We start from the raw sequence: 115,343 nt of genomic DNA, 5'->3' as shown, positions 1-115,343 counted from the left end.
CGAGAACGTGGCCCTGATGGCGGTCCTCCTGATCGCCCTGCTCGTGGCCCTCTCGGTGTGGCACGCGCGCGTGCGGGTGCGCACCGAACGCCACGAGGACGCCCAGGACGCCGACGAGGAGATCCTCCTGGCCGAGCTCGCGTCGGTGCTCACGCGCGCCCAGATGCTGCTCGCCGCACACCGCAGCGCCTCCCCGCAGCAGTTCACCGCGCAGCTCACGAAGGCCGCCGAGAAGATGCAGCTGGTGACGGAGAAGGCGGAGCGGAGCCACCGGGCGCTCACCGGCGCCACGACGTCCGTGAGCCAGGCCGTCGACGCCCTCCGGCAGGCGACGCAGTCCCTCATGGCGGAGGTGCCGAAACTGGGCGACGCGGCGAACCGCATCGACACCACCCTGCGCACCGGCGCGGAGGAGACCGCCAAGGCGGGCCGCACCAACGCGCGCGCGGCGCAGGGGATCGCCGACCGCGTCAAGGCGGCGGGCGACACCGTCGAGGCCTCCCTCAAGGCCCTGGTCACCGCCCAGCAGTCACTCGCCGTGAAGTCCGATTCGGTCGCGAAGGCCACGGAACTGGCCTCGCAGGCCCTGGTGGCGAGCACCGGGCGCACGGGCGAAGCGGTGGACGGCATGCGCGAGGCCACGGAGCGCTGGGACGCGGCGGCGGCCCACTGGCAGGACGCGGCGGCCCGCCTCGACGCCCGCATGGACACGCTGGCGGGCGCACTGCCCACGCTGACGCCCGCGCCCGTGCCTGCGCCTGCGCCTGCGCCTGCGCCTGCATCGGCCATGACGTACGGGGCGAACGGGTACGGAAGCGGATACGGGAACGGGAACGGCGTCGGGTACGAAACGCCCTTCAACGGCCGCCCTGGTGAAGGGAGTTCCCTCCCCGCGCCGAGCCGTCCCGTCGACCCGGTGACGGACCCGCCGATGGAGTCCCCGCTCGATACGCCGCTCGACCCGCCCACGACGCGTCTGCCGCCGCCCGCCCCGAGGGACGGAGGCGCCGCGTGAGCCGAGGCCGGGCACTGCGGCGGCGCGGCGGGCGGCTCGGGATCGTCGTGCTCGCGGGGTGGCTCTTCGCCGATCTGCTGCTCGTGCTCGCGCTGGTGTCGATGGGCGACCGCCCTGACCCGACGGGCCCGAAGGGCAAGGACCACCCCGAGCCCTCCCCTTCGAAGAGCAGCCCGGCCACCCCCGTGGGGCCCCGTTCCGTGGACCGCCACCCCCAGGAGTTCCGGGTGGCGGGCGACAGCAAGGGCGACATCGTCCGGCAGATCGCGAAGGACACCCGCAAGTGGCCGGGCCGCGAGGCCGCGCTCGTGCTCACCTTCGGCGGCGGCTCGAACGGCACGGTCTACGCCCACCGCGTCAACGGCCTGCTCGGCAGGGCCCGCCCGGAGATGTTCACCGAGAAGACGGCGACGGACGACTACCACAGCCTCGGCAGACGGGCGGAGACCGCGGTGGTCCGCGTGTACTTCTACACGGCCCCCGGTGACACCGATCCCGGCGACACCGGCTCCGGCGACACCGGTTCCGGCGACACCACCCCGGGCGGCTGAGCCATGGCGGTCCTGCGCCCGGGCGACCACCCGAGAGCGAGCGGCGCCCGCCTGCCGCTGCCCGCCCTGCCGCGCTGCCCCGGCCTGCGCGGCTACGTCCACCTGCACGACGCACTGCGGCAGTTGGGCTTCCGGCACGCCGCCGACGTGCTGCGCGCCCCGGCCCCCGCACCCGCGCACGACTCCGTCTTCGGCACGCTCCCCAGAGCCGCCACGGACGACGGCTTCCGGGTGCTCGACGGACTCTGGTTCCCCGGCCGGGGCGGCATCTGGCACCGCGTCGACCTGCCGTACGTGCAGCGGGCGCGCGGCCGGTGGCTGTCCTCGTCGGACCCGCGCGCCGACACGGCGGCGGCGCTGGTGGACACCCTGGAGACCCTGGTGCGGGACGACGTGGCGGGGTTGCGCCGCCTGGTCCTGTGGGAGGTCTGCTGCCTGCTCAGGGACGGCGGCGAACGGCCCGGCGAGGCCGAGGCCGTCGCTCTCGGCGTGCACCGCGGCGAGGCGGGACCGCTCGCCGCCGCGGTCGCCGCGGGGTTCCCCCCGGCCGGTCCGGCGCGGCACGCCGCCGAGACCCTCAACGACAGCTGGCCCGGCGTGCGGCTGCGCGAGGCCGAGCGGGTCGTGGCGCGGCTCCCGCGCGCCGCGGACTATCCCGACGGGCCGGACGACCACCGCCTCGCCGCGCTCGTCGACGCCGTCCGCGCGCGGGCCGCCGAGGTCCGGCGGCTCTGCGCGGACGGCGCCGCCGCCGAAGCCGCGGGCGCGCCGCGCGACGCCGCCCGCACCTGGCTCGGCGCGCTGCGGCTCGCCAGGGACGACGCGGACGCCCGGACGGGCCTGCTGCGGGTGGCCGCGCTCCTCGCCGACGACCCGCTCGCCCCCGCGGATTCGCGCGTGACGGCCGTGACCGACGAGCGCGCCGTACGCCTCTCCTGGTGCGCCCCACCGCGCCGCGCGGACGGCGTCACGTACCGCGTCCTGCGCTTCCCCGACGGGGCCCCGCACCTCGCGGTCGAGACGGCGGCGGGCGAGAGCGGGCCCGGCACCCTCGACACGGACGCGCCCGTCGGCCGGCCCCTCCGGTACGCCGTCGTGCCGCTGCGCCGGGACCGCATCGCCGGAGTGCCGCGGGTGACCGCTCCGGTACTCGTCACCCCCGTGGTCACGGAGCTGCGGAGCACCGTAGTGCCCGGCGGGGTGCGGCTGCGCTGGCGGGCCGACTCGGCGGCGGCCGAGGTGCGGGTGACGCGGTCCGGCACCGGGGCGGAGACGGGCGGTTGGGGCGAGTCGTCGCTCGTGCGGGTGCCCTGCGAGCACGACCGGGTGCTCGACGCGCCGCTCGCGCCGGGGACGTACACCTACGAAGTGCGCTGCGGCTACCGCGATCCGGACGGCGGCCTGGTGTGGTCCCGCGGCGTCACGGTCACCGCCCGCGCCGAGCAGTGGCCTTCGCCGGTGGAGGAACTCACCGTACGGCGGCACGCGGAGGGCGGGCGGGTGACCATCGCGTGGCGTCCGCCGGAGCTCGGCGACGGTCTGCTTCTGCCGTGGACGGCGGGGCCGGTCGCGCCGGGTACCGACGTCTCCGGCATCGCGGGCCTCGTGGACCGGATCCCGGCGACCGCGTCCGGCACCGAATCGTGTGCCGAGCTGACGCCGGAGCCCGAGCAGCGGGTCCGGGTGACGGCCGTCAGCGTGCTCGGCGAGCGGGCGGTGTCCGGCCCGAGCGTCGTCATCGAACACCCTGCGGCGATAGCGGAGTTGACGGTACGCCGGGTCGCGGACGACCGCGCCGAGCTGCACTTCGACTGGCCTGAGCCCGCGGTCCTGGTGCGCGCGGCCTGGAGCGACGGCCGGGAGGGCGGCGAACGGCGGATCCCCCGCAGCGCGCACCGCACCGGCCGGGCCGTCACCCTCCCCGTGTCCACCGCGGAATGCACCATCACCGTGACGCCGCTCCCCCGCCCCGACGCGGTGGCCATCGCCACGGACCCGGCCCGCGCGGTCCTGCCCGCCGCGCCCCCGCCGCCTCCGCCGCTGCCACCGCCCGTGGCGCCCCGGTGGTCGGCGTGGTGGCGGCGCTGGCGACGGTGGGCGCGGGCGGGGTAGTAGCGGGCGTCGGGGCGGTGTCACGGCCAGCGCCACGTGAAGCAGACCTCGTGGACTTCCCGGGCGATCGCCGCGAGCTCCGGCTGTGTGCTCAGGGCGCCGATCAGTGGTGACTCGGCGGCGAGTGCGGCGAGCAGGTCGGGGCGGTTGCGGGCGGCGAGTCTGCGCAGGCGGCGGGAGAGCAGCGCGTGCAGCCGCGTCCGGTGCGGCTCCGCGAGTGCGCTCAGGTCGAGGCCGTGGCGGGCCAGGATGAGGACACCCGCGTGCAGCGTCTCGTCGGCCGGCCGCGAGCAGACGGCGTCGACGAGCGCCGCGCTCAGTGCGCCGTCGTCGCGCAGGACGGCGGCGAGGCCCGCCGTGACCCGCAGGGCGTCCTCGTCCCCGAGGCCGCCGAGGCGGGAGATCATCCAGGCGCACCACGTCTTCGTCGTGCCGGCGTCCGCGTACCCGATGAGCAGGCACAGACAGGCACAGGCGTCCGTCCGGTCCTCGAACGCCATCGCCGTGTCGTGGACGAACGCGGTCCAGGACGGATCGGCGTCCGCGTCGAGATGCTCCTGGCCCACGAACGCCGCCCAGAACCGGGCGAAGGGGTCCGTCAGCCCGCGGATCGCCGCGACCAGCGCCGCGCGGGCTTCGCCGGACAGCAGGGGCAGCAGCGTCACGATCGCGTCGGCCCGCTCCAGGTCCGGGAGTTCCGCGACGCGCTCGGCCAGTCGTCGCGCGGCGGCCTCGGTCACATGCCCGGCGAGGACGGCGAGGAATTCGGCACGTCCCCCGTGGACCAGTCCCAACGTGTCCTTGACCCGGTCCTCGCGCACCCGGTTCCTGACGATGTGGGCAAACCGGTTGTGGCGGACGTGCGAGAACCTGCCGTCCGCGTGCGCGGGCGCCCGCAGATCGTCCAGGAGGAGGGCGAACACCTTCCGGCTCACGTCGCGGCTGTCCTGGAGCCCCTGGCCTTCGGGGTCCGTGGCGATCTCGACGAGCTCGTCCCGCTGGGCCTGCGTGAGCATCGGCAGGATCGCGCCGAGGGCTTCGAGCCGTTCCGTCTCCTCCATCGGTTCACCGAGCAGCTGCGCCACGGTGTGGTCGACGATCGTCCGGTGGTCGCCCGGCTCCAGAATCCCGGTGGTCGCGTCGAGCACCGCCGCCCGCGCGAGCACCGGCGCGTCCAGGAGCAGCTGCGTCAGGGTCTGTTCGAGGGTGCCCGCGAAGAACGGGCGCAGGATGACCCGGACCAGGAACCGACGCCGCCGGTCCTCGTCGCCGCCGGACAGGCCGTCCTGCACCTCGGCCCGGTCCTCGATGCCGAGGAGCTGGAAATACTCCTCGGTCCGCTCGCTGCCCAGGGAGGCGAGCTCGTCGCGGGACAGGATGAATCCGTTGCCGTGCCGGGGGACGTGCCGCGTGACGAACTCCCGTACGGGAGCGGCCCGTTCCTCGGTCGCCTCGCGCAGATGGGGAAGCAGCTCCGCGAGGAGGTCGAGGCGGCCGGTCTCGCCGGCGATGAACTCCAGGGCCGCGACCGTGCCCGAGGCGACCAGCGCCGCACGAAGCTCGGCGGCCGGGGCGGGCAGGGCAGGCAGCAGCTTGGCGGGGAGCCACGCCCGCGGCCCGCAGTTGGAGAACGCGCAGGCCAGGCGCGCCGCTTCGGCCAGCCGGTCGGCGTCAAGGCGCGTCACCGCGGCGGCGATCAGCTCGGCGAGCTGCACTTCCCGCATTCCCTTGAAGTCGGCGGCGCACTGCGTGACCACGGTTCCCTCCAGCGGGAACGGCGTCTGCGCACTGTCGGGCAGCTCCTGATAGGAGCGGTGGACCGCGGTGGCGTGGTCGAACAGGTCGCGGCTCAGTCCGTCGTCGGCATGCTCGGCGAGCAGCCGCATGATCCGCTCGCGGGGCTCCCACGGCATCTCCTTCGCGGCCTCGAACGCCTGCCGCGCCAAGGGCTCGCGCAGCCGGGGGACGAGGGCCTCGACGGCCGCGGCGTAGGGGTACTCGTAGCCCCAGTCCCATCCCCAGGCCGGGGCGTCGCCGATGGTGAGGCGCCGGGGCAGCTCCTGGGCCGCGTACCAGGCCGCGGGGATCCAGTCGTCGGCGAACCGCTCCGCGGCGGCCGCCAGGGCGAAGCCCCGGCAGCTGTAGGTGGTGGAGTCGTTGACGACCGGCAGTTCGACGATCACCGCGGCCAGGTCCGCGGTGATGGGGCCGTCGGTCCCGGAGAGCAGCACGAGCACGGCGTCGAGCCGGTTGTTGGGGTCCATGCGGTGGAGGAGGGCCGACGTCTCCGGCCCCAGGGACGCCGCGTCGAGCGGCCGGCCGGCTCGCCGCAGCCGGCGCAGGACGGCTTCGGCGAGGTCCGCTCCGGCGTCCACGCGCGCGAGGACATCGGCGGCCCGCTCCTCCAGCTCGCCGCGCGCCTCGCTGTCCGGGTCGAGGAGAGCCACCAACTCGCCGAGCAGCCACGTCACTTCTCCTGCGTCGGGCGCGGCGCGCAGCGAGCCGACGGCCCGGGCGACCTGCTCCGCGCTCAGGTAGGGGCCGACCAGTTCGAGACCGAGCAGGCGCACCCGGGAGTCCTCGACGGCCAGCACGTCCGCGAAGGCCTCCGCCAGTTGAGGGGCGTCCAGATGGGGCAGGACGAGGGCCAGCGCTGCCAGCCGCGGAACGGTGCGCACCTCCGGCGGGATGCCGTGTCCTGACGCGGTGTGCCAGTAGGCGCTGCGCCGCTGCTCCGCGGGGAGCCCCAGCGCGAAGTCGAGCACGGGCCGGAAGTCGGCGTCCTGGAGCTGCTCCGCCGGGAGGCCGTCCCATGCCGTCTGCGGGCTGGCCGTTGCGCGCGCGAGCGCGCAGCGCAGCAGGTGCCCCTTGACCTTGCGTACGGCGGTGGTGGCGTCGACCAGGTCCGGGTGGTTCGTCAGGAGCTCCACCAGGGCCATCTGGCCCGGGAGTTCGCGGGGCAGGAAGACGGCTTCGACCATGGCGCCGACCGTGTCGTCGGACAGTTCCTGCACGGTCAGCAAGGAGGCGATCAGCGCGGGACCGCCGGCCCTGCGGGTGAAGGCGCGGAACTCCCGCAGCCGGTCGCCCTCGCCGTCCTCCGGCACCCCGGACGCCTCGTCCTGCGGCTCTCCCCGCTCCTGGTGCGGCCGCTGCTCGGCGAACCACCTGAGGGTCAGCTCGTCGAGCGTGGCGGCAGCGGCGTCGTCGTCGGCCGAGTCCGCCGGGAGGGGCGAGGCGGACGGCTCCGGCAGCGGGCCCGTAAGGCGGTGGGCCACGTCGCGTACGAGGGACAGCCTGCGGGCCCGGGCGGCGTCGGGTTCGGCCGCCGCCTCGGGGGCGGGCGGACCGTCGTCACCGGGGACTGTCAGCCCGTACGCGTCGACGAGGCGCGAGCGCGTCCGCGCGTCCCTGACCTCGGGGGCCAGCGTGCCGAGCCGGTTCACCAGCCGCTCCCGCGCCGGGTGCCCGGCGAGCAAGGGGGCGAGCTCCGCCAGCGCCCGGCCCGCCCCCGCCAGGCGGTGCCGGGTGTCGGTGAGCCAGGCGATGGAGTCGCGCTGCAACTGGGCCAGCAGGCTCTCGTCGCCTTGTTCGGCGGGGTGCGGCTCCTCGTCCTTGCGGGTCAGTCCGGCCAGGTCGTCGAGAAGCGCCTCGGCGACCCGCTCGACGAGGCGGGGGCGGCGGAGCTCCGGCACGGCGCACAGCAGGGCCACCGTCTCGCCCGCTGCCAGCTCCTGGGGCCTGATCCTCTTCGGCGCGAACCGGGCGGGCACCTGCCAGCTCACGATCGACGCCGTCTCCTCGACGCCCGCGGCGACCGCTGTCCGGGCATCGGCGTCGAGCAGCACGGCCCCTTCGAGGAGGGCCCGGGCCGGGATCTCTTCGTCGGGCAGGGACGTCAGCGCGACGATCCGCGCCTGGACGGTCTTGCGGGTGGCCTCGTCGACCGGCGCGAACGCGAGCATCCGGTAGTAGCCGTCGGCCTGTTCGCCCGGGGACGCGGCGCGGCCGATGGTGGACAGGGCCCGCGGCGCCGACCAGAGCCCGGTGGCCACCGCGGCGACGACGAGGCGCGAGGGGATGTCGTCCGCCGCCTTCATCGAGCCGCGCAGGAGGGCCAGCCTGATGCAGCCGCCGAGCGGGTCCGGGACCCGCCCGGGATCTTCGGCCAGGGCCCGGTCCACGGCATCCCAGGCGGTGTCGATGTCGCTCTGGTAGCCGTCCCAGAGCCGGGCCTTCGGGGTGACGCGCCTGCGCAGTCGCCGGTCGTCCCGGAACAGCTGGAGGAGTCGGTCCACCCGGCCCGCCGCACTGAGGTGGGCGGCCAGGCCGTCCAGGGCCAACTGGCCGATCTCGTCGTCGAGTTGCTTGGAGTCGGTGTTCATCCGCGCCCCGGTTCCTCTGAGTCCCGCCGGTTCAGTTCAGGGCCCGCGCCGGTGGTCGCGGCGGGCGGCCCGTTTCAAGGCCTGCAGTTCGTCGTCGAGCACGGCCGTCGGGGCGCCGTTCGCCGTGCGCACCCAGCGCCGCCCGGCGGCGTCCGTGAAGGCGATCGCGCACCGCAACGACGAGGGACCGTACGGCGCTTCGGCCCTGTCGGTCACGGACAGGGACATCTCGGCCGTCTCCCCGGGCCCCAACAGCGGCGCGGCGGGGCTGACTTCCACTTCGGGTACGTGCAGGGCGCCGGCCGGGTCGGCCCAGGAGAGCCAGGGGGCCGTGTCCCTGACCGGTGCGGCACTGTCGTTGCGTACCACGCACTTCACGCGCAGCCCGCTGCCGCGCACCCGGAAGGCCACACTCACCAGGCGGGCCTGATTGGCCTCGGCGGCCCGCCGCTCCGTGGCCGCCGAGGCGTCATCCAGGCGGCGTTGCCGGATCTCCCGCAGCAGCCCCACCGCGAGGAGCAGCGTGGCCGCAGCCGTGCCCACGGCGGCCACCCAGTCGGCGACGCTCCCGTAGTCCGGCGCTCCGTACCCCGCCGGGACGCGACCGGTTCCGCTCAACCGCCTCACCCCTGCCCGTACTCGTGCTCCCACAGCACGTCGGCGATCACCTCGTTGACCCCGGCGAGGCTCAGGCCCGCGCTGGCTACCGTCTCCCGCTGGTGCAGGAAGTCGCGGAAACTGCTGTGGTAGATGCTGTGGCGCGGCCCGTCCGGGGTGCGCTCCCGGCGGAGGAACTGCCGCCATTCCGTGAGCACTTCCTGGACCGCGATGGCGTCCGCCTCCGGGTTGACCTCGCCCATCACCTTGGTGAGCAGGGCGGTCGAGACCGGTGCGGTCAGCTCGCACAGCACGTACATGACCCACACCTTGGTGCGCGGGGACGGCCGCGCGGTCATGCCCATCAGCCGCCAGTGGCTCTCGTAGTAGTTCTCCAGGCCGTGGGGCAGCTGCTGGATGTCGAGGCCTCGGTAGAGGCCGTCGCTCAGTTCGGGCAGCACGTGGCGCAGGTACATGAAGTTGCCCTCGCTCTTCGCCGCGAGGACGTCGACGAACCGGTCGAGCGGGATGTGCTGTTCGGCCAGTCGGGCCACCAGTGCGGGGCTCGTGCTCCCCGTCCGGTACAGCAGCGCGCGGATGTCGACCATCGTGGCGCTCAGGTGCTCGGCCAGGTCGTAGCGGACGGCGGCCGTCTCGATGCGCAGCGGCACCTCGGCGCGTCGGCTGCTCACCACGAAGTACACGCCCTCGGGGAGCACGGGCGGCAGGTACAGCACGTTCACCGCGCCCGGCTCCCCCGGCCGGGCCGCCTCCGCCTCCGCCTCGTCCAGGGCGTCCACCGCGACGATCAGCGGCAGCTCACCGGGCAGGGCGGCGCGGGCGTCCGTGAGCATGCGGCCGACGAGTTCGCCGTAGCGGCTGGTGTCACCGAGGTCGGCGGGGGCGCCGATGCCGTACTTGGCGCGCAGTTGGGCGCCGAGGTTTCCGACGAACTGGCGGGCTCCCACGATGCCTTGACTGCGTACGTTGAAGTGCGCCACGCAGCCCGTACGCCGCACGTACTCGGCGATGATCGCGGTCTTGCCGTCGCCCGGGTCGCCCTCCAGACGGAAGTAGCCCCGGCGTGCGGTGGCCACGAACGCGTCGATGGCGTCGAAGACGTACTCGCGGCCCAGGAATCCCGCGGTCTTGTCGTCGATCAGTCCGGCGGCCGCGCCCCACACCGTCGCCGGCACGTCCAGCGCCCGGCAGACCTCGTCGACCTGCTCGCCGAACCCGTCGCACCCGCGCACGCGCCGGAACGGGGCGGCCGGTACGGCGAGCCGGTCCAGGGCGGCACCGTCGGGGGCCAGTACGAGCAGCGCCGGGCCCCCGTGCGTCCGGTGTCTCTCCGCGGCGGCCCCGATCACGTCCACGACATGCTCCTCGGGGGCCGTGTCCGCGGCGAGGACCGCGAGGAAGTGCGTACAGGCGTCGTCCGGGCGCGCGAGCACCGTGACGCCCCGCGCCCGGAGCACCGCGGTCAACCGGCGCGCGAGCGCGCGGGTTTGAGGCTCGCGCGAGGACGAGACGATGCAGACGCGAGGTGATGCGGTCACGTTCCTCCGCCCGGAGAGCGCCGGACCTGTCGGCTCACGGAAAGAGTATTCCTCCCTGCCGCCCGCCCCTACTCCTTGACGACCGCCTCCGTCCCGCCCCCGAACTCGATGAGCAGCCCCGACCGCAGCGCGATCGTCTTGCCCGGGTCCACGTCCCGTACCGTTCCGTCGTCCCTGCGGGCCGTCCACACGGAGCGGGTGCGGTTGGTGAGGCCGAACCTGCCGCGCTGCTGCGGGTGTTCGGTGACTTCGCCGACCACGGCGGAGAAGTCGTGCCGGTCGGGATCGTCGCGCAGGTGGTGGGCGTAGACGCGGGCGTTCGGCGCGAGCCTGATGCCGCGCCGGGTGCGCAGGGTGCCGGTGCCGGTGACCAGTTCGAGGCGGGGCGGCAGCGTCAGGATGGTGCGGCACTTCCAGCAGGCGGGGGGCGCGCCGTCGGGCTGGGTCAGGTTCTGCTTGCCGCATCCGCCGCACTGGGTGATGGCGTCGAGGACCTGGCTGAGCGCGTCGCGCCACTGTGACTCGCGCACCCGCAGCTTGGGGCTGCGCAGGCCGTCCGTGAACGTCTGGATGAACAGGTCGCGCAGGATCTGCGGCAGTGCGCCCCAGGTCGCCTCGACGGTCGGCTGCTCGCCGGGGACCGGGCGGTTGCGGGTGTCCGCCGGGTCGTAGACGAAGACGGGGTCGGTGCCGTACAGCCTGCGTTTGGCGGCCTCGTCCATGCAGCGGATGCTGAGTGCGAGGGCGCCGTTGAACGGGTGGTCGTTCATCAGGAGCAGGAAGAGCAGCACGGCCAGGGAGTGCAGGTCGCTCTGGGTGCCGGGCTGTTTGCCCTGGTCGCCGCGGACCAGTTCGGGCGCCATGAAGTCCATGGTGCCCGCGACGGCGGCCTCGGCGCCCTCGACGACCGCGTTGTCGTTGTCGCAGACCAGGACGTCGCCGGTGGCCGGGTCGAAGAAGATGTTCCCCCAGTTGATGTCGCGGTAGGCGATGCCCCGGGAGTGCAGGGCGCGGTAGGCCTCGACGGTGTGCAGGGCCACGGTCACCAGGGTGCGCATCGTCGCGGAGGCCACGGAGGGGTCGCGGCGGAACAGGGCGGGCAGGTCGCAGAAGCGTGCGGGCCGTACGTCCATGAGGTAGCCGAAGCCGGGCTGTTTGCCCTCGGGGTCCATCACGATGGAGGTGGGCCACAGGAAGCGGGGGTCGTCCCAGCCCTTGGCGATGAGACCTTCGAGGATCTCCCGCTGGCGGGCGTCGGCGAGCTGGGGGTAGTACCACTTGACCGCCCGGTCGCCGGTGGGCGTCAGGACGCGGTAGACCTCGCCCTGGCCGCCGGAGCCGAAGAGCTCCGCGACCTTCAGCGTCTCCCCCGACTCGGCCACCAGGGTCTTTCCGGCGGCGAGCATGCCGTTCACCATTCTGTTCCTCTCTGCCCTATCGTTCGTCGCTGCGCTGTGGGGGCGCCGCTATGGCGCCCACGAGGGTCGTGTCGTCCCCGGAGAACTTGGCGGCCCGCGCCAGCCAGTCCGGGAGCTGCGCCTGCACCGCCGCGACGCCCTGTTCGGCGGCGCGGTCGCCGAGGCCGGTGGCGAAGTCCAGGAACCCCTGGTGGTCGGCGAAGCTCTTGGAGAGCCCGTCGGTGGAGAGCAGGACGCACGGTGGCGCGCCGCCGGTGAAGGGCTGCCAGTGCGAGCGCGTCTTGCGCCAGGGTTCGGACTCGCAGAGCGAATCGGTCTCGTCGCCCATGTCGGGTCCGGTGGAGAGCGGGGTGTGCGGGCTGCCGGAGCCGTCGACGAGCACGATGTCGCCGTCGCCCAACTGCCAGCAGAAAAGCGTGTGTTCGGTGAGTACGGCGCCGATGAGGGTGCTGCCGTAGGCGGCGAGGTCCGGGGGGTGCGGGTGATCCCCGGGCCCGGTGCGGGATGTCCGTCCCAGTGAGAGCGAACGGGCCCCGTGGGCCGGTGAGTTCCTCTCGAACAGCGTGGCGCGTCCGTGCCAGCGGTGGCCCACCTGCTGCGGCAGGCGGCGCGCCTCCTCGCGCAGTGCGGGCCAGCCCGAGGCGTCGGCGCCGACGCGCGCGGCCTCGTGCGCGAACACCCGGGCGCACGCAGTGAACTCCTCGACCGCCCAGCGCGCCCCGAGGTCGCTGCGGAAGTGCGCGGCACTGCCGTGTCCGTCGGCAACCGCGAGGACGACCGCGCGGCCCCCGGCGACGGGCAGCGCCGCGCCGCGGTCCTGGCTGTACCTCTTGGCCACGCCCTTGACCGCGCCGTCGAGCAGCGCCCAGGGCGCGGCCCCGGATGGCCCGGGTGCGGTCGTCGTCTCCGGTCCGGTCACCAGATGTCGTCTTCGCCCTTGGTCAGCGACGGCACGTCGATCGGCGTCGCGGGCTTCGTGCCGTCGTCGACCTTCGGGGTGGAGGCGTCCTTGACGACCGCGGTGGACATCCAGCGGATGGCGGCCGCGAGCTGGCGGGGGTTCTTCGCCTGGAGGGGCTCCAGTTCGGGGTTGCCGAGGAACTCCTTGAGCATGCTCTTGTCCGCGTCATCGCCGATGGCCACCGCGACGCGCACGGCTCGCTTGCCCCACGGCGTGCCGTCGATGGCACGCAGCCCGGCCCGCCAGTCGTCGGTGGGCTGCCCGTCGGAGGCGAGGGCGAGCACCGGCGGCAGCGCGCGCTGCGGCATCGGCGGGGTCTGCAGGGCGCCCGCCGCCAGCTTGAAGGCGGAGCCCATGTCCGTGCCGCCGTAGATGTGCACGTCCTCCCAGGAGAACTGGTCCACCGGGGTGGGTTCGCCGACGTGCCAGCTCGCTCCGCTGGCGAAGGTGATGGCGCGTACCAGCAGGGACGCGGCGGGGTTGGACTGGGCGGCCTGCTGCATCTCGGGGATGGCCTCGCGGATGGCGAAATTGAGTTCGCCGATCTTGCCGTTCACGCCCATGGACCCCGAGCAGTCGAGCATCCAGATGAAGTGCACGGGGCGGCTCGCCATACTGCCGCCGGGGAAGTTGTCGACGACGACGGTCTCGCTGGTGTCGCTCACGCTGGTCCTTTCGTGGGGTGCGGGGTCAGTTCGGTTCCCGGGCCGCCCGGTGCCGCCATGCGGTCCACGCCTGTACGTCCTGGCCCTCCCGCTGGAGGACGGTGGCCACCTGTCCGAGGTGGTGCTCGTCGAGGTGGCCGAGGACGGGTGCGAGGGCCCGGTCGAGGAGCTCCTCGGCGACGGTGCGCCATTCCGGGGTGACGCCGTGCCGCCGGCGCGGCCGCCAGATGTGGTAGTACGCGGCCAACTCGGCCGGTCTGCCGGGGAGTTCACGGATCAACTGCTCACGCCGGTCGGCCTCCAGGGTCTGCGCGCGGTAGGCCCGCAGCAGGTCGGGGCCGGCGGCGACGAGGATCTGCAGCCCGTGCGACTCGCACAGGTCGAGCGGGTTGGCCGCGGCCAGGGCACACCCCACCCGCTCGTCGACGCCCTGCCGCAGCACAGGACCGAGCGGCGACACCTTCCGGCCCAGCTCCTTGAGGAGGCCGACGGAGGACCGGCTCAGGGGCAGCCGCCCCGCGGCGAGGTCCTGGGCGGTGACGAGCAGTTCGGCGGTGTCGCGGTCCTGGGCGCCCAGCTTGCGGTCGTGGCGCATCTCCCGGGCGAATTCGATCAGTTCGATGTCGCAGTGGTCCGGTTCCCTGAGCCAGCCCATGACGCGGCGGCCGAGGTCCGCCTCGACGATCAGGCGTGGCGTGCAGGTACGGGCCACCCAGGGCTGTTCGGCACGGTCCGGCGGCTCGTTGCGCCACACGATGCGCCACAGCAGCCGCAGCGTCGTGACGTCCTCGACCCGCCGGCCGGAGAGGAGCTCGGTGAGCCGTTCGAAGAGTTCGGCGCCCCGCAGGTGGTCCGGGGGCCCGCTCAGGTGCGCGGCGGCCGCGGCGAGGCGGACGGTGAGCGGCGCGTCGTCGATGACGCGCCGCAGCCAGTCGCCCTGCGGGGAGCGGGCGAACGCGATGAGGCGGTCCAGTTTGCGTTCGGTGAAGTCGACGAGGACGAGCCGCAGCACGCGGCGGTTGAAGCCGACGTGGCCGAGCTCCGTCAGGACCTCGACGGCCTGCGCGCAGTCGCGCCGCTCGGGGTACAGGAGGGCGTCCGCGAGCCGGTCCATCGCCTCGGCGAGGCCGGGTCCGCCGTCGGCCCCCACGGCGAGGGCGAGGCGGAGCGGCTCCGTCCAGGTGGCGACGGGCTCGCGGAGGCGGGCGCGCAGGGCGTCGTCTGCGCGCTCGCCGTACTCCTCGCGCAGCTCCCGCCAGGCCTCCTGGCCGAGCGGCAGCCCTTCGAAGGCGGTCAGGTCGGGCAGGGCTCCGCGGCCGCGGGACGCGTCGAGCCGGTGCTTGACGAGGGCGAGGGCGAGGGGGCGCGCCGCCAGGGCGTGGTCGCCGTCGAGGCCGCGGCAGAGCCGGTCGAGTTCGCCGAGGGTGCGCGGGTCGGCCTCGCCCCTGCTCACGGCCTTGGTGAAGGCGTCGATGACGACGCGCAGGGATTCACCGCTCAGTCCGGTGAGTTGGGCGCCGGAGGGGGCGCCCGCTCCTCCTCCGCCGCCCGCCGCCCCTCCTGCTCCTCCGCCGTCCGCCGCCTCTCCGGCCCCTCCCGCTCCTCCTGCGCCCGCCGTCCCTCCGGCCGTGCCCGAGAGGAGCGGGAGGAGCGCGAAGGCGTCCGCCGGGCGGTCCGTGGCGCCGGCCGCGGGGCGCGGCGGGTTCCCGGCGAGCCACCGCTCGGCCGTCAGCCGGGCCCAGGGGTCGAGTTCGGCGGGCGGCGGGCTCTCCGGTCCGCCGGTGCTGTCGTACACGCGGTACAGATACTCCAGCGTCGCGTCGTCGGAGCGGTCGAACTCCGCGTCGGGGCCGATGCCGACGATCTGCTGCGGGGCGCGCCACGGGTCGGTGGTCCAGGTGGTGAACGTCAGCGCAGGGACGTACGCCTCCGGCAGCGAGGCACAGGCGAGCTCGATCCAGCGGGCCACGGCCTCGGCGCCCTCCTCGACGAGGACGATCTGCCGCCCCGCGGGGTCGTCGAAGAGGCGGCGCACATCGGTGAGGAAGGGCGCGACCCGCTCGGCGCGCGCCCTGGCGAACTCCACGAGGAGTTCGCGGTCGGTGTGCGCCTGCGACACGGGGAGTCCGGATTCGACGAACCCGGCCCCGAGTGTTTCCTCGGCGCCCGGCTCCCAGGCGGCGGGGCCCCAGGTGTCGATCGGCCACGCGGGCCCGGGCCCGGGCGTGTCGGCGCTCAGGTGGAGGACCTCCAGGCGCCGGCCCGGGAGGACGGCGCACAGGAGGCGGCCGCCGTCCGGGAGCAGGCTGTAGCTCAGCTCACCGCCCGTGTCCGCGCCCGCTCCCACGCCTGCACCTGCAAACGCGCCAGCACCTGTACCTACACCTGCGACACGCTCGACGATGTCTCCCAACTGGTCTGTCCCGCTGTGCGGTTGCTCTCCGGGGCCGGCCGGATCCGTGCGGATCAGGCGGGGGGCTCCGGTCTCGTCGGGCTCCTGGTCGAGCCGGTAGCTGAGGCGGCGGATGGCCATGCCACATTCTGACCACCCCTGGCACCGGACCGCAGGCCGTCCGGCAAGTTCACCCCCGCCCCGGTGTACGAGGTTCGCACCCGCTGTCGAACGCGGCGGGGCGGACCGGCAAGGGGCGGCACCCCGCGCGCCCTTGCGCGGCACCGGGGTTGGGGACACCGTGGTCACGGCGCCCGCACAGGGCGGGGCCGCCCGGACCCCGTCGGCGATCGGAGCCGCAGTGACCTCCTTCCCGCTCCCCCACACCCTCATCGGCGAGGGCCCGCACAAGGTGTTCGCGGTGCACGGCTGGTTCGCCGACCGCACGGCGTACGAGCCGGTGCTCGCGGACCTCGACAGCGACGCGTTCCAGTACGCGGTGGTGGACCTGCGCGGGTACGGCGAGGCCAAGGACGCCGCAGGCGCGTACAGCACCGGCGAGGGCGCCGCCGACGTCCTCGACCTGGCCGACCGGCTCGGCTGGGAACGGTTCTCGCTCGTCGGCCACTCCATGGGCGGCGCCGTCGCCCAGCGCGTCCTGGCCGCGGCCCCGGGCCGGGTGCGCCGCCTGGTCGGCGTGTCGCCCGTACCCGCTTCGGGACTGCAACTGCCGCCGGACCAATGGGAGTTGTTCGCGTCGGCCGCGCACATCCCGGAGAACCGGCGCGCCATCATCGATATCACCACGGGCGGTGTACGCCCACGGGCCTGGCTCGACCGGATGGTGCGCCGTTCCCTCGCGGTCAGCGACGTGAAGGCCTTTCGCGCCTGGCTGGACTCGTGGGCGGGCGACGACTTCCACACCGAGGTCGACGGCTCGTCCGTCCCCGCGCTCGCCGTCACCGGTGCGCTCGACCCCGCGCTCTCGGCGGACCTGATGCGCGCCACGTGGCTGCGCTCCTACCCGCGGGGAACGCTCGCGGAGCTGTCGGGGGCCGGGCACTACGCGATGGACGAGGTGCCCCTCCAACTCATCAGCACGGTGGAGGACTTCCTGCGCGCGGACGACGGCGCGTGAGCCTGCGCGGCGCGTCGGCGGGCACGCCGCCCGTCCCCGACGTCTTCGACCCCCGGCTGTACGCGGACGGCGTCCCGTACGACCGCTACCGCGTGCTGCGCGACCACCACCCGGTGGCCAGGCAGGAGGAGCCGGAGGTGCTCGGCTGGCCCGCGGGCCCGGGCTTCTGGGCGGTCACCCGGCACGCGGACGTAGTGCGGGTCCTGAAGGACGCGGCGACATACTCCTCGTACCTGGGCGCCACCCAGATCCGCGATCCCGCGCCGGACGACCTGCCGTTCATCCGCCGCATGATGCTCAACCAGGACCCTGCCGCGGCCGCGCGCCACCCGTCGGGCGAGGCGGGCTCCGCCGACCACGGCAGGCTGCGCGGACTGGTCAGCCGCGCGTTCACGCCGCGCCGGATCGAGCGCTTCGAGGCGGCGGCGCGCGAGCGGGCCCGCACGCTCCTCGACGCCGCCGTGGCGCGGGCCCGCGCCGACGACGGCACCTTCGACGTCGTCACCGCCGTCACCGACGACTACGCCCTGCTCAACCTCGCCGACCTGCTCGGCATCCCCGCCACCGACCGCGGCCTGCTCCTTCACTGGACGCAGCGCGTCATCGGCTACCAGGACCTCGAGGAGGCGGCCGCGCCCGTGCTCGGCCCCGACGGCGAGCCGCTGAACCCGCGCTCGCCCGCGATGCTGCGCGACATGTTCGAGTACGCGGGGGCGCTGGCCGCACACAAACGCGCGCACCCGGGCGACGACGTCCTGACGACCCTCGCCGCCGACCCCGAACTCACCGACGGCGAGCTGGAGATGTTCTTCTTCCTCCTCACCGTCGCGGGCAACGACACCGTGCGCGGCGCCGCGCCCGGCGGCCTGCTCGCGCTCGCGCAGAGTCCGCGCGAGTACGAGCGGCTGCGCACCGGAGCGGTCCCCGCCGCTACCGCCGTGGAGGAACTGCTGCGCAGGCACCCCCCGGTGCTCAGCTTCCGGCGCACCGCGACCCGCGACACCGAGCTGGCCGGGACGCGCATCGCGGCCGGGGACAAGGTCGTCGTCTTCCACGCGTCCGCCCACGACGACGAGCGCGTCTTCACCGCCCCGCACCGCCTCGACCTGTCGCGCTCGCCCAACCCGCACGTGGCGTTCGGCGACGGCCCGCACGTCTGCCTGGGCGCGCACTTCGCCCGGCTCCAACTGCGGGTGTTCTACGAGGAGGTGGCGCGCGCCCTGCCGGTCCTGCGGCTCGCGGCGCCCCCGCGGCGGCTCGTCTCGCACTTCATCAACGGGCTGAAGTCGGTACGCGTCGAGGCGCCCGGGTAGAGTGCAAGATCGCGAAATCCGGCGCGGGTGCCCGAGCGGAGAACCAGGTCCATGCACGACGAGTCCCACGACGCGTTTCACGACGAGTTCCATGAAGAGTTCCATGACGACGTCTTTCCCGACTTCCCCGCGCCACAGGACGGCAGCCCCTGGCAGGCGCCCGCCGACCTCGAACAGCACCTGTACGAGCTGTGCCAGGAGGACGACGCCTACGGCTATCTGCGGGCGATAGCCGTCGAGGGCCTGTACCGCCCGGTGTCGCTCCACAGCCCCGATGGCTCCGATAGCTCCGAACGCGACGCCACCGCGAGCGAGTTGCTCACCATCGACCTGCCGGACGGCAGAAAGGTGGCGCAGGTCTACACGGCGGGCGTGCTCCCGCGCCCGCACCCCGCCGTCGCCTACGAGTACGTCACCCTCGACTCGCTCGCCGCGGGCTGCCCCGACGACGTCGACCTGCTCGTCGTGAACGCGGCGACGCCGTGCCAGCAGTTCTATGCGACGACCGACGACGAGCGAGAGGTCTGGTCGGACCTGCACGCCTCGTACCACCGCCCCGGCAACCTCACCGACCGCATCGACACCCGCCGCACGGGGGCACCCGCGCCCGGCAGCCCGCTCCTGCACGGCCTGGCCTGCGGCGCGCACCTGTGCTTCGCCAACGGCGACGCCTGGAACACCGTCGACTGGCACGGCGCGGGCCACCACAACGAGATCGGCCGGCTCGCGGAGTGGTGGGGCGTGCACGACCGCGACGACTGGCTGTCCCTGCAGGAGCGGCTGCTCACTCGTGACGTCAGCCCCTGGTACTGGGACTTCGTCCTCGACGCCCGCGCGGGGCTGACACGGCGCGTCGGCCCCCGCGTGGACGCGGAGCAGTGGCGCGACGAGGTCGAGATGGCGCTCCGGCACCGCGTGGTGGAGACCTCGGGCGCCACCGCGCCGCACCGCCCGGGCGAGGACGCCGAACTGGACCATTTCGTGGCGCACCTGCGCGCCCTGGTCGGCAAGGTGATCCGCTACGAGGCCCGCTTCCGCGCCGACGGACTGCTGCCGCCCGACGGCGACGTCACCACGGTCGCGGCGTGGGACATCGGCCGCGCCTCGAAGATGGCCCGCTGGGGAGCGGGCGCCCGCTACGCCACCCGCGCGGAGATGTTCAAGGCCCTGGAACGCGCCTCCGAGGCCGCACGGTCCGCGTACACCTCCTGGGAGACGTTCTCGGCGGGCTACGTCCTGGGCCGCTGCCTCCACTTCGACGAGGAATCCTTCGGCCCCTGGTACACGGACGTACTCCGCGCCCACCGGGCCCTGACGACGGACCCGGACAGCCCTTGGCTGACGGTGGAGTTCCAGGGGGTCAGGTCTCCCGAGGAGAGGTGAAGCGATGACCTTGCGTTCCGATGTGGCCGAGTTGCTGGCGGGGGCCGGGATCCTCGACGTGGACATCGACGACGCCGTCGCGGACGAGCACGTCCGGTCGTCCGCGTACCAGCGCGTCGTCCTGGTGACCGCCTCCTCGCGGAGCCGCGACCGGGACCGCGCGGTCGTGGCCACGATCCTGCGCGACCCCCACGAGACGGGGTCCAAGACGGCGGTGGTCGCGCTCGTGGACAGGATCGCGATGAAGGCGACCGGTCCCGCCGGGTTCCGGCAGTGGTCGGCCGGACTGCTGCCGGAGATCGACCGGCTCAAGACGGCGGCGTTCCGCGCGTTCATCCGCCGCCGCATCCACGACTGGCTGTTCCGTCTGTCCATCGAGGACGGTCACGTGCCGACACCGGCCGAGTTGGCGGAGGTCACGGACTGGATGCAGCGCTCCCTCGCCGAGGGGTCCACGTCACCGGCGGTACTCGCCCTGCTCTCCGAGTCGGCCCACACCAGGAAGACCCGGAACATCGCCAGGAACCGAGCCCGAAGCCGCAAGCTGAGCACGCAGTGAGCCGGTGGCCGTTCCTGCGGGACAACACGTGCGGGGCGAAGGCGACGTAGGCCCGGCCTCCCTCCCCGCCGCCACATCACGATCGGATCTCACGCCTCTGCCACCCCTTGTCAGGCCCCTGTGTAATCGTTTCCAATCCTTCGTGTAATCGATTCCACAAGGAGGTGGACCGAGATGGCTCCGAGTTCGGCGAGCATCAAGGACGTCGCGGCCGAGGCCGGTGTGTCCGTTGCCACCGTGTCGCGGGTGCTGAACGAGCACCCCTCCGTGAGCCCCGCCTCCCGCGCCCGGGTGCTCGCCGCCGTCCAGGCGCTCGGCTACCGGCCCAACGCCGTCGCCCGGTCCCTGCGCACCGACCAGACCCGGACCCTCGGGCTCGTCATCAGCGACGTGCTCAACCCGTACTTCACCGAGCTGGCCCGCTCCGTCGAGGAGGCCGCCCGCGCGCTCGGCTACAGCGTGATCATCGGCAACGCCGACGAGCGGCCCGAGCTGCAGGACCACCACGTACGGACCCTGCTCGACCGGCGCATCGACGGCCTGCTCGTGTCCCCCACCGACGGCGGCTCGCCGCTCATGCTCGACGCCGTCCGCGCCGGCACCCCGATGGTCTTCGTGGACCGGTGGATCCCCGGCGTCGACGTCCCCGTGGTCCGCTCCGACGGGCGCGGGGCCGTCCGCGACCTCGTCGCCCACCTGCACGGACTCGGCCACCGCAAGCTCGCCATCATCGCGGGCCCGGCCGCCACCACCACCGGCAGCGAGCGCGTCGAGGCCTTCCGGGACGCGCTGCGCGAGCACGGCACCGCGCTGCCCGAGGCCTACATCGGACAGGGCGACTTCCAGGCCGACAGCGGACGGCGCGCCACGATGCGCTTCCTCGCCCTGCCCGAGCCGCCCGACGTCGTCTTCGCCGCCGACAACCTGATGGCGCTCGGCGCCCTCGACGCGATCCGCGCCCACGGCCTGCGCGTCCCGCACGACATCGGGCTCGCGGCCTTCGACGACATCCCGTGGTTCGTGCACACCGACCCGCCGGTCACCACCATCGCCCAGCCCACCGCCGACCTCGGCCGCGCCGCCGTCCAGGCACTGATCGACCTGATCGAGGGCAGGCGCCCGCAGTCCGTGACCCTGCCCGCCCGCCTCGTCGTCCGCCGTTCCTGCGGCGAGGGCGCCGGCGAGGACACTCCCGTACGAAGGAGCAACCCGTGAGCGACCACGACGAGTTGCCGCGCAGCCAGGACGAGCTGCTGCGCATCGAAGGCATCCGCAAGACGTTCCCCGGCGTCGTCGCGCTCGACTCCGTCGACTTCGAACTGCGCCGCGGCGAGGTGCACGTCCTGCTCGGCGAGAACGGCGCGGGCAAGAGCACCCTCATCAAGATGCTCTCCGGCGCCTACCGCCCCGACAGCGGACGAGTCCTCGCCGAGGGCCGCGAAGTGCGCATCCACGGCGCGCAGGACGCCGAGCGGCTCGGCATCGCCACCATCTACCAGGAGTTCAACCTCGTCCCCGACCTGACCGTCGCCGAGAACATCTTCCTGGGGCGCCAGCCGCGCCGCTTCGGTCTCGTCGACCGGAAGAAGATGGAGGCCGACGCCGAGGAGCTGCTCCAGCGGGTCGGCGTGCGGGTGTCGCCGCGCACCAAGGTCCGCGAACTGGGCATCGCCCGGCTGCAGATGGTCGAGATCGCCAAGGCGCTGAGCCTGGACGCGCGGGTGCTCATCATGGACGAGCCCACCGCCGTCCTCACCTCCGAGGAGGTCGACAAGCTCTTCCGGATCGTGCGCACGCTGCGCGAGGACGGCGTCGGCATCGTGTTCATCACCCACCACCTCGAAGAGATCGCCGCGCTCGGCGACCGCGTCACCGTCCTGCGCGACGGCCGCAGCGTCGCCCAGGTGCCCGCCTCGACGGACGAGGACGAGCTCGTCCGCCTGATGGTGGGGCGCAGCATCGAGCAGCAGTATCCGCGCGAACGCCCGGACACCGGGCCCCCGTTGCTCCGGGTCGAGGGACTCACCCGTGACGGCGCCTTCCACGACGTCGGCTTCGAGGTGCGGGCCGGCGAGGTCGTCGGTCTGGCGGGGCTCGTGGGCGCGGGCCGGACCGAGGTGGCGCGGGCCGTCTTCGGCGCCGATCCGTACGACGGGGGCACCGTCGACGTACACGGCGAGCGGCTGCCACGGCACGACGTGAACGCGGCGATGGCCGCGGGCGTCGGCCTGGTCCCCGAGGACCGCAAGGGGCAGGGGCTCGTCCTGGACGCGTCCGTGCAGGAGAACCTCGGCCTGGTGACGCTGCGTTCGGCGACGCGCGCCGGGCTCGTGGACCTGAAGGGGCAGCAGCGGGCGGCGGCCCGGATCGCCGAGCAGCTCGGGGTGCGCATGGCCGGGCTCGGCCAGCACGTCCGCACCCTCTCCGGCGGCAACCAGCAGAAGGTCGTCATCGGCAAATGGCTGCTTGCCGACACCAAGGTGCTCATCCTCGACGAGCCGACGCGCGGCATCGACGTGGGCGCGAAGGTCGAGATCTACCAGCTGATCAACGAGCTGACGGCCGCCGGGCACGCGGTCCTGATGATCTCCAGCGATCTGCCGGAGGTGCTCGGCATGAGCGACCGGGTCCTCGTCATGGCGCAGGGCCGGATCGCCGGCGAGCTCACGGCCGAGGAGGCCACCCAGGACGCGGTGATGGCGCTCGCCGTCAGCAGCACCCCGGTACAGGCAGCAACGGAAGCACCAGCAGCACCGAACGCGAAAGACACGACAGCGGAGGGCACCCGTGGCCACTGAAACCCTGAAGCGCGACGCGGGTGGCGCACCGACGCTCCGCCGCGTCCTGCTCGACAACGGCGCGCTCAGCGCACTGATCGTCCTGGTCGTGGCGATGTCGCTGCTCTCCGGCGACTTCCTCACCACGCAGAACCTGCTCAACGTCGGCGTGCAGGCCGCGGTGACCGCGATCCTGGCGTTCGGCGTCACCTTCGTGATCGTCTCGGCGGGCATCGACCTGTCGGTCGGCTCGGTGGCCGCCCTTTCGGCCACCGTCCTTGCCTGGACGGCGACTTCGCAGGGGCTGCCGGTGTGGCTCGCGGCCGTCCTCGCCGTCGCCACCGGCATGGCCTGCGGGTTCGTCAACGGCCTGCTCGTCTCGTACGGGAAGCTCCCGTCGTTCATCGCGACGCTCGCGATGCTGTCGGTGGCCCGCGGCCTCTCCCTGGTGATCTCGCAGGGCAGCCCGATCGCGTTTCCCGACTCGGTCTCCCACCTCGGTGACACCGTCGGCGGCTGGCTGCCCGTCCCGGTGATCGTGATGGTCGTGATGGGTCTGGTGACGGCGGTCGTCCTCGGGCGCACGTTCATCGGCCGCTCCATGTACGCGATCGGCGGCAACGAAGAGGCGGCGCGCCTGTCCGGGCTGCGCGTCAAGCGCCAGAAGATCGTGATCTACGCGCTCTCCGGCCTCTTCGCCGCCGTCGCGGGCATCGTGCTCGCCTCCCGCCTGGTCTCCGCGCAGCCGCAGGCCGCGCAGGGCTACGAGCTCGACGCCATCGCCGCGGTCGTCATCGGCGGCGCGAGCCTGGCGGGCGGGGTCGGCAAGGCCTCCGGCACGCTGATCGGCGCGCTGATCCTCGCGGTGCTGCGCAACGGCCTCAACCTCCTCTCCGTGTCGGCCTTCTGGCAGCAGGTCGTGATCGGTGTCGTCATCGCGCTCGCGGTCCTCCTTGACACGCTGCGGCGCAAGGCGGGCGCGACGCCCGGGGCCTCGTCGGGCGCCTCCGGGGGCGTGCGGGGCAAGGGGCCGCAAGCGGTGAAGTACGCGGTCGCCGCCGTGGTGGTGGCGGCGGTCGTCGGCGCGGTCTCCTTCTTCAACTCGGGCTCGTCCGGCACCTCGACGAAGGTCGGCATGTCGCTGTCCACGCTCAACAACCCCTTCTTCGTCCAGATGAAGGAGGGCGCGCAGGCCGAGGCCGAGAAGGCGGGCATCGATCTGACGGTCACCGACGCGCAGAACGACGCCTCGCAGCAGAGCAACCAGCTGCAGAACTTCACCGGCGAAGGCGTGAAGTCGATCATCGTGAACCCGGTGGACTCCGACGCGGCGGGACCCGCCGTGCGCGGCGCCAACAAGCAGGACATCCCGGTGATCGCGGCGGACCGCGGGGTGAACAAGGCGAAGACCGCGACGCTGGTCGCCTCCGACAACGTCGCGGGCGGCAGGCTGGCGGCGAAGACGCTGGCCGAGAAGCTCGGCGGCAAGGGCAAGGTCGTCGTCCTGCAGGGCACGCCGGGCACCTCCGCGAGCCGCGAGCGCGGGCAGGGCTTCGCCGAGGGCATCAAGGCGTACCCCGGGATCGACGTCGTCGCCCGGCAGCCCGCGGACTTCGACCGCACCAAGGGCCTGGACGTCATGACGAACCTGCTCCAGTCCCACAAGGGCGTGAACGGCGTCTTCGCCGAGAACGACGAGATGGCGCTCGGCGCGGTCAAGGCGCTCGGCGACAAGGCGGGCAGGTCCGTGCCGGTGGTCGGCTTCGACGGCACCCCCGACGGTCTCAAGGCGGTCGAGGCGGGCACGCTGTACGCGTCCGTGGCGCAGCAGCCGGCCGAGCTCGGGAAGATCGCGGTGCGCAACGCGGTGCGGGCCTCGCAGGGCAAGAAGGTCCAGGAGACGGTGAAGGTGCCGGTGAAGGTCGTCACGTCGAAGAACGTGAAGGACTTCTCATGAGCCCGACCGAGGGCGGCTCCGAGTACCGTCACCACTGCACCTCATCGCACGAAAGCAGGAACAAGCACACATGAACGACGACTACGAGCTCCTTGTCGTGGGTTCCGCCAACGCGGATCTGGTGATCGGCGTGGAGCGGCGCCCCGCGCCCGGCGAGACGGTCCTCGGCTCCGACCTGGCCGTCCACCCGGGCGGCAAGGGCGGCAACCAGGCGGTCGCCGCCGCCCGCCTCGGCGCCCGTGCCGCGCTGCTCGCCCGGGTCGGCGACGACGCCCACGGCACCCTCCTCCTGGACGCACAGCGCGCCGCGGGCGTGGACACCGTCGGCGTCCTTGTGGGCGGCGCGCCCACCGGCGTCGCGCTGATCACGGTCGACCCGTCGGGCGACAACAGCATCGTGGTCTCCCCCGGCGCCAACGCGCGCCTCACCCCCGAGGACATCCGCGCGGCGGGCAGCCTGCTCGCGTCGGCCCGGGTGGTCTCCAGCCAGCTGGAGATCCCCCTAGACACGGTCGCCGAGGTCGTCCGCGCGCTGCGCCCCGGCGCCCGCTTCGTCCTGAACCCCTCGCCGCCGGCCCCGCTGCCCGACGAGGTCCTGGCCGCCTGCGACCCGCTGGTGGTCAACGAGCACGAGGCCCGCGTCATCCTCGGCGACGACGCGGGCGACTCCCCAAAGGAGTGGGCGCGCGGGCTGCTCGCGCTCGGCCCCCGCTCGGTGGTGATCACGCTGGGCGCCGAGGGCGCGCTCACCGCGGACGACTCCGACGCCGTACGGGTGCCGAGCCCGAAGGTCGACGCGGTGGACACGACGGGCGCGGGCGACGCCTTCACCGCGGCGCTCGGCTGGCGTCTCGGCCTCGGCGAGGACCTGCCGACGGCGGCCGCGTACGCGGTGCGGGTGGGTGCGGCCGCGGTCACCCGCAAGGGGGCGCAGGACTCCTACCCGACGGCCTCCGAGCTCGCGGCGACCGCCCCGGAGGTTCCGTCGCCGTGAGGAAGTCGGGCATCCTGAACCGCCATCTCGCGGGTGCGCTCGCGGAGTTGGGGCACGGCCACACCGTGCTCGTCTGCGACGCGGGCATGCCGGTCCCGGCGGGGCCGCGCGTGGTGGACCTGGCGTTCCGCGCCGGGGTCCCCTCGTTCGCGGAGGTCCTCGACGGGCTCCTGGCCGAGCTGGTGGTGGAGGGCGGCACGGCGGCGGACGAGGTGCGGGCGGCGAATCCGGCGGCGGCGCGGCTGCTGCGGGAGAGCCTGCCCGCGCTCGACCTCGTCCCTCACGAAGAACTCAAGCGCCGCTCGGCCGACGCCCGCCTGGTGGTCAGGACCGGTGAGGCGCGGCCGTACGCGAATGTGCTGCTGAGGTGCGGAGTCTTCTTCTGACGCGGCACGGCCGCCGAAGAGCCGTCCGCTATCCGAACGCGCCTGACCGCATTGAGACCGGTTCCCCCTCTTGACTCGCGGTCGTCCCGCCCTCAACATCAGGCAACGCACAGCTCCAAAGGCGCCCCGCGGCACCCGCGTCGCAGGGCGCCTCGCACGTTCCGTCCCTCTCGCTGTTCGGAATACGGAGCCCCACATGAAACTCTCCAGACCCGCCCTGCCCCGCTCTCTCAGACGGGCCGGCGCCGGCGTGGCCGTGCTCGCCGCGGCCGGCCTCATCGCCACCGCCGCACCCACGGCCCTCGCCTCGCCCGCCGCCCCTTCGCCCACGCTGGCGGCGCCCGACATCCCGCTCGCCAACGTCAAGGCGCACCTCTCCCAGCTCCAGTCCATAGCCTCGGCCAACGGCGGCAACCGCGCCCACGGTCGCCCCGGCTACAAGGCCTCCCTCGACTACGTGAAGGGCAAGCTGGACGCGGCCGGATTCACCACCCGCATCCAGCAGTTCACGTCCAGCGGCGCCACCGGCTACAACCTGATAGCCGACTGGCCGGGCGGCGACGAGAGCAAGGTCCTGATGGCAGGATCGCACCTCGACAGCGTCTCGGCGGGCCCCGGCATCAACGACAACGGCTCGGGCTCGGCCGGCATCCTGGAGACCGCGCTCGCCGTCTCCCGCGCCCAGCTCAAACCGGCCAAGCACCTGCGGTTCGCCTGGTGGGGCGCCGAGGAGCTGGGCATGGTCGGCTCCCGGTACTACGTCAACAACCTGCCGTCCACGGACCGTTCGAAGATCAGCGGCTATCTGAACTTCGACATGATCGCCTCCCCGAACCCCGGTTACTTCGTCTACGACGACGACCCCACCATCGAGAAGACGTTCAAGGACTACTACGCGGGCCTGAACGTCCCCACTGAGATCGAGACCGAGGGCGACGGCCGCTCCGACCACGCGCCGTTCGACAGCGCGGGCATCCCGGTCGGCGGCCTGTTCTCCGGCGCCGAGCGCACCAAGTCCAGTGCGCAGGCACAGAAGTGGGGCGGCACGGCGGGCCAGGCCTTCGACCGCTGCTACCACGCGTCGTGCGACACCTCGTCGAACATCAACGACACCGCCCTCGACCGCAACAGCGACGCCATCGCCCACGCGATCTGGACCCTCGGCGCGGGCACCACGGTCCCGCCCGGCGACGTGTACGAGAACACCACGGACGTCGCCATCCCGGACAACGGCGCCGCGGTGACCTCGACGGTGAACGTGACCGGCCGCACCGGCAACGCCCCCGCCACCCTCAAGGTGGACGTCGACATCCGCCACACCTGGCGCGGCGACGTGGTCGTCGACCTGCTCGCGCCCGACGGCACGGCGTACCGCCTGAAGAACTCCAGCGGCAACGACTCGGCGGACGACGTGATCGCGACCTACCCGGTCGACGCGTCCAGCGAAACGGCCAACGGCGCCTGGAAGCTCCGCGTCCAGGACGTGGCGGCGCAGGACACGGGGTACATCAACAGCTGGAAGCTGACCTTCTGACGCACCGCGGCGCCGGGCGGCACGGAATGCCGCCCGGCGCCCCGGAGTGACTCAGTCCTCGTCCGCCGCCAGCCGCAGCGAAATGCTGTTGATGCAGTACCGCTGGTCCGTCGGGGTGGGGTAGCCCTCGCCCTCGAAGACGTGACCCAGGTGCGAGCCGCAGCGGGCGCAGCGGACCTCGGTGCGGACCATGCCGTGCGAGGCGTCCTCGACCAGTTCGACCGCGTCCGTGTCCTTCGGGTCGAAGAAGCTCGGCCAGCCGCAGTGCGACTCGAACTTCTCCGACGAGGTGAACAGCTCCGCGCCGCACGCGCGGCAGGAGTAGACGCCCTTGGTCTTGGTGTCCGTGTACTCACCGACGAAGGCCGGTTCCGTGCCGGCCTGGCGCAGCACCGCGTACTCCGAGGGGGTCAGCTCCGCGCGCCACTGCTCGTCCGGCTTCTCGACGTCGTACGACATGGGTGACATCCCCTTTACTTCTACTTCGAGTACTTCGAATGCTTCGGCTACTTCGACAGCTCGGCCAGGATCTGCGGGCCGAGGTCCGTGACGTCGCCCGCTCCCATGGTGAGAACGAGATCGCCGGGCTTCGCCATTCCCGCGACCGCCCGTACGGCCTCCGCCTTGTCGGACACGGCGGTCACCTCGGCGCCGGCCTCCCGTGCGGCATCGATGATCAGGGCGCTGGTGACGCCGGGGACCGGGTCCTCGCGGGCCGGGTAGATGTCGAGGACCACGGAGGAGTCGGCGAGGGCCAGGGCCTGGCCCATCTCGGTGCCCAGCTCCTGGGTGCGCGAGAAGAGGTGCGGCTGGAAGAGGACCAGGATGCGCGCGTCGCCCGCGGCGGAGCGCATCGCCTCCAGGTCGGCCGTCATCTCGGTGGGGTGGTGCGCGTAGGAGTCGATGACCTGGACGCCCGCGGCCTCGCCCTTGAGCTGGAGGCGGCGCTTGACGCCCGTGTACGACTTGAGCGCGGCGGCCAGGTTCCGGGACGGGATGCCGAGCGCGATGCCCGCCGCGAGCGCCGCGACGGCGTTGTTCGCGTAGTGGCGGCCGGGCACCGAGACCTGGAAGGTGAGGAACTTGCCGTCAAGGACGACCGTGACCTCGCTGGTGAGACCCCGTGCGGTGATCTTGTGGATGCGCAGGTCGGCGGTGTCGGACTCGCCGTACGTGACGACCTTGAGCTGCCCCAGGTCGCGCACGCGCTTCGTCAGCTCCACGGCGCCCGGCTGGTCCGCCGAGATGACCAGGGTGCCGCCCGGGACGACCTTGCCCGCGAAGATCTCGAAGGATTCGTAGATCTCCTCCATCGACGCGTAGTTGGCGTGGTGGTCGAGCTCCACGTTGAGGACGATGGCGACCTCGGGCGTGTACTTGTGGAAGCTGCGGTCGCTCTCGTCCGCCTCGGCGACGAAGATGTCGCCCTCGCCGTGCAGCGCGTTCGTGCCGGGCGCGTCCAGGTCGCCGCCGATCGCGTACGACGGGTCGAGGCCGAGGGCGGAGAGGGTGACGGCCAGCATCGAGGTCGTCGTGGTCTTGCCGTGCGTACCCGCGACGGCGATCGGGCGCAGGCCGTCCATCAGGGAGGCCAGGGCGTCCGAACGGTGCACGACGGGGATGCCGAGCTCAGTGGCGCGGGCCAGCTCGGGGTTGTCGGCGCGGATCGCCGAGGAGACGACGACGCAGGTCGCGTCGGTGGCCAGATGCGCGGCGTCGTGGCCGATGTGGACCGTGACACCGAGCGCGCGCAGCGCCTCGGCGGTGGCGGACTCCCGGGCGTCGCTGCCCGCGACCTTGGCGCCGCGCTGGGCCAGGATCTTCGCGATGCCCGACATTCCGGCGCCGCCGATGCCGATGAAGTGCGGTCGGTCCATGTCGGCCATGGACTGGGGCAGGCCGGGTGCCATGCGTGTGTCTCCCCTGGTGTTACGACTGGTGTGACGACTGGTGTTTACGACGACTGAGCAGGCCCCAGCCTATGGCCTCCCGCGGCGCACGACGTCCGAGGCGCCAGGCCCCGCACCCGGCCCGGCTCCCGGCCCCGCCCCCGGCCGCCCGCCTACGCCTCGTCCGCGAGGCTGTGCGAGAAGAGCTTGAGGACCGGCACGCCCACCTTGTGGCGCGCCCGCGAGGCCCAGTCCCGGTGGAAGAACTCCTCCACGTAGTGCGGGTCGGTCAGGACGATCACCTCGTCGGCTCCGGCCTCGTCGACCAGGGTCTTGAGGGCATCCAGTGGATGGTTCTCGATGAGCCGTCCCTGGGCCGCGCAGCCCGCCGCGCGCAGGGCCGTCAGCGAGACCTGCAGCGCCTGCTCGCCCGGTCCGGTGGCCTCGTGCCCCTCCGGGGTCTCGCCCTCGCGCGCCGCCTCGTCCAGTTCGCCGAGTGCGACGTCGTCGATGGCCCGCAGCAGGCGATCCGCCTGGTCGCCCCTCGGCTGGAGCAGCACGTGGAAGGCGACCGTCTCGTCTCCGTGCAAGGTGGTGACGAACTCAACGTCGGCGGACGTCAGGGCCTTCTCGATCATCAATACGCTAGTGAACACGCCAGGCGCCCTTCTCATCCGTGGGCCCCGCGTCCTGAGGCCCTTGCGGAAACCATCCTGCCCCGTGGCCGCACGGGGTCTGCGAGATCTAGTGTGCCCGGCCGAAGCCAAACGGAACGGCTGATTCCGCTGATTGTCAGGTACGACGGTACCGAGTGAAGAGGAACCCGGCCTCCTCCAGTACGGACGTCAGTACGAATCGCTCCGGCACCGCCAGCGCGGACCCGCCCGCGATCCGCTGCGCGTCCCCCGCTGTGAGCATCGGCGACACCGTCAGACAGAGCTCGTCCAGCGCCCCCGCGGCCACGAACTGGCCGAGCAGCCGGGGACCGCCCTCCGTGAGCAGCCGGGTGAGGCCCCGCTCGGCCAGGGCGGGCGCCACCCGCTCCGGCTCCACGGTCGCGCCCTCCCCGGCGAGCACCACGACGGCGCCCGCCTTCTCCGCCGCGGCGATCCGGTCGGCGGGCGCGGCGGCCCCGGTGACCAGGAGCGTGGGCGTCAGGGGCGCGGTGAAGAGCGGAAGCGAGAAGTCCAGGTCGAGGCCCGCACTGACGACCGCGACGGCGGGCGCCGGTGCCTGTCCGGCCGCCGCCCTGCGCCCTTCGAAGGCGGCGCGCGCCTTCGCCGGGCGGTAGCCCTCCTTGCGGACGGTCTCGGCGCCCACGACCACGACGTCGGCGAGGGCCCGCAGGGCGCCGAAGATCCGCATGTCGGTGTCGCCGGAGATCGGGTGGGAGCGGCCGTCGTGGTGGGCCGCGCCGTCGAGGGTGGACACCATGTTGGCGCGCAGCCAGGTCGCCTCCCCCTCGGGATAGGCGTAGGCCTCCGCCAGCTCGTCGAGTCCCCACTCGCGGTCGGCCGTCTCATCCGTCCGGGGTCGCGTCCGGTCAGGTGTCCGGTCCTCGGCCCGGGGGTGCGTCCGGTCGGCTGTCTGGTCGGTCACAGGGAACAGGCGTCGCATATCCGCAGTCTTGCACGCCCCTTAAGCTGGGGAACCGTGTCGTCCTCCACCGCCGCCCACGGGCACCGTCCGATAGCCGATGTGGCTCCGCTGGCCCTCTGCGCCCGCGAGCCGCATGTCCCCGCCGACCGCCTGGTCGCCGAGATGGTGCCGCCGCCGCGCTTCGACTCGGTGCGCTTCGATACGTACATTCCGGACCCCGGTCAGCCCAGCCAGACCGAGGCCGTCCGGGTCCTGAGCGGCTTCGCGGCGGGGCTCGGCGGGGCGCACGCCTCCGGGTCCGGCAAGAAGCGGTGGTTCCAGAAGAAGGCCGCCGCCCCCTCGGGTCCGCGCGGCATCTACCTCGACGGCGGGTACGGCGTCGGCAAGACCCACCTCCTCGCCTCCCTCTGGCACGCCGCGCCCGCGGCGCCCGAGCAGAAGGCGTTCGGCACCTTCGTCGAGCTCACGAACCTGGTCGGCGCGCTCGGCTTCCAGCAGACCGTGCGCACTCTCAGTGATCACCGGCTGCTCTGCATCGACGAGTTCGAACTCGACGATCCGGGTGACACGGTGCTCGTGTCGTCCCTGCTCAGCAAGGTCGTCGAGCAGGGCGTCGCCCTCGCCGCGACCTCGAACACGCTGCCGGGCAAGCTCGGTGAGGGCCGGTTCGCGGCCACCGACTTCCTGCGCGAGATCCAGGGCCTGTCCGCCCACTTCAAGGCGCTGCGCATCGACGGTGAGGACTACCGCCACCGCGGCCTGCCGGAGGCTCCCGCGCCGTACTCGGAGGAGCAGGTCACCAAGGCGGCGTACGCGACCGACGGTGCCTCGCTCGACGACTTCCCGCACCTGCTCGCGCACCTCTCCAAGGTCCACCCCAGCCGGTACGGCGCGCTGACCGACGACCTCACCGCCGTCTGCCTCACCGATGTGACGCCCGTGCCGGACCAGTCGACCGCGCTGCGTCTTGTGGTGCTCGCCGACCGGCTGTACGACCGAGAGGTACCGGTACTCGCCTCCGGTGTGCCCTTCGACCGGCTCTTCAGTGAGGACATGCTGAACGGCGGATACCGGAAGAAGTACTTCCGCGCCATCTCCCGGCTCACGGCGCTCGCCCGGGACGCCAAGGGGCTCGTGGACACGTAGTCCCCGTAACGAGGGAGCACCACGCAGGACGCGCAAACGGAAGCTACGCGCGTGGTTCCCGTGCACCAAGGCGCGTGGTACACACATCCGGTCACATTCCTGTCCGCCAGCAGGAGGTTGCCCATCATGTCTGCCACTCGACGTCAGGTTCTCGCCCGCTCCGGTGCGCTGGGCGCGGGAATCGCCTTCACCGGCGCTCTGTCAGAACTCTTCGCGGGCACCGCCGCCGCGCACGGGAAGGCCGGATACGGTCCCCTCGTCCCCGACCCCGATGGCCTGCTCGACCTCCCCAAGGGGTTCCGCTACAAGGTCCTCTCGCGCGAGGGCGACGACCTCCGCTCCGGCGAGGGCAAGGTCCCCAGCAACCACGACGGCATGGCCGCCTTCCGGGGGCGGAACGGCGGCGTCCACCTCGTGCGCAACCACGAGAACCGCGTCACCGGCAAGATCGGCGTGCCGACCGTCGAAGGACTCACATACGACCCGATGGGCAAGGGCGGCTGTACGGCGCTCTCGCTCGACCGGAGAAACAACGTCCTGGGCGAGCGCGTCGCGATCGCCGGGACGGCCGTGAACTGCGCGGGCGGACCCACCCCCTGGGGCACCTGGCTGACCTGCGAGGAGACCGAGGACAAGGCCGGTACGAACGGCTACACCAAGGACCACGGCTTCATCTTCGAGGTCGACCCGGTGGACCCGCACCGCACCGGTGCCGTGCCCCTCACCGCGATGGGCCGCTTCCAGCACGAGGCGGTCGCGGTCGACCCCCGGCACGGCGTCGTCTACGAGACCGAGGACGCGTTCGACAAGCCCTTCGGCCTGTTCTACCGCTTCCTGCCCAAGAAGCCCGAGGGCGGCCGCGGCTCCCTGCGCGCGGGCGGCAGGCTGCAGGCGATGCGGGTGCCGGGCGTGCCGGACCTGTCGTCGATTAAGGAGACGGGCGCGGCCTTCGAGAACATCGAGTGGGTCGACGTCCCCGACCCGCTCGCCACCCGGACCGCCATCCGCTTCCAGGACTTCGGCAAGAAGGGCATCACGCACGCGCAGAAGCTGGAGGGCTGCTACTGGGGCGGCTCGTCCGTCTACTTCGTCTCGTCCTTCGCCCACCGCGCCGCGGGTTCCGCGGGTGACCACTTCGGCCAGATCTGGCGGTACGACCCGGCCCGGCGCCGCCTCACCCTGGTGATCGTCTTCGGCCCCGACACCGACATCCAGCTGCCCGGCGAGTCCCCGGACAACATCTGCCTCGCCCCCACCGGCGGCCTGATGGTGTGCGAGGACGGCGGCGGCGTCCAGCACGTGTACGGCCTCACCCGCGGCGGTGAGGTCTATCCGATGGCCCGCGGCCGGCAGAACATCGGCACCCCGCAGGAGCCCGAGTGGGGCGAGTTCGCGGGCGTCACGTTCTCGCCGGACCACGCCACGATGTACGTGAACTGCTACACGCCCGGCACCACGTTCGCGGTGACGGGCCCCTGGCACAAGTAGCGCCCCACGGGCCATGTCCGCGGAGTGTCCCGGCAGGAAGGGGCGGTGAACATCGACTCGCCCTCCTGCCGGGCACATCAGCACGTGCTGGCGGCTACCGGTGCCACTCCGTCCACGCGCCGGTCGCCGGGTTGCGGTCCCGGTACCAGGGCAGTCCGTCCGTTCCCGTCGTCGCCACGGTCACCGCCGAACCGTCCGCATCGACCACCTCGACGCCACCGGTGGCCTGGCCGCCGAAGTCCTGCCAGCCGGACCACGCCCCGGTGCCCGTGGTGTAGTTGGTGTACACCTTGCGGTCCGCGCCGACGACCCAGACCTGCCAGCCGCCGTTGTCGAACTGGTGCCATTCCTCGCCGTACTCGCAGGAGAAGCGCCCGCCCAGCTCGTCGGACGTGCACAGCTGGTCGTCGGGGATCGGCGCCAACGGGGCCCGCGGCAGCGCGGCCGCCCGCGCCTTGCGTTCCTCGTAGGCCCGGACGGCGTCGCGATGCGCGGCAGGGGATGCGGGGACGTTGTCGATGGCGACCCGGTAGGCGTCACCGGTCGCCAGGACATGGTTGGAGTAGTAGAAACGCTGCAGGGCGTTTCCGGCGTCGCGGTTGGATTTCTTGTCGATGTAGCGGATCGAGAACTTCCACGGATCGTTCGGGTACTGCTCCGTCGACTTCGCGCCTTGCCAGGTGGAGGCGAACGGGTACTCGTCGCACTCCTCCCCAGGGTTCTTCTTCAGGTATTTGCAGGTCTTGCGTCCGACCACGTAGCGGTTGCCGCGGTACTGCGAGCGGGCGTTCTTGCCGTCGTCCCCGGTGAGCTTCTTGCCCGCGTACAGACGCGTGAGGGGTTTCGTGCTCGAAGGGGCCCAGTATGCGGATCCGGGCATGTTGAACGGCTTGTTCCACCCGTATGGGTTCGCCTTGCCGTTGGCTCCGGCGTTGGGATCCTGGAGGTAGGGGAACGTCTGGTACGGAGTCTTCTGCGCGCTGACGATGTGTTTGGCCCAAGTGGGGTTGTCCGCGTATTGGGACGCGAATACCAGGGATTCGTCCCGCAGGATGCAGCCGCCCTTGGCGGCAAGGTACTCGGCGTCGTCGCACCGCACGACCAGGTGACCGAACGCCTCCTCCGTCGGATTGTCGCTGGTGAAGAGAGCACCGACACCGAAGTAGGCGACCTTGTCGTCCACATAGAATGATTTAGCTTCGGGGAATGCCTGTTTCACGTCTGGGTCATCGGGGTTCGTGCGTGCCGAACCGCTGGTGTCCCAGATGGCTTCCTTGGTTTCGTCGATGGGATACCAGGCCACCGGTTTGTGCCGTCCCACAAGAACGGGTCCCTTGTCGCACTTGGCGTCGGCGATACCGACGCACTGAAGGCTGATGGTGAACTCTGCGCTCTCGAGCTTGGGAAACAAGTCGACGTTTCCCTCCGGCGTCTTGTTCCACTTGTCGAGCGCGAACTGCTGCCTGATGACTCGGTTGTTGCGATCCATCCAGAACGTCATCGTGGACCGGCCGGAGATCCACGCCTTCTTGGCAGGGGCGGCAGGATCACTGATGCTGAACTGGACCTTACTCACCCGGCAGGCGTTGAACCGGTCCTTGAACGCGACGACATAGCCACCGTGCTTGTCCGCCTCCTCGCGGCACGAGGCGATGTCCCACCGGCCCTCAGGGGGCGCCGCCGGTTCCTGCACCACGGGGGCAGGCACTTCGCGCACCGAGATGCGCGGCTTCAAAGGCTTCTCATCGGCTTGGGCAGGCACGGCGGCGAGTAACGATGCGGCCACCCCCAGGCCCGAGAGTGCGGAGAGCGTGCGCATCCTGCGGGAAGTCAGCGGCATTCCCGTTCACCTCGCACACTTGACGAAGGTGGTCTCGTCGTACCAGAGAACCTGCCGGTCGCTGCCGAGACTCATCGTCCAGTTCCCGCCGGCTTCCGGGCGAGTGAAGGTGATGTACTTGTTCTCGATCCCGTCGTAGCGGACCGTGGTGGCGTTGACGGCGGTCAGATGCTCGGTGGCGGCCTTCTTCCACGTGTTCTTGCCGATGAGCCCGTCCGCGTCCAGCCCGTGGTCGGCTTGCCACTTCTTGGACGCCGCCGTGGTCTTGGGCCCGAATTCACAGTCGATCTCCGCTGCGGGGAGATAGCCCTCGGACCACAGGATCTGCTGCCACAGCGCCGTCACGTTTCCCTTGGCGTGGTGACTGGCGGACACGATCTCCTCGTTCCACCAGTCGTCCAGGAGCGATCCCTCGCCGGAGAAGGCCGCCCCGCGAGCGAACGCCGGCGAGGCGGTCATCACCACAACTGCCGCGCCGGCGCCGAGAATGCCGAGCACATGTCTACCGCGCACGATTCCTCCCGATTCTGATTGCCATGCGCACGACATGCGCATGGCGGCAGGCGAAACTACCGGTCCCGGGCCCACTGCTAAAAGGCGAAGTTCAGACATCCGAGGCCCCCCCGAAGGGGAAAAGCCATGGGATACGACGAGTTCGCGGAGCACGGCGGGCCGGGCAGCCCACCACAAGCCATCAGAAGCGACCTAGCCCGCCGTCACCGGGTAGTGGTCCGAAAGGTTCGTGTACGTGTACTTCTTACCCCAGCTGGAGACCGTCCAGGGCGCGCTCTGCTCCTTGATCACGTTGTTCTGCCAGGTGGCGGGGCGCGCGTGGCCCTTGCGGTGGAGGATGAAGTCGAGGTCCTCGCGGGGGTCGTCCGGGTAGCGCTCGGCGGCGATCGAGTTGTCCTTCGTGTCGAACGAGTACGGGTGGCCGGTGCGGGCGTCGGCCGGGGCGAAGCCGCCGTCGGCGAGCATCGAGGCGTACTCGGAACTGTGCGAGTCGACGTTGAAGTCGCCCGCCACGATGACCTGTTCGCCCGCCGGAATGTTCTTCGCGGCCAGGAAGGCGTCCATCTCCCTGAACTGCCGGGCGCGGGTGGCCGCGGCCTCGCCGTCGCCGCAGCCGGGATCGGTGGACTGGGTGTGCGTGCCGACGACGTGCGTCCTGGCGCCGTTCACGTCCAACACCGCATAGACGAAACCCTTGTTGGAGTACGAGTCGGAGCCGCACGCGTCCTTGTAGACGTACTGCTCCTTGCGCACGATCGGCCACTTGCTCAGAACCGTCACGCCGCCGTCCTCCGGCGTCGCCGAGGAGTACGCGCCGCCGGTGGCGTCCCAGCCGTCCTTGCCGCGGCCCATGACGGGGGTCTGGTGCGGATAGCGGGCCGCCGCGTCCGCCTTCAGCGCGTCGGACGCGGAGTTGTCGAACGCCTCCTGGAGCACGACGACGTCCTGGCCCTGGAAGAACCCGGCGGCGGGTATCGCCTTGGCGCGGTGATCCTGGCCCCAGTTCGGGTAGAGCGTCTTGCTGAACAGGAAGGTGTTGTACGTGAGCACCTTGAGCGAGGGCGGCGCGGCGGACGCGTCGGCGGCCGTCGCGGAGGGGGCGACGGCGGCGAGCGTAGCGGCGGCGAGTGCGGCGGTGACGGCCGCCGCGTGGGTCCTGCGCAGCGCTGAGTGCGGCACTGAGACTCCTGGAGGTGGGGGTGGTGCACAGCTGGTCACGGCCGTGCGGAAGCGCCCTTGGCCGGGCGCTCGGCCATCCAACCAGCCGCGATTACTTCTGGGGGTGCTTCACGTGAACTTCTGCCCCCGCCGCACCAGCCGCACCTTGTCGACGCCGAGCAGCCCCGCGAGCGGCACCTTCGCGGAGGTCTGGCGCGGATCGACGCCCACGCCCTCGGCGCGCAGGATGTCGAGCAGCATCCCGGCCAGCGGCATCACCATGTGCCGGCCCCAGCAGCGTTCGGAGGCGTGGCCGAAGGGGAGGTAGCCGGGGTGATTGTCGGGGTCGAGGGCGGCCCAGCGCTCGGGGCGGAACGCGTCGGGGTCGTCCCAGAGTTCCGGGTCGCGGTGGCTGAGCAGCGGCAGCAGCAGGATGTCGTCGCCCTTGCCGATGCGGTCGTCGAGGGCGGGGTACTCGGGGGACGCGTTCCGCAGGATGTTCCAGGACGGCGGCAGCAGCCGCATGGACTCGTACAGGATGTGCTCGTTCGGCGTGTCCCCGTCGAACGGCGCCCCCAGCCAGTACGCGTTGGCGACGAGCGTGGAGACGGTGAAGCAGACCGGGGCGGCGGCCCGCCGGTACAGGCCCATGGCGTAGCGGCGGTCGCTGTAGGTCGTGGCGTTCGCCGTCAGGCCCGCGATGCTGGTGACGGGCGCGCCCGGGCGGAGCCTGCCGGGCAGGGCGGCGCCGGTGGCGATGACCGTCCAGGTGAGTTTGGGCGTCAGCTCCAGGGTGCGGTCCATGAGGATGCGCAGCCGGTACGGGTCGGCGCCGAGGATCAGGTCGCGCAGGTACACATGGCCGACGTGCGGCCAGGCTCCGGAGAGGTCGACGGTGCCCGGCAGCGGCTTCTTCAGGGCCGCCCGCACGTCCCGGCCGATGGCCTGCATGACGGTGGACGCCTCGGTGTGCGGGATGGAACGCCCGTGCAGCGGTTTGAAGGTGGGGCGTTCGCGCTCGGTGGCGGGTCGCGCGGCCAGGATCTGGTCGGTCAGGGCGGGGCCCGCGACGCCGACCGTGTCGTCGTCGAGGCGGAACACGTCCTGGCCGAGGTGGTCGCGCAGCAGGGCGTGGAGTCGCGGCGTGAAGACGGTGGTCCGCGCGAGCCGGGCGGTACCGGATATGGACATCGGTGGTCTCCAGGTGCGGGAGGCCCGCCCCCGGTGGCCGGTTCAGGGCACACCGGGCGCGGGCCTCGACGGCGCATTACGTCCCTAAGGGACCTAAGGGATGCGCATCCGCGCGGATGCGCGCGGTGACCGGCTCGCCGGCCTAGTACCAGTGGTACCAGGCGTAGGCCTTGAGGCTCTTCTCGCCGGTGATCTTCTTCTTGAGGGAGCGGACAACCTTCATGTGCATACCTCCGGTCGTTTCCGTCGTCCGTGCCGGACACGGACCTGCGAAGGCTCTCCGGATCCGATCAACAGCCGATAAACGGCCAGGTGATGGGCTATGACGGGCATATCCGATGCGCGGTGACGGGTGGGGCGTACGGGGCGCGTGAGCGAGACGTCAGCGCGACGCGTGCGGTACGGGCCGTCAGGGAAGAGGGGTGTCGCCGGTCGCCCGTTCCGCCCGGGGGCGAGGGCTCTACAGGCCCTACACCAGGTACAGACCGGCGAAGTCGTTCCACCCCTCCGGGACCCAGGCGCCGGACGTGCGCGAGGGGTCGTAGTCCAGGAGGCGGGCCCACCGCATCAGTTCGTGCCAGGTGGCGTCGGCCTCCCGCGCCCAGTCCGGGCCCGCGTTCTCCACCAGGTCCACCGACTCGGCCACGCGCAGTTCGATCGCCGCGAGTTGCTCGCGGGCGCCCTCCGGCAGCAGCTCGCCGCGCGCCTCCATCATCGAGCGCAGTTGCTCGCAGCACGCCCCCAGGTGAGCACGCATGGCCCGGACGTTCGCCCCGGTGGGGCGGGGCGGGGCGGTCTGCTCAAGGAACATCCCGGACGCGAGCGTGTGCCAGTAGTGCGCTTCGCGGAACAGCGGCGTGCGCTGTTCGTCGGACATCGCGCCGAACGCGGGCGGCGGCTCCTCCCCGTTCCGCAGCGCGTCGGCGCGGGCCCGGTCGGCCCAGGTCTTCGCCAACTGCCGTACGTCGTCGCGCTGTACCGGCCGCATCGTGGTTCCTCCGTCACTTCTGGGGCTGATCCGAGGCCGCACTTCTGGGGCTGATCCGAGGCCGCCTCGACGCACCCCGTGGCCGCATGGTCCGTGCACAGACCATATTCCGTGCGTCATACCGTGGGGGCCGCCCCCGGACGAGCGGGTCGCGTCGAGCAGACGCGCAGATGAGAGGACCAACCATGAAGCTGCACACCCACGAGTGGGGGACCGGCGACCGCGTCGCCCTCCTGGTCCACGGGATCATGTCGGACCACCGCACGTGGCGGCGCGTGGGGCCCGCACTCGCGGGCAAGGGATACCGCGTGATCGGCGTGGACCTGCGGGGGCACGGCGCGAGCGGGCGCGGTGCGTACGGTGCGGAGATCTTCGCGGACGACCTCGTCGAGACCCTGCCGTCCGGCGCCGAGCTCGCGATCGGGCACTCGCTCGGCGCTCTCGCGCTGGCCCTCGCGGCGGAGCGGCTCGCCCCCGCGCGGGCCGTCTACTCCGACCCGGCGTGGGCGCTCGGCGCCGAGGGCGCGGTCGACCCCGCGATGTTCGTGGAGTTCCGGCGGATTCCGCGCCATCTGATAGCGAAGTTCAACCCTCGCTGGGAGGAGGCCGACGTGGACGTCGAGGTCGCCACGCTGGCCGCCTGGGACCCGGACACCGCGCTGTCGATCTCCGGCGCGGGCGCCGTCGACCACATCCCGGCGGCGCCGGTCGTCCCTTCGCTGGTGCAGGTGGCGGACCCCAGCATCGTCGTCGACGACACGCTCAAGGCGGAGCTGGCGCGGCGCGGCTTCGAGGTGCGTACGGTCCGGGGCGCGGGACACACCATCCACCGCGACGACTTCGACGCGTTCATGGGCTCCCTGGACGGCTGGCTGTGAGGTGAGCGCCGGGGCCCCGGACGGGTGGCGGTGGGCGGGGCGACACGACCGGTTGTCCTATTTGCCGTATTAATGCCTATATCTTGACCGGGTGATCACTCTCGTACGGAGATGCGCCGCGCTCTGCGCCCTCGGCACCCTGACCGCCCTCGCCGGATGCGCCGGCGCCCCCGGCACGCCCGGTCACGCGGGCCGCCCCGACCGGACCGCGGCGGCCACCGCCGCCCCCTCACCGTCCGCACCGCCCACCCTCGCGCCGGGCCCCGCCGGACTGACCCCGGTGTTCACGAACGGCTCCCGCAAGCACGGCCGCACCGTCGCCCTCACCTTCGACGCCGACATGACCGCGGACCAGGGGCGGCGCGCGGCGGCCGGGGAACGGTTCGACAATCCGGCGCTGGTCGCCACGTTGCGGCGGCTGAAAGTGCCCGCCACGTTCTTCATGACGGGCCGGTGGGCCGAGGAGTACGCGGGCCAGGCCAAGGACATCGGCCGCGACCCCCTCTTCGAGGTCGCCAACCACTCGTACAGCCACCACGCCTTCACCGGCAGCTGTTACGGCCTGCCGACCGTGCCCGCCGCCCGCATGCGCGCCGACATGGAGCGCGCCTTCGCCGCCTTCCGCACGGCGGGCGTCGCACACCCGGTGCCGTACTTCCGCTTCCCCGGCGGCTGTTACGACCGGCAGGCCCTGCGTGCCCTCGCGCCCGGCGGCGTCACCGCCGTGCAGTGGGACGTGGTCAGCGGCGACGCCTTCGCGACCGACTCCGGCGCGGTGGCCCGGCAGGTGCTCGACGGGGTGCGCCCCGGCTCGGTCGTGGTCATGCACTGCACGCGCAGCGCGGCGCCCGCCACCGAGCGCGCCCTGCGCACGATCGTCCCGGAGCTGCGCGAGCGCGGGTACCGGTTCGTGCGGGTGTCGGAGCAGATCCGGTCGTCGGGGGCGGCGGGGACGGCGGGAGCACGGGGCTGACCGGCATGGCGGATGACGAGGACCACCGCGCGGCAGCGGCGGGCGAGCCCTTCGCCGAGTGTGTGCGGTGCCGCGCGACACCGCGTGTGTGCGGTGCCGCGCGCCCACCGGGTATCCGGAGTCCCACGAGGGTGTCACGCTCTGTGCGGTCTGTACGTGGCAGGAGGCGGAGCGCTCGGCGTGTCCGGGGCGAGGCGGGGCGTACCCGTACGCACCGCTCGCCCCCCGGTCAGCTCCGCCGTGAACTGAGCGTGCACGCCCCCCACATGGCCGCCGCCGCGACGGCCACCGCCCCCGCGAGCGCGCCCAACGGCACCGGCACCGCGCCCTCCCGCGACCCTGTGGTCAGGTCGGTGAGGACCGACTTCGCCGGGGACCCCGTGGTGACCAGCAGGAACAGCGCACCGAGCAGTAGCGCGGGGACGGCCCGTCCCGCCGAGCGCAGCAGCGGCCAGTTGGCGAGCGCGCCGAGCGCCGTGCCGAGCAGCGCGCTGACGAGCATCGCAAGGAGACCGGCCGCCCCCGCGGGCAACCGCGGCACCGGCACCCGCGCATTCGTGCTCGACGCGTCGCTGATGGCGGTCACGACGAGGACCGCCGCCCCGCCGAGCGCGGCCGCCGCGAACAAGGCGGCGAGCAGCGAGGCGAGGTGGGCCCGCCCCGGCCCGGCGGCCGCCGCGGTACAACCGCGGGCCGCGGGCGGCTCGTTGGTCACACAGATCCGTACCAGCCAGGCGGTCACGGGCAGCAGCCCGCCCGCGGCGTACGCGAGCGAGTCCAGGACGGGCTGCCCGCCCTGCACGCCGATGCCGAGGAAGACGGCGTACAGGATCACGGGCGGGAGCCACCGCTGGGACCGCACCAGCAGCGCGGTCTGGTAGCGCAGCAGGGCACGCATCACAGCTCCTCCCCGTCCGTCGTTTCCGACGGCTCCACAGCGTCCACCTTCGCCGCTTCCGCCGCCCTCACCACTTTCGCCACGTGCCACGGCGGTCGTGCCGTCAGCAGTTCCCGCAGGATCCGGTCCGAGTGGGGTTCGGGGACCGTGAGGCGCGTGAGACCGGCGGGCGCGTCCGGGCCCACCGTCACGGCCGACACCCCCACGGCCGACACCGCCACGGCCGCCGCCGTCACCGCGGCCGGGAGTCCGGCGCCCGGCGGGCCCTGGGTTTCGATGAGCACCACCGGCCCCTGCCACGGCGGCGAAGTCGCCTGCTCCGCACGGCGGTTCAGCGCCGACCCCGCCAGTACGTACGTCTCGTCCGCCACCCCCTGGAGGCGGCGCGGATCGTGGTCGACGAAGACCACGGAGCCGCCCGCCGCCGTGCGCTCACTCACCGCGCGGTCGAGTTCGGCGCGGGCGAGGGCGTCCAGGCCCGTCCATGCCTCGTCGAGGACCAGCAGTCCGGGGTCGGCAAGCAGCGCCTGCGCCACGGCGACCTTCTGGCTGCTGCCCTTGGAGAGCTCCGCCAGCGGCGTCCGCGCGTACTCGTCGGCGCCGAAGCGCTCCAGCCACTCCGTCGCGCGGCGGCGGGCCACGCCGCGCGCGAGGCCGTGGACGCTGCCCAGGTGGGTGAGGTAGCCGACCGCGGTGAAGGGCAGCGCGGCCGGGAACCGCTCGGGGACGAACGCCGTGCGCGCACGTCCGGACACCCGCCCTTCGGAGGGCGCGTCGATACCGGCGAGGAGCCTCAACAGGGTTGACTTCCCCGTGCCGTTGCCACCCTCAACGCGTACCAGGGCGCCCTCCGGTATGCCGAGATCGACTCCGCGCAGCACCCATGCGCCGCCCATGCCGTAACGACGGCCCACCCCGTCGAGCCGTACGGCGAGATCACGTTCCATGCGGGCCATCCTCGCGTACGGGCCCCGCCCGGCCGGGCGGGGCCCAAAGGGGCGGGAGGGGGCTGGCAGACTGGCGGGCGTGAGCAGCGACGAGACGACCACCACCCCCGCCATGCCGCCCGCGGAGGGCAGCCCGTTCAACCATGAGATCGCTTCGCGCGACGAGGCCCCGCAGTATGTCCTGCCGCTGGTCGCGCGGATCGAGCGCGGCGCTCCCCCGGCCCGCACGGACGCGCTGGAGACCGCGGCCCGCGCCGTCCTGGTGATGCTGAGCGACGAGCGCTCCCTCGGCGACGGCGAGTGGGCGCAGGCGATGCGCGACTGGCAGGACGCCCGCATCCGCAAGGTGGTGCGGCGGGCCAGGGGCGCCGAGTGGCGCAAGGCCGGGGCGCTGCCCGGCATCACGGTCACCGGCGAGTCGGCGGAGGTCCGCGTCTACCCGCCCGTACCCCTGGACGGCTGGCCCAGGGAGCTGGCCAGGCTCCAGGTCTCCGGCACCGAACTCGACGATCCGGAGCCGCCGCCGGGCGCCGACCCGACGCACCCCGTGCTCTGGCTCAACCCCCACATCGAGATGACGGCGGGCAAGTCGATGGCCCAGGCGGGCCACGGCGCCCAGCTGGCCTGGTGGGAGCTGTCGGACGAGGAGCGCGCGGCCTGGCGCGACGCCGGTTTCCCGTTCGCCGTCCGCACCGCCGACGCGGAGCACTGGCGCGAGGTGACCGCGGGCGGCAACCCGGTGGTCCGCGACGCGGGTTTCACGGAGATCGCGCCCGGCAGCACCGTCGCGGTCGAAGGGGTGGACCGCGTGGCGAAGCTCCCGCGCGAAGACCGTCCGTAGAGCCCGCTGATCAGGTGCTGATGGTGGTGACGGCCTCCAGTCCGTACGTACGGGCGTAGCCGTTCTCGGTGCCGACCAGGAGGTCGACGACGTCGAAGTAGCGGTCCCAGAAGGGGGTTTCGCGCAGGGCGTCGACGAGGAGCTGGTAGGCGTTGTGGTCGTCGGCTTCCCAGACCCAGACGTCGGTGACGCGGGTGGAGTAGAACTCCGTGTCGTAGAAGCGTGAGCGGACGCCGGTGGTCTTGGCCTTGACCGCGGGGATGACCTCGGTCACGAAGGCGTCCACGCGTTCCTGCGGGGTCATGGCGAGCCACTCGGGTGTGGTCTTGACGAGCATGAACGCGGTGACGGGCGGGGCGGATTCCTGGGTGGACATGATGCGTGCCTCCAAAGCGGCGAGCGGAGCGGCGGACGGTGGTGGTGTGGTCAGGCGTGGACGGCGGGCTTGAGCGTCCGGGCGCACCACTGCTCGAAGGTGGTGCGGGCGGCGGCCTCCGGAGTGCGGGCGACTCCCGCGTCGAGGCCCTCGTCCTTGGCCCGCTTCATGTCGCAGATGCCCTGCGCGAACGCGCCGTCCAGGCCGTAGCCGACGAGGGTGGTGTACAGCTCGTCGAGCGGCTGGCGTTCGAAGCGGACGGGGCGGCCGAGCTGCTCGGTCATGATGCGGGCGAGGTCGTTCGGCGACAGGTCCTGCGGCCCGTGGAGCGGGACGCTGCCGGTGCCGGTCCACGAGCGCTCAAGAAGGAGGTCGGCGGCGACGGCGGCGATGTCCGCGACGGCGACGAAGGGGGCCGGGCGGTCGGGGTCGGCGGCGTCGGTGAAGAGGCCCCGCTCACGGAGGGAGTCGGTCTCTTCGAGCAGGTTCTCGAAGAACGACGGGTTGGCCAGCGCCCGGTAGGCGACGCCGGTGCCCGCGATGAAGTCGTCCAGGGCGAGGGAGGCGGTGACCAGTCCCGCGCGGTCCGCGACGGGAGTGCCGCGGCCGAGCGCGGAGACGCCGACGACGTGGCTGACGCCGTGGGCGGTGAGCGCCTTCGCGGCGGGCCGGCTGAAGCCGGTGTAAGCCTCCTCCGGCGTCTGCGAGGAGTCCGGCGGGACGAGCCAGAACACGGCGTCCGCACCGTCGAAGGCCCGGTCGACGACCTCGGCGTCGCCGTGCGAGCCGGTGATCACCTCGACCCGCTCGCGGACCGCGTCGGGAAGCCGGGCGGGATCGCGCACCACCACGCGCAGCTCTTCGCCGCGGGTGGGGGCGGACTCCAGGAGCAGGGGCAGCAGTTGGCGGCCGATGTTCCCGGTGGGAGCAGTAATGACGATCATGAAAACCTCGTGGGTCGTGGCGGTTGGGTACGACCCTCATCCTGCGGAGAGGCCCATCGTTGCCACAATGGGAACTTCGGCACGGGATTATTGCTTGAGGTGGAATTACCGCGTTGAGCAGCGGTTTTAGAGCGTCAGCCTGGACCGGTGCGATGCCGGACGCGGGGGTGGGCCGGGCGGGTCAGCCGTCGTCCCACAGCCGCTCGCCCACAACAGCTCGCCCGCAGCCGCTCGAACGATCGCCGCTCATAGGCGACGAGCTCGGCGAACGAGGCGTGGCGCTCCCCCGCGTCCATGCCGCCCCACATCTCGCGCGGTTGAACGCCCCGCCCGTATCTTCCGTACTCCTCAGTACCACCGGCGACACGGGAGCACCACGGGAGGCACCTTGCGGCGCGTCAACGGCACGGCTCTGATCATCGCGGCACTCGTCGCCACACTGGGCGCGATCGCGTTCCCCGTGTGGTCCTACGCCGACCGCTCCGGGACCGGCCAGGCCAATCTGGCCGCCGGGACCGTCGCCACCCGGTGGGGGCCGCTCTCCGCGGCCGACCGGGACCTGCTCGTGAAGGTGCGGCTCGCGGGGCTGTGGGAGATACCCGCGGGCCAGCAGGCCGTCGAACGCGCGCCGACCGAGGCCGTCAAGGAGGCCGGGGACCATCTCATCGTCGGCCACACCGACCTCGACAAGCGGGTCCGCGCGGCCGCCGCGCAGCTCGGCGTGGAACTGCCCAACCAGCCCACCGAGCAGCAGCGGGGCTGGCTGGACGAGTTGACCGCGGCGAGCGGCGAGACGTACCAGCGCAAGTTCGCGAACCTGCTGCGCGCGTCGCACGGCAAGGTGTTCGCCGTGATCGCGCAGGTCCGCGACAGCACCCGCAACTCGCTCGTCCGCCAGCTCGCGACGGACTCCAACCAGACCGTCCTGGACCACATCACGATGCTGGAGTCCACCGGTTTCGTCGACTTCGACGGGATCGCGAACGGCGCCGCGTCGACCGCGACCGCCAGCCCCACCGGGCCTCCGCCACCGTCCGGGGCCACTCCCCCGCAGCCGGAGCCCGCCGGGCCGAGCGGCGACGTGTCGACCACGTCCCGGCCCTCGCCCGCGCCGCCCGGCGAGGTGAACACCGGCCGGCCGGAACCTCAAATGTAGCTCTGAACGTCTCCACCCGAGGGTTCGCCGCCGCCCGCCGGGGTCATGGTCCTGGCAACGAGGGGCCGGGGGGCCTGGGGGACGAAGGGGGAGCGACATGCGGAGTCCGAAGCTGCGACTGGGGACCGGAATCGGCTGGCGGCCCGAGATCGCGGACGCCGTGGAGGCGATGCCCGGCATCGACTGGGTCGAGGCCGTCGCGGAGAACCTCTGCCCGGGCCATCTGCCCGACTCCCTGCTGCGGCTGCGCGAGCGCGGCGTGACCGTCGTGCCGCACGGCGTCTCGCTGGGTCTCGGCGGCGCGGACCGCCCCGACGAGGGGCGGCTCACCGCGCTCGCCGAGCGGGCGCACGCCCTCGGCTCGCCGCTGGTCACCGAGCACATCGCGTTCGTACGCGCGGGCGGCGCCCGCACCGCCACGCAGCCCCTGGAGGCCGGGCACCTGCTTCCGGTGCCGCGCACCCGTGACGCGCTCGACGTGCTCTGCGAGAACGTCCGCATCGCGCAGGACGCGCTCCCCGTACCGCTCGCCGTGGAGAACATCGCGGCGCTGATCGCCTGGCCCGGCGAGGAGATGACGGAGGGACAGTTCCTGTACGAGCTTGTTGAGCGCACGGGCGTACGGCTGCTCATCGACGTCGCCAACCTGCACACCAACCACGTCAACCGCGGCGAGGACCCCTCGAAGGCCCTGGCCGAACTGCCCGTCGAGGCCATCGCCTACGTCCATGTGGCGGGCGGCTTCGAGCGCGACGGCGTGTGGCACGACAGCCACGCGCATCCGGTGCCCGAGCCCGTTCTCGCGATCCTCGCCGACCTCGCGGCCCGCATCTGCCCGCCCGGTGTCCTCCTGGAGCGGGACGAGAACTTCCCCGAACCGGCTGAACTGGAACGGGAGCTGGACGCGATACGGGCCACCGTGAAGACCTCCGGCGAGCTGCCCGCGCCGGTCGTCGAGGACCTCCCGCGCGAGGCGCCGCCCGCCTCCCCCGCCGCCCGCCAGCGCACCGCGCTCGCCCAGACCGCGCTGCTCTCCGCGCTCGTCGCGGGCACCCCGGCGCCCGAGGGCTTCGACCACACGCGGCTGAAAGTGCAGAGCCAGGCCCTAGCCGCCAAGCGGGCCGACGTCGTCGCGAAGGTCGCGCCCGAGCTTCCCGGGATCCTGGGCGCGGCGTACCGCGCCGAGTTCCTCGCGTACGCCAGGACCCGCCCGATGACCGGCGGCTACCGCCAGGACGCGCTGCACTTCGCCGAGCACCTGCTGCTCGCCGGGCGGCCCGGGGACGCGGCCGCCCGGCGGCGGTTGAGCGACTGGTGGCTTGAGCGCTCGGGCCCGGCGCCGCTGTCGCGGCGGCCCGGCACCAGGCTGCTGCACGCCACCCGCCGGGTCCTGATGGGGCGGTGACGTCATGAGCATCGTGGTCGTCGGCTACACGCTCGTCGTCTCGCTCGCCGCCATGGAGCTGATCCGGGGCGTGACGGCGGCCCGCCGCACCCGGCCCCCGCACCGGGCGAGGCCACCGCGCGACGCCGAGCACGGCGTGTTCGTCCGCGGCACCCTGGAGGCCGCGTTCCTCTCCGGCGGGCCCGCCCGCGCCGCCGACGCGCTGATCGCGGGGCTGCACGAGGACGGCCGCCTCGTCCTCGCCGGGCCCGGCGTCGTCGGCGTCACCGCGCGGACGGCCGGGAACGCCGGCGAGCAGGCAGTCATCGACGCCCACACCGCGGCGCCCCACGGTGCGCTGCACTGGCTGCGGGCGGCCGTGATGCGGAGCGCGCCGGTGCAGGAGACGGGCGAGGAGCTCGCGCGGCGCGGGCTCGTGGTGCGGCCGGGGCGTCAGCGGAAGTGGCGGCGACGGGCCGGGGCGCAGGCCTTCCTGACCCTCTTCGGGCTCGTGGTGGCCGCCGCGCTGGTCCTGCTGCAACACGGCGCCGCGCACGTGGAGGCCGGCCTGGAGCCGGGCAGCTCCGGCGCGCCGCTCGACGACCTCCTGGCCCTGCTGCCCGCCGCCGTCCTCGGCGTGGCGAGCGGCATGATCTGCCTCTCGGTCACGTCGAAACAGAGCACCGTCGCCGGACGGTACGCGCTGCGCGAGTACGTCGCCGCCGCGCGGCACCTCACGGGTGCGGCCCACCTGGTGGCGACCCGCGGTCTCGCGGCGGCCCACCCGGACCTGCGGGGCCACCTGACCGCCGCCGCCCGGGCACAGGGCCGGCCGGTGACCGCCACGAGCTCGCACCACGCCCCGTACCGGGATCCGTCGCCGGGGAGCTCGCCCTCGGGCGGCGGGACGCCTGTCTGGTGCGGCTCGGGCGGCGGGAGCGACGGGGGCGGGTCCTCGTGCGGCGGGGGCGGGTCGTCATGCGGGGGCGGGTCCTCGTGCGACGGCGGCTCGTCCTGCGGGGGCGGGTCCTCGTGCGGAGGCGGTTCCTCCTGTGGTGGCGGGTCAAGTTGAGCAGGGCGGCATCCTCGCCCCGAGGGCGCACGCCGAGCCCGCCGCACGAGGCCCCGCATAAGGCAGTTGACGTACTCCCGGCCGTATCGGACCGCGCCCCTCCCGACGCGCACTAACGTGCGGTGGCGCAACAGGAGGCGTCATGCGATCCCGAACCATCAACGGCACCGGCCTCATCGTCGCGGGGCTCGTCGCGACCCTGACCGCGCTGATCTTCCCTCTCTGGTCCTACGAGGACCGCTCGGGCACCGGGCTCGACCGGCTCAACTCCGAGGCCGTCTCGACCGACTTCGGGCCGCTGTCCGCCCTGGACCGGGACTTCATCACCCGGGTGCGCCTCGCGGGCCTGTGGGAGCTGCCCGCCGGGCAGCAGGCCGAGGAGCGCGGCACCACCAAGGCCGTGCGCACCGCGGGCGAACACCTCGTGGCGGGCCACACGTTCCTGGACGCGCGCGTCCGCGAGGTCGCGACCCGGCTCAGCCTCGAACTGCCCAGCCAGCCGAGCGGCCAACAGCGGGCGTGGCTCGCGGAGTTGAGCGGCGCACGGGGCGAGGCGTACCAGCAGAAGTTCGCGAACATCCTGCGCCGCGCCCACGGCACGGTCTTCGCGCTGGTCGCGGAGGTGCGCGCGAACACCCGCAACGCGCTGGTGCGCGCCCTGGCCGACGACGCCAACAGCACCGTCCTCGACCACATCAAGGTCCTCGAGGGCACCGGCCTCGTCGACTTCGACGGCCTCGCCCGGGACGCGGCGACCTCCGGCCCCGCGGGCCCGGTAACCCGCTCGCCGGCGCCACCGGGCCCGACGGACGCCCCCGGCTCGGCCACGCCGGTCAGCCCGTCGCCCACGTTCCCCCTGCCCCCGGCGGTCTCCCGCCCGAAGCCGGAGAGGGAGCAGTGAGACCCGGGGCCACAAACGGAACGTTACCTACCCGTCACCCGGTGTCCGCATGGTGAATAAGCCGTGGCGCAATGCGGCGACGTCGATTAGAACACCGCCATGTTCTGGGTCCCTCTGTTCCTCCTCGCCTGGGCCGCAGCCGGCCTGTCCTGCGGCCGGCTCTGCCTCGCCGCGAGCCGCGCCGCCGCCCAGGAGAAGGCCGCGGGCCGCGGGCACGAACTCACCCTCTACGAAGCGGCCTTCCTCTCCGGCGGCCCCGCCCGCGTCGCCGACGTGACACTCGTCGCGATGGCCAGGGCCCGGCGGCTGCTGATCGCGCACACCGGCTGGGCGACCGTCGTCGACCCGGTGGGCCGCGACGACATGGAGCGCTCGGTGCTCGGCGCGATCGGGCCCGCGGGGCAGTCGCGGATAGGGCGGATACGGCAGGGCGCGGCCGCCGCCGACCCGGTGCGGGCCCTCGCGGACCGGCTCGTCACGGCCGGCCTCGCCGTCCCGGAGGAGGCCGGTTCGGGCGTCGCGGCCGCGGTGCGCCAGGTGCGGGCCGCGACGGTGGCGGTCCTCGCCCTCGGCGCCGTCGCCGTGCTGATGCCGCCCCAGGAGCGCCCGGGTGCCGGACAGGTGCCCGTCGCGCTCTGGTTCGCGCTGCCGCTCCTGGTGTGCACGGCCTGTCTGCTCATCGCCCGCCTTGAGGTCCATCCGTACACGCGGTGGGCGTCCCCCGCGGGCCAGCGCCTCCTCGGCGCCCTGCCCGCACGCGGCGACGGACTGACCGCCGTGGCGGTGCGCGGGGTCCGGGCCACCGGCGACCCGGAGCTGCGGGCGGCCTTCTCGCACCGGCCGCACCGGGGAGTGGCGCAACGGGGTCAATGAGCCGACACCGGCGGGGCGGTGCTTTACTTCGTCGCTTACCACACGAATCATCCCTTTTGTTCGAGTACTGGCCGTTATTTCGAGTACTTCCGGACGCACATCCGAACAAAAGGGGTAGACAAGCGCGATGAGAGCAGCAGCCGCCCGCTACGGAACCGCCGGATCCCTGGTCCTGACCGCCCTCGTCGCCGCCCCCGCGGGAAGCGCGAGCGGCGCCCCGCCCTCCCCCGAGACGCACGGCACCGCCGTCGCGGCCCAGCACGCCGAGGCCGCCGGGATCCACTGGGGCGCCTGCGCCAAGGCCGAGGGCCTGCCACCGTCCATCCGGTGCGGCACCGTCTCCGTGCCCCTCGACTACGCCCACCCGCGGGGCAAGCAGATCAAACTGACCGTCAGCCGCACCAGGTCCACCAAGAAGGCCGGCGGCAAGGCGGTCGCCCGGCAGGGCTCGCTGGTCTTCAACCCCGGCGGCCCCGGCGCCTCTGGCACGTACTTCCCACTGGTGGGCGCCCTGCCCGAGTGGAAGCGCATCGCGGCGGCGTACGACCTGGTCGGCTACGCCCCGCGCGGGGTCGGCCGCTCCGCGCCGCTGTCCTGCCAGGACCCGAAGGGTTACCTCAAGGCGCCCACGCAGGCGCCGGTCCACCCCGACGACGCGTACAAGCAAAAGCGCATCGCGCGGGCGAAGGCGTACGCGCGCGGGTGCGCGTCCCGCAACCCCGGGCTGCGCCACTACTCGACGCTGAACAACGCGCGCGACCTGGACGTGGTGCGGGCGGCGCTCGGCGAGAAGAAGCTGACGTTCCTGGGCGCCTCGTACGGCACGTACTTCGGGGCCGTCTACGCGACGCTCTTCCCCTCGCACGTGCGGCGCATGGTCTTCGACTCGGCGGTCAACCCCGACCCCGCGCAGATCTGGTACGGCAACAACCTCGAACAGTCCTTCGCGTTCGAGCGGCGGTGGGCGGACTTCCGCGCGTGGGTGGCCAAGCACGACAAGACGTACCACCTGGGGAAGACGCCCGAGCAGGTCCTGCGCAGCTACGACAAGGTGAGCGCGGAGCTGGCCCGCAAGCCCGCGGGCGGCAGCGTCGGCCCCGGGCAGCTGCAGTCCGCCTACCTCCAGGCCGGGTACTACGACGACTACTGGCCGATGCGTGCCGCGGCGCTCTCCGCGTACCTGAAGGGCAACCCGAAGCCGTTGATCGAGCAGGCCGCGCCCGAGCCGAGGGGGGCCGCGGAGGCGGAGAACTCCAACGCCGTCTACACGGCCGTGGAGTGCAACGACGCGGCGTGGCCCACCGACTTCGCCACCTGGGACCGCGACAACACACGCCTCGCGCGCGTGGCGCCCTTCGAGACCTGGGACAACGCCTGGATGAACCTGCCGTGCGCCTACTGGTCCGCGCCCCGGCAGCATCCCGTCGATGTCGGCACGCCCGAGGGCGCGCTGCCCCCGACGCTGATCCTGGCCGCCGAGCGGGACGCCGCGACGCCGTACGCGGGAGCGCAGGAGCTCAACCGCAGGCTGGCCGGTTCGGTCCTGGTGACCGAGCGGGAGGCGGGCACGCACGGCATCGGCGGCGGCCCCAACCGGTGCGTCAACGAGCACCTGGACGCGTACCTCCTGGAGGGCAGGCTCCCCGCGCGGCGCGCGGCGTGTGCACCCCGCGCGGAGCCCCGGCCGACGTCCGGCGTGCGGACGGCGGGACTGCCGAGGGAGCGCTGAACACACGCACCAGAGGCCGGGCCCGTCGGGGTCCGGCCTCTCGTCGTTGTCCGCGCCTACCGGCTAGGCGAGGCCCGCCACCAGCTCGGACACGGACTTGCGGCGGCCGGTGTAGAACGGCACCTCTTCGCGTACGTGCATACGGGCCTCGGAGGCGCGCAGGTGTCGCATGAGGTCGACGATGCGGTACAGCTCGTCGGCCTCGAAGGCGAGGAGCCACTCGTAGTCGCCGAGGGAGAACGAGGCGACCGTGTTGGCGCGCACGTCGGGGTAGCCGCGGGCCATCATGCCGTGGTCCTTGAGCATGCGGCGGCGGTCCTCGTCGGGCAGCAGGTACCAGTCGTAGGAGCGCACGAAGGGGTAGACGCTGACGTAATTGCGCGGCGTCTCGTCGGCGAGGAACGCCGGGATGTGCGACTTGTTGAACTCGGCGGGGCGGTGCAGCGCCATGTTCGACCAGACGGGCTCCAGGGCGCGGCCGAGCTTCGTGCGGCGGAAGAGGTTGTAGGCCTCCTGCAGCTCGTCGGAGGTCTCGGCGTGCCACCAGATCATGACGTCGGCGTCGGCGCGCAGGCCGGAGACGTCGTACGTGCCGCGGACGGTGATGTCCTTGGCGGCAAGCTGGTCGAACAGGTCCTGGACCTCGTCGGCGTAGCCCGCGCGGACCGTGCCGTCATCGGGGAGCACGTCTCGCAGCTTGAAGACGGACCACAGCGTGTAGCGGATGACCTCGTTGAGGTCCTTGGCCTTCTTGCCCGCGTTCGGGCTCTTGGCGGGGGCGTCGTCACTCATGGCCCTATTCTCCTCCGCCGCCGTGCAGGCTCTGCACCGGGTTCCTGGTGAGCTCCTGCACACCGGAGAGGTCCCCGGCCAGCTGGTCGACGGCGGCGTTGGCGCTCGCGACGCAGGCGGGGATGCCCACTCCGTCGTACGCCGCTCCGCACACGACGAGGCCGGGCAGCTTGCTCACGTGCTCGCGGACGCGGGCCACGCGCGCGTGGTGGCCGACGGGGTACTGCGGCAGGCCGTCGTGCCAGCGCGTGACGCGGGTGGCGACGGGGGCGGCGGTCAGGCCGGTGGCCGCGCGCAGGTCGTGCCGGGAGAGCTCGACGAGCTCGGCGTCCTCGCGCTTGAGGATCTCCGTCTCGCCGTACCGCCCCACCGACGTACGCAGAACCAGCAGGTCGGGGTCCTCCTCGGCGATCCAGCCCCACTTGCGCGAGGCGAAGGTGGACGCCTTGATGGTGTGCCCGTCGACGGGCGGCACGAGAAAACCGCTGCCTTCGGGGAGGTCGGTCTCGCTGCGGCGGTAGGCGAGGGTCATCAGGGCCATGGAGGCGTACTCGACGCCCGCGAGCTCGGCCGCGGCGGCGGGCGCCTCGACGCCGAGCAGCGCCGCGGCGGCATAGGCGGGCACGGCGACGACCACGGCGTCGGCTTCGATGATCTGCTCCCCCGTGGCGACCTGCCAGCCCTCGGGGGTGCGCCGCAGCTCGGTGACCGGCGTCCCGGTACGGATCTCACCGCCCCGCGCGCGTACCGATTCCGCGACGGCGAGCGGCAGTTGTCCGATGCCGCCCTCGATGCCCATGAAGACGGGCCCGGTCTGCTGGTTCTTGGCGGCGCGGGCCTGGATGGCGCGGACGCCCTCGGTGAGGGAGTCGTGCGTGCGGGCCGCCTCGAAGAGCTGCGGGACGGCCGAGCGCATCGAGATGCGGTACGCGTCCCCCGCGTAGACCCCGCCGAGCAGCGGCTCCACGAGGCGGTCGACGACCTCGCGGCCCAGGCGCGCTGCGACGTACTCGCCGACCGCGACGTCGTCGCCGACCTCGGTGGGCGGCAGGTCACGGTCCTGCTCGATGCGGTGCAGGCCCTCGTCGGAGAGCACTCCGGAGAGGGCGGACGCGTCGCCGGGCACGCCCATGACGTGGCCCTTGGGCATGGGGCGAAGGGCCCCGCGGGTCCAGATCGCGGCCGTCGCGGTGGCGGGCGGCTGCAGCCGGTCGGCGAGGCCCACCTCGCGGGCGAGGGCGACGGCCTCGGGGCGGCGGGCGAGCATCGACTCGGCGCCGAGATCGACGCGGACGCCTTCGATCTCACCCGGGAGCAGCTTGCCGCCGAGCCGGTCGGAGGCCTCCAGGACGGTCACGCGGGCCCCGGTGGTGATCAGTCGGTGGGCGGCGGCCAGTCCGGCGATCCCGCCACCGATGACAACGACATGGCCCGTACGTGTGTCCGTTTCGCGCATGCCCCCACTCTACGAGCCGTGCTCCTCGAACCGCGCGAGTCCCGACCGTGACCCCATCGGGACCGGACGGCAACCACCGTTGTGCCCCTCTCCTGCGTCGAAGGAGCGTCAGTCACCACTTCCTTGGGGGTACGCCGATGCGCTCGACCGACAGGTCCCCGTACCGCCCGTCACAGCTCCGCCGCTCACGGCACCGCACCGCCCGGGCCCTCTCGGGCGTTCTGCTGGCGGCCGCGCTCGCGCTCACGGGGTGCAGCGCGGGCGACGACGCGGGCGGTGACGGCGACAGCCACGACGCGGGTGTCTCCGCCGAGCAGGACCACAAGGGCGCCGGCGGCGGCCTCGCCGACACGTCCGGCGCCGACAAGTCCCGCGCCGCCGATTCCGCGGGCAAGAAGAAGCCACCCGTGCCCGCCGGCACGCACATCGTCCGCACCGCGCACCTCACCGTCCGCGTCAAGGACGTGCCCGCGGCCCTTGACCGGGCCCGCACGGCCGCCGAGGACTCCGGCGGCATCGTGGGGGACGAGAACACCTCCCGCGACGACGAGGGCCGCGAGCGCTCCCGGGTCGTGCTGCGCGTCCCGCAGGACACGTACGAGGACGTCCTCGACGCGCTCGAGGGCACCGGCAAGCTCCTCGACCGCGACGCCAAGGCCCAGGACGTCACCGACCAGGTCGTCGACGTGGAGAGCCGCGTGAAGTCGCAGCGGGCGAGCGTGGCCCGGGTGCGGGAGCTGATGGACAGGGCGACCAAGCTGAGCGATGTGGTCGCCCTGGAAGGGGAGTTGAGCACCCGCCAGGCGGATCTGGAGGCGCTGCTCGCCCAGCGGGCGTCCCTGAAGGACCGCACCAGCATGGCGACGATCACGCTCTCGCTCACCGAGAGCCCCGTGGCGGCCGAGGCGAAGGACGACGATCCGTCGTTCGTGGACGCGCTCGCGGGCGGCTGGGACGCGTTCGTCACGGCGCTGCGCTGGATCGCGGTCGTCCTCGCCGCGGTGCTGCCGTTCGCGGCGGTGGCGGCGCTGCTCCTTCTCCTGTGGCTGCGGGGTGTCCGGCCCCGGCTGCGGCGCCGTCCCACCACCGGCGGTGGGACGCCCGAACGGACGGCGGCCGAGGGGCCGTCGCCCGGGACCCCCGCGCCGTAGCGTGTCCGTATGAGCAGCACACGAGAACGACTGGTGATCATCGGGGGCGACGCGGCCGGCATGTCGGCCGCGTCGCAGGCGCGCAGGCTCAAGGGCCCCGACGAGTTGGAGATCGTGGCGTTCGAGCGGACCCACTTCACCTCGTACTCCGCCTGCGGCATCCCCTACTGGGTGGGCGGCGACGTCGGGGACCGGGACCAGTTGATCGCGCGGACGCCCGAGCAGCACCGCGAGCGGGAGATCGATCTGCGCACGCGCACGGAGGTGGTCAGGATCGACCTCGCGGGGCGGCGTGTCCTGGCCCGCGCTCTCGACGCGGACGAGGAGTACTGGACGTCGTACGACAAGCTCGTCGTCGCGACCGGCGCGCGGCCCGTCCGCCCGCGGCTGCCCGGCATCGACGCCCCCGGCGTGCACGGCGTGCAGACGCTCGACGACGGCCAGGCCCTGCTCGACACCCTGGCGCGGACGCCGGGCCGCAGGGCCGTGGTGATCGGCGCGGGGTACATCGGCGTCGAGATGGCCGAGGCGCTGATCAAGCGCGGCTACGAGGTCACGGTCGTCAACCGCGGCAAGGAGCCCATGTCGACGCTCGACCCGGACATGGGCTGCCTCGTGCACGACGCGATGACCGGCATGGGCATCGCCATGGTCAACGGCACCGAGGTCACCAAGATCCTCACGGGTGCGGACGGCCGGGTCAGGGCGGTGGCCACGGAGGACGCCGAGTACCCGGCGGACGTGGTGGTGCTCGGCATCGGCGTACGTCCCGAGACGACGCTCGCCCGGGAGGCGGGGCTGCCGCTGGGTGAGCACGGCGGACTGCTGACCGACCTCGCGATGCGGGTGCGCGGACCCGAGGCGGGCGGGGTCGTCTGGGCGGGCGGTGACTGCGTGGAGGTCCTCGACCTGGTGTCGGGGCGCGAACGGCACATCGCGCTCGGCACGCACGCCAACAAGCACGGGCAGGTCATCGGATCGAACGTGGGCGGGGGTTACGCGACGTTCCCGGGCGTCGTCGGCACGGCCGTCAGCAAGGTCTGCGACCTGGAGATCGCCCGCACCGGCCTGCGCGAGAAGGACGCGCGGGCCGCCGGGCTCCAGTTCGTGACGGTGACCATCGAGTCGACGAGCAGGGCTGGTTACTACCCCGGGGCGGCCCTCATGACGGTGAAGATGCTCGCCGAGCGGCGCACGGGACGCCTCCTCGGTGTCCAGATCGTCGGCCGCGAGGGGGCGGGCAAGCGCGTCGACGTGGCGGCGGTCGCGCTCACGGCGCAGCTGACGGTGGAGCAGATGACGGCGCTCGACCTCGGGTACGCGCCGCCGTTCTCGCCGGTGTGGGACCCGATCCTGGTGGCAGCCCGCAAGGCGGTGGCGGCGGTACGGGCGGACCGGGACTGAGAGCCTGTCTTCGAACCCTCTGAGCCGCACCGAGAAGGGTCCCCGCCCACCCGGGCAGGGACCCTTTTCGGACATCTTTCGGACGGACTCCGTTCAGCCGGCCGTACGCGTGTGGACGTACTCCACGAGGCGGGTCAGCGCCTCGGGGTCCGTGGTCGGCAGGACGCCGTGCCCGAGGTTGAAGATGTGCCCCTCCAGGTCCTTCGCCGCCGCGAGCACTTCGTCGGCCTTGGTCTCGACGGCCTCGCGCGTGGAGAAGAGGACGGCCGGGTCGAGGTTGCCCTGCAGCGCCTTGCCGGGCCCGACGCGGCGCGCGGCCTCGTCCATCGGCACCCGCCAGTCGGCGCCCACGACGTCGGCACCGGCCTCGCCCATCAGCCCGAGCAGCTCGCCCGTGCCGACACCGAAGTGGATGCGGGGCACGCCGTACGAGGCGACCGCGTCGAAGACCTTGGCCGACGCGGGCATCACCGAGCGGCGGTAGTCGGCGGGCGACAGGGCGCCCACCCACGAGTCGAAGAGCTGCACGGCGCTCGCGCCCGCCTCGATCTGCACCTTCAGGAAGGCGCCGGTGATCTCCGCGAGCCGGTCCAGCAGGTCGGCCCAGAGCTGCGGGTCGCCGTACATCAGGGCCTTGGTGTGCTCGTGGTTGCGGCTCGGACCGCCCTCCACGAGGTAGCTCGCGAGGGTGAAGGGCGCCCCCGCGAACCCGATGAGCGGCGTCGAACCGAGCTCGGCGGTGAGCATCCCGATCGCCTCGGTGACGTAGTGGACGTCGTCCGGCGTGAGGTCCCGCAGCTGCGCGAGGTCGGCGCGGGTGCGGATCGGCTTCTCGACGACGGGCCCGACGCCGGGCTTGATGTCGAGGTCGATGCCGATCGCCTTGAGCGGGACGACGATGTCGCTGAAGTAGATCGCGGCGTCCACGTTGTGGCGGCGGACCGGCTGCAGCGTGATCTCGGTGACGAGGTCGGGCCGCATGCAGGACTCCAGCATGGCGGTGCCCTCACGGACCTTGCGGTACTCGGGCAGTGAGCGCCCCGCCTGCCGCATGAACCAGACCGGCGTGTGCGGCACGGCCTCGCGCCTGCACGCCTTCATGAAGGGGGAGTCGTACGTCGCTGCGTTCTGCCGGCCCTCGGGGCCTCGGCTGTCATTGGCACTCACGCGGAAAGTCTCGCACGTTGACCGAGAACCCCCTCACGGGTGTCTCTCCCTGCGCGAAGCCGCCGTTCCCCTTAACCTTCCCCGCATGGCTGCGGCTCAGGGACAACGGTCGGACGACGCTGGCGAGATGGAGAGTTCGGAGGGGAAGGTGGCGGATTCGGCTCCGTTGCCCTTCCGCGCGGCGGTCGAGGCGCTGCGGGGGGCACGGCTGCGGCCGGAGATCGAGATCGACCCGACGCGGGCACCGCAGCGGCTCGCGCCGTACGCGTACGCGTTGGAGGCGGCGGTCGTCGACGGCGAGGAGGACCTCGCGGACGGGCGGCTCGTACTGCTCCACGATCCGTCCGGACACGATGCCTGGCAGGGCACCTTCCGGCTGGTCACGCTCGTCCGGGCGGAACTGGAACCGGAGATGGCGGCGGATCCGCTGCTGCCGGAGGTGTGCTGGTCGTGGCTGACCGGTGCGCTGCAGGCGCGCGGGCTCTGCGCGGGCGAGGCGAGCGGCACGGTGACCCGTGCGGGATCGCACTACTTCGGCGGCCTCTCGGAGCGCCCGCCCGCCTCACAGATCGAGATCCGGGCCTCGTGGACGCCCCGGGAGGAGACCCGCGGCGGGGTGCCGGACACGGGGGCACACCTTGCCGCGTGGTGCGATCTGCTCTGCCAGGTCGCGGGGCTGCCGCCGGCGGGGCCCGGGGACGGTTCCGTGGTCTCCCTCCCCCAGCGCCGGGGCCCGCTTTCTCCTTGAGGGGTACGGGGGTACGGGGGGCACGGCGGGCAGCGGGTGGTGGCCGGCGCCGGAGCGCGACCCGTGGTCGGTTCTCGCCCGGTCACGGTGCATCGCGACCGGTGATGGCGGGTTCTCGATCATTCCCGGCCGGTCGACGCGGCCACTGAGCGGTCGGCCATTGAGCGGGCGGCCGGGTGGCCGCGTGGGGAGCGGGTGGCCGCGTGGGGAGCGGGCGGCCGGGTGGCCGCGTGGGGCTGACCCGGGCGGCCGGGCACCCGGGCCTGTCCCTGCCCCGTCGTCCCCTGCGGCTGCGTGCCGCGAGGTTTGTCCGTGGGAGGTCACCCGGAAGAGGGCGTGTTCGGTTTGATCTTCGGATGATCGAGCGCATGTCCGAATTGCCCCAATTCTCTCTCACTAAATCGTGATCATTCCCTAAAGGCGGATGCGTTTGGTGCCGAAGAGGTTTGTGACCTTGAAAGCACGGTTCGTCCCGGCTTCCTCCCCGAGCCGGTCCCTCCCGTCCCCCCACCCAGGAGGCCTGGTGTCCGTTCTCCTCGAGCAGCCCGCAAGCCTGGTCGCCTACCGCCCGAACAAGCCGACCGCCATGGTCGTCGTGGCCGACCCCCGCGTCCGTTCCACCGTCACCCGCCACCTGTGGGCGCTCGGTGTACGCGACGTCATCGAGGCCTCGTCGATCGCGGAGGCTCGTCCCCGCATCGGCAACCCCCGGGACATCTGCGTCGCAGACGTCCACCTCCCCGACGGCTCCGGCCTGACGCTCCTCTCCGAAACCCGTGCTGCGGGCTGGCCCAACGGGCTCGCCCTCTCCGCCGCCGACGACATCGGCGCCGTGCGCAACGCCCTCGCGGGCGGCGTCAAGGGCTACGTCGTCACCGGCACCCGTACGAACGTCGGACTCCCCACCCGTCCCGGCGCCGCCCCGATCGGCTCGGCCGCCGCCCGCATGCACCGCCGCCCGCCGGGCGCCCCGAGCCACCCCGGCGGCTACCGCGAACTGTCGGGGCGTGAGGTCGAGGTCCTTCGCCTGGTCGCGGAGGGCCAGTCCAACAAGGCCATCGGCGTCTCGATGGGCCTGTCCGCCCTGACCGTGAAGAGCCACCTCGCCCGGATCGCGCGCAAGCTCGGCACGGGTGACAGAGCCGGGATGGTGGCGGTCGCGCTGCGCACCGGAATCATCCACTGACTCATTTACACCCCTATCGCGCCCGTCGACGGAACGTTCCGTCGACGGGCGCTCTCCATACACAGATACCCTTGACAGGTGACCGACGCCCAAGAGACCGCAGCAGACAGTTCACTGCGAACCACCGGAGGCGCCCCTCCGGACGACGACGGCCTCTCCTCCGAAGGGCTGCCGATCCCCCTGCTCGAGCCGCGTGACGGCATCCCGCCGGTGATCGCCGACGAGGAGGGCCTCGCCGCGACGGTCGCCGCGTTCGCCGCGGGCACCGGCCCCGTCGCCGTAGACGCCGAGCGCGCCTCCGGCTACCGGTACGGCCAGCGCGCCTATCTCGTCCAGCTCCGCCGCGAGGGCGCCGGCACGGCGCTCGTCGACCCCGTCGCCTGCCCCGACCTCTCCGGCCTCGACGCGGCCATCGGCGACACCGAGTGGGTCCTGCACGCGGCCACCCAGGATCTGCCGTGCCTGCGGGAGATAGGCATGGTTCCGTCGCGGATCTTCGACACGGAACTCGCGGGCCGGCTCGCCGGATTCCCCCGGGTGGGGCTGGGCGCGATGGTCGAGAGCGTGCTCGGATACGTGCTGGAGAAGGGCCACTCCGCCGTCGACTGGTCGACCCGGCCGCTGCCCGAGCCCTGGCTGCGGTACGCCGCGCTCGACGTCGAGCTCCTCGTCGACCTGCGCGACGCCCTGGAGAAGGAGCTCGACCGGCAGGGGAAGCTGGAGTGGGCCCGCGAGGAGTTCGACGCCATCGCCTCCGCGCCGCCCGCGCCGCCCCGCCAGGATCCCTGGCGCCGGACGTCCGGCATGCACAAGGTGCGCAGGCGCCGGCAGATGGCGGTCGTACGGGAGCTGTGGACCGCGCGCGACCGGATCGCGCAGCGCAGGGACGTCTCGCCGGGCAAGGTGCTCAGCGACGGAGCGATCGTCGAGGCCGCGCTCTCGCTGCCGCCCAACGTGCATGCCCTCGCGGGCCTCACCGGCTTCGGGCACCGCATGGGGCGGCGCCAGCTGGAGCAGTGGCAGGCCGCGGTCGACCGGGCGAAGGCGCTGCCCGACGCGGAGCTGCCGCAGCCCGGCCAGGCCGTGACGGGGCCGCCGCCGCCCCGTTCCTGGGCCGACCGTGACCCCGCCGCCGCGGCGCGGCTCTCCGCGGCGCGGGCAGCGGTCTCCGCGGTGGCGGAGCAGCTGAACATGCCGCAGGAGAACCTGATCACTCCGGATACGGTCCGCCGCGTCTGCTGGGAGCCTCCGGCTCAGGTGGACCAGGACTCGGTGGCCGCCGCGCTCGCCGCCCACGGAGCGCGCCCCTGGCAGATCTCGCAGGTCACGCCAGTTTTGGCGAGGGCTCTTTCCTGAGTGTGGGGGGCGGGGGCTGGGCCCGCTCGGGCCTCGGGCCTGGGCCCCTGGGTCTCGGACCCTGGGTCTCTGGGCTCGGGCCCCGGGTCTCGGACCGCGGGTTTCGGGCCCCGGCCCCGGGCCGTGGGTCTTTGGGCTCGGGCCCGCCCTGGGCCTCGGGCCGCCCCGCCCTGTCCCGCCGCTGCGCGGCGGATCATTCCCACCCACCCACCCGTTTACCCCGCACCGCAGGGTGAGCGAGGTGGGTGGGTGGGCTGGTTTGGGGGTGCTCCGCTGCGGGGTGGGCGGCGGCCTTGCGGGTGCCGGGTGAACGGGCATGCGGGTGGGTTGGGACCGCCGCGGAGCGGGCGGGGCCCCTACCGGACCTGACGGTGCGGGGAAACGAGTGGGCCACGGGGAGGCGCCGGTGCCCGTGCTGGGGTCGGCCCAGGTCAGGGGCCCAGGGGCCAGACAGGCGACGCCTGGCCGGAAGGGTGCCCGCGGGTGGATGGGGAGCACGCACCCCGAGGGCGCGAGGGCCCGTGGGGAGTGCGCACCCCGCAGAGGACGAGGGGGCGCCCCAAGTGTGACCTTCGCCTCCCGGAGGGAGCCCTTGGCCGCGTAGTTACCGGCAAGTAGGGTGGACCCGGAAGCGCGCCACCAGGCGCACCGCACCCTGGAGGAGAGCCAACGTGCCTCGTACCGTCAGGGACGTCGTCTTCGTGGATGGCGTCCGCACCCCGTTCGGCAAGGCGGGCCCGAAGGGCATCTACCACGAGACCCGTGCCGATGACCTCGTCGTGAAGGCCATCCGGGAGCTGCTGCGCCGCAACCCGGACCTCGACCCCGCCAAGATCGACGAGGTCGCCATCGCCGCGACCACGCAGATCGGCGACCAGGGTCTGACGATCGGCCGCACCGCCGGCATCCTCGCCGGGCTGCCGCAGTCCGTGCCCGGCTACTCCATCGACCGCATGTGCGCCGGCGCCCTGACCGCCGTGACCTCGGTCGCGGGCAGCGTCGCCTTCGGTGCGTACGACATCGCCGTCGCCGGCGGCGTCGAGCACATGGGCCGCCACCCCATGGGTGAGGGTGTCGACCCCAACCCGCGGTTCGTGAGCGAGAAGCTCGTGGACGAGTCCGCGCTGTTCATGGGCATGACGGCGGAGAACCTCCACGACCGCTACCCGAGCATCACCAAGCAGCGCGCCGACGAGTACGCGGTGCGCTCGCAGGAGAAGGCCGCCAAGGCGTACGCCGACGGCAAGATCCAGGCCGACCTCGTGCCGATCTCCGTACGGCGGACGAACGAGGAGGCCGGTGAGACCGGCTGGGGCCTCGCCACCGCCGACGAGCCGATGCGGCCGGGGACGACCCTGGAGAACCTCGCGGGCCTCAAGACCCCGTTCCGTACGCACGGCCGCGTCACCGCGGGCAACGCCGCCGGTCTCAACGACGGCGCCACCGCCTCGCTCATCGCGTCCGAGGAGTTCGCCCGCGAGAACGGGCTGCCCGTCAAGATGCGCCTGGTCTCCTACGCCTTCGCGGGCGTCGAGCCCGAGGTCATGGGCTACGGCCCGATCCCGGCGACGGAGAAGGCTCTCGCCAAGTCGGGTCTGGACATCTCCGACATCGGTCTCTTCGAGATCAATGAGGCCTTCGCCGTGCAGGTCCTCGCCTTCCTTGAGCACTACGGCATCGCCGACGACGACGCGCGCGTCAACCAGTACGGCGGCGCCATCGCCTTCGGCCACCCGCTCGCCTCGTCCGGCGTACGCCTGATGACGCAGCTGGCGCGGCAGTTCGAGGAGCAGCCCGAGGTCCGCTACGGCCTCACGACCATGTGCGTCGGCTTCGGCATGGGCGCCACGGTCATCTGGGAGAACCCGAACCACAAGGACGCCGGAGGCGACAAGTGAGCACCACCACCGCTGAGCTCCTGAAGGGTGCGGCCGAGCTGTTCCCCGACGAGGTCGTCACGCAGGCGCACGTGCGCCACCTCGACCTCCCCCAGGGCGCCGGGCGCTTCGCGCTCATCACGCTGGACAACGGCTTCGACCACACCAAGCCGACCACCTTCGGCCCCGGCTCGCTGGCGAACCTCAACGCCGCCATCGACCAGGTCGAGAAGGAGGCGGCCGAGGGCTCGATCGTCGGCGTCGGCATCACCGGCAAGCCGTTCATCTTCGCTGTCGGCGCCGACCTCAAGGGCGTCGAGCTCCTGAAGAAGCACGACGACGCGCTGGCCATCGGCAAGGGCGGCCACGAGGTCTTCAAGCGGCTCTCCGGGCTCGCCGTGCCGACCTTCGCGTACTACAACGGCGCCGCGATGGGCGGTGGCGTCGAGGTCGGTCTGCACTGCTCCTACCGCACCGTCTCCAAGGCGCTGCCCGCCTTCTCGCTGCCCGAGGTCTTCCTCGGCCTGGTGCCGGGCTGGGGCGGCTGCGCGCTGCTCCCGAACCTGATCGGCGCCGACAAGGCCGTCTCGGTCATCATCGAGAACTCGCTGAACCAGAACCGTCAGCTCAAGGGCAAGCAGGTCTTCGAGCTCGGCATCGCCGACGCGCTGTTCGAGGGTGCCGACTTCCTTGAGCAGTCGCTGATCTGGACGGCCTCCGTCCTCAACGGCTCGGTCGAGGTCGTCCGCGCCGAGGTCGACCGCGGCGAGGGCTGGGACGCCGCCGTCGCGCGCGGCCGTGCCATCGCCGACTCCAAGGTGCACGGCGCCGCTCCGGCCGCCTACCGCGCCTTGGAGATCATCGAGGCCGCCAAGGACGGCGACCTGCAGCGGGGTTTCGACTCCGAGGACGCCGCGCTCGCCGACCTCATCATGGGCGGTGAACTGCGCGCGGGCATCTACTCGTTCAACCTCGTGCAGAAGCGCGCCAAGCGCCCCGCGGGCGCCCCGGACAAGAACCTGGCGCGCCCGGTCACCAAGGTCGGCGTCGTCGGCGCCGGTCTGATGGCCTCGCAGCTCGCCCTGCTCTTCCTGCGCCGTCTGGAGGTGCCGGTCGTCCTGACCGACATCGACCAGGAGCGCGTCGACAAGGGCGTCCGGTACGTCCAGGAGGAGATCGACAAGCTGCTCCTCAAGGGCCGGGTCAACCAGGACAAGGCGAACCGCCTCAAGGCGCTCGTCTCCGGTGTCCTGGACAAGGCCGAGGGCTTCTCCGACGCCGACTTCATCATCGAGGCCGTCTTCGAGGAGATCGGCGTCAAGCAGCAGGTGTTCGCGGAGGTCGAGGCGGTCGCCCCGGCGCACGCGATCCTCGCCACCAACACCTCCTCGCTCTCGGTCTCCGAGATGGCGTCGAAGCTGAAGCACCCCGAGCGGGTCGTCGGCTTCCACTTCTTCAACCCGGTCGCGATCCTGCCGCTCCTGGAGATCGTGCGCGGCGAGCAGACCGACGACGCCTCGCTGGCCACGGCGTTCGGTGTCGCCAAGAAGCTGAAGAAGACCGCGGTGCTCGTGAAGGACGCCCCGGCGTTCGTCGTGAACCGCATCCTCACCCGCTTCATGGGCGAGATCCAGAACGTTATCGACGAGGGCACCCCGGTCGCCGTCGCCGAGAAGGCCGTCGAGCCGCTCGGTCTGCCGATGTCGCCGCTGGTCCTCCTCGAACTGGTCGGCCCGGCCATCGGCCTGCACGTCTCCGAGACCCTGAACCGCGCCTTCCCGGAGCGCTTCACCGTCTCGCCGAACCTCGCGGCCGTCGTCAAGGCGGGCAAGCGCGGCTTCTACGTGTACGACAGCGGGAAGCCCGAGCTCGACCCCGAGGTCGCCGCGCTCCTGAAGCAGGGCGACTCCGTCCTGACCGAGGAGCAGGTCCGCGACCGCGTGCTCGACGCGGTGGCGCAGGAGATCGGGCTCATGCTCGACGAGGGTGTCGTCGCCGAGGCGCAGGACATCGACCTCTGCCTGATCACCGGTGCGGGCTGGCCCTTCCACCTGGGCGGCATCACGCCGTACCTGGACCGTGAGGGCGTCAGCGAGCGGGTGACCGGCAAGCGGTTCCTCGCGCAGGGCGTGGCGAGCGTCCCCGCGTAACACGCATGGCAACAGCGGTGGGCCGTACGGGAGTTGTCCCGTAAGGCCCACCGCCGTTTCGTCAGACCCGGGTCCAGGCCTCCAGCGCGAGGCCCGGCTCCGCCTTCTGGCGGGCGAGGCGCAGCGTGCCGTCGAGGCCGATCGCCGCCATGACCACGCGGCCGCGCGCGTCGATCGCCAGCGCCGGGGCGCCCAGGCACGGTTCGCCGGTCTCGGCCCACCACAGGCCCGCCCCCTCGTCCTCCGTGGGGAACGCGGCGAGCCCCGGCCTGCCGCCGCTCGTGCGGTGCGCGAGGACCGTGCAGTCGTGGCCGTCGACGGTGGTCCGGACGGCCGCCGTGGGTCCGGGTCCCGGGGCACCGCCGAGGGGCACCGCGGCCGCGCCGCTCTCCGGGCGGTGGGCGAGGACGCCGTCGCCGAGGGCATCGGCCGCGTAGTACGTGAGGCGGTCGGGGGCGGTCTCCAGGACCGTGCCGGAGCCGGGGACGGGGGCCGCCGGGACGTCGTCGGCGCGCCGCAGTTCGCCGCCCTGCTTCTCCTGGGCCCAGCGCAGGGTGGCCTTGCCGCCCGGGGCGAGGACCTCCACGCGCCCCGTCGACGTGGCGAGCGCCGCGATGCCGTCCAGGGTGTCGCGGACCTTGAAGTCCTGCCACCCCTCCCACTTGCCGCCCTTGCCCTCGCGGCGCATCCGGACGCTGCCCACCGCGTCCCGCACGAAGACGTGGACGGTGCCCGCGGCGTCCACCGCGGCGGCGGGGGCGCCGAGGGACGGGGCGCGGTCGAGGCGCTTGGTGTGCGGGTTGCCGACCGAGCGCCAGTCCATGAGCGGGCGGCCCGACTGGTACTGGATGGAGTGCACGATGTCGACGACGGTCTTGCCGGGCTCCTCCCCCGGGACGTCCCGCCGCTCCCTGCGGCCCAGGAAGTGCACGTACCCGTCGCTGCCCTGGGCGAGGGTGAGGTACGTCAGGCCGGGCGCCTCGAAGAAGTCGGGGCCGCTCCAGTCCGGCCCGCCGGGCGTGGTCTCCGTCCAGCGCAGGAGCCCTCCCTCGGCGCGGGCGTATGCGGTGAGCCGGCCGTCCCGGCCGCGCAGCAGCCAGCGGGCGGTGTCCGGGGCACCGGTGCTGGTGGACCTCCACGGCATGACTCGGCGCCACCCTTTCCACGATCACGGACGCACAGTGTTTTGCCTATTAGTTTACGTTTGCCGGATGAGAACTCTGGTCGTCGTCGATGCCGCGAACGTCGTCGGATCCGTGCCCGACGGGTGGTGGAAGGACCGCCGCGGGGCCGCGGAACGGCTGCGGGACGCGCTCGTCCCGTATACGGAAGAAGGTCTGCCCGGAGTGCCGGGGCCGGTGGATCTCGTCCTCGTCGTGGAGGGGGCCGCGCGCGGCATCGAGTCCGTGCCGGGCGTAGCGGTCGACTCCGCGCCCGCCGTCGGCGACGACCGCATCGTGGAGCTGGCCGCCGGGGCGGCGGGCCGGCCGTGTGTGGTGGTCACGGCCGACCGCGAACTGCGCCGCAGGGTGGGCGAGGTGGGGGCCCAGTGCGTGGGCCCGAGGACGGTACGCGCCCCTTGAGGGGCGCGTACCTTCAGAGCCGCTTCGCGCTGCGCAGCGTCGAGGCGTAGTAGCCGTTGCCGTCGAGGCGCGACGTGCCGCCCTTGTCGCCGATCGTCGGGCCGTTGACCTCTTCGCGGCTGGAGATGAAGATCTTGTGGCCGTCCGCGTCGTGGCCGAGGAAGATGCCGACGTGGTCCAGGCGCTGCTTGGTGCGGGCGTCGAGCTTGAAGAAGACCAGGTCGCCGGGTTGCACCACGTCGATGGACTTGGGGCGGTCGGCGGCGGAGACTCCCTTGAGCTCGATCACGTCCGTGCCGGCCTTTCCGCGCGCCATGCCGTTGGCGGTGCGGGGCAGGCCGTCGCCGGCCTGGTCGTTGGCCATCAGGGGGTAGCGGGCGCGGTAGCCGAAGACGGTCCGGACGAATCCGGAGCAGTCCATGGAGCGGGCGCGCGCCTTCTCCGGCTGCACGGTGGTGCCGTTGCGGAACGTGTACGGGATGCCGAGGTAGTCGAAGAAGTCGGACTGTTCGAGGCGCAGGTCGTTGCCGGAGCTGCCGTTCGGGTTGAGCGGGCCGAAGTTGGCGTCGCCCGCGTACGCGATGCCCTCGTCGTCCTTCTTGACCGGCGCGCCCTCCACGTACTGGAACGCCATCGCGAAGATGTCGTCCTCTTCGCTGCCGGAGAACTCCTTGTACCAGTCCTTGAACCACTTCTCCTTCTCCGCGCCCTCGCGCCAGACCTCCGGCATCAGCCGCACCCAGTCGTTGGTCACGACCCGGGACTTGGTGTTGGCGGGCTCGGTGAAGGTGCGGCTGGGTCCGGTCAGCGTCGCGGTGCGGGCGCCGTCCGTGAAGGTGGCGAGGACCTTGCCGCTCTCGGTGCGCAGGACGGAGCGTTCGGGGCCCTTGAGCCGCTCCCACTTCTGCTTCCCGCCCTCCTGGCCCGTGCTGCTGTGCAGCCCCGGGGTGTCGGTGACGGCCTGCACCTTCGGCGCCTTGGCCTCTTCGTCCTTGCGCAGTTCCACGGTCAGGTAGGCGCTGCCCGCCAGCAGGGCGAGCACGGTCGCCGCGTGCACGACGGGACGCTTCTTCTTGGGCGGCATGAATGACTCCTGGGAATCAGGCGGACGGCATGAAGCCGAGGAGGATCCCGGCGGTGAGGACGACGTAGGCCATGAGCGTCACCGAGCCCGTGGCGAGCAGGGTGGGGCCCTTGGGCTGGCGGACCAGCTGGTAGGCGATCAGACCGGGCACGATGAAGCCGAGGGTCTGGTTGCTGTACATGAGCGGGAACTCGAGCGAGAGCACGATCATGACGGTGGCCTGGAGCACCACGCCGGTCAGCACGACCGCGGCGAACAGGCGCTTGCCGTAGAGGATCACGAAGCGCTGCATGAGGAGCGTGCAGACGTAGGTGAGGACGGTGACGCCCACGACCATGGCGGCGCGCTGCAGGTCCTCGACGAGGGTCAGCGCGAGCCAGCCCGGGGTGATCATGCCGCCGGGCGAGAGGTTGGTCGTCAGATAGCAGACCAGCGAGAAGAGCAGCCCGAGCGCGATGCCGACCGCGGCGATCTCGGGGGTGAGGACGGAGGGAATCAACGGGGCTCTCCTGGGCTGTGCCACTGCTGGTTGTCGTCTGCGGCGGGCGGTACGGGCGGCACCCGCGGCTCGAACAGGCCGCGGGGCTCGGGGGGCTGGGGGCGCGGTTCCTGGGGCGCGTAGCCCTCGTGGGACACGTACTGCTGGTGCTGCTCGTACTGCGGGTGCTGCGGGTGTTGCTCGTACTGCTGGTGTTGCGGGTGCTGCTCGTACTGCTGGTGCTCGTACTGCTGCTGGTGGTGCTCTTGCGGCGCGTAGGGCTCGTACGGCTGATCCGGAGTGCGCTGTACGGGGACGTGGACACCCGGCGGAATCTGCTGGACGACCGGGATCGGCTGGGTGTGGACCGGCGCGTACCGCGTCTCGTACGCCTCCGGGTAGTGCTGGTACGGGTCGACGTGCGGCTCGTAGAACGGCGCGGGCTCCTCGGGGGCCTGCTCCTCGCTCTCGTCGGCCGGCAGTTCGGCGAGGTGCTCCAGGAGCAGCTCACCCTGGCCGTGGATGTTGCCGATCGCGACGAGGGAGGAGTCGGGACCGAGCTGCGCGAGCATGTCGCGCATGAACTCCTCGGGGTCGCGCCGGTCGCCGCCGAGGTCGACGGCGCGCGAGCGCCAGTCGGCGGGGATCGCGTCGATGGCGGACTTGGCCGGGTGGCCGATGACGAAGACCTTCTCCGGCCGGAGGTCGGGGATGATCTCGCCCATCTGGCCGTTGCGCTCGACGCGGTCGGGGCGGCAGTTGATGACGACGTTGAGCGGGCGGTGGATGGCGCCGAGGTCGAGGAGCTGGTTGATGTTCATCAGCGTCGACTCGGGGTCGTTGGCCGCGAAGACGTTGGCGAAGCGGAGCTTCTTGCCGTCCTCGGTGGCGTACCGCTCGACGGAGAGGACACCGGGGTCCGGCGGGGCGTCGTACATGCCCTGGAGGGCGACCTCGCGGCCGACGCCGAGCAGGTCGGCGACCTTCAGCGCGATCGCCACGTTCTCCTTGAAGGTGAACCAGCTGAAGCCGCGCAGCTCGTCGTCGGTGACCGTCTCCGGGTCGGCGTAGATGAGCTCGCAGTTCCGCGCGTCGGCCTCCTCCTTGAGGATGTCGAAACGGTCCTGCTCGGCGGTGACGCAGATGCCGCCCTCCGGCATGGAGCGGGAGAGCGAACGGGCGACGTCGTCGAGGGTGGGGCCCATCTCGGCGAGGTGGTCCTCGCGGACGTTGCAGAGCACGCCGATGGTGGAGCGGATCAGCTTGGACTGGTTGATCTCCTGGAGGGCCGGCATGACCGCCATGCACTCGATGACCAGGGCGTCCGGGTCGTAGGCGGCGGCGCGCCGCACGATGCCGATCTGCTCGACGACGTTGGCGATGCCGAACTTGCGGTAGACCGGCTCCTCGGTGGCGTCGGGGTGGATGAACCGGGCGGCGGTACCGGTGGTCTTGGCGACCGTGGTGAGCCCGCCGCCGCGCAGGGCGCCCGCGCACAGGCGGGTGATGGAGGACTTGCCGCGGATGCCGTTGACCAGGACCCGGGTGGGGATGTGCTCCAGGCTGGCGAAGTGCCGCCGCTGTTCGACGACTCCGGCCGCAAGGAGGATGGCGCAGCACACCACGAGAACGGTGTAGAGGAAGAGCACGGGGGTTCAGTTCCTTCCGGCGAGGCCGGCCGTGACGCCGTCCCGCTTGCGCTGCGTGCCCGTCGGCAGCTGTTGCCTGATGAGTTCGAGGCTGCGGGTGACGGCGCCGACCTCGTCGTGGTGGCGCGGGTAGAGGACGGTGCGGCGGTCCCCGTCGGCGAGGGCCTCCGCCTGGTCCGCGAGGTGGCGCAGCGGCCGTACGACGACGATGTGCAGCCAGCCGAGGCAGGCCGCGGCCGCCGTGATGCCGAGCAGACCCGCCAGGACCGTGCGGTTCTGGTAGCTGTACTCGGGGATGGCGAGGCCGGAGGCGGGCTGCCAGCTGACCACGGTCCAGCCGAGCGAACCGGCCGCGCCGCCGCCGACGAACGGGGCCGCGGCCGCGATCTGGATGTCGTCGCCGTCGCGGTAGAGGACGCCGCTGGGGCGGGGGCTGAGGCCGACCTTCTGGCCGGTGCCCTCGGCGAGGGCGTTGAGCCGGCGGCCCGGCAGGTCCTCGAACTCGCGGTAGCCGGTGTTGGCGCCGATCACCTGGCGCTCGTCGTCGACGACGCGGACCTCGCCGAGGCCGGGGCGCTTGAGCAGGGAGTTGAGGAAGTCGATGCGGAACTCGCCGACGACGGCGGCTCCCTCGCGGCCCGGCACCTCGGCCGTGCCGATGATCACCGGCTCCTTGCCGCCCTCGTCGATGACCCGCAGGGGCTTCCCGGAGGGGCCCTTGCCGGAGGGGCTGCGGGGGTCGTCGCCCGCCTTGGCGAGGACCTTCCCGCCCGCGTCGAGCACGTACAGGGACTGGTAGCGGCCGTGCTGGTTCATGGTGCTCTGGAGCACCTTGGCCATGTCCGACGACTCGGTGCGGTCGCCCATGAGGGTGGCGACCGAGGTGAGGTCGGCGTGGCCCTCGTTGAGGGCGCGACGGACCCGGTCGGTGAGGGTGTCGGTGCGCTCGCGCTGGTCGTTGACCATCTGCTGCGGGACGACGACGGTGTCGCCGGCCCGGTTGAGCAGCAGCATGAGCGGTGCGGACCAGGCGAGCAGCAGCACCGCGCAGACGGCGATCAGGGTGCGGGAGCCGAACCTGCGGCGGCGGGCGGGCTTGTCCTGGCGGGCGGCGGGTTCGCCGGTGAGCTGGCGGCGCAGCGCTTCGAGGGCGGCGCCGATGCGGGCGGCCTCGCCGTAGCGCGGCACGGAGACCGGCCGGTCGACGTCGCCGCGGGTGAGGCGGCGGCCCTCCAGGAAGAGCCGGATCAGCGGCCGCTGCACGGTCCGCAGGAGCAGGAAGACGGTGAGCCCGCCGATGAGCAGCAGGGCGCCCGCGGCGATGAGGCCGAAGGCGGAGTCGCTCTTGGCCGTCGGGTCCTCGGCGACCGGGACCATCGCGACGACGGTGAGGCCGAGCCGGGTGGCCACGGTCGACTCGCCGGCCTCGGGGGCCGCGAGGGTCGCGTAGCCGGCGACGGCGCGCTCACCGAGGTAGCGCTCGCCGGTGAGGTGGCCGCTGACGCCGAGGAAGCCGCCGGAGCCGGGCTCCTTGGACATCAGCGGGTGGGTGCGTGCCTTCTTGGCGGCGCCCGCCGCGAACGACTTGAGCTGCTTGTTGGACTGGGCGACCTCTTCGCGCTGCAGGTCGGTGAGGACCTGCTCGGGCTCGGGGATGCCGTCGGTGCTCAGGACGTGCCCGTCCTGGTCGACGACGGCGATGGAGCGGAACTTGCCGAGGCTGATGCCGGGGAAGCGCAGGCTGCTGGAGGCGACGAGCAGTTGCTGGGGCTGTCCCTTCCAGGTGAGCAGGGCGAAGGAGAGGAGGCGGGTCTCGCCGTTCTCCAGGCGCACCATGCGCGGGGCCAGGCCGTCCTTGCCCGCGAGCTCACCGCGGTCGATGGCGGTCAGCGGGAGGTTCTCGCCGCGGGCGGCGAGGAGCTTGCCCGAGGCGATCTCGACGATCGCCGTGCCCATCCATTTCTGGTAGACGCTGCCGGTCTTGTCGAGGACGGCGTCGGCGGGCACGGGCTCGCCCGCGCTGAAGAGCTCGGCGGTCCGCGTCAGGTCGGTGACGGACTCGTCGATGGAGGCGCGCAGCGCGATGGCGCCGTCCTCGGCGAAGTGCTGCTGGGACGACTTGACGGCTTTGGGGACGGCCTCCTGGCCGGCCCTGCCGAGGGTGAGGGCGGTGATGCCCGCGAGGGCGAGGAGCAGGACCGACAGCACGGCGATGGGGGGACGTATGCCTCCCAGCAGGGACATGTCGGTCCTTCGGCGGACCTTGTGCCGCCGCTTCGAACGCGAAGCGGCCAAGGGGGGCTCCTCTCCTGGAGTGACGCGGGGTGCGGGAACGCACAGTGATGCGTTCCGGAGAGGTCAGACGTGTGTACCCGGGGGAGGGATGTACGAAGCGAATAAAATGTGAGCTAGATCGCGTCGACCGCGAGTTTGAGCCGATCTTCGGTCGGCCGCGACCGCGTGTCCGAGCCGGTCGCGGGCCGCCGCGCCGCCCCGCGTCAGTCGCCGGGCAGTTCCTCCAGCGGTTCGAGGCCGTCCTGGCTCGCCCCGCGGTTCAGGAGCGTGCCCTGGGTGCGCTCGAAGGCCAGCCGGTAGCGGGAACGCTGCTGCTCACTGAGGTTCTTGTCGTCCCGCAGGGCGGCGGCGACGTCCACGAGCCGGTGGTCCTTGACCGCGTCCTTGGGCAGGGCGCCGGTCTCGTCGGGGTCCGGCGGGATCTCCGTGAACGTGGGCACGTACTTGGCGTCGACGTCCCACTTCCCGCCGCGCTTGACGAACTCGAACCAGCCGATGACCCCCTCTTCGGTCAGTCCGCTGGGCACGTCGTGCCGGGCGATCTGGTTGCCGAGGCCGTACGCGATCCAGGTGCCGTCGACCTTCTCCATCGGCTGCACGACGTGCGCGTGGTGGCCGATGACCAGGTTGATCCCGGTCTCCTTCGCGATCTTCCGGGCGAGCTTCAGCTGCGGACCGCTGGCGTTGGGCTGGTTCTCACGCCCCCAGTGGATGCTGAGGATCACGACCTCGGCGCCCGCCGCGCGCGCCTTCTTCTCGGCGGCGGCGATCGCGCCGAAGTCGTTCTGGTTCACGATCCACGGCTTGTCCTTGGGGACCTCGCGGCCGTTGAAGCCGAAGGCGAAGGCGATCTGCGCGACCTTCACGCCCTTCACCTCGGTGATGAGCGGCTTGGCCGCCTCGGCCGCGCTGCGCGCCGAACCGGTGTGCCGCAGCCCCGCCTTGTCGAGGGTGTTCAGGGTGCGGGTGACCCCGGCGGGACCGTGGTCGAGCGTGTGGTTGGACGCGGACGAGCACTGGTCGTAGCCGACGCCCTTGATCGCCGTGGCGATCTGCGGCGGCACCAGGAAGTCGGGGTAGCTCTGGAAGGGGCCGCCGGGCTTGCCGACCACCGGCTCGAAGTGGCAGATGCCCAGATCGGCCTTGCTGATGACCGGCTTGACGCCCGCCATCATCGGCCCGAAGTCCAGGCCCTTGACCCCCTTGCCCGTGGCCTTGCCGTCCTTGCGCGCCTGCTCGGTCAGCTGCGGGTGGATGAGGATGTCGCCCGCGGCGGCGACGGTGAACGAGGGGCCGCCGTCGGCGGCGGGCTTGTCGTCGCTGCCGAAAGGACCGCAGGCGGTGCCGGCCAGCAGCAGGAGCGAGGAAGCTGCACAGGTCACGAGATGCCTGCGGAAGGGACGTGTCATCACAGGGCTATCTTTATACAATCATGAAGCGCTCCCGCACCCGGTCGACAACGATCACGAGGAAGGCCGGGGTCCTCGGCCTCGTCACCGCAGCCGTCCTCACTCTCGCGCAGTGCGCGGGGAGCTCCTCGCAGGACAGCGAAAAGCCCAGGTCGGACGGGGACCGCTCGACCGCGGCGCCCGACGGGCGGACCGACAGGAGCGGCGAGACCCTCACCGATCTGATCTCCGCGTACACCGCCGGATTCAACGAGAACAGCGGATACCGCCGCCCTTCGCCCACCGACCGGCGCACAGTCGCCGCGGGCGTCGCGCTGCTCCTCGACCACCGGCGCCCGCAGGCCGAACGGCGCCTGGCCGACGTGGACCTCGCGGTGCGCACGGTCACCGACAAGGCCGCCGGGCGGCGGTACGCGGAGATCGCCGACCGCTCCGAGGACGGCGCGGCGCCGCGCGGCTGGGGCCGTGTCTACGTCGACCTCGACTCCCCCGCCCGCTGGTCCGTGCAGATCCCGCACCCGGTGGCCGACCGCGACACCGAGCGGCTCGGCGCGGAGCTGATGCGCCGCTCCCCCGGCGGCGTGCTGGTCCTCGCGGGCGCGCACCGCGACGCCGGGCGCGGGGACTCGGCGGATGTCGCCCACCGCAGGGACACCGTGTTCCACGCCGTCTGCGACGAACTGGTCCGGCGCGGGCTGCCCGGCCTCCAACTGCACGGCATGGCCGACGACACGGCGCCGGACCACGACGTCGTCGCCTCCACGGGCCGGGGCAGGGAGGCCCGCACCGAGGGCCGGGCCCTCGCGGACGCCCTGCGGGAACAGGGCTGGGACGTCTGCCGCGCCTGGGCCAGGTCCTGCCCGCTCGCGGGCCGCTCCAACGTGCAGGGGCGGGCCGCCTCGGCGCGCGATGTGCCGTTCCTGCACGTCGAGTTCGGGCCCAGGATCCGCGAGGACAGCGCGCACGCGCGGGCCGTGGTCGGGGAGCTGGCGAAGGTCACGCGCGGATGGCAGCGGGACGGTCGCCACGGGACGTGACGCACCGCCCGTGACACACCCCGCGCACCAGCAGCCATGACGCCCCCGCTCACCCCCGAATGGACCCGCACCCTGGTGTCACGCCTGCTGCCGGACTGACGGCAGCCGCGCGTACACCACCGCCCCTTCCACCCGCGCCACCGCCTCGTACCCGACCGCGAGGACCCGTCGCAGCGACGGCACCCGGTCCGGGGCGTACGGCTTGCCACGGGAGTCGTCGACCACGAGCGCCGGGGGGTGGCGTCTCAGCTCCTCGCGGAAGACCGGCCAGGCGCCCTCGACCGCGTACTTCTCACCCACCTGGGGGCCGTTCCTGCCACCGCTGTAGTTGGTCAGGAATCCGGCCGTGAGGTACCGGCTCGCGGGGGCGCGGCCCGCCAGCCAGTACGCCTCCGGGTGCATCCCCCAGAACAGCACCCGGTCCCCCGGGCCGGTGTGCGCCCTGACCGTCTGGGCCAGGCGGGCGGCGTGCGCCAGCTCGGGGCGCGGCGCGAGCAGCCCCCAGGCCAGGAAGACCACGCACGCGCATCCGGAGACGACGACCGCCCGCACCGTCCGCTCGCGCGGCAGGATCTGCAGCGCCGCCGCCGCCAACAGGGCCAGGGGCGGCATGAGTTGCAGGTAGTAGTGGCCGAAGAAGTGGAAGCCGAGCAGCACCGCGGCCGCCGACCCGGCGAGCCAGAGCCACAGTTCGGCCGCCCCGGTACGGGCGATGCGCAGGACGCGTACGACGGGCGGGACGATGCCCGCGCAGGCCGCCGCGAGGACCGCCGCGTTCACCAACCCGCGCACCAGGACGTGGAGTTCGGAGCCGGTGAAGGAGGCGTACGCGCCGGAGCCCGTCACCGTCCAGAACAGGAACCCCGAGGGCGTCGTCAGGAGCGCGGCGGCCAGGACGGGGGCGCCGAGCCCGGCCGTCAGCCGCCACGCGTCCCGCCGGGGCGCGCCGCCGCGCCACAGCAGCCAGGCGACCGGGAGCAGCACCGCGCCGCCGGTCTGCTTGGCGAGGAAGGCGCAGGCCACCGCGGCGCCCGCGGCCCCCCACCGGCGGCGGTCCGCACACCACATGGCGGCCGCCGTGCACGGCAGCATGAAGACCTCGAAGGCGGCCGCCTGGGCGTCCTCCGGGTTCAGGCCGATGGAGATCAGCAGGTACAGGACGCCCGCCGTGCGCCCCGCGCCGTCTCCCCAGCGGCGCCGGGCCAGCGAGACGAGGAGCACCGCCGTCAGGAGCTGCGCGGCCACCGCGAGGAGCTTCACCGGCAGCAGCGAGTCGTCGCCGAAGAGCGCGAAGCTGCCCGCGTACAGCCAGGGGACGAGCGGCGGCTTGCGGTCGACGACCGTCTCGTAGAGCTCGCCACCGTGCGCCAACATCCGCGCCTGAACGGCGAGATAGCCCTCGTCCGGGCTCCACAGCGGCCCCCGGAAGGAGGGCAGCCGGGTCACGCACGCCAGGGCGGCGAGCAGCGGGAGCAGGCGGGGCCAGTACGGCTCCCGGGCGCCCCCTTCGCAGGCGTGCTCCTCACGCGGGCCCGGCACCCGGAGGCCGGGTGCGGAGCGTAGTGGTGGGGACGGCGGGGCGAGCATACGGTGCACGCTATCCGGCCCCGCACCCCCCGACGGATCGGGACATACGGGGCCGGAGTGGAATGCCTGCCGAACAGCGGGCGACTACCGTGTGTCACCGGCGTGCGCGTCACGGATGTGCAGGCGGCTGTGCGAACGCCCGTACACGAAGTAGACGACGATGCCGAGCACCATCCAGACGCCGAACCGCAGCCAGGTCTCCGCCGGCAGGTTCAGCATCAGCCAGAGCGAGGCGAGGACCGACAGGACCGGCACGAACGGGACCAGCGGGGTGCGGAAGGCGCGCGGCAGGTCGGGGCGCTGCCTGCGGAGCAGGATGACGCCGAGGGCGACCACGACGAACGCGAACAGCGTGCCGATGTTGACCAGTTCGGCCAGTTCGTCGATGGAGGTGAAGCCCGCGACGACCGCCACGATCGCGCCGAGCAGGATCGTCGAGCGGTACGGCGTGCCGAACTTGGGATGGACCTTGGAGAAGGTCTGGGGCAGCAGTCCGTCGCGGCTCATCGCGAAGAACACCCGGGTCTGGCCGAGCAGCAGGATCATGCAGACGGAGGTGAGGCCCACGGCCGCGCCGAAGCTGATCACGCCCGCCCAGAAGGGGTGCCCGACGGACTTGAAGGCGTCCGCGAGCGGGGCGTCCGTGGAGAGCTCGGTGTACTTCTGCATGCCGGTGACGACCACGGAGACGGCGACGTACAGGATCGTGCAGATGAGGAGCGAGCCGAGGATGCCGCGCGGCACGTCGCGCTGCGGGTTGTTGGTCTCCTCGGCGGCGGTCGCGACGATGTCGAAGCCGATGAACGCGAAGAAGACGACGGCCGCTGCGGTGAAGATGCCCATCACGCCGAAGTCCCCCGGGGTGAACCCGAAGATCAGCTGGACCAGCGGCGCCGTGATGCCGCCGCCGCCCTCGGCCTGCTTGCTCGGCGGGACGAACGGGTCGTAGTTGGCGCCGGTGATGAGGAAGGCGCCCACGAGGATGACCAGGATGACCACGGTGACCTTGACGGCGACGATGACGTTGGTGACCCGCGAGGACAGCTTCATCCCGGCGACGAGGATGGCGGTCAGGACCAGCACGAGCAGACAGGCCAGCAGGTCGAAGCCGAACTCCCCCTCGTGCGTGCCGCTCAGCGCCTGTGGCAGGTGCATGCCCGCGGTGTCCAGGAGCGAGCGCAGGTAGCCCGACCAGCCGACCGCGACCACCGCGCAGCCGAGCGCGAGCTCCAGGATCAGGTCCCAGCCGATGATCCACGCGGGGAACTCACCGAGTGAGGCGTACGAGAAGGTGTACGCGGACCCGGCGACCGGCACCGTCGAGGCGAACTCGGCGTAGCAGAGCGCCGCGAGGGCGCAGACGAGTCCCGCGACGACGAAGGCGAGGGCCACCGAGGGCCCCGCCGTCTCCTTGGCGATCTTTCCGGTCAGCACGAAGATGCCGGTGCCGATGATGACACCGACGCCGAAGACCGTGAGGTCGAGGGCGGACAGCGACTTCTTGAGCGCGTGCTCCGGTTCCTCGGTGTCCTGGATGGACTGCTCGACGCTCTTCGTCCTGAAGAGACTGCTGCTCACGGGCGTACCTCCCACGCTTGTCGTCCCCGACATGATCGAGAGGGCGAGTACCCCGAAAGCTCCGGCGCGGGCCTATTCACGCGAATGGGCCGGTCCCACCACCCGTACAGGGTGCTGAAACCGGCCCGTCGGCGGTGCGTGTTGACGTCAGTCGCGCGCGGGCTCCACGGAGTCCACGGCCGCGGCGGTGTTCCGCTCGAACCTGCCGTCCAGCTTGGCCACCAGGCCCGTGACCTGCCGGGCGATGTCCGGGGCCGTCAGGCCGATCTCGGCCAGGATCTCCTTGCGGGAGGCGTGGTCGAGGAAGCGCGGCGGGATGCCGAAGTCGCGCAGCGGCACGTCGACGCCCGCGTCGCGCAGGGCCTGGGAGATCGCCGAACCGACGCCGCCGGCGCGGGAGTTGTCCTCGACGGTGACGACGACGCGGTGCTTCTCGGCGAGCGGGGCCATCGCCTCGTCGACCGGCTTGACCCAGCGCGGGTCGACGACGGTGGTGGTGATGCCCTGCTTGTCCAGGAGGCCGGCGATCTCCAGGCACATCGGCGCGAGCGCGCCGACGGAGACGAGGAGCACGTCCGGCTTGCTGGTGGCGGCCTTGCGCAGCACGTCCATGGCGCCGACCTTGCCGACGGCCTTGACCGCCGGGCCGACCGCGCCCTTGGAGTAGCGCACCACGGTCGGGGCGTCGTCGACCTCGACGGCCTCGCGCAGCTGGAGGCGGACCTGGTCGGCGTCGCGCGGGGCGGCGATCCGCAGGGTCGGCACGCACTGCAGGATCGACATGTCCCACATGCCGTTGTGCGAGGCGCCGTCCGTGCCGGTGACGCCCGCGCGGTCCAGGACGAAGGTGACGCCGCACTTGTGCAGGGCCACGTCCATCAGGAGCTGGTCGAAGGCGCGGTTGAGGAAGGTCGCGTAGACGGCGAAGACCGGGTGCAGGCCGCCGGTGGCGAGGCCCGCCGCGGAGACGGCGGCATGCTGCTCGGCGATGCCGACGTCGTAGACGCGGTCGGGGAACGCCTTGGAGAACTTCTCCAGGCCGACCGGCTGGAGCATGGCGGCCGTGATGGCGACGATGTCCTCGCGCTCGTGGCCGAGCTTGACCATCTCCTCGCCGAAGACGGACGTCCAGTCCATGCCGCCCGCGGCGACGGGCAGGCCGGTGTCGGGGTGGATCGGGCCGATGCCGTGGAAGTGGTCGGCCTCGTCCTCCTCGGCGGGCTTGTAGCCCCGGCCCTTCTCGGTGAGGCAGTGCACGATGACCGGGCCGCCGAAGCGCTTGGCGCGCTGCAGGGCGGACTCCAGGGCCTCGATGTCGTGGCCGTCGATGGGGCCGACGTACTTCAGGCCGAGGTCCTCGAACATGCCCTGCGGGGCGATGAAGTCCTTCAGGCCCTTCTTGGCGCCGTGCAGCGTCTCGTAGAGCGGCCTGCCGACGACCGGCGTGCGCTCGAGGAAGTCCTTGCCACGGGCCAGGAAGCGCTCGTAGCCGTCGGTGGTGCGCAGGGTCGCCAGATGGTTGGCGAGGCCACCGATCGTGGGCGCGTAGGAGCGCTCGTTGTCGTTGACGACGATCACCAGGGGGCGGTCCTTGGCGGCGGCGATGTTGTTCAGCGCCTCCCAGGCCATGCCGCCGGTCAGCGCGCCGTCGCCGATGACGGCCACGACGTGGTCGTCCTTGCCGCGCACCTCGTTCGCCTTGGCGAGGCCGTCGGCCCAGCCGAGGACCGTGGAGGCGTGGCTGTTCTCGATCACGTCGTGGTCGGACTCGGCGCGCGAGGGGTAGCCGGAGATGCCGCCCTTGGTGCGCAGCTTGGCGAAGTCCTGGCGGCCGGTGAGCAGCTTGTGCACGTAGCTCTGGTGGCCGGTGTCGAAGAGGACCTTGTCCTGGGGGGACTCGAAGACACGGTGCAGGGCGATGGTGAGCTCTACCACGCCGAGGTTGGGGCCGAGGTGGCCGCCGGTCTTGGAGACTGCTTCGACGAGGAAGCCTCGGATCTCTCCCGCCAGCTGGTTCAGTTCCTCGGGGCTGAGCCGGTCAAGATCGCGCGGTCCCGTGATGCGGGTCAGCAGCGGCACCCGTGCCTCCTTGCAGTAGAGCTGAGATGTGCTGTTCGAGCGTTGCCGGGTCTGTCGAGTCTAATGTTCCGCTCCCGCCGTACGCGTCCGGGAGGCGTTTTCCCGGTCACACAAACAGCGGAACCCCGCGCCCCCGTATCAAGGGGCGCGGGGAACCGCTCGCTCAGCCGGAGGCCTCCCGCGGGCAGCGGATGCGGGGAAACCGCCCCACAATCCGCTCGGAGGAGCGCTACGCGCGCCCCGCGGACTTCTGCGTACGGCGCGAAACCGAGTCGATGACCACCGCGGCGAGCAGCACCGCACCCGTGATCATGAACTGGATCTCACTCGCCATGCCGAGCATGTTGAGGCCCTGCTGGATCGACTGGATGACCAGCATGCCGAGCAGCGCGGACCACACCTTGCCGCGCCCGCCGAAGAGGCTCGTGCCGCCGATGACTGCCGCGGCGATCACCATCATCAGCGTGTTGCCGCCGCCCAGGCTCTTCGTGGCGCCGCCCGAGAGGCTCGCGATGAAGAGTCCGCCGAAGGCGGCGAGCATGCCGGAGATGCCGAAGACGATGATCCGGACGCGGTCCACGTTGATGCCCGCGCGCCGCGCGGCCTCCGCGTTGCCGCCGACCGCGAAGACCTGGCGGCCGAAGGTGGTGCGGCGCGCCACGAAGTCCGCGATCACCAGGACGGCGAGGAAGAGCACCAGGGCAAGGGGCAGGCCGCGGGCGCCGACCGGCTCGTTCAGCTCGTAGGCGGCGCCGCCCGCGAGGACGGCGACGACGACGGTGCGCAGCACGATCTCGCTGACCGGGCGGGACGGCAGGCCCGCGCTCCTGCGGCGGCGGCTGTCGAGCAGCAGGGAGGCCGCGTACGCGATGATCGCGACGGCCGCGAGGCCGTAGGCGGCGCCCTTCTCCGCGAAGAAGTGACCGGTGAGGTCCTCCACCACGCTGCCCTCGGGCGTGTTGATGCTGCCCTCGCCGCCCATCAGCCAGATCTGCACACCGCTCCAGCCGAGGAAGCCGGCCAGGGTGACCACGAAGGCGGGCACGCCGATCTTGGCGAAGAAGAAGCCGTGCAGGGCGCCGATGACTAGGCCGGTCAGGACGGCGACGAGCACCGAGAGCCAGTCGTTCATCTCGTGGGTGACGCTCAGCACGGCCCAGACCGCCGCGCCCATGCCGGCCACCGAACCGACCGAGAGGTCGATCTCGCCGAGCAGCAGCACGAAGACGATGCCGACGGCCATGATGCCGAGGCCGGAGGTGAAGACCGCGATGTTCGCGAGGCTGCTCGCGTCCAGGAAGTGGTCGTTCTTCAGCTGGAAGATGATCGCGATGAGGATCAGGCCGACGACGACGGGCAGCGAGCCGAGCTCACCGCCGCGCATCTTGCGCTTGAACTCGGTCCAGTAGCCGGCCAGGCCCTCCTCGCGGACGAGCAGGCGCGGGTCGACGGCCGGGATCGGCGCGGCCGACGTGTCCGTCCGGTCGGGCGCGGCGCCCGGGACGTCGGCCGGGTCGGCGGCGGGCTTGGTGTTCTTGGCGAGGTCGCTCACTTCGCGTCCTCCTTCGTGACCGTGGCCGAGCGCGCCTTGCGGCGGGTCACGGCGTTGTCCGTGGCGCCGGTGATGGCGGCGATGACCTCTTCGTTGGTGGTGTCCGCGACGGTGAAGGTGCCGTTGTTGCGGCCGAGCCGCAGCACCGCGACGCGGTCCGCGACGGCCTTCACGTCGGCCATGTTGTGGCTGATGAGGATCACGCCGTGGCCGCGCTCGCGCAGCCGCTCCACCAGGTCGAGGACCTGGGCGGTCTGCTCGACGCCGAGGGCCGCGGTGGGCTCGTCGAGGATGACGACCTTCGGGTCGCCGACCAGCGCGCGGGCGATGGCGACGACCTGGCGCTGACCGCCGGAGAGGGCGGCGACCGGGATGCGGACGCTGGGGATGCGGATGGAGAGGGTGTCCAGGAGCTGCTTGGCCCGCTTCTCCATCCTGATCTCGTCGAGGACGCTCGCCGTCCTCAGCTCGCTGCCGAGGAACAGGTTGGCGACGACGTCGAGGTTGTCGCAGAGGGCGAGGTCCTGGTAGACGGTGGCGACGCCGAGGTTCTGGGCGTCGTGCGGGCGTCCGATGCGGACCGCCTTGCCCTCCCACTCGATGGCGCCGTCGTCGATCGGGTGGACGCCCGAGATCGTCTTGACGAGGGTGGACTTGCCGGCGCCGTTGTCGCCGACGAGGGCGACCACCTCACCGGTGTGGATTTCGAGGTCTACGTCCGTGAGCGCCTGGACGGCGCCGAACCGCTTGGAGACCCCGCGCAACGCCAGCACGGGCGTAGCGGACACGTGAATCATCTCCTTCGCCGCCTGACCGGCGGGGATGGTGGTGCAGAAGGACAGTGCCGCACGAGCGACGCTCACCGGGGAGAGCGGTGCTCCGCGAGCGAGTCCGGTGCCCGCCCTCCGTTTGCGGGGCGGATGACGGGGCGGGGCACCGGACCGGTACCGGAGCCCGTGCCGTACGGGCGCCCGGGAGCGCTCTCTCGCGCCCCCGGGGCTCATCTCGTACGAACGGGCTTACCGCAAAAGGGAGTTACTTGACACCCGCGGCGTCGCAGGCCTTCTTGTACTGGGCCGTGCAGATCTCGCTGACCTTGTAGACCTTGTCCTTGACGATCGTGTCGGCGACCTCGTCCTTGGTGATCGCCTGCGCGTCGTACAGCTTGGCGGGGATGTCCTTGAAGTCGCCGCTGAGCGAGTCGACCTTGCGGTCGGTGATCGCGTCGATGTCCTTGCCCTGCAGCAGGCGCACCGCGATCTCGGCGGTGGTCTCGGCCTCCGGCCGGATCTGCTTGTAGATCGTGTAGTCCTGGGTGCCGGTCAACAGGCGCTGCACGCCCGCGAGTTCGGCGTCCTGGCCGCCGACCGGGACCGTGATGCCGCGGCCCTTGAGGGCGTTGATCGCGGCGCCCGCCATGCCGTCGTTGGCGGCGTAGACGCCCTGGATGCCGTCCTTGCCGAGCTTGTCGATCGCGGAGGACATCTTGCGGCTCGCCTCGTCCGGCGACCAGTCCGGGATGTCCTGCTCGTACGCGATCTTCTTGACCTTCTTGTCGAGCACCGAGTGGGCGCCCTTCTTGAAGAACGGGGCGTTCGGGTCGGTCGGCGAACCGTTGATCATGACAACGTTGGCGTCCTTCGCCTTCGAGCCGAGGGCCCTGACCATGGCCCCGCCCTGCAGGCGGCCGATCTTCTCGTTGTCGTAACTCACGTACGCGGAGAGCGGGCCCTCGGCGAGGCGGTCGTACGCGACGACCTTCACGCCCTGCTTGTCGGCCTGCTTGACCCACGACTTGGTCGACTTGTAGTCGACCGCGTCCAGGATGATGACCTTGATGCCCTGGGTGACGAGGGCGTCGAACTGCTTCTTCTGGGTCTCGATGTCCTGCGCGGCGTTGTTGTACTTGACCTTGCAGTCCGAGCAGAGTTCCTTGATCTTCGCCTCCATGATGGGGCGGTCGAAGGTCTCGTAGCGCGTGGTCTTGTTCTCGGGGAGCAGCAGACCGATGGTCTTGCTGTCGCCGCCGCTGCCCTTGTCGTCGTCGTCGCCGGCCTTGCCGCACGCGGTCATGGCCAGTGCCATCGAAACCGCGGCCGTGCCTATGACGACGCGACGCGTCATTGCGTTCATGGTGGGGTGCCTCCCTGACGAGGCCGCGTCGTTGCGGCCGAGGTGGCTCGAAGTCAACTCGGCCGCCACACCAGCGTCAAGGAGTAAATCCTTAACGAGATGACAACGGTGCCATGCGTTATCTAAGTGAAGGCAGGTGTGCCCGCAGGCAGCGTTCCGTCCAAAAGGGTTGAATCACCCATCTCGCTGAGCGCGAGGGCCAGCGCGCCGAGCACCTCGGCCCGTCCGCCGAGCGCCCCGGGCAGTACGGACAGCATGCGCGCCGCGCTCGGGATGGCATACCGCCCCACCGACTCCCTGATGGGCCCGAGCACCAGCTCGCCGGCCTCGGCGAGGTCACCGCCGAGCACGACGCGGGAGGGGTTGAGGAGGTTGCAGAGGTTCGCGACGCCGCTGCCGATGTGCCGTCCGACGTCGGCGATCACCCGTCGGCAGCCCGGGTCGCCGTCGCGCGCGAGGCCGACCACGCGCTCCATGGTCAGGTCGGTGCCGTGGCTGGACCGCAGCAGCGGCAGGACATAACGGGCGGCGGTGAAGGTCTCCAGGCAGCCGCGGTTCCCGCAGCGGCAGACCGGGCCCGACTCGTCGAGCGTGATGTGCCCGATCTCCCCCGCGGTGCCGCCGGGACCCCGGTAGATCCGCCCGCTGATCACGAGCCCCGCGCCGACGCCGCTGGCGACCTTGATGTACGCAAGGTCCTTGACGCCACGGCCGCTGCCCCAGACCAGCTCGCCGAGGGCGCCGAGGTTGGCGTCGTTGTCGACGTGCACGGGGACACCGAGGCGCCCGCCCAGCTCCTCGGCGGGCTTGGTGCCGGTCCAGCCCGGCAGGATCGACGTCGAGCCGAGGGTGCCGGACTCCACGTCGATGGGCCCGGGGACGCCGAGCCCCACTCCGGCGATCTTCGTACGGTCCACTCCGGTGGCCGCGATCAACCGGCTGACCAGCTGCTCGGCCCGGTCGAAGCCCTGCGCCGCGGACGCGTCCACGTCGAGCGGCTCGGACTCCTCCGCGAGCACCTGGTGGGCGAGGTTGCCGATCGCCACGCGCAGATGGGTGTGGCCGAAATCGACGCCGATGACGATGCCCGCGTCACCGCTGAGCGAGACGCTGCGGGCCCGCCTGCCGCCCGCCGAGGTGGGCGTGACCTCGACCGTGCCGCCGTCCTTCAACTCCCGGACGATGTTGGAGACCGTCGCGGCCGACAGGCCCGTCGTCCTCGCGATCTCCGCCTGCGTGAGCGATCCGGCGAGGCGTACGGCGCGTACGACCCGTTCGAGATTGGCCCGGTGCAGAGACGACTGCGACCCCGGAGTCTCCATTGACTCTCACCCTTTGCCCTCTTTCGGGCGGCCCGTGGGCCGCCCGCGACACCGGCCTCGGAAACCGCTACCGGGCCATGTACAAGTTGTGAACTCCAAACTCTGCTGAAGGAGATGCCGCAGTCAAGTCGTTGACGGAAATCGGGACCTCTACCGAACGGACTCCGTCGAGGACCCGGACTCCGTGGCCGCGGCCCCTTCCGGCGCGTCCACCGGGACCTGCTCCCGCGCCTTCCCCCGCATGCGCGACACCGCGACGCCGGCCAGGCAGAGGAGGCCGCCGAAGAGGGCCAGCCGGGCAGGCACCTCGCCGAGGAAGAGCCACGACATGAGGATGACGAGCACCGGAACCGCGTACGTCGTGGCGCCCATCTTTCCGGCGGTCGACCGGGAGATCGCGTACGCCCAGGTGCTGAAGGCGAGCGCGGTCGGGAAGACGCCCAGGTACACCACTTGAAGCGTGGCCGACGCCGGGGCCCGGCCCACCTCCGAGACGAACTGGCCGACGAACGGCAGACACGCCAACGCCCCGACGAGCGCGCCGAACGTCGTCACCTGCAGGGGCGTGGCGTGCTTAAGGGTCGGCTTCTGCAGCACCACGCCCACCGCGTAGACCACCGCGGCGAGCAGGCACAGCAGCACGCCGAGGAGAGAGGATCCGCCACCGCCGGAGGTGGCGAGCCCGACCACCACGGCCCCGGCGAACGACACCGCCATGCCGGCCATCAGCTTGGGCGGGAAGCCCTCCTTGAGCAGCCAGCCGCCGAGGAGGGCCATCAGGATCGGGCCGATATTGACGATCATGGAGGCCGTGCCGGCGTCCACCTCGCGCTCGCCCCAGTTCAACGCGACCATGTACGCGCCGAACCACAGGAGCCCCGAGGCGGCGATGCCGGGCCAGGCCTCGCGCGGCGGGACCCCTTCGCGCCGCGCGAGGAGGATGGCGCCAAGGACGACGGAAGCCACCGCGAGCCGGCCGAAGGCGAGCGCGCCCGGTCCGAAGTGCTCACCGGAGCTGCGGATCGCGATGAACGACGACGCCCACAGCGCCACCGTGACCGAGGCCGCGGCGAGCACCAGGCCCTCGGCTCTCCTCTTGGCCCTGGCTTCGCCGTCCACCTCTGCTGTTGCCACCTGCCGGCTCACGATCGCGTCCTCCTGGAAGTCACTGGGCCCGTGCCTGGGCCTGGGGTCGGGCCGAGGTGCCCGACGGCTGCTCCGGCGCGCTCGGCGTCATGCCCGTGCCGGACACGGGCAGCAGCAGTACGTACCGGATCTCCTGCCGGTAGGCGGGAAGCAGCACCTGCGACGTGACCGTGGTCTCCCCCGCGTGGACATGCGGGAGGCGCAGGGTGAAGCGGTGCCCCTGCCGGTAGGCGATGACGTTGAGGTCCTGGCTCCACAGCGTCCGGCACTCACGGTCGTCGAGCACTTCGTCGAGCAGCGCGCCGAGTTGGTTCCCACCCCGGCCCGTCACCAGAGCGAACCGTAGCTGGGCGAGGTATACGGCGGCGTGGCCGGGCCAGTCGGTGAGCTGTTCGCGCGCCTCGGCGGAGGTGAGGACCCAGCGCAGGAGATTGGCGCCGGGCTCCCGGACCCAGGGGAACCAGGTCGCCATGGTCCCCGTGTAGTCGAGGATGTTCCACGCCTGGTCGACGAGGTAGGCGGGGAACTCCTCCTGGGTGGCGAGCAGTTGGACGAGCGCCTCCAGGGTCTCGGCGTCGCGCTCGGCGCCCGGGGCGATGGGGTCGGCGTGCACGTTCCCGTACAGGGCCAGGCGTTCGTCGGGGCCGAGCGCCAGCGCGTCGGAGAGCCGCATCAGCGCGTCAGGGGTGAGCGGCACCCCCGTATCGCTCTCCAGATTGCGGTACCAGCGCTCACTCACGTCCATGCGCCGGGCGACTTCCTTCTGGGGCAGCGGTTTACCGCGCTGTAATTTCTTTCCGGCCGTGGCCCGCCACGCACGCAACAGGTCGGGGAGCCTCGCGGTGTGGTGCACCACCTGGAATTACCTCTCAGTTGCGTCATACCTGGGCGCGTAAAGGAAAACGGCCCCGCCAGATCAAGATCATCACGGCTCAGCCCGCATACTACCGTCACTCAAGGAGCACGCAGTGTGATCTCTGGCACCCCTGTCCGGGGTTTCACGGCCGAGCGGGAGTGGCAGCCCGGAGCGCCCAACAACCGGCAAATATTTGCCGGTTGCCGCTTCTCGAAATTCCACGGGCGGCATGACGGCCCCGTTGCGACACTTGCCCGTCCCGCCCCACCCGCCCCATTTGCGGGCAAGTAAGTCCGCGCTAGCCCGCATTCCGGCGGGATTTCCCTTCTTCTGCGAGCCGCCACCTGGCGGCAGATATTTGCCGCTTGACGATGATCGATTTGCACTGGAAGCATCGTCGCCAGATGTCACGGAGAAACTCCGCGACAGAAAAAGCGCGCACCGCCGGAGAGTTGAACTCTGTACTTCTCCCGGCGGACGGACGGAACAGTCGAAATCTGCTTTTCCGTTCGCATTTCCGCGACCACTGATTCCGGCGTCCACTGATTCCGCGACCACTGAAGAGAAGGCGCTGTCCGCGCCCGTCGACCTCACGGTCCGCGTCCGAAACCCCACCCATGGAGAGTCATCCGTGCAGGCGGTCCACACCCTATTGAGGCGGGCGTGCGAGAAATTCGCCGACGCACCCGCGATCATCTCCTCTGCCGATTCGATTTCCTACTCCGAACTGCTCTCCCGCGCCCGGAAGGTGGCGGACGACCTGCGGGAGCGGGGCATCGGCAGGGGCGACGTCGTCGGCATTCTCGGCAGGCGCGGCGGACCGGCCGTCGTGGCCGTCTTCGGAGTCTGGCTGTCCGGGGCGATCGTCATGCTCGTCGATGACGCGCTGCCCGACGTGCGGCGCGAGACGATGCTGAACGCGGGCCCGGCCCGGGCGACGATCGACTGCGCGCAGGATCACCGGATCGCCGTGCGCCCCGGGCCCGGCGCCACCGGTGACGGCGTCCCCCCGGCGGCGCCCCTGGAGAACGAGGACTACGCGTACATCGCCTTCACCTCGGGATCCACCGGCAAACCCAAGGCGATCGTCGGCAGCCATACCGGATTGTCCCTGTTCCTCCAGTGGCAGTCGGACGAATTCGGCATCGGAGGGCACGACCGTTTCGCCCACCTCACCAACCTGTCGTTCGACGTCTGGTTCCGCGACGCCCTCACCCCTTTGATCTCGGGCGCCACGCTGTGCGTTCCGGACGACCGGCACCTCGACGCGGAGGGTGTCCTGCGGTTCCTGCGGGACCACGAGGTCACGGCCTTCCACCTGGTCCCCTCGCTCGGCAAGGTGTGGCTGTCGGCCGCCGGACGGAGCGAACCGGCGCCCACCGTCCGCCTCTCCTTCTTCGCGGGCGAGCCGCTGGACGGCGCTCTTATCGACAGCTGGCAGGGCCTCTTCCCCAACTGCCAGGTGGTGAACCTCTACGGCCCCACCGAGACGACGCTCGCTCAGCACTTCCACCGGGTCCCCAAGGACGCGGCTCCCGGCATCCAGCCCGTGGGCCGCAACCTCCCCCACTCGCGCAGCCATGTCCTGGACGAGAAGCGGCAGTTGTGCCCGGACGGCACCACCGGTGAGGTCCACATCGTGGCGGACCACCCCTCGCACGGCTATCTGGTCGAGGGCCGGATGGTCTCGCCGTTCGTCGAGCTCCGGATCGGCGGGGAGCCCGTCCTCGCCTATCCGACCGGAGACCTCGGGCGCCGGAACGCCGACGGCGGCCTGGAGATCCTCGGCCGGGCGGACGACCAGATCAAGATCGCGGGCGTCCGGATCGAACTGCAGGAGGTGCGCTCCGCGATCCAGTCGCACCCGAGCGTCCGCGACGCCTTCGTCTGCGCGCAGGACGACCGCTTCACCAAGGTCGTCGTCGCGGTCGTGGAAGGCGACGCGAGCGCCGAGCGCCAACTCCGCGACCACCTGGGCGAGCGCCTGATGAGCGCCATGCTCCCGGCCGCCTTCGTCTTCCTCCCCGAACTGCCCAAGCTCCCCAACGGGAAGGCCGACCGCAAGGCGCTGGCCGAGGTCGCCCGCGGCCACCTCCAGGAGCGGGCCCGGCGCGCGGCGGATGCCGCGGGGACCGGCGCGAAGGGCGGCTCGGTGGCCGACCGGCTGGAGCGCGTCTGGCTCGACGTGACCGGCGGCGCGGGGCCGCTGACCGACCGCGAGTCGAACTTCTTCGACGTCGGCGGCACCTCTTTGACCATCGTCGTGCTCCACGCCGAGACGCAGCGCGAGTTCGGTGTCCGCTTCCCACTCGTCCGCCTCTTCGAGCACACCTCGTTCAACGCCCAGCGGCGCTACCTGGAATCCCTGGCCGAGGAACCGCACGGCCCCGTACCCGGCGCCGCCACGGCCCGCGGCCGCGCCGCGCGCGGCCACGTCCTGTCGACCAGGCGCGCCCGCCGGCGCCAGCAACCCGCTCCGTCCCGGACTTCGCACCGGACCGACCAAGGATGAACATGGAAAGTGAAGACGAGCTGATCGCCATCGTCGCGATGGAGTGCCGGCTGCCGCAGGCCGGCGACGTCGACGAGTTCTGGCAGAAGCTGGTGGCCGGCGAGAGCGCCATCAGGGACCTCACGGACGAGGAGGTCGCGGCGGCCGGGGTGCCCGCGGCGCAGCGCTCCCGCCCGGACTACGTGAAGCGGGCCGGAGTCCTGGAGGGCGTCGCCGAGTTCGACTCCGCGTACTTCGGATACTCCCCTCGCGAGGCGGACATCCTCGACGTCCAGCAGCGCCTCATGCTGGAGTCGTCCGTCTCGCTCCTCGAACGCGCCAACATCGACCCGCACCGCACCGAGCAGCGGATCGGCGTCTTCGCGGGCTCGGGCATGAGCACCTACCTCTTCGGTGCGCTGCGCCGTCGTGACCTGGTCGAGTCGCTCGGCGAGATGGTCGTCCGGCACGGCAACGACAAGGACTTCCTCGCGACGCGGACTTCGTACAAGCTGAACCTGCGCGGTCCCAGCGTGAATGTGCAGACCGCGTGCTCGACCGGTCTGGTGGCGGTCCACTCCGCCGTGCAGAGCCTGCTCCTGAACGAGTGCGACGCGGCCGTCGCCGGTGCGGTGCACGTGCGGCTTCCGCAGCAGTCCGGCTACCGGTACCAGGTCGGCGGCGTGCTGTCGCCGGACGGTGTCTGCCGGCCGTTCGACGCCGGTGCCAACGGCACGGTGTTCACCAACGGACTCGGGCTCGTCCTGCTGAAGCGGCTGCGCGACGCGCTGGCCGACGGCGACGAGGTGCACGCCGTGATCGCCGCTTCGGCGGTGAACAACGACGGGGCGGAGAAGGTGAGTTTCACCGCCCCGAGCGTCGGCGGTCAGGTCGCGGTCCTGAGCGACGCCCTGCAGCTCTCGGGCGCCAAGCCGACCGACATCGCGTACATCGAGGCGCACGGCACCGGGACCGCGCTCGGCGACCCCATCGAGATGGAGGCGATCAAGCAGGCGTACGGCCACGACGGCGCCCCCTGCGGCATCGGCTCGCTCAAGGGCAACTTCGGGCACCTCAACATCGCGGCAGGCATCATCGGCCTGATCAAGGCGGCCCTGGTGCTCAAGCACAAGTACGTGCCGCCGACGGTGAACGTGGGCGAGCTCAACCCGGCGCTCGACCTGGACGGTTCGCGGTACTTCGTGACCACCGAGGGCCTGCCGCTCGACCGCGATACCGAGACCTGGGCCGGGGTGAGCGCCTTCGGCATGGGCGGCACCAACGGTCACGTGATCCTCCGGAGCTTCGAGCGGCCCTCCGCCGAGCCCGCACCGGCCCCCGACGCCGGACCCAGTGTCCTCACCTTCTCGGCGCGGTCCGAGAACGCCCTGCGGGGCCAGGCCGCCGCCCTTGCCGAGCGTCTCGCCGCGGACCCGGACGCCTCGCTCGCCGCGTACGCGTACACGCTGCGCGAGGGCAGGACGCGGCACCCCTACCGTGCGGCGCTGGCCGCCGCCGACCGGGCCGAGGCCATCGCCCGGCTGCGGGCCGGGCGCTACCACCGGGGAGCCGAGGCGGGCGCGGACGAGCTCGCGTTCGTCTTCGCCGGACAGGGCACGCAGCGCCGGGCGATGGGGTCCGTGCTCGCCGAGAAGAACGAGCGCTTCGCCCGCAGGCTCGACGAGGCGGTCGAGGCGGTGAACCAGCACACGGACTTCGACCTGCGGACCCACCTCGGGCCCGACGCCGAGGTGGAGGGCATCGACACCTCCGTGGCGCAGCCGCTCCTGTTCGCCGTCGAGTACGCCCTGGCGACCGCGCTCATCGACTCCGGGGTCCGGCCCAGCCACCTCTTCGGCCACAGCCTCGGGGAGGTCGTCGCCGCGACCGTCGCGGGCGTCTTCGACCTGCCGTCGGCCGCCGCGCTCGTCGCGACCCGGGCGAAGCTCATGGGCGACTGCCCGGCCGGGGCGATGCTCGCGGTGGACGGCCTCGACGCCTTCGCGGACCTGCTGGACGGTGGGTCGCTGGTGGTCGCGGCGGCCAACTCCCCCACGCAGTCCGTGCTGTCCGGGACCCACGAGGCCATCGAGGCGGCTGCCGCCCGGGCGGCCGAGGCAGGGGTGCGTCACCAGCGTCTTGCGACGTCCCACGCCTTCCACTCGCCGCTCATGCGGGAGGCCGCGGAGGAGTTCCGCGCGTTCCTGCGGTCGTTCACGTTCCACGCGCCGCGGATTCCGCTGGTCTCGAACATCACCGGCCGCGTCCTCACGGAGTACGAGGCTCGCAGCCCGCACTACTGGGCGGATCATCTCCTGCGCACGGTCAGCTTCGCCGAGTCCCTGCGGACGCTGCGGGAGTCGGGCGTGAGCAGGTTCGTCGAGATCGGTGCGGGCCAGTCGATGAGCAACCTGGTGCGGGCCAACCTCGGGTCCGACGACGGTCCGCCCCTCCAACTCGCTCAGACACTTGGCGAGTTGGAGCGCGAGGAGGAGTCGTTCGCGGACGCCGTCGCCCTCGGCTGGGCCGCCGACCCCGAGGTGCCCATCGAGGAGTACGCGGTCGCGGCACGGATGGTCACGCTGCCCACGTACGCGTTCGAGCGCCACGTCCACTGGGTGGAACCGGCGCTCGGATTCGGTACGGACTTCGGTACGGACGAGGACACGGGCGGTGGGAGCGGGAACCGTCAGGCCCCGGCCCCGGAGGCGAGCCCCGCCGCCACCGCCGCCGATGTCCGCACCGAAGACCCGGCCCCTGACGACACCCTCGACGGAGCGACCGAAGAGATCCGCGGCATCGTCGCGCAGATCTTCGAGAGCTTCGTCGGCGCACCCGCGACCGACCACGACCGCGAGTTCTTCGAGCTCGGCGGCAACTCGCTCATGGCGATCCAGCTGATCAACAAGTTGCGCGAGACGTTCGAACTGGACTTCTCCGTCAAGGACTTCTACGAGAACAGCTCGGTCTCGCGGACCACGAACGTGATCAAGGCACTGCTGCTCGAGGAGCCCGCCCATGTCTGACAGTTCCTTCCTCGCCGCCGGACAGCTGGCGAGCCTGAAGGCGAAGCTCAAGTCGGGGGCCACGCGCGCTCCCGAACCCGCCGGGCAGGGAGCGGACGCGGCGTCGTACCTGCCCGACCTGGGCGTCATCTTCTTCTCGGGGCTGAGCGGCGAGAGCGACCCCTACGAGCTCCTGCTCGACGTCGCCCGCTACGTCGACGGCGCCGGCTTCAGCGCCGTCTGGACCCCGGAGCGCCACTTCACCGACGCGGGCGGTGCCTACCCCAACCCGTCCGTCCTCGGCGCCGCCCTCGCGATGATCACCGAGAACGTGCGGATCCGGGCCGGCAGCGTGAACCTGCCCCTGCACAACGTCCTGCGCGTGGCCGAGGAGTGGGCGCTCGTGGACAACCTGTCGGGCGGGCGGGTCGACCTCGCGGTGGCGCCCGGCTGGCACGCCCGGGACTTCGTCCTCGATCCCGACGCGTTCGAGGACAGGGCGCAGGTGCTCAACCGGTCGCGGGAGCAGTTGCAGGACCTGTGGCGCGGCACCCCCGTCGAGCGCACCGACGCCCTCGGCGAGAGCCACGACATCCTGACCTTCCCGCGGCCCGTGCAGCCGGAGCTCCCCGTCTGGCTGACCTCGTCCAAGAGCGAGGGGGCCTGGCGGTTCGCGGGTGAGAACGGCTTCAACGTCCTCTCGGCGCTCATCAACTTCGGCCCCGCCGAGCTCAAGAAGCGGATCGACATCTACCGCGAGGCGCGGGCCGGTGCGGGACTCGACCCCGACCTCGGCGTCGTGTCGCTGATGCTGCACACCTATGTGGGTGACGACATGGACGAGGCCGTACGGACGGTCCGGCCGGCCATGACCGAGTACCTGAGCTCCTTCGTCACGCAGCACGCGACCTCGGGACAGAGCGAGTCGCGCGACAAGTCAGCGACGCTGCAGAACCTCGACAAGGACCGGGACGACTTCCTGGAGATGGTGTTCCAGCGGTACGTCTCGTCGAGCTCGCTCATCGGTGACGTGAAGCAGGCCCGCGCCACCCTGGAGGGCTTCCGGGAGATGGGCGTGGACGAGGTCGCCTGCCTCGTCGACTTCGGACTCTCCAAGGACGAGGTCCTCGCGAGCCTCGCCCGCCTCTCGCCGCTTCTCCAGAAGGGAGCCTGAGCTGTGAAGACGTACAGCTTCCAGGGGGTCTCGCCCCGCATCCACCCCAGCGTCTACGCGTTCGAGAACGTGGTCGTGATCGGGGACGTCGAGATCGAGGAGGGCGTCAGCCTGTGGCCGGGGGTGACCGTGCGCGGGGACAAGGGCAGCGTCCGGATCGGCCGCGGGTCGAACGTCCAGGACCACGCGATGCTGCACTCCGACCCCGGCCAACCGCTGACCATCGGGCCCGATGTGACGGTCGCCCACAGCGCGGTGCTGCACGGCTGCTCGGTCGGCGCCGGATCGGTCGTCGGCATCGGCTCGGTCCTGCTGAACGGCGTGTCTGTGGGCGCGAGTTCGCGGATCTCGGCGGGCGTGGTGCTCAGCGCGGGTCCCGTCTACCCGCCCCGGAGCCTCATCGCGGGCACCCCCGCCACCGTCCTGATGACGCTGAGCGACAGCGACGTGGCCGTACTCGACGAGACCGCCGCCGAATACCGGGAGCTCGCCGCGCGGTACCGCACGGGCCTCGGCCCCGCCGTGGAGGTGGCCGCCCGTGTCGGCTAGCGCGCCCGGCGCACGCGGCGGTGCGCCCCTGCGCGTCGGCTTCCAGCGGAACACCCCGCCCTTCTCCTACGCCCCGGCCGCACCGTTCGAACCCATCGGCTACTCCGTCGACCTGGCCCGGCTCGTCCTCGCCGGGGTCTTCGGCGGTACGGGGTCGGTGCCGCCGCTCGACGCGGTCGAGGTCACGTCCTCCACGAGGGAGGGCCTGCTCGCCGACGGCCGCATCGACATCGAGTGCGGTTCGACGACGATCACGCCGTCGCGGCAGCTCCGCTGCGCGTTCAGCAGGCCCATTTTCCGGACCTCGCACCGCATCGCCGTGAAGCCCGGCGCGGAGACGGCCGGGGGCGCCCTGCGCGTGGTCGGCATCCAGGGTTCGACGAGCCAGGCGGCGCTGGCGGCGCGGAGCGACCTGGGCTTCGCCCACTCCTTCGTCGGGGTGCCGTCCATCGGGGCGGCCCTGGACGCCTTCGTCGACGACCCCCGCGTCGACGCGATGGTGGCGGACGAGGTGATCCTGCGGGCCCTGCTGCGCGGCCGCGGGGCCGCCGCGGGCACCGGGCTGCTCGACGTGCGGCTCGGTGAGGAGTTCTACGGATTCATGATGCGCAAGGACGACCCGGAGTTCGTCCGCGCCGTCGACGACGCCCTGACGGACGTCTTCGCGTCCGCCGCGTTCCCCGCCCTCCTCACGTCGTGGTTCACCGACGAACTCCCCGGGCTGGGATTCGGCCTGGGAATGGAAGCTGAGACCGCCCTGCTGATCGGAACAGGCACCTTCGATGAATAGCACCGAGACCGTCTCCCCCACTCTGCAGGACGCCTTCAAGGACGTCATGGCCTGCGTCGCCACGCCCGTCTCGATCGTGACGGCAGTGCCCGGCGACGGCGGCCCGCCGTGCGGCGCGACCGTCAGCGCCTTCGCCTCCCTGTCGGTCGCTCCCGCGATGGTCCTGGTCAGCCTGGACAGGAGGTCGCGCACGCTCGAAGTGATCCGCCAGACCGGCCGTTTCGGGCTCAACGTCCTCGGCGCGGACCAGGACGACCTGGCGATGTCGTTCGCGTCCAAGGGCGGGATCGACAAGTTCTACGGCACGTCCTGGACCACCGAGCAGGGCCTCCCGCGCATCTCCCGGGCGGCGGCGTGGCTGGCGTCGACCGTGGCCGACTTCGTGGACGGCGGGGACCACGTCATCGTCCTCGGCCGCGTCGACGCCGCGGAGGCCGCGGTGACCAGGGCCCCGCTGGTCTACCACCGCCGCAGCTTCGGCACCCACCGGCCGCACCGCGACCCGGCACCGGGAGTCCCGGCGTGACGGCCGGGACCGCGACGGCCCGGATCAGGGTCGGGCTGCTCGGATGCGGCACCGTCGGGGCCGACTTCGCCCGGCTGCTTGTCGACCGGCGGGCCGCGGTCGAGGACGTCACGGGGATCTCCCTGGAGCTCGTACGGATAGCGGTGCGCGACCCGCGCAAGCCGCGTCCCGAGGCGCTGGACGCGGAGTTGTTCACCGGCGACGCCTATGACGTGGTCAAGGCCGATGACGTCGATCTCGTGGTCGAGCTGATCGGCGGCACGTCGGCGGCGGGTGAGCTCGTCACGACCGCGCTCGAAGCGGGCAAGCCGGTCGTGACCGCCAACAAGGAGCTCATCGCGAAGGCGGGCCCGGACCTGTTCGCGGCGGCCGACCGCGCCGGGGTCGACCTCTTCTTCGAGGCCGCCGCGGTGGCGGCGGTGCCCATCCTGCGCCCCCTGCGGGAGTCCCTGCTCGCCGAGGACGTCACGCGGGTGGTCGGCATCGTCAACGGCACCAGCAACTTCATGCTGACCCGGATGACCGCCGACGGCCTGGGCTTCGACGAGGCGCTGGCGAAGGCCCAGGAGCTCGGGTACGCAGAGCCCGACGCGAGCGCCGACGTCGACGGCGCCGACGCGGCGTCCAAGCTCGCCATCCTCGCCTCGCTGGCCTTCAACCGGGCGGTCGTCGCGGACGACGTCGGCAGGGAGGGCATCGTCGGCCTCGACCGCGAGGACTTCGAACTCGCCGCCCGCTTCGGGTACGACATCAAGCTCCTCGCCGTGGCCGAGCGCTTCCCCGACGGCCACGCGATCGGCGCCCAGGTCTTCCCCGCCCTGATCGGCCGCGACCATCCGCTGGCCAGCGTCCGCGACAGCTTCAACGCGGTGTTCCTGACCACCTCCGCCGCCGGTGAGCTCATGTTCTACGGGCACGGTGCGGGCCCCCGCCCGTCCGCGTCCGCGATCCTCGGTGATGTCACGGGCGCCGCGGACCAGTTGCTGCGCGGCACGCACCGCCGCATCCCCGTCGGCTCCCCGGCGCGGCTGCGTCCGGCGCGGGACCTGGTGCACTCGTACTACGTCCGCGCCGACGTCGAGGAGGCGCCGGGTGTCCTGTCCGAGGTGACGGGGGTGTTCGCCCGGCACGGCGTGTCGATCCGCACGGTGGACCAGGACGGCTCGGAGTCGCGGGCGCGCATCGTGTTCCTCACCTTCCCGGCGCCCGAACACGCGCTGGACGACGCACTGGAGGAGCTGCGGGGGCTGAGCCGGGTCCGCGGAGTGGGCCGGGTGTTGCGCATCCACAAGTGACCGCTCCCCGCACCGCACGACAGCACCACCGCACCGATCACGACACCGGACGGAGTTCCACCCATGTCCCAGCAGATCCAGCTCGTCATCCAGATCACCACGCAGCCGGGCCGCGGCAAGGACCAGATCGCCGCCTTCGAGCACCTCGCACCGCTCGTGCGCGCCGAGGACGGCTGCCTCCAGTACGACCTGCACCAGGTGAGCGGCGACCCCGACCGCTTCGTCCTGATCGAGCGGTGGGCCTCGCAGGAGGCGCTCGACGCGCACGACGCTACTCCGCACATGGTCGAGGCCGACGCGGCGAGCCCCGCCTTCCGTGCGGGCCCCGCCGTGGTCGTACGCCTGGACGCCGAGCCGCTGGCCTGACCGCCGCCCCACCCACCCCACCCCGTACAGCCCGAACGGCCATCCGGATCGCTCTGGATGGCCGTTCTACGCGTGCCGGAGCTACTTGACGGAACCCGCCGTGAGTCCCGACACCACATGCCTCTCGATGAACGCGAACAGCACGATGACCGGGATGATCGCGACCACCGACGCGGCGAAGAGGTAGTTCCACTGCACCGTGTAGTTGCCGATGAAGTTGTTGATGCCCACCGTCAGCGGCTGCTTCTCCGGTTGGGTGGTCAGGGTCAGGCCCATCACGAACTCGTTCCAGGACGTGATGAAGGTGAAGATCACGGCCGTGACGACGCCCGGCAGGGCGAGCGGCAGCGTCACCCTGATCATGGCCCCGAAGCGGCTGGTGCCGTCCACCATGGCGGCCTCCTCCAGCTCCGGCGGGATCGAGCTGATGTACGCCGTCAGGATCCAGACCGCGAAGGCGAGGTTGAACGCCGCGTTGGTGAGGATCAGGGTCCAGACCGAGTTGAGCATGTCCAGCTGGTGGAACTCGCGGTAGAGACCGACCAGCAGGGCGGTGGGCTGGAACATCTGGGTGACCAGGACCAGGAGCAGGAAGAACTTGCGGCCCCGGTAGCGCATGCGGGCCGTGTAGTACGCCGCGGGCAGCGACACCAGCAGGACCAGCAGGGTCGCGCCGCCCGCCACCATCAGCGTCACCTGCAAGTTCTGGCCGAGCTCCGACTCCTTCCAGACGTCGACGAAGTTCGCCCACTCCAGGTTCGTGGGCAGGTACGTGCGGTCCCGCAGCTCCTCCTTGGGGCGGAGCGCGGTGACGACCATCTCCAGGTACGGCGCGAGGAAGACCGCCGCGAGGAGCCAGGCGCAGGCCGTGATGACCAGGGTGCGGGGCCGGAGCGCGCGCCGGGCCTTCTTCGGCCCGCCGTCCTTCCGGGGCGCGGGGCGGGTCGCCGTCGCGGTGGCCATCAGTCCTCCTCGTTCCACCGGCTGACCTTCAGGAAGATCAGCACGAGCACCACGACCATCAGGAAGTTGACGACCGACATGGCCGCGGACTCACCGATGTCGGTCTCCTTCAGCTTGTACATGAACACCATCGACGTGGAGGTGTCGTAGCCCGGACCGCCCTGGGTCATGGCCCAGATGATCGGGAAGGAGTTGAAGACGTTGATGAGGTTGATGACGACGCCGACGAGGAAGGCGGGCCGCAGCATCGGGAGCGTGATGTGGCGGTAGGTCTGCCAGTTCCCGGCGCCGTCGATCCGTGCCGCCTCGTAGACGTCCTGCGGGATGGTCTGCAGGCCGGCCAGGAGCGTGTACGTGGTGAAGGGCAGGGAGACGAAGACGGCGACCGCCATCATCCACGGCCAGGCGGTCTCCGGCCTGCCCAGCCAGTCCTTGGAGTCGTCGATCAGGCCGAGGTCGAGCATCAGCGTGTTGAGCACGCCCGCGGTCTGGTTGAGCATCCACTTGAAGCCGATGGCGGTCATCAGGACGGAGGCGGCCCAGGGGGCGATGAGCGCCCAGCGGGTGAGGGTGCGGCCGGGGAACTTCTGGTTGAACAGCTGGGCGAGGGCCAGCGAGAGCAGCATCGTCACGGTGACGACGACGACGGTCCACACCGCCGTCCAGAGCAGGACGGCCCCGAAGTCGCTCTCCTCGAAGAGCTTCTTGAACTTGTCGGTCCCGGCGCTGCCGCGCACCTTGCCGGCGATGGAGATGTTGAGGAACGAGGTGCGGATCAGCTCGACGACGGGCCAGACGACCACGGCGAGGATCAGCAGGATGACGGGCGCTATCCAGGGCAGCGGGCCAAGCCGGGCCAGACCGCTGCGGCGGCTCACCGGCCTGGGTGCGCGCCCGCCCCGTCCCCGGCCGGACTCGGCCGGGGACGGAGGGGCCTTCAGGGACACAAGGACTCCTTGGCGACGGGACGGGGTGGGTGAAGGGGCCGTGCGGGGCCGCTACTTGGCCTCGGCCGCCGCCGACTCCGCCTTCTTCTGCAGGTCCCCGAGGACCTGCTTCGGGTCGTCGGCGACGGCCTTGCCGCCGGTCTTCTTCATCTCGGCGGAGACGACGTCCCAGGAGGTGTCACCCAGCGGGTAGAACTTGGCGTTCGGCAGGACCGCGAAGAACGGCGCCAGGTCCTTGTGCTTGCCGTTGCCCTGCATGGTCTTGAGGGCGTCCTGGGTGACCGGCATGAGGTTGTACATCTCGTCGAACGCCAGCATCTTCTTGGAGTACGTGAAGTCCAGGAACTTCTTCACGCCCTCCTTCTCCGCGCCGCCGTCCTTGAACGCCATCATCCAGTCGGCCACGCCGAGGGTGCTCTGCAGCGGGCCCGTCCTGCCGGGGATGGGGGCGACGCCGTAGTCGACCTTGCCGCCCTTGGCCATCTGGATGAGGCTCGGGTGGCCGTTGAGCATGCCGGCCTTGCCGGCCGCGAAGTCCGCGAAGGCCGTCTTGCGGTCGGTGGAGGCGGGGTTGGCGTACGTCAGACCGGGCTTGACCAGGTTGGTCTTGAGCCACTCGAAGGTCTCGACGTTCTTCGCGCTGTCGAGGGTGTACTTGCCGTCCGCGTCGGTGTAGCCGCCGCCGTTGCCGAGCTCCCACATCAGCGACTCGCCCTGCGTCTCCTCGGGGCCGAGCGGCAGCGCGTAGGGGGTGTCGGCGGCCTTCTTGGCCTTGATCTTCTTTGCCGCGTCGGCGAGTTCGTCCCACGTCTTGGGCGGCGACTTGATGCCGGCCTTCTTGAAGACGGACTTGTTGTAGAACATCACGCGGCTTGAGGAGACCCACGGGATGCCGTACTGGGTCCCGTCGACCTCGCCGGCCTTGGCGAAGGTGGGGATGAGGTTCTCGCGCGTCTTGGCGGACATCACCTCGTCCGCCTTGTAGAGGAGGTCGTCGGCGACCTTGTCGGCGTATCCGCCGGTCTGCAGCAGGTCGGGCTCGTTGCCCGCCTGGATCATGTTCTTGACGGACTTGTCGATCTCGTTCCAGTTGATGACCTGGACGTCGACCTTGTAGCCCTCGTTGGCCTTCTCGAATTCCTTTTTGACCTCGGCCCAGTACACCTTGGAGGCGTTGGAGGCCTTGTCGCCGTAGTCGGCGGCGACGAGCTTGATCGTCTTGCTGTCGCCGCTGTCGCTGTCACCGCCGCAGGCGGTAAGTCCCAGCGTCATGGCGACCGTTGCCGCACCGGTGGCGATTATTCGATTCCTCATGATGGTTCAACCCTTCGACATCGGTGTCGACTTGAGCGCGTCCGGTCGCCCCCCGCGGCGCCGTGGCGCCGAGACTACTCACGGCCCGATTGGCCTTGACAGGCCTAGACCACTTTCGTGGCCAAGCTGAAATCACCCGCTCCACCAGGTCACTTGATGGCGCCCGCGGTCAGTCCGGCCTGTACCTGTCGCTGGAAGACCGCGTAGACGACGAGCACGGGGAGCATGGCGATCGTCAGGCCCGCGAAGAGCGCGCCCCAGTCGCCCCGGTAGCCCTGCGAGACGGCCAGTGAGGCGAGTCCCTGCGGCAGCACGTAGCTCTTCTCGTCCTCGCTGTTGAGCAGCAGCGGGAGCAGGTACTGGTTCCACTGGCCGAGGAAGTTGAAGATGCCGATGCTGACCAGGCCGGGCTTGGCCATCGGCAGCATGATCTGGAAGAAGGTGCGGGTGTGCGAGGCCCCGTCGACCATGGCCGCCTCCTGCACGCCGGTCGGCAGCGTGCGGAAGAAGGAGGTCAGGAAGAAGGTGGTGAAGGGCAGGGAGTACGCGATGTACGCGATCATCAGGCCGGGCCGGGTGTCGAGGAGGCCGAAGTTCTCCATGACCGCGAAGAGCGGCACCAGGGCGAGGATGACGGGGAACATCATGCCGCCCGCGAACAGCATGAAGATGAAGCGGTTGCCGGGGAAGGTGAAGCGGGCGATGACGTAGGCCGCCATCGAGCCGAGCAGCATGGTGCCGGTCAGTGAACCCGTCAGGATGATCAGCGAGTTGAGGGTGTACTGGCCGATGCTGGCCTTGCTCCAGGCGTTGCTGAAGTTCTCCCAGCGGAAGGAGGCCGGCCAGCCCATCGGGTCGCTGAGGATCTCGGCCGAGGGGCGGAACGCGGTGAGCGCCACCCAGACCAGCGGTCCGGCGGCGAGGACGACCCACAGGACGAGGAAGGCGTGCGAGAAGACGTTGAGGGTGGCGCCGCCCGCCTCCCTCTCGCGGTGGACCGCGGAGGTGGTCTCGGAACGGGGCGCGGAGGTTTTGATCGTGGTCATGATGCAGTGGCTCCCGCGGTCTCAGTATTCGGTCCGGTCGCGGTTCCCGACCCGCATGACGATCAGGGAGAACGCCATGCTGAGGAGGAGAAGGACGACGCCGATGGCGGTGGCGTAGCCGTACTGGCCGTCCCGGAACCGTTCGTAGAGGAAGACCGGGGTCACCTTCAGGACGTGCGGCGGCACCATGACCAGGCAGATGGCGAAGGTGTCGAGCGCCTGGATCCCCATGTAGATCCAGCCGGTGCGCACCGTGTCCCAGATCAGCGGGAGCGTGACGTTGAAGAAGGTGCGGGCGCGGCCCGCGCCGTCGAGGAGGGCGGCCTCGTAGATGTCCTTGGGGATCGCGCCCATGGCGGCGGAGAAGAGCACGACGTAGAAGCCGATGAAGCTCCAGCAGATCACGGTGAGCAGCGAGACGAGGCCGAGGGTCTCGTCGCCGCCCAGCCAGGCGGGCCCGTCGACGCCGACCTTGTCGAGGCCGCCGTTGATCAGGCCGCTGTTGGTGTTGAAGACGCGTCCCCACACCACGGCGATGATGGCGACGGAAAGGACCTGCGGGAAGAAGTAGACGACCTTGTAGAACGAGGACCCGGCGACGCCCGCGATGGCCTGTCCCCCGCGGTGCCGGCCGCCCGAGGTGATCATGTAGGCGAAGAACATGCCGAGGACCAGGGTCAGCACGGGCGCGATGAGCAGCAGGAGGGCGCTCACCTGGACGGAGTCCCAGAAGCGCTCGTCGTTCCACATCTTGCGGTAGTTGTCGAACCCGACGAAGTTCGCGACCGGGCCGCCGGACCAGTCGGTGAACGAGTAGTAGATCGCCTGGAGGAAGGGCGAGACGACGAACAGCGCGTAGAACGCGAGCGGCACGGCGAGGAAGCCCACGATGAAGCGGTACTTGTCGAGCGTGCGGTAGCGCCGGTCGTAGCGCACCCGTTCGGGGGTGAAGCGGGGCGGCAGGAGCACCGCCAGGACGAACAACAGCCGGCCCGGTGCGGCCGGTGCGGGCCTCGCGCCCGCCTGCTTCTTGGGAGGTGGGGTCTTCTCCACCCGGGTGTCGGTCTTCACGCTGCTCAGCCCCGCCCGCTCTTTCACATGCCTACGTGCTCGGTTGCGTGCCCGGGCCCCGGGACCGCGAAGGCCCCGGACCCGCGGGAGGATCAAGGGGACCCGGAGGATCAGGCCTTCTTGATCTTCGTGATGTCGGGGTCGTTCTTGATCCGGTCCGAGGCCTTCTGCATGGTGTCCATCGCCTGCCGGGCGCCGATCTGGCCCTGCATGAACTTGTGGATCATGTTGTTGAAGTCCTCGCGGAACAGCTCGTTGTACCAGTCCATGAACTGGGGGATGACGACGTTCTCGCCGGCCGCCCTGATCGCCGCCTGGGCGCTCGCCGCGCCCGGGGGCAGCTGCTTCAGACCGTCGAGGACGCCCTTGACGACGGGCAGCGAGCCGGTCTCCTTGAAGAGGCTGACCGCGGCCTGCCTGCTGTACATCATCCGCATCCACTCCAGGCCGCCCTGCACGTTCTTGGCCTTGGCGGGGACGATGAAGGGCTCACCGGCCGGGGCGTAGAGCGTGCCGAACGGCATCTTGTCGCTGGAGTCGAGCGAGGGGGTCGCCCCCACGGTCATCTCGAAGTCCTTCGGCGTGGTGTCCTTGGCCTCGTTCTCCACCCAGGAGCCGTCGGGCACGAAGAGGCACTTGCCCTCCTTGGTCCACGCGGTCTGCATCTCGGTGTGGGCCTCGGTTCCGTCGAAGCCGGTCAGCACGTACTTCTTGGCGACCAGCTCCTCCCAGGCCTCGAAGACGTCCTTGACCGCGTCGTGCTTCCAGGCGTCCGGCTCCAGGTAGTCCATGGCCGTGGTGACCTCGCGCCCGCCGCGCTGGGCGAACATCGCGTACATGCTGAAGAACATGTAGCGGGGGTGGCCGCCCGGGTAGCTCCAGCCGTGGATGCCCTTGGCCTTGGCCTTCTTGCAGACCGCGAGCATCTCGTCCCAGGTCTTGGGGTACTCGGCCTCAAGGCCCTTCTCGAGGAGCTTCTTGGAGTACCAGTTGCCGTACACCGTCAGTGCGATGTTGAGCTGGTAGCACTCTTTGCCGCCGAAGCGGCCCATCTGCTCGACCACCGGCACGAGGGTCTCACGCACGGTGACCTTCGGGTCGTCCCACGAGGGTGCGTCGAGCACCTCGCGGAGGTCGGCGACCTGCTTGTTGTGCACCAGCTTGCCGGGGTTCATCTGGTCGGCGCCGGAGTTGTTGACGACGTCCGCCGTGGGCTTGCCGCGGACGATCTTCGGCTGGACCTGGGTGGCGATCTTCTCGGTGGGCTTCTGTTCCGGATCGGCATCGGGGTACTTCTTGGCGTACATGTCCGTGACGAACTGGGCGTACTTGTCGCCGTACCCGCCGTTGAAGATGTAGACGGTGAGCCCGGCGTCCTCCTTCACACCGAGCGGGTTCTTCTTGGTCTTCTCGCCCTTTTCGGCTTTGTTCTCGTCGCCGCCACCACTGGCGCAGGAGCTCAGTGCTCCGACGGCCGGCACCGCGAGCAGACCGGCGGCTGCCGCCCTTTTCATGACATCACGACGGTTGACGCTGGTGGATCCCATGCTCAAGTCCTCGCCTTCTCCAGGACTCAGGCGGTGAACCGGACCCTCCCCGGCACCGCGGCGGTGTGAAGCTGGGGTCGTGCGCCGGGTTCTCCCACCGGCCAGGGCAGTTGACGTCGGACGCGGACAGGTATAGTCCACTCGCCGTCGGGTGGGCAAGATCGAATACGACTTTGCCCGGCAGCCTTGTCCGAGTTGAGACCTGCGACGATCCCCGGTCGAACCTCTCGCACATCACCGCCCGAAACCGTGGACTTTCGCGCCGGTTTCCATGGACTTTCCGTCGGACCACCCAAGTGGCCGGGGTGGGGGCCTGCGCCGGTGTGTCGAGGGTCCGGGAGACGTGCGGCTGAACTCTCCGCACGGGAGCGGTGCTTTGGTGCGCCTCGGTCGCTGGGAGTAGGTCCTGCGCCGCAGGCGTACGGCGGGCCTAGGGTCGACCTCATGGAGACCACGGGAACCGTCCGCCGCCCGACGGCGGAGCGTACGCGCGACACACTGGACCGGCTCGTTGCCGAGCGGGACGTATGGGTGGCGACGGCCCACCCGGAGCACGGGCCGCACCAGGTGCCGCTGTGGTTCCTGTGGGACGGGCGAGCGGTATGGATGTGCACCGGCGCCACGTCCGTGACGGCGCGGAACGTCCGCGCGGAGCCGCGCGTACGCCTGTCCCTTCCGGACACCTTCGACGTGGTGCTCCTCCAGGGGGAGGCGGAGTGCTTCCCCGACCAGGAGGTGCCCGAAGCCGCGGCGCGGGCGTTCGCCGACAAGTTCGGGTGGGATCCGCGCGGGGAGGAGGGCCCCTTCCTCTACATACGCGTGGTCCCGCGGACGGTACGCGCCTGGCGCGGCGAGCCGGAACTGCGCGGGAGGGTCATCATGCGCGAGGGGGTGTGGCTGACCGGGAGCCCGTGAGGATGATCCGCACGGATGCCGCGGGCTGACGCGGGCACTCAGGGTGACGCGGGCACCCCTCTCCCCTACACCATCCCGTCCCCCGCCAACAGCCTTGACACCACTCGACACTTGACGCCCTACTAGACCTTGCGCAGCGATCGTGACAACGTTGTCCAACTGGCAAGGAGGGGCTTGAGGATGCCGCACACGGCTCGCAGACCTCGTTTCAGACACCACCGTCCGCCCGGCCCGGGGCCCCGTTCGGCCGTGGCCGCCGGGACGCTGGCGCTCGCGCTCGTCGTGGCGGCGCAGGGGGCCGCCGTCGCCGGGCCCGGGCAGTCCCCCCGCTCGCAGCGGGAGTTCTCCTCGTCCTTCGAGAAGGACGACGCGCAGCCCGACTGGCTGAACACCGTCGAGACGGGTCCCGACGGCAAGAAGAAGGCCTCGGGCGTCAACGGCGAGTTCAGTGCGGGGCTGCCCGGCAGCGTCAACGACCACGTCACCGAGGTCCGGGCGAGCGGCGAGAACACCGGCTCCGGCGAGGTCGCCGCGAACCTGGTCGACGGCGAGGCGACCAGCAAATGGCTGACGTTCGCCAAGGACGGCTGGGTCGAGTTCGAGATGGACCGGCCCGCCAAGGTCGTGACGTACGCGCTCACGTCCGCCAACGACCACGCGGAGCGCGACCCGAAGGACTGGACCCTGAAGGGTTCCACGGACGGCAAGGACTGGAAGGTCCTCGACGAACGCAAGGGCGAGACCTTCGACGGCCGCCACAAGACGAAGAAGTACGACTTCGAGAACGCGGAGGCGTACGCCCACTACCGGCTCGACGTCACCGCGAACAACGGCGCGACCGACGCCCTCCAGCTCGCCGACCTTCAGCTGTCGGTCGGCGGCACGGAAGCCCCCGCACCCGAGGACATGCTGAGCCTGGTGGACCGCGGCCCCAGCGGTTCCCCCACCGCCAAGTCCCGCGCCGGGTTCACCGGAAAGCAGGCGCTGCGCTACGCGGGCAGCCACAAGGCGGACGGACGCGGCTACTCGTACAACAAGGTTTTCGACGTCGACGTCAAGGTCCGCGAGAACACCGAGCTCGGCTACCGGATCTTCCCCTCGATGGCCGAGGGTGACCGTGACTACGCCGCCACGAACGTCTCCGTGGACCTCGCCTTCACCGACGGCACGTACCTCAGCGACCTCAAGGCCGTCGACCAGCACGGCTTCCCACTGACCCCGCGGGGCCAGGGCGCGGCCAAGGCGCTCTACGTGAACCAGTGGAACAACGTCGACGCCCGCATCGGGCAGGTCGCGGGCGGCAGGACCGTCGACCGGATCCTGATCGCGTACGACGCCCCTAAGGGCCCGGCGAAGTTCCGCGGCTGGCTCGACGACGTGTCCCTGAAGGAGAAGGCGCCCGCGCAGCCCAAGGCGTACCCCTCCGACTACGCCGACACGACGCGCGGCACCAACTCCAGCGGCGGCTTCTCGCGCGGCAACACCTTCCCGGCCACCGCGGTCCCGCACGGCTTCAACTTCTGGACGCCGGTGACCAACGCGGGCTCGCTGAGCTGGCTGTACGACTACGCGCGCGGCAACAACGACGACAACCTGCCGACGATGCAGGCGTTCAGCGCGAGCCACGAGCCGAGCCCGTGGATGGGCGACCGGCAGACGTTCCAGATGATGCCGTCGGTCGACAAGGACACGCCGAGCGCGTCGCGCACCAAGAGGGCGCTGCCCTTCCGGCACGAGAAGGAGACGGCGCGCCCGCACTACTACGGCGTGACCTTCGAGAACGGCCTGAAGGCCGAGATGGCGCCGACCGACCACGCCGCGATGATGAAGTTCACCTATCCCGGTGACGACGCGAGCGTCGTCTTCGACAACGTCTCCGAGAAGGGCGGCCTGACCCTCGACGAGGACAAGGGCGTCGTGACGGGCTTCTCGGACGTCAAGTCGGGCCTGTCGACGGGCGCGACGCGCCTCTTCGTGTACGGGGTCTTCGACACGCCGGTCACCGCGGGCGGCAAGCTGGAGGGCGGCGGTGGCGGCGACGTCACCGGCTACCTGCGCTTCAAGCCGGGCAAGGACCGCACGGTCGGCCTCCGCCTGGCGACGTCCCTGATCAGCCTGGACCAGGCGAAGGACAACCTCGCCCAGGAGATCCCGTCCGGCACCTCCTTCGACCGCGTGAAGAACCGCGCGCAGAAGGCGTGGGACGACATCCTCGGCAAGGTGGAGGTCGAGGGCGCGAGCGAGGGCCAGCGCACGTCCCTCTACTCCTCCCTCTACCGGCTGTACCTGTACCCCAACTCGGGCTTCGAGAAGGTGGGTTCGCAGGGCGGCGGCAAGGCGACGTACAAGTACGCGTCCCCGTTCTCGCCGCAGACCGGGCCCGACACCCCGACCCACACCGGGGCGAAGATCGTCGAGGGCAAGCCGTACGTCAACAACGGCTTCTGGGACACGTACCGCACGACCTGGCCGGCCTACTCCCTGCTCACCCCGGGAAAGGCGGGCGAACTGGTCGACGGCTTCGTGCAGCAGTACAAGGACGGCGGCTGGACCTCGCGCTGGTCCTCGCCCGGCTACGCGGACCTGATGACGGGCACGTCGTCGGACGTCGCGTTCGCCGACGCGTACGTCAAGGGCGTGAAGTTCGACGCCGAGGCCGCGTACGACGCGGCGCTGAAGAACGCGACGGTGGTGCCGCCGAGTTCGGGCGTCGGCCGCAAGGGCATGAAGACCTCGCCGTTCCTCGGCTACACGAGCAGCGACACCCACGAGGGCCTGTCGTGGGCGCTGGAGGGCTACCTCAACGACTACGGCATCTCGCGCATGGGAGCGGCCCTCTACAAGAAGACGGGCAAGAAGCACTACAAGGAAGAGTCGGCGTACTTCCTCAACCGTGCCCGCGACTACGTGAACCTCTTCGACGACAAGGCCGCGGGCGCGGGCACACCGCCCGGCTTCTTCCAGGGCAAGGACGCCAAGGGCGTCTGGCGGGTGCCTTCGGAGAAGTTCGACCCGCGCGTGTGGGGCTACGACTACACGGAGACCAACGCCTGGGGTTACGCCTTCACCGCCCCGCAGGACTCGCGCGGCCTGGCCAACCTCTACGGCGGCCGGTCCGGTCTCGGCAAGAAACTGGACACGTACTTCGCGACCCCCGAGACCGGCTCCGCCGAGTTCGCGGGCTCCTACGGAGGCGTCATCCACGAGATGACCGAGGCGCGCGACGTCCGCATGGGCATGTACGGCCACTCCAACCAGGTCGCCCACCACGTCGCGTACATGTACGACGCGGCCGGGCAGCCGTGGAAGACGCAGGAGAAGGTCCGCGAGGTCCTCTCCCGCCTCTACACCGGCAGCGAGATCGGGCAGGGCTACCACGGCGACGAGGACAACGGCGAGCAGTCGGCCTGGTACCTCTTCTCCTCGCTCGGCTTCTACCCCCTGGTCATGGGCAGCGGTGAATACGCCATCGGATCACCGCAGTTCACGAAGATGACCGTGCACCTCGACAACGGCCGCGACCTGGTCGTCAAGGCACCGAAGAACAGCGCGAAGAACGTGTACGTGCAGGGGCTCAAGGTCAACGGCAAGAAGTGGACCTCGACCGCGCTGCCGCACGAGGTGGTCGCGCGCGGCGGCGTCCTCGAATTCGACATGGGACCGAAGCCGTCGGCCTGGGGCTCCGGCAAGAACGCCCAGCCCGCGTCGATCACGAAGGACGACGAGGTCCCCTCCCCCAGGAAGGACGCGGTCGCGGGCGAGGGCGCCCTGTTCGACGACTCCTCGGCCACGGACGCCACGGTGGACTCCGCCGTGAAGCTGCCGGTCGGCGGCAGGACCAAGGCGGTGCAGTACACGCTGACGTCGTCCGCCGACAAGACGAAGGCGCCGCGCGGCTGGGTGCTCCAGGGGTCGAAGGACGGCACGCGGTGGAAGACCCTGGACCGCCGCTCGGGCGAGTCCTTCGCCTGGGACCAGCAGACCCGGGTCTTCACGGTCGCCCGCCCGGGGACGTACGGGCACTACCGGCTGGTGCCGGACGGCTCCGCGACCCTGGCGGAGGTGGAGCTGCTCTCCTGACCCGTTCGGTTGACCCGTTCGGTTGACCCGTTCGGTTGACCCGTTCGGTGGTCGCGGTCTGGTCGCGACGGATCCCGGTGCCGCGTCGTGCGTTTCGGCGCGGCACCGGGATCTTCTCGTGCTCGTTCAGCCCACTGGATGACTAGATGACTCGATGCCATAGCAGCTCTTGTCGCCATCTGGCGTCACAACCGCACTTCGGACTCCCTCGTCGCATGCGCGCAGCTGACCCTGTGAGCCGTTCACCTAGGCTCCGGCCATGCGAGATGACACGGCAGGTCTGGTCTGGAAAGGCATCAACTACGACACCGGCACCAACTACGCCGGAAGCGGCTTGTCACGCAAGCCATCGTCCAGCGACCTGATCCATCAGTACATGGCGGTCATCCGGAACGATCTGAACTGCACCTCGGTCAGCCTCTTCGGCACCGACATCAGCCGGCTGACCGAGACCGCCAGTGCGGCTCTGGACCTGGGGTTGCACGTCAGCCTGCAGCCCCGCCTCATAGAAGCCGAGCCGGATGCGATGCTCCGACACCTCGCGGCAGTTGCCACGGCTGCCGAAGAGCTGCGGCAGCAGTACGGCCGGGTCGTCCTCAACGTGGGCTGCGAGCTGACGGTCTTCGGCTCCGGGATCATCCCCGGCGGCACTCACGCAGACCGGTCCGCCAAACTGGCCGACCCGCAGTGGTGGCCACGCTTCCCGGAGTTCAACGAGAAGCTGAACGGCGTGCTGGCACGCGCTCGTGACGTGGCCCGGGCGCACTTCGGCGGTCGCCTGACGTACGGAGCGGGTCTGTGGGAGGAGGTGGACTGGGACGGATTCGACATGGTGGGGCTGAACTACTACCGGATGGCCTACAACGACGCCGACTACGCCACCAACCTCCGGCGCTTCCATCAATACGGCAAACCCATCCTGATCACCGAGTTCGGCTGCTGCTCCTTTGACGGCGCCGCCGAGATGGGCCCGGCCGGTTACGGCATCGTCGACTGGACGGCCGATCCCCCCGAACTCGCGGGCTCATTCATCCGCAATGAGCAGGTACAGGCGGACTACCTGTCACAGCAACTGGACGTCTTCGCGGCCGAGAAGATCTATGGGGCCTACGTGTTCGAGTTCATCGCGCCGAAGCCCTACTCACCCAACCCGCGCCACGACTTGGACATGGCCAGCTTCGGTGTGGTCAGAGTGGTCGGGGACGGCTGGGAGCCGAAGGCCGCGTTCCACGCGCTGGCCGGCCTCTACAGCTCCCATTGACCCCGCCGCCACCTCGCTGACAAGGGAACAATCGATCATCTAGGGGATGAGCACGATCTTTCCCCGGGTGTGCCCGGTCTCGCTCAACCGGTGGGCCGCGGCCGCGTTCTCGATGGCGAAGGCGGCCGCGACCGGCACGGCGAAGCGGCCTACCCGGGCGAGCGCGGCGGCCACGGCAAGCCCTTCGACCGCCTGCTGATCAGCTCCCGGGCCCGCCGAGCGGCTCTGGTGGACTCCGTACTTCGCCGCGTTCATGTCGGCGATGGTCACCACCCGGTCCGGGCTTCCGGCGAGGTCCACCAGGTCGGGCAGCGAGCCGGATCCGGCGCAGTCCAGGACGGCGTCGACTCCGCCCGGTGCCAGGGCGGCGACCCGCTCGCCCAGCCCCGGGCCGTAGGTGGTCGGCGTCGCCCCGAGGCCCGCGACGAACTCGTGGTTGTGCGCGCCGGCCGTGCCGATGACGGTCGCGCCGCGGGCCACCGCGAGTTGGACGGCGACGGTGCCGACCCCACCGGCCGCGCCCTCGATCAGCAAGGTCGTGCCGGTGCGGACCTTCAGGCGGTCGAGGACCCGCGTGGCGGTCTCGACGTTCCCGGCCGCGCCGCCCGCCTGCTCCCAGCTCAGCGCCTCCGGCTTCGGCGTCCAGGCGGCCAGGACGGCGTACTCGGCGTTCGCACCGCCGAGCTCCGCGACGTCGACGATGCCGAAGACCTCGTCGCCCGGCCGGACCCCGGTCACCCCCGCGCCGACCTCGTCGACCACACCCGCGGCGTCCATGCCGAGCACGTGGGGCAGCCGCAGCGGCGCCATGTCGCGGAAGCCGCCCGAACGAAGGCGGCAGTCGGCGGGTGTGAGGCCCGATGCCCGTACGCCCACCCTTATGCGGCCGGGTCCGGCGTGTGGTTCCGGTACCTCGGTGACTTCCAGGACGCTCGCGGGACCGTACTCGGAGAATGTCAGTGCTCTCATGCCGTCGGACGCTAACGGAACACCCCGTCCGTTTGGCTAAAGTGAGAGCGGTGACGAACCCTTTGCCTCACTCCCCGCGCTCCGATGCGCGGGACAACCGGGAGCGGATCCTCGCCGTGGCCCGCACGACGTTCGCCGAGCAGGGCCTCGACGTGGCGATGCGGGAGATCGCACGGCGCGCCGAGGTCGGACCCGCGACCCTCTACCGGCACTTTCCGACCAAGGAGGAACTGGTCACCGAGGCCTTCCACGAGCAGATGACGGCCTGCACGGCCGTCGTCGACCAGGCGCTGGCCGATCCGGACCCGTGGCGCGGCTTCTGCCTGGTGATCGAGGCGGTGTGCGAAATGCAGGCACGGGACCGGGGCTTCACCGCGGCGTTCGCCGCGGCCTTCCCCCGCGCGATCGACTTCGCCGCGGACCGGTGGCAGGCTCTGGGCAAGGTCGCCGAACTCGCCCGCCGGGCCAAGGCGGCGGGCAAGCTGCGCCCGGACTTCGTACCGGACGATCTGATCATGGTGCTCATGGCCAACGGCGGCATCCGGGCCCCCTCACCGGCAGCCTCGGTGGCCGCCTCACGGCGCTTCGCCGCGCTGCTGATCCAGGGCATGCGGGCCGAGCCCGCCGTCTCGCCGCTGCCCCCGCCGGTCCGGCTGCCGCTGGCAGTTGCGACTTCCGGGACGGGATCTAGTTGTATTGGCCCGCAGGGTTGTTGACGCGGGTGATGGGTGGCTGGCCTGCGAGTGCGGTGTGGCAGCGGTGGTGGTTGTAGGTGTGGAGGAAGTCTGTCAGGGCGGCGGTGAGTTCGGCCCGGACCTGAAGCGGCTGTTTACGGGGCTGGGGCCTGCGTGGGCCCGACGCCCTGTCCGCTCCGTCCGTGCCCCTCGGACGCGAGTAGCGGGCGACCTGAGCAAATGCTGACAATACTGGCATGACCTGCGGCGAAGCACACACTCCAGGAACAGAAGCACACACTCCCGGAACACGCGCCGGCACGCGTCCCCGTCGGCTGTCACCGGAGGAGGTCCGCGCGCGCCTCGGGGAACCCGAGGCAGCGATCGAGGCCAAGATCCTCGACCACATCGACGACTACAGCCGCCGCTTCATCGCGCACTCACCCTTCCTGACCATGGCCACGGCGGATGCCACCGGGCTCGCCGACTGCTCGCCCCGCGGCGACTACCCGGGGTTCGCGAAGGTCCTCGACGACCGCACGCTCGCGATCCCGGACCGCCCCGGCAACAAGATCGCCGACTCCTTCCGCAACCTCGCCGAGAACGACGGCATCGGGCTGCTCTTCCTGGTGCCGGGATACCGGGAGGTGCTGCGCGTGAACGGCCGCGCCTACCCCACCGACGAGCCCGACGTGCTCGCCCGGATGCGGACCGAGGCCAAGGACCCGGAACTGGCGCTGATCGTCGATGTGGCGGAGGTCTTCTTCCACTGCGGCCGCGCGCTCCTGCGCTCCCGGCTGTGGGACCCCGCGAGCCAGGCCCTCGCCGACGAACTCCCGCCCGCGGGCGAGGTGGCCGCCACCCAGATGGGTCTGAGCGACCCGGCGTCGTTCACGCAGGGACTCGAAGAGGCCTACCGGAAGCTCTACTGACCAGATCGCGGGTGACCCACCGATGCAGCAGACACAGCAGTCGCAGCAGGTTGTCGTCGAGAACATCGACCAGGTGGCCGAGGACGTCGTCTCCCTCCACCTGCGCGGGGCCACCGGTCCACTCGCCCCCTGGGAGCCTGGCGCCCACGTCGACATCGCGCTGCCGAACTGGCTGACCCGGCAGTACTCACTGTGCGGGGACCCGGCGGACCGGGACGCCTACCGCGTCGCGATCCGGTACGACCCCCTGAGCCGGGGCGGGTCGGAGTACATCCACCGTTTCCTGCGTAGGGGCCGCACCTTGGACGTATCGCTCCCCCGCAACCACTTCCCGCTCGCGCCCGCCCCGGAATACCTGTTCGTGGCGGGCGGAATCGGCGTCACCGCGGTCCTGCCGATGCTGAACGCGGCAACCGCCTCAGGGGTACCGGCCGCACTCCTGTACGTGGGCCGGTCGACGGCGACCATGCCCTTCGCCGGGGAACTGGCGTCGCGGTACGGGGATCGGGTACGGATCGTGGCCACGCGCGAGCAGGGCCGCCCGGACCTCCCCGCACTCCACGCCACCCTCGGCCCCCGCACCCTGGTCTACTGCTGCGGCCCGGCCTCGATGCTCACCGCCGCGGAGGCCGCGTTCCCCGCCGAACGGCTGCGCACGGAGCGCTTCCACCCACAGCCGCGGCGGTTCGGCCCCGATGCGGAGTTCGAGGCGGTGTGCGCCCGCTCGGGCCGCACCGTACGGGTCCCCGCGGACGAGTCACTCCTCGACGCCCTGACCCACGCGGGGCGCCCCCTCCCCACCGGCTGCCGCGAGGGCGTCTGCGGAAGCTGCGAACTGACCGTACTGGAGGGCGACCCCGACCACCGCGACGACATCGGAGCCCCGGCGGGCCGCATGTACGCGTGCGTGTCCCGCGCGCGGTCCCCGCGGCTGGTGCTGGACCTGTGACCCGACCCGCCCTTGCCCGCGATCAGCTCTTCCGGGCATGGCTTCCGCCGTTCGACGCCTGCGTCGCTCACCTCCCGAAACGCCGCCCGGACGCCGCCCGGACGCCGCCCGGACGCCGCTCGAACACCGATCGAACAATGCTCGTACACCCCCCGTATCCTCATCCCATGCCCGATCACTCCCCCTTGATCCAGAGCCTGCGCACAGCCGTCGCGGGGGCGCCCGATGACGTGCCGCTGCGGCTGCACCTCGCGGAGCTGCTCATCGCGGGCGGGCATCACGACGAAGCGGTCGCCGAGGCCGCCGTCGCGCTGCAGCACGCGCCGGGCGACCCGCAGGCCCGGGAGCTGATGGTGCGCGCCATGGGCGCACCGGAGGCGCCCCAGACGCCTCCCCAGACGCCTCCGCAGTCACAAGCACCCCAGGTGCTTCCGGAGTCACAAGCACCCCAGGTACCCCAGGCGCCTCCCACCGGCTTCAACTGGCAGGCCGCCGAGGACCAGGTCGGCGACGTCGTCCCGCCCCGCTTCGTCGAGGCCCCCCAGACCCCCGAGGCCCCGCAAGCCGCCGACGGCACCGGTGACCCCGGCAACGCCCTTGCCTGGGAGGTCGAGGCGCCCGACGGCGTGCGGCTCGCCGACGTCGGCGGAATGCAGGACGTCAAGGACCGCCTGGAGGCCGCCTTCCTCGCACCCCTGCGCAACCCCGAACTCCGCAAGCTGTACGGCAAGAGCCTGCGCGGCGGGCTCCTGCTCTACGGTCCGCCCGGCTGCGGCAAGACCTTCATCGCCCGCGCCGTCGCGGGCGAGCTCGGCGCGGGCTTCCTGTCCATATCCGTCAACGACGTGCTCGACATGTGGATGGGCAACTCCGAGCGCAACATGCACGAGGTCTTCGCGACGGCCCGCCGCCAGGCCCCCTGCG

Annotated in this window: 94 protein-coding genes (2 of these 94 cut by a window edge); 48 read left to right on the top strand and 46 right to left on the bottom strand. The window is 71.7% G+C overall.

Annotation, left to right across the window (positions count from 1 at the left end):
- The 3 genes in view from ACFVYL_RS08385 to ACFVYL_RS08375 are tightly spaced (at most 3 nt apart) and all read left to right on the top strand, a layout consistent with a single transcriptional unit that may run on beyond the window.
- Positions 1-1,015: the 3' portion of a hypothetical protein gene (locus tag ACFVYL_RS08385; RefSeq protein WP_389713787.1), read on the top strand. Its footprint begins 410 nt before the window's first position; only the last 1,015 of its 1,425 coding nucleotides appear in the window; its start codon lies beyond the left edge, outside the window; its stop codon occupies positions 1,013-1,015.
- Positions 1,012-1,566: a hypothetical protein gene (locus ACFVYL_RS08380; protein ID WP_389713786.1), complete on the top strand. Its 555-nt coding sequence runs from the start codon at positions 1,012-1,014 to the stop codon at positions 1,564-1,566. The genes ACFVYL_RS08385 and ACFVYL_RS08380 overlap by 4 nt, the downstream gene beginning before the upstream one ends.
- Positions 1,567-1,569: 3 nt before the next feature.
- Positions 1,570-3,678, top strand: a complete 2,109-nt coding sequence (locus ACFVYL_RS08375) for a hypothetical protein (protein WP_389713785.1) — start codon at positions 1,570-1,572, stop codon at positions 3,676-3,678.
- 20 nt (positions 3,679-3,698) lie between these two features.
- Here ACFVYL_RS08375 and ACFVYL_RS08370 read toward each other — a convergent pair whose 3' ends face one another.
- The 7 genes from ACFVYL_RS08370 to ACFVYL_RS08340 form a co-directional block, all read right to left on the bottom strand.
- Positions 3,699-8,063, bottom strand: coding sequence for a hypothetical protein (locus ACFVYL_RS08370; RefSeq protein WP_389713784.1), 4,365 nt, complete (start codon positions 8,061-8,063; stop codon positions 3,699-3,701).
- A 36-nt stretch (positions 8,064-8,099) separates the two neighbouring features.
- Entirely contained in the window at positions 8,100-8,681 is a 582-nt protein-coding gene (locus ACFVYL_RS08365) for a hypothetical protein (protein WP_389713783.1), read from the bottom strand.
- 5 nt (positions 8,682-8,686) lie between these two features.
- Complete coding sequence (locus tag ACFVYL_RS08360) at positions 8,687-10,219, bottom strand: hypothetical protein (RefSeq protein WP_389713782.1); 1,533 nt, start codon at positions 10,217-10,219, stop codon at positions 8,687-8,689.
- Positions 10,220-10,287: 68 nt separating this feature from the next.
- Entirely contained in the window at positions 10,288-11,637 is a 1,350-nt protein-coding gene (locus ACFVYL_RS08355) for a protein kinase (RefSeq protein ID WP_389713781.1), read from the bottom strand.
- Positions 11,638-11,653: 16 nt separating this feature from the next.
- Positions 11,654-12,556: a protein phosphatase 2C domain-containing protein gene (locus tag ACFVYL_RS08350; protein WP_389713780.1), complete on the bottom strand. Its 903-nt coding sequence runs from the start codon at positions 12,554-12,556 to the stop codon at positions 11,654-11,656.
- Positions 12,553-13,212: a tellurium resistance protein gene (locus ACFVYL_RS08345; RefSeq protein ID WP_389713959.1), complete on the bottom strand. Its 660-nt coding sequence runs from the start codon at positions 13,210-13,212 to the stop codon at positions 12,553-12,555. Before ACFVYL_RS08345 ends, ACFVYL_RS08350 begins: the two co-directional genes overlap by 4 nt.
- A gap of 76 nt (positions 13,213-13,288) precedes the next feature.
- Positions 13,289-15,610, bottom strand: a complete 2,322-nt coding sequence (locus ACFVYL_RS08340) for a GTPase-associated protein 1-related protein (RefSeq protein WP_389713779.1) — start codon at positions 15,608-15,610, stop codon at positions 13,289-13,291.
- A 406-nt stretch (positions 15,611-16,016) separates the two neighbouring features.
- On the opposite strand from ACFVYL_RS08340, the gene ACFVYL_RS08335 reads away from it, so the two are divergent.
- The 10 genes from ACFVYL_RS08335 (at position 16,017) to ACFVYL_RS08290 (ending at position 27,696) form a co-directional block, all read left to right on the top strand.
- A complete protein-coding gene (locus ACFVYL_RS08335; RefSeq protein ID WP_389713778.1) occupies positions 16,017-16,793 on the top strand; it encodes an alpha/beta fold hydrolase in 777 nt (258 codons plus the stop codon).
- Positions 16,790-18,106 (top strand): cytochrome P450, encoded by a 1,317-nt coding sequence (locus tag ACFVYL_RS08330; protein ID WP_389713776.1) that lies wholly within the window; start codon positions 16,790-16,792, stop codon positions 18,104-18,106. The genes ACFVYL_RS08335 and ACFVYL_RS08330 overlap by 4 nt, the downstream gene beginning before the upstream one ends.
- Positions 18,107-18,157: 51 nt before the next feature.
- Positions 18,158-19,489 (top strand): DUF1266 domain-containing protein, encoded by a 1,332-nt coding sequence (locus tag ACFVYL_RS08325; RefSeq protein ID WP_389713775.1) that lies wholly within the window; start codon positions 18,158-18,160, stop codon positions 19,487-19,489.
- Positions 19,490-19,493: 4 nt separating this feature from the next.
- Positions 19,494-20,048 (top strand): hypothetical protein, encoded by a 555-nt coding sequence (locus ACFVYL_RS08320; RefSeq protein ID WP_389713773.1) that lies wholly within the window; start codon positions 19,494-19,496, stop codon positions 20,046-20,048.
- A gap of 174 nt (positions 20,049-20,222) precedes the next feature.
- The gene (locus ACFVYL_RS08315) at positions 20,223-21,263 is read left to right on the top strand and encodes a LacI family DNA-binding transcriptional regulator (RefSeq protein ID WP_389713771.1); all 1,041 of its coding nucleotides are present in this window, start codon (positions 20,223-20,225) and stop codon (positions 21,261-21,263) included.
- Complete coding sequence (locus ACFVYL_RS08310) at positions 21,260-22,846, top strand: sugar ABC transporter ATP-binding protein (protein WP_389713769.1); 1,587 nt, start codon at positions 21,260-21,262, stop codon at positions 22,844-22,846. The genes ACFVYL_RS08315 and ACFVYL_RS08310 overlap by 4 nt, the downstream gene beginning before the upstream one ends.
- Positions 22,836-24,782, top strand: coding sequence for a substrate-binding domain-containing protein (locus ACFVYL_RS08305; protein ID WP_389713768.1), 1,947 nt, complete (start codon positions 22,836-22,838; stop codon positions 24,780-24,782). Before ACFVYL_RS08310 ends, ACFVYL_RS08305 begins: the two co-directional genes overlap by 11 nt.
- Positions 24,783-24,852: 70 nt before the next feature.
- Complete coding sequence (locus ACFVYL_RS08300; protein WP_389713766.1) at positions 24,853-25,776, top strand: ribokinase; 924 nt, start codon at positions 24,853-24,855, stop codon at positions 25,774-25,776.
- On the top strand, positions 25,773-26,162 hold the full coding sequence (rbsD, locus tag ACFVYL_RS08295; protein ID WP_389713765.1) for a D-ribose pyranase: 390 nt from the start codon (positions 25,773-25,775) through the stop codon (positions 26,160-26,162). The genes ACFVYL_RS08300 and rbsD overlap by 4 nt, the downstream gene beginning before the upstream one ends.
- 196 nt (positions 26,163-26,358) lie before the next feature.
- Entirely contained in the window at positions 26,359-27,696 is a 1,338-nt protein-coding gene (locus tag ACFVYL_RS08290; RefSeq protein WP_389713763.1) for a M28 family metallopeptidase, read from the top strand.
- A 51-nt stretch (positions 27,697-27,747) separates the two neighbouring features.
- On the opposite strand, the gene msrB is transcribed toward ACFVYL_RS08290, so the two are convergent.
- The 4 genes from msrB to ACFVYL_RS08270 form a co-directional block, all read right to left on the bottom strand.
- Positions 27,748-28,155, bottom strand: coding sequence for a peptide-methionine (R)-S-oxide reductase MsrB (msrB, locus tag ACFVYL_RS08285; protein ID WP_389713761.1), 408 nt, complete (start codon positions 28,153-28,155; stop codon positions 27,748-27,750).
- 47 nt (positions 28,156-28,202) lie between these two features.
- Positions 28,203-29,606, bottom strand: coding sequence for a UDP-N-acetylmuramate--L-alanine ligase (gene murC / locus ACFVYL_RS08280; protein ID WP_389713760.1), 1,404 nt, complete (start codon positions 29,604-29,606; stop codon positions 28,203-28,205).
- A gap of 152 nt (positions 29,607-29,758) precedes the next feature.
- Positions 29,759-30,223, bottom strand: coding sequence for an indole-3-glycerol phosphate synthase (locus ACFVYL_RS08275; protein WP_389713957.1), 465 nt, complete (start codon positions 30,221-30,223; stop codon positions 29,759-29,761).
- Between the two features lie 154 nt (positions 30,224-30,377).
- A complete protein-coding gene (locus ACFVYL_RS08270; RefSeq protein WP_389713758.1) occupies positions 30,378-31,202 on the bottom strand; it encodes a pyrimidine reductase family protein in 825 nt (274 codons plus the stop codon).
- 36 nt (positions 31,203-31,238) lie between these two features.
- On the opposite strand from ACFVYL_RS08270, the gene zapE reads away from it, so the two are divergent.
- Both zapE and ACFVYL_RS08260 read left to right on the top strand, forming a co-directional pair.
- Complete coding sequence (zapE, locus tag ACFVYL_RS08265) at positions 31,239-32,330, top strand: cell division protein ZapE (protein ID WP_389713757.1); 1,092 nt, start codon at positions 31,239-31,241, stop codon at positions 32,328-32,330.
- A 126-nt stretch (positions 32,331-32,456) separates the two neighbouring features.
- The gene (locus ACFVYL_RS08260) at positions 32,457-33,818 is read left to right on the top strand and encodes a PhoX family protein (RefSeq protein WP_389713755.1); all 1,362 of its coding nucleotides are present in this window, start codon (positions 32,457-32,459) and stop codon (positions 33,816-33,818) included.
- A 94-nt stretch (positions 33,819-33,912) separates the two neighbouring features.
- On the opposite strand, the gene ACFVYL_RS08255 is transcribed toward ACFVYL_RS08260, so the two are convergent.
- The 6 genes from ACFVYL_RS08255 to ACFVYL_RS08230 all read right to left on the bottom strand — a co-directional run bounded on the left by ACFVYL_RS08255 (position 33,913) and on the right by ACFVYL_RS08230 (position 39,508).
- Complete coding sequence (locus ACFVYL_RS08255; RefSeq protein WP_389713754.1) at positions 33,913-35,658, bottom strand: hypothetical protein; 1,746 nt, start codon at positions 35,656-35,658, stop codon at positions 33,913-33,915.
- A 6-nt stretch (positions 35,659-35,664) separates the two neighbouring features.
- Positions 35,665-36,171 carry a peptidoglycan-binding protein gene (locus ACFVYL_RS08250; protein ID WP_389713752.1) on the bottom strand — a complete coding sequence of 169 codons (507 nt, stop codon included), beginning with the start codon at positions 36,169-36,171 and terminating at the stop codon, positions 35,665-35,667.
- A 192-nt stretch (positions 36,172-36,363) separates the two neighbouring features.
- Entirely contained in the window at positions 36,364-37,350 is a 987-nt protein-coding gene (sph, locus tag ACFVYL_RS08245) for a sphingomyelin phosphodiesterase (protein WP_389713750.1), read from the bottom strand.
- Positions 37,351-37,458: 108 nt separating this feature from the next.
- Positions 37,459-38,520 carry a cytochrome P450 gene (locus ACFVYL_RS08240; RefSeq protein WP_389713748.1) on the bottom strand — a complete coding sequence of 354 codons (1,062 nt, stop codon included), beginning with the start codon at positions 38,518-38,520 and terminating at the stop codon, positions 37,459-37,461.
- 142 nt (positions 38,521-38,662) lie between these two features.
- The gene (locus ACFVYL_RS08235; RefSeq protein ID WP_223828759.1) at positions 38,663-38,743 is read right to left on the bottom strand and encodes a tryptorubin family RiPP precursor; all 81 of its coding nucleotides are present in this window, start codon (positions 38,741-38,743) and stop codon (positions 38,663-38,665) included.
- A 246-nt stretch (positions 38,744-38,989) separates the two neighbouring features.
- On the bottom strand, positions 38,990-39,508 hold the full coding sequence (locus ACFVYL_RS08230) for a hypothetical protein (protein ID WP_389713747.1): 519 nt from the start codon (positions 39,506-39,508) through the stop codon (positions 38,990-38,992).
- Between the two features lie 185 nt (positions 39,509-39,693).
- Here ACFVYL_RS08230 and ACFVYL_RS08225 point away from each other — a divergent pair, with 185 nt between their 5' ends.
- The gene (locus ACFVYL_RS08225; RefSeq protein ID WP_389713745.1) at positions 39,694-40,386 is read left to right on the top strand and encodes an alpha/beta fold hydrolase; all 693 of its coding nucleotides are present in this window, start codon (positions 39,694-39,696) and stop codon (positions 40,384-40,386) included.
- A 91-nt stretch (positions 40,387-40,477) separates the two neighbouring features.
- Positions 40,478-41,359, top strand: coding sequence for a polysaccharide deacetylase family protein (locus ACFVYL_RS08220; protein ID WP_389713744.1), 882 nt, complete (start codon positions 40,478-40,480; stop codon positions 41,357-41,359).
- A gap of 229 nt (positions 41,360-41,588) precedes the next feature.
- Here the strand turns inward: ACFVYL_RS08220 and ACFVYL_RS08215 are convergent, their stop codons facing one another.
- Both ACFVYL_RS08215 and ACFVYL_RS08210 read right to left on the bottom strand, forming a co-directional pair.
- Positions 41,589-42,257 (bottom strand): ABC transporter, encoded by a 669-nt coding sequence (locus ACFVYL_RS08215; protein ID WP_389713742.1) that lies wholly within the window; start codon positions 42,255-42,257, stop codon positions 41,589-41,591.
- Positions 42,257-43,204 carry an ATP-binding cassette domain-containing protein gene (locus tag ACFVYL_RS08210; RefSeq protein WP_389713740.1) on the bottom strand — a complete coding sequence of 316 codons (948 nt, stop codon included), beginning with the start codon at positions 43,202-43,204 and terminating at the stop codon, positions 42,257-42,259. Before ACFVYL_RS08210 ends, ACFVYL_RS08215 begins: the two co-directional genes overlap by 1 nt.
- A 79-nt stretch (positions 43,205-43,283) precedes the next feature.
- Here ACFVYL_RS08210 and ACFVYL_RS08205 point away from each other — a divergent pair, with 79 nt between their 5' ends.
- Complete coding sequence (locus tag ACFVYL_RS08205) at positions 43,284-44,045, top strand: peptidyl-tRNA hydrolase (RefSeq protein ID WP_389713738.1); 762 nt, start codon at positions 43,284-43,286, stop codon at positions 44,043-44,045.
- A gap of 10 nt (positions 44,046-44,055) precedes the next feature.
- Here ACFVYL_RS08205 and ACFVYL_RS08200 read toward each other — a convergent pair whose 3' ends face one another.
- Together ACFVYL_RS08200 and ACFVYL_RS08195 are read right to left on the bottom strand one after the other, a co-directional pair.
- A complete protein-coding gene (locus tag ACFVYL_RS08200) occupies positions 44,056-44,421 on the bottom strand; it encodes a darcynin family protein (RefSeq protein ID WP_389713736.1) in 366 nt (121 codons plus the stop codon).
- Between the two features lie 50 nt (positions 44,422-44,471).
- Positions 44,472-45,365 carry an NAD(P)H-binding protein gene (locus ACFVYL_RS08195; RefSeq protein ID WP_389713735.1) on the bottom strand — a complete coding sequence of 298 codons (894 nt, stop codon included), beginning with the start codon at positions 45,363-45,365 and terminating at the stop codon, positions 44,472-44,474.
- Between the two features lie 388 nt (positions 45,366-45,753).
- Between ACFVYL_RS08195 and ACFVYL_RS08190 the strand changes: the two genes are divergently transcribed.
- The 6 genes from ACFVYL_RS08190 to ACFVYL_RS08165 all read left to right on the top strand — a co-directional run bounded on the left by ACFVYL_RS08190 (position 45,754) and on the right by ACFVYL_RS08165 (position 52,480).
- On the top strand, positions 45,754-46,521 hold the full coding sequence (locus ACFVYL_RS08190) for a DUF4142 domain-containing protein (protein WP_389713733.1): 768 nt from the start codon (positions 45,754-45,756) through the stop codon (positions 46,519-46,521).
- 97 nt (positions 46,522-46,618) lie between these two features.
- Positions 46,619-47,926 carry a DUF692 domain-containing protein gene (locus tag ACFVYL_RS08185; RefSeq protein ID WP_389713731.1) on the top strand — a complete coding sequence of 436 codons (1,308 nt, stop codon included), beginning with the start codon at positions 46,619-46,621 and terminating at the stop codon, positions 47,924-47,926.
- 4 nt (positions 47,927-47,930) lie between these two features.
- Entirely contained in the window at positions 47,931-48,977 is a 1,047-nt protein-coding gene (locus ACFVYL_RS08180; protein WP_389713730.1) for a TIGR04222 domain-containing membrane protein, read from the top strand.
- A gap of 142 nt (positions 48,978-49,119) precedes the next feature.
- Entirely contained in the window at positions 49,120-49,878 is a 759-nt protein-coding gene (locus tag ACFVYL_RS08175) for a DUF4142 domain-containing protein (RefSeq protein WP_389713729.1), read from the top strand.
- A 99-nt stretch (positions 49,879-49,977) separates the two neighbouring features.
- Positions 49,978-50,751, top strand: a complete 774-nt coding sequence (locus tag ACFVYL_RS08170; RefSeq protein WP_389713727.1) for a TIGR04222 domain-containing membrane protein — start codon at positions 49,978-49,980, stop codon at positions 50,749-50,751.
- 127 nt (positions 50,752-50,878) lie between these two features.
- Entirely contained in the window at positions 50,879-52,480 is a 1,602-nt protein-coding gene (locus ACFVYL_RS08165) for an alpha/beta hydrolase (RefSeq protein ID WP_389713726.1), read from the top strand.
- Between the two features lie 63 nt (positions 52,481-52,543).
- Here the strand turns inward: ACFVYL_RS08165 and hemQ are convergent, their stop codons facing one another.
- Both hemQ and hemG read right to left on the bottom strand, forming a co-directional pair.
- On the bottom strand, positions 52,544-53,272 hold the full coding sequence (gene hemQ / locus ACFVYL_RS08160) for a hydrogen peroxide-dependent heme synthase (protein ID WP_389713724.1): 729 nt from the start codon (positions 53,270-53,272) through the stop codon (positions 52,544-52,546).
- A 4-nt stretch (positions 53,273-53,276) separates the two neighbouring features.
- Entirely contained in the window at positions 53,277-54,728 is a 1,452-nt protein-coding gene (hemG, locus tag ACFVYL_RS08155) for a protoporphyrinogen oxidase (protein WP_389713723.1), read from the bottom strand.
- 137 nt (positions 54,729-54,865) lie between these two features.
- Here hemG and ACFVYL_RS08150 point away from each other — a divergent pair, with 137 nt between their 5' ends.
- Both ACFVYL_RS08150 and ACFVYL_RS08145 read left to right on the top strand, forming a co-directional pair.
- Positions 54,866-55,879 (top strand): DUF4349 domain-containing protein, encoded by a 1,014-nt coding sequence (locus tag ACFVYL_RS08150; RefSeq protein ID WP_389713721.1) that lies wholly within the window; start codon positions 54,866-54,868, stop codon positions 55,877-55,879.
- Positions 55,880-55,888: 9 nt separating this feature from the next.
- Complete coding sequence (locus tag ACFVYL_RS08145; protein WP_389713720.1) at positions 55,889-57,283, top strand: FAD-dependent oxidoreductase; 1,395 nt, start codon at positions 55,889-55,891, stop codon at positions 57,281-57,283.
- Between the two features lie 93 nt (positions 57,284-57,376).
- Here the strand turns inward: ACFVYL_RS08145 and hemE are convergent, their stop codons facing one another.
- Entirely contained in the window at positions 57,377-58,450 is a 1,074-nt protein-coding gene (gene hemE / locus ACFVYL_RS08140) for a uroporphyrinogen decarboxylase (protein ID WP_389713719.1), read from the bottom strand.
- A 127-nt stretch (positions 58,451-58,577) separates the two neighbouring features.
- Between hemE and ACFVYL_RS08135 the strand changes: the two genes are divergently transcribed.
- From ACFVYL_RS08135 to ACFVYL_RS08115, 5 genes are all read left to right on the top strand, one after another.
- On the top strand, positions 58,578-59,198 hold the full coding sequence (locus ACFVYL_RS08135; protein WP_389713717.1) for a DUF3000 domain-containing protein: 621 nt from the start codon (positions 58,578-58,580) through the stop codon (positions 59,196-59,198).
- A gap of 523 nt (positions 59,199-59,721) precedes the next feature.
- Entirely contained in the window at positions 59,722-60,384 is a 663-nt protein-coding gene (locus ACFVYL_RS08130; protein WP_030687574.1) for a response regulator transcription factor, read from the top strand.
- A gap of 78 nt (positions 60,385-60,462) precedes the next feature.
- Positions 60,463-61,740, top strand: a complete 1,278-nt coding sequence (locus tag ACFVYL_RS08125; RefSeq protein WP_389713715.1) for an HRDC domain-containing protein — start codon at positions 60,463-60,465, stop codon at positions 61,738-61,740.
- A 671-nt stretch (positions 61,741-62,411) separates the two neighbouring features.
- Positions 62,412-63,638 carry a thiolase family protein gene (locus ACFVYL_RS08120; RefSeq protein WP_389713713.1) on the top strand — a complete coding sequence of 409 codons (1,227 nt, stop codon included), beginning with the start codon at positions 62,412-62,414 and terminating at the stop codon, positions 63,636-63,638.
- Entirely contained in the window at positions 63,635-65,767 is a 2,133-nt protein-coding gene (locus ACFVYL_RS08115) for a 3-hydroxyacyl-CoA dehydrogenase NAD-binding domain-containing protein (RefSeq protein WP_389713712.1), read from the top strand. Before ACFVYL_RS08120 ends, ACFVYL_RS08115 begins: the two co-directional genes overlap by 4 nt.
- Before the next feature lie 61 nt (positions 65,768-65,828).
- Here the strand turns inward: ACFVYL_RS08115 and ACFVYL_RS08110 are convergent, their stop codons facing one another.
- The gene (locus tag ACFVYL_RS08110; protein WP_389713710.1) at positions 65,829-66,911 is read right to left on the bottom strand and encodes a hypothetical protein; all 1,083 of its coding nucleotides are present in this window, start codon (positions 66,909-66,911) and stop codon (positions 65,829-65,831) included.
- A 67-nt stretch (positions 66,912-66,978) separates the two neighbouring features.
- Between ACFVYL_RS08110 and ACFVYL_RS08105 the strand changes: the two genes are divergently transcribed.
- Positions 66,979-67,350 carry an NTP pyrophosphohydrolase gene (locus tag ACFVYL_RS08105; protein WP_389713708.1) on the top strand — a complete coding sequence of 124 codons (372 nt, stop codon included), beginning with the start codon at positions 66,979-66,981 and terminating at the stop codon, positions 67,348-67,350.
- Positions 67,351-67,363: 13 nt separating this feature from the next.
- On the opposite strand, the gene ACFVYL_RS08100 is transcribed toward ACFVYL_RS08105, so the two are convergent.
- The 5 genes from ACFVYL_RS08100 to ACFVYL_RS08080 all read right to left on the bottom strand — a co-directional run bounded on the left by ACFVYL_RS08100 (position 67,364) and on the right by ACFVYL_RS08080 (position 74,265).
- Entirely contained in the window at positions 67,364-68,434 is a 1,071-nt protein-coding gene (locus ACFVYL_RS08100) for a C40 family peptidase (RefSeq protein WP_389713707.1), read from the bottom strand.
- 16 nt (positions 68,435-68,450) lie between these two features.
- Positions 68,451-68,933 (bottom strand): poly-gamma-glutamate biosynthesis protein PgsC/CapC, encoded by a 483-nt coding sequence (locus ACFVYL_RS08095; RefSeq protein WP_055564848.1) that lies wholly within the window; start codon positions 68,931-68,933, stop codon positions 68,451-68,453.
- Positions 68,930-70,561, bottom strand: a complete 1,632-nt coding sequence (gene pgsB, locus ACFVYL_RS08090; protein WP_389713706.1) for a poly-gamma-glutamate synthase PgsB — start codon at positions 70,559-70,561, stop codon at positions 68,930-68,932. Before pgsB ends, ACFVYL_RS08095 begins: the two co-directional genes overlap by 4 nt.
- Positions 70,562-70,567: 6 nt before the next feature.
- Positions 70,568-72,805: a HAMP domain-containing protein gene (locus ACFVYL_RS08085; protein WP_389713704.1), complete on the bottom strand. Its 2,238-nt coding sequence runs from the start codon at positions 72,803-72,805 to the stop codon at positions 70,568-70,570.
- 254 nt (positions 72,806-73,059) lie between these two features.
- Positions 73,060-74,265, bottom strand: coding sequence for a CapA family protein (locus tag ACFVYL_RS08080; protein WP_389713703.1), 1,206 nt, complete (start codon positions 74,263-74,265; stop codon positions 73,060-73,062).
- Positions 74,266-74,288: 23 nt separating this feature from the next.
- Between ACFVYL_RS08080 and ACFVYL_RS08075 the strand changes: the two genes are divergently transcribed.
- On the top strand, positions 74,289-75,302 hold the full coding sequence (locus ACFVYL_RS08075) for a hypothetical protein (RefSeq protein ID WP_389713701.1): 1,014 nt from the start codon (positions 74,289-74,291) through the stop codon (positions 75,300-75,302).
- Positions 75,303-75,380: 78 nt separating this feature from the next.
- Here ACFVYL_RS08075 and ACFVYL_RS08070 read toward each other — a convergent pair whose 3' ends face one another.
- The 9 genes from ACFVYL_RS08070 to ACFVYL_RS08030 all read right to left on the bottom strand — a co-directional run bounded on the left by ACFVYL_RS08070 (position 75,381) and on the right by ACFVYL_RS08030 (position 87,552).
- The gene (locus ACFVYL_RS08070) at positions 75,381-76,889 is read right to left on the bottom strand and encodes an ArnT family glycosyltransferase (protein WP_389713699.1); all 1,509 of its coding nucleotides are present in this window, start codon (positions 76,887-76,889) and stop codon (positions 75,381-75,383) included.
- Between the two features lie 84 nt (positions 76,890-76,973).
- Positions 76,974-78,500 (bottom strand): amino acid permease, encoded by a 1,527-nt coding sequence (locus ACFVYL_RS08065; protein WP_389713697.1) that lies wholly within the window; start codon positions 78,498-78,500, stop codon positions 76,974-76,976.
- Between the two features lie 114 nt (positions 78,501-78,614).
- Positions 78,615-80,546, bottom strand: a complete 1,932-nt coding sequence (dxs, locus tag ACFVYL_RS08060) for a 1-deoxy-D-xylulose-5-phosphate synthase (protein ID WP_389713695.1) — start codon at positions 80,544-80,546, stop codon at positions 78,615-78,617.
- A 229-nt stretch (positions 80,547-80,775) separates the two neighbouring features.
- Entirely contained in the window at positions 80,776-82,098 is a 1,323-nt protein-coding gene (locus tag ACFVYL_RS08055) for a sugar ABC transporter permease (protein WP_389713693.1), read from the bottom strand.
- A complete protein-coding gene (locus tag ACFVYL_RS08050) occupies positions 82,095-82,895 on the bottom strand; it encodes an ATP-binding cassette domain-containing protein (RefSeq protein ID WP_389713955.1) in 801 nt (266 codons plus the stop codon). Before ACFVYL_RS08050 ends, ACFVYL_RS08055 begins: the two co-directional genes overlap by 4 nt.
- 238 nt (positions 82,896-83,133) lie before the next feature.
- Complete coding sequence (locus ACFVYL_RS08045) at positions 83,134-84,231, bottom strand: substrate-binding domain-containing protein (protein ID WP_389713691.1); 1,098 nt, start codon at positions 84,229-84,231, stop codon at positions 83,134-83,136.
- 122 nt (positions 84,232-84,353) lie between these two features.
- Complete coding sequence (locus ACFVYL_RS08040) at positions 84,354-85,553, bottom strand: ROK family transcriptional regulator (RefSeq protein ID WP_389713689.1); 1,200 nt, start codon at positions 85,551-85,553, stop codon at positions 84,354-84,356.
- A 150-nt stretch (positions 85,554-85,703) separates the two neighbouring features.
- Entirely contained in the window at positions 85,704-86,687 is a 984-nt protein-coding gene (locus ACFVYL_RS08035) for a DMT family transporter (protein ID WP_389713953.1), read from the bottom strand.
- Between the two features lie 31 nt (positions 86,688-86,718).
- Positions 86,719-87,552: a helix-turn-helix domain-containing protein gene (locus tag ACFVYL_RS08030; protein WP_389713951.1), complete on the bottom strand. Its 834-nt coding sequence runs from the start codon at positions 87,550-87,552 to the stop codon at positions 86,719-86,721.
- A gap of 634 nt (positions 87,553-88,186) precedes the next feature.
- On the opposite strand from ACFVYL_RS08030, the gene ACFVYL_RS08025 reads away from it, so the two are divergent.
- The 8 genes from ACFVYL_RS08025 to ACFVYL_RS07990 all read left to right on the top strand — a co-directional run bounded on the left by ACFVYL_RS08025 (position 88,187) and on the right by ACFVYL_RS07990 (position 97,751).
- Positions 88,187-90,067, top strand: a complete 1,881-nt coding sequence (locus tag ACFVYL_RS08025) for a non-ribosomal peptide synthetase (RefSeq protein WP_389713688.1) — start codon at positions 88,187-88,189, stop codon at positions 90,065-90,067.
- A gap of 2 nt (positions 90,068-90,069) precedes the next feature.
- A complete protein-coding gene (locus ACFVYL_RS08020) occupies positions 90,070-93,072 on the top strand; it encodes a beta-ketoacyl synthase N-terminal-like domain-containing protein (RefSeq protein ID WP_389713686.1) in 3,003 nt (1,000 codons plus the stop codon).
- A complete protein-coding gene (locus ACFVYL_RS08015; RefSeq protein ID WP_389713684.1) occupies positions 93,065-94,225 on the top strand; it encodes a MupA/Atu3671 family FMN-dependent luciferase-like monooxygenase in 1,161 nt (386 codons plus the stop codon). Before ACFVYL_RS08020 ends, ACFVYL_RS08015 begins: the two co-directional genes overlap by 8 nt.
- A gap of 3 nt (positions 94,226-94,228) precedes the next feature.
- Entirely contained in the window at positions 94,229-94,774 is a 546-nt protein-coding gene (locus ACFVYL_RS08010; protein WP_389713683.1) for a gamma carbonic anhydrase family protein, read from the top strand.
- Positions 94,764-95,564 carry a transporter substrate-binding domain-containing protein gene (locus tag ACFVYL_RS08005; RefSeq protein ID WP_389713682.1) on the top strand — a complete coding sequence of 267 codons (801 nt, stop codon included), beginning with the start codon at positions 94,764-94,766 and terminating at the stop codon, positions 95,562-95,564. The genes ACFVYL_RS08010 and ACFVYL_RS08005 overlap by 11 nt, the downstream gene beginning before the upstream one ends.
- Positions 95,557-96,090: a flavin reductase family protein gene (locus ACFVYL_RS08000; RefSeq protein ID WP_389713681.1), complete on the top strand. Its 534-nt coding sequence runs from the start codon at positions 95,557-95,559 to the stop codon at positions 96,088-96,090. The genes ACFVYL_RS08005 and ACFVYL_RS08000 overlap by 8 nt, the downstream gene beginning before the upstream one ends.
- Positions 96,087-97,385, top strand: a complete 1,299-nt coding sequence (locus ACFVYL_RS07995) for a homoserine dehydrogenase (protein ID WP_389713679.1) — start codon at positions 96,087-96,089, stop codon at positions 97,383-97,385. Before ACFVYL_RS08000 ends, ACFVYL_RS07995 begins: the two co-directional genes overlap by 4 nt.
- A gap of 63 nt (positions 97,386-97,448) precedes the next feature.
- Positions 97,449-97,751, top strand: coding sequence for a putative quinol monooxygenase (locus ACFVYL_RS07990; protein WP_389713677.1), 303 nt, complete (start codon positions 97,449-97,451; stop codon positions 97,749-97,751).
- Between the two features lie 81 nt (positions 97,752-97,832).
- Here ACFVYL_RS07990 and ACFVYL_RS07985 read toward each other — a convergent pair whose 3' ends face one another.
- From ACFVYL_RS07985 to ngcE, 6 genes are all read right to left on the bottom strand, one after another.
- Positions 97,833-98,714 carry a carbohydrate ABC transporter permease gene (locus tag ACFVYL_RS07985; RefSeq protein WP_389713676.1) on the bottom strand — a complete coding sequence of 294 codons (882 nt, stop codon included), beginning with the start codon at positions 98,712-98,714 and terminating at the stop codon, positions 97,833-97,835.
- On the bottom strand, positions 98,714-99,661 hold the full coding sequence (locus tag ACFVYL_RS07980; RefSeq protein WP_389713674.1) for a carbohydrate ABC transporter permease: 948 nt from the start codon (positions 99,659-99,661) through the stop codon (positions 98,714-98,716). The genes ACFVYL_RS07985 and ACFVYL_RS07980 overlap by 1 nt, the downstream gene beginning before the upstream one ends.
- Positions 99,662-99,712: 51 nt before the next feature.
- On the bottom strand, positions 99,713-100,975 hold the full coding sequence (locus ACFVYL_RS07975; protein ID WP_389713672.1) for an extracellular solute-binding protein: 1,263 nt from the start codon (positions 100,973-100,975) through the stop codon (positions 99,713-99,715).
- A gap of 149 nt (positions 100,976-101,124) precedes the next feature.
- Positions 101,125-102,021, bottom strand: a complete 897-nt coding sequence (locus ACFVYL_RS07970; protein ID WP_389713671.1) for a carbohydrate ABC transporter permease — start codon at positions 102,019-102,021, stop codon at positions 101,125-101,127.
- A gap of 21 nt (positions 102,022-102,042) precedes the next feature.
- Positions 102,043-102,957 carry a carbohydrate ABC transporter permease gene (locus ACFVYL_RS07965; protein WP_389713949.1) on the bottom strand — a complete coding sequence of 305 codons (915 nt, stop codon included), beginning with the start codon at positions 102,955-102,957 and terminating at the stop codon, positions 102,043-102,045.
- A 245-nt stretch (positions 102,958-103,202) separates the two neighbouring features.
- Positions 103,203-104,639 (bottom strand): N-acetylglucosamine/diacetylchitobiose ABC transporter substrate-binding protein, encoded by a 1,437-nt coding sequence (gene ngcE / locus ACFVYL_RS07960; RefSeq protein WP_389713669.1) that lies wholly within the window; start codon positions 104,637-104,639, stop codon positions 103,203-103,205.
- Positions 104,640-105,083: 444 nt separating this feature from the next.
- Between ngcE and ACFVYL_RS07955 the strand changes: the two genes are divergently transcribed.
- The 3 genes from ACFVYL_RS07955 to ACFVYL_RS07945 all read left to right on the top strand — a co-directional run bounded on the left by ACFVYL_RS07955 (position 105,084) and on the right by ACFVYL_RS07945 (position 110,895).
- Complete coding sequence (locus tag ACFVYL_RS07955) at positions 105,084-105,554, top strand: pyridoxamine 5'-phosphate oxidase family protein (RefSeq protein ID WP_389713667.1); 471 nt, start codon at positions 105,084-105,086, stop codon at positions 105,552-105,554.
- Positions 105,555-105,734: 180 nt separating this feature from the next.
- Positions 105,735-109,634 (top strand): GH92 family glycosyl hydrolase, encoded by a 3,900-nt coding sequence (locus ACFVYL_RS07950; protein ID WP_389713666.1) that lies wholly within the window; start codon positions 105,735-105,737, stop codon positions 109,632-109,634.
- A gap of 259 nt (positions 109,635-109,893) precedes the next feature.
- A complete protein-coding gene (locus tag ACFVYL_RS07945) occupies positions 109,894-110,895 on the top strand; it encodes an abortive infection protein (protein WP_389713664.1) in 1,002 nt (333 codons plus the stop codon).
- Between the two features lie 39 nt (positions 110,896-110,934).
- Here the strand turns inward: ACFVYL_RS07945 and ACFVYL_RS07940 are convergent, their stop codons facing one another.
- Positions 110,935-111,864 carry an NADP-dependent oxidoreductase gene (locus tag ACFVYL_RS07940; RefSeq protein ID WP_389713662.1) on the bottom strand — a complete coding sequence of 310 codons (930 nt, stop codon included), beginning with the start codon at positions 111,862-111,864 and terminating at the stop codon, positions 110,935-110,937.
- A 50-nt stretch (positions 111,865-111,914) separates the two neighbouring features.
- On the opposite strand from ACFVYL_RS07940, the gene ACFVYL_RS07935 reads away from it, so the two are divergent.
- The 4 genes from ACFVYL_RS07935 to ACFVYL_RS07920 all read left to right on the top strand — a co-directional run.
- Entirely contained in the window at positions 111,915-112,580 is a 666-nt protein-coding gene (locus ACFVYL_RS07935; RefSeq protein ID WP_389713661.1) for a TetR/AcrR family transcriptional regulator, read from the top strand.
- A gap of 215 nt (positions 112,581-112,795) precedes the next feature.
- Positions 112,796-113,470 (top strand): MSMEG_1061 family FMN-dependent PPOX-type flavoprotein, encoded by a 675-nt coding sequence (locus tag ACFVYL_RS07930; protein WP_389713660.1) that lies wholly within the window; start codon positions 112,796-112,798, stop codon positions 113,468-113,470.
- A 22-nt stretch (positions 113,471-113,492) separates the two neighbouring features.
- Positions 113,493-114,419 carry a PDR/VanB family oxidoreductase gene (locus tag ACFVYL_RS07925; protein WP_389713658.1) on the top strand — a complete coding sequence of 309 codons (927 nt, stop codon included), beginning with the start codon at positions 113,493-113,495 and terminating at the stop codon, positions 114,417-114,419.
- Positions 114,420-114,586: 167 nt separating this feature from the next.
- On the top strand, positions 114,587-115,343 hold the 5' portion of the coding sequence (locus ACFVYL_RS07920; protein ID WP_389713657.1) for a tetratricopeptide repeat protein. The gene runs 560 nt beyond the window's last position; the window shows 757 of its 1,317 coding nt (coding positions 1-757); its start codon is at positions 114,587-114,589; the stop codon falls past the right edge of the window.

Origin of the sequence: Streptomyces sp. NPDC058308, from assembly GCF_042880275.1 — a bacterium.
Taxonomy (GTDB): Bacteria; Actinomycetota; Actinomycetes; order Streptomycetales; family Streptomycetaceae; genus Streptomyces.
This window is presented reverse-complemented; position numbering and strand designations above follow the sequence as displayed.

Bases quoted from the DNA above. Each gene is read 5' to 3' on its own strand.
- ACFVYL_RS08375 (WP_389713785.1), top strand. From the start codon at position 1,570: ATGGCGGTCCTGCGCCCGGGCGACCACCCGAGAGCGAGCGGCGCCCGC.
- ACFVYL_RS08370 (WP_389713784.1), bottom strand. From the start codon at position 8,063: ATGAACACCGACTCCAAGCAACTCGACGACGAGATCGGCCAGTTGGCC.
- ACFVYL_RS08355 (WP_389713781.1), bottom strand. From the start codon at position 11,637: ATGGTGAACGGCATGCTCGCCGCCGGAAAGACCCTGGTGGCCGAGTCG.
- ACFVYL_RS08345 (WP_389713959.1), bottom strand. From the start codon at position 13,212: ATGGCGAGCCGCCCCGTGCACTTCATCTGGATGCTCGACTGCTCGGGG.
- ACFVYL_RS08325 (WP_389713775.1), top strand. From the start codon at position 18,158: ATGCACGACGAGTCCCACGACGCGTTTCACGACGAGTTCCATGAAGAG.
- ACFVYL_RS08320 (WP_389713773.1), top strand. From the start codon at position 19,494: ATGACCTTGCGTTCCGATGTGGCCGAGTTGCTGGCGGGGGCCGGGATC.
- ACFVYL_RS08315 (WP_389713771.1), top strand. From the start codon at position 20,223: ATGGCTCCGAGTTCGGCGAGCATCAAGGACGTCGCGGCCGAGGCCGGT.
- ACFVYL_RS08300 (WP_389713766.1), top strand. From the start codon at position 24,853: ATGAACGACGACTACGAGCTCCTTGTCGTGGGTTCCGCCAACGCGGAT.
- ACFVYL_RS08290 (WP_389713763.1), top strand. From the start codon at position 26,359: ATGAAACTCTCCAGACCCGCCCTGCCCCGCTCTCTCAGACGGGCCGGC.
- msrB (WP_389713761.1), bottom strand. From the start codon at position 28,155: ATGTCGTACGACGTCGAGAAGCCGGACGAGCAGTGGCGCGCGGAGCTG.
- murC (WP_389713760.1), bottom strand. From the start codon at position 29,606: ATGGCACCCGGCCTGCCCCAGTCCATGGCCGACATGGACCGACCGCAC.
- ACFVYL_RS08275 (WP_389713957.1), bottom strand. From the start codon at position 30,223: ATGATCGAGAAGGCCCTGACGTCCGCCGACGTTGAGTTCGTCACCACC.
- ACFVYL_RS08270 (WP_389713758.1), bottom strand. From the start codon at position 31,202: ATGCGACGCCTGTTCCCTGTGACCGACCAGACAGCCGACCGGACGCAC.
- ACFVYL_RS08260 (WP_389713755.1), top strand. From the start codon at position 32,457: ATGTCTGCCACTCGACGTCAGGTTCTCGCCCGCTCCGGTGCGCTGGGC.
- ACFVYL_RS08255 (WP_389713754.1), bottom strand. From the start codon at position 35,658: ATGCCGCTGACTTCCCGCAGGATGCGCACGCTCTCCGCACTCTCGGGC.
- ACFVYL_RS08240 (WP_389713748.1), bottom strand. From the start codon at position 38,520: ATGTCCATATCCGGTACCGCCCGGCTCGCGCGGACCACCGTCTTCACG.
- ACFVYL_RS08235 (WP_223828759.1), bottom strand. From the start codon at position 38,743: ATGAAGGTTGTCCGCTCCCTCAAGAAGAAGATCACCGGCGAGAAGAGC.
- ACFVYL_RS08230 (WP_389713747.1), bottom strand. From the start codon at position 39,508: ATGCGGCCGGTACAGCGCGACGACGTACGGCAGTTGGCGAAGACCTGG.
- ACFVYL_RS08225 (WP_389713745.1), top strand. From the start codon at position 39,694: ATGAAGCTGCACACCCACGAGTGGGGGACCGGCGACCGCGTCGCCCTC.
- ACFVYL_RS08215 (WP_389713742.1), bottom strand. From the start codon at position 42,257: ATGCGTGCCCTGCTGCGCTACCAGACCGCGCTGCTGGTGCGGTCCCAG.
- ACFVYL_RS08210 (WP_389713740.1), bottom strand. From the start codon at position 43,204: ATGGAACGTGATCTCGCCGTACGGCTCGACGGGGTGGGCCGTCGTTAC.
- ACFVYL_RS08200 (WP_389713736.1), bottom strand. From the start codon at position 44,421: ATGTCCACCCAGGAATCCGCCCCGCCCGTCACCGCGTTCATGCTCGTC.
- ACFVYL_RS08195 (WP_389713735.1), bottom strand. From the start codon at position 45,365: ATGATCGTCATTACTGCTCCCACCGGGAACATCGGCCGCCAACTGCTG.
- ACFVYL_RS08185 (WP_389713731.1), top strand. From the start codon at position 46,619: ATGCGGAGTCCGAAGCTGCGACTGGGGACCGGAATCGGCTGGCGGCCC.
- ACFVYL_RS08180 (WP_389713730.1), top strand. From the start codon at position 47,931: ATGAGCATCGTGGTCGTCGGCTACACGCTCGTCGTCTCGCTCGCCGCC.
- ACFVYL_RS08175 (WP_389713729.1), top strand. From the start codon at position 49,120: ATGCGATCCCGAACCATCAACGGCACCGGCCTCATCGTCGCGGGGCTC.
- ACFVYL_RS08170 (WP_389713727.1), top strand. From the start codon at position 49,978: ATGTTCTGGGTCCCTCTGTTCCTCCTCGCCTGGGCCGCAGCCGGCCTG.
- ACFVYL_RS08165 (WP_389713726.1), top strand. From the start codon at position 50,879: ATGAGAGCAGCAGCCGCCCGCTACGGAACCGCCGGATCCCTGGTCCTG.
- hemQ (WP_389713724.1), bottom strand. From the start codon at position 53,272: ATGAGTGACGACGCCCCCGCCAAGAGCCCGAACGCGGGCAAGAAGGCC.
- hemG (WP_389713723.1), bottom strand. From the start codon at position 54,728: ATGCGCGAAACGGACACACGTACGGGCCATGTCGTTGTCATCGGTGGC.
- ACFVYL_RS08150 (WP_389713721.1), top strand. From the start codon at position 54,866: ATGCGCTCGACCGACAGGTCCCCGTACCGCCCGTCACAGCTCCGCCGC.
- ACFVYL_RS08145 (WP_389713720.1), top strand. From the start codon at position 55,889: ATGAGCAGCACACGAGAACGACTGGTGATCATCGGGGGCGACGCGGCC.
- ACFVYL_RS08135 (WP_389713717.1), top strand. From the start codon at position 58,578: ATGGAGAGTTCGGAGGGGAAGGTGGCGGATTCGGCTCCGTTGCCCTTC.
- ACFVYL_RS08110 (WP_389713710.1), bottom strand. From the start codon at position 66,911: ATGCCGTGGAGGTCCACCAGCACCGGTGCCCCGGACACCGCCCGCTGG.
- ACFVYL_RS08105 (WP_389713708.1), top strand. From the start codon at position 66,979: ATGAGAACTCTGGTCGTCGTCGATGCCGCGAACGTCGTCGGATCCGTG.
- ACFVYL_RS08100 (WP_389713707.1), bottom strand. From the start codon at position 68,434: ATGCCGCCCAAGAAGAAGCGTCCCGTCGTGCACGCGGCGACCGTGCTC.
- ACFVYL_RS08085 (WP_389713704.1), bottom strand. From the start codon at position 72,805: ATGTCCCTGCTGGGAGGCATACGTCCCCCCATCGCCGTGCTGTCGGTC.
- ACFVYL_RS08080 (WP_389713703.1), bottom strand. From the start codon at position 74,265: ATGACACGTCCCTTCCGCAGGCATCTCGTGACCTGTGCAGCTTCCTCG.
- ACFVYL_RS08075 (WP_389713701.1), top strand. From the start codon at position 74,289: ATGAAGCGCTCCCGCACCCGGTCGACAACGATCACGAGGAAGGCCGGG.
- ACFVYL_RS08070 (WP_389713699.1), bottom strand. From the start codon at position 76,889: ATGCTCGCCCCGCCGTCCCCACCACTACGCTCCGCACCCGGCCTCCGG.
- ACFVYL_RS08065 (WP_389713697.1), bottom strand. From the start codon at position 78,500: ATGTCGGGGACGACAAGCGTGGGAGGTACGCCCGTGAGCAGCAGTCTC.
- ACFVYL_RS08050 (WP_389713955.1), bottom strand. From the start codon at position 82,895: ATGATTCACGTGTCCGCTACGCCCGTGCTGGCGTTGCGCGGGGTCTCC.
- ACFVYL_RS08045 (WP_389713691.1), bottom strand. From the start codon at position 84,231: ATGAACGCAATGACGCGTCGCGTCGTCATAGGCACGGCCGCGGTTTCG.
- ACFVYL_RS08040 (WP_389713689.1), bottom strand. From the start codon at position 85,553: ATGGAGACTCCGGGGTCGCAGTCGTCTCTGCACCGGGCCAATCTCGAA.
- ACFVYL_RS08020 (WP_389713686.1), top strand. From the start codon at position 90,070: ATGGAAAGTGAAGACGAGCTGATCGCCATCGTCGCGATGGAGTGCCGG.
- ACFVYL_RS08015 (WP_389713684.1), top strand. From the start codon at position 93,065: ATGTCTGACAGTTCCTTCCTCGCCGCCGGACAGCTGGCGAGCCTGAAG.
- ACFVYL_RS08000 (WP_389713681.1), top strand. From the start codon at position 95,557: ATGAATAGCACCGAGACCGTCTCCCCCACTCTGCAGGACGCCTTCAAG.
- ACFVYL_RS07990 (WP_389713677.1), top strand. From the start codon at position 97,449: ATGTCCCAGCAGATCCAGCTCGTCATCCAGATCACCACGCAGCCGGGC.
- ACFVYL_RS07985 (WP_389713676.1), bottom strand. From the start codon at position 98,714: ATGGCCACCGCGACGGCGACCCGCCCCGCGCCCCGGAAGGACGGCGGG.
- ACFVYL_RS07975 (WP_389713672.1), bottom strand. From the start codon at position 100,975: ATGAGGAATCGAATAATCGCCACCGGTGCGGCAACGGTCGCCATGACG.
- ACFVYL_RS07970 (WP_389713671.1), bottom strand. From the start codon at position 102,021: ATGACCACGATCAAAACCTCCGCGCCCCGTTCCGAGACCACCTCCGCG.
- ngcE (WP_389713669.1), bottom strand. From the start codon at position 104,639: ATGGGATCCACCAGCGTCAACCGTCGTGATGTCATGAAAAGGGCGGCA.
- ACFVYL_RS07955 (WP_389713667.1), top strand. From the start codon at position 105,084: ATGGAGACCACGGGAACCGTCCGCCGCCCGACGGCGGAGCGTACGCGC.
- ACFVYL_RS07950 (WP_389713666.1), top strand. From the start codon at position 105,735: ATGCCGCACACGGCTCGCAGACCTCGTTTCAGACACCACCGTCCGCCC.
- ACFVYL_RS07945 (WP_389713664.1), top strand. From the start codon at position 109,894: ATGCGAGATGACACGGCAGGTCTGGTCTGGAAAGGCATCAACTACGAC.
- ACFVYL_RS07940 (WP_389713662.1), bottom strand. From the start codon at position 111,864: ATGAGAGCACTGACATTCTCCGAGTACGGTCCCGCGAGCGTCCTGGAA.
- ACFVYL_RS07930 (WP_389713660.1), top strand. From the start codon at position 112,796: ATGACCTGCGGCGAAGCACACACTCCAGGAACAGAAGCACACACTCCC.
- ACFVYL_RS07925 (WP_389713658.1), top strand. From the start codon at position 113,493: ATGCAGCAGACACAGCAGTCGCAGCAGGTTGTCGTCGAGAACATCGAC.